This is a genomic window from Pseudoalteromonas sp. XMcav1-K, assembly GCF_044005875.1.
Lineage (GTDB): Bacteria > Pseudomonadota > Gammaproteobacteria > Enterobacterales > Alteromonadaceae > Pseudoalteromonas > Pseudoalteromonas spongiae.
This window is the reverse complement of the sequence record NZ_JBIPJE010000051.1, coordinates 57,672-173,014: the sequence shown is the minus strand read 5'-3', so window position 1 is coordinate 173,014 and position 115,343 is coordinate 57,672. Positions and strand designations below refer to the sequence as shown.

Here is a 115,343-nt window from a genome sequence, read left to right as displayed (position 1 = left end):
TCAATTCAGCTTGCGCTTGTGATCCATTTTGCATTGCATAGATCAAAGGTAATGTTGGCTTACCTTCTGCCAGATCGTCACCGATTGATTTACCTAGTTCAGCTTGGTTTGCGCTGTAATCGAGCACATCATCGACTAGTTGGAAGGCGGTACCAAGATGCATGCCATAAAACTTTAATCCGTTTATTACGTCTTCATCTTGTTCTGTAATAATGGCAGCTAGTTCAGTTGCAGCTTCAAATAATTTTGCTGTTTTACTGTAAATGACCTGCATATAGCTTTCTTCGCTAGTATTAGGGTCGTTGCAATTCATTAATTGTAGCACTTCACCTTCAGCAATAACGTTCGTTGCATGAGCAAAAATATCCATTACTTGCATCTTATTGAAACCAACCATCAGCTGGAAAGCACGAGTGTAGATAAAATCACCAACAAGCACGCTGGCTGCATTACCAAATTCAGCATTAGCTGTTGGGTTTCCACGACGTAGAAGTGATTCGTCAACAACGTCGTCGTGTAATAGTGTAGCGGTATGGATAAATTCTACGATGGTTGCTAGACGAATATGCTCATTACCTGTGTGTCCTAACGCTTTTGCAGCGAGGATTGAAAGTATTGGGCGAATGCGTTTGCCACCGCTATTGACAATATAAAGCCCCAATTGATTGACAAGCGCAACGTTCGACTGCAGTTGTTGTTCGATTAGTTGATTAACCGCCAACATATCTTGTTCTGTTAAGGCTTGGATCGCTTTTATATCCATGGGTCTCCAACAAGTAAAGAGGTAAGATCCGCTGATTTGCGGGGATTGTACACTATTTTTGGCACTGAGTAGAATCAATATTTTATGTAAAATAATAGTTTTCTACAGCGCTTTAATTAGGTAGAATTGTCGCCATTAATATTAAATTTTTTAGTGTGTCTTACAACACGCAACATATTTAGTCTTTTTTATGAAAATAGGCTTGCGCTACGCTCTGATTTCGCGTAGACTTCGCGCCCTATCGAAGATTATTAAGTTGCGTCGATTTGAGGGCGCAGAACGGAGTTAATTATGTACGCGGTTTTCCAAAGTGGTGGTAAACAGCACCGTGTGACTGAAGGTCAAACGATTCGCCTTGAGAAATTAGAGGCTGAAACTGGTGCAGCAGTAGAATTTGACAAAGTATTACTTGTTGCAAACGGTGAGAAAATCGAAATTGGTGCACCTTTCGTTAATGGCGGTAAGGTTACAGCTGAAGTTGTATCTCATGGTCGTGGTGAGAAAGTTAAGATCGTTAAGTTTAGACGTCGTAAGCATTCTCGCAAGCAAATGGGTCACCGTCAGTGGTTCACTGAAGTTAAAATCACTGGCATTAACGCTTAATTTAGAGGTACAGAAAGATGGCACATAAGAAAGCAGCTGGTAGTACTCGTAACGGTCGTGATTCAGAAAGTAAACGCCTAGGTGTTAAGCGTTACGGTGGTGAATCAGTTTTAGCGGGTAACATCATCGTTCGTCAACGTGGTACTAAGTTCCACGCAGGTACAAACGTAGGTATGGGTAAAGACCACACTTTATTTGCAACATCAAACGGTAAAGTTCAGTTTGAGCAAAAAGGTCCTTTAGGTCGCAAATACGTAAGCATCATCGCTGAGTAAGCCCTAAAAGTTTTAAAAAGCCCCGCAACTGCGGGGCTTTTTTTGTTTCTTGATTACGCACAACCCGTTTGTCTTGGTATAATAAGTACATTCTAGGCTGTGTAAGGCTAAATATATGAAATTTGTAGATGAAGTTGAAATTCGCGCTGAAGCTGGTGACGGTGGCAGCGGTGTAGTTTCATTTCGCCGAGAAAAGTTTGTACCAGACGGCGGTCCTGATGGTGGTGACGGTGGTGATGGCGGCAGTGTCTTTATTGAAGCCGATGAAAACCTAAATACACTTATTGATTATCAGTTTGAGCGCTTTCATAAAGCAGAGCGTGGCACTAATGGTGCTGGCCGAAATATGACTGGTAAAAAAGGTGAAGATCTTACCTTAAAAGTTCCTGTAGGTACGCGTATCGTTGATGTTGATACTGCGGAAGCACTAGGTGATTTAACGCGACATGGTCAAAAGATTATTGTTGCCAAAGGTGGTTTTCACGGACTTGGTAATACTCGTTTTAAATCAAGTACTAACCGAGCTCCTCGTAAGAAAACACTGGGTACGCCAGGTGAAATTCGTAACTTACGTTTAGAGTTATTATTACTTGCTGATGTTGGATTATTAGGCTTGCCAAATGCTGGTAAATCAACCTTTATCCGCAGTGTATCTGCGGCAAAGCCAAAGGTTGCTGATTACCCATTTACTACCTTAGTGCCAAATCTTGGTGTGGTTAGACCAAGCCAAAATCAATCGTTTGTAATCGCTGATATTCCAGGATTAATTGAAGGTGCTGCTGAAGGTGCAGGCCTAGGCATTCGCTTCTTAAAGCATTTAGAACGCTGCCGTGTTCTTCTGCATATAATCGACATTATGCCTGTAGATGGTTCTGATCCGGTAGAAAATGCTTACACAATCTTAGGTGAGCTTGAGCGCTACAGCCCAGCACTCGCTGCAAAACCTCGCTGGTTAGTATTTAACAAAATTGATTTGTTGTTAGATGAAGAAGCTGATGAATTGTGCGCTGAGATCGCTGATGCGCTTGAAGCTGAAAAAACCTATAAGATCTCTGCATTTAACAAAATTGGTACAGAGCAGTTATGCTTCGACATTATGCAGCTTTTAGAAAGTATGCCTAAAGAGAAGTTTGTAGCTGAAGAAGAGCCACAAGAAGTTGAGTTTAAGTGGGATACATACCATGAAGAGTCAATATCTGACTTTGAAGATGACGATGATGACGAAGACTGGGATGAAGATGATTACGACGTAGAAGTCGTCTATCAACGATAATAAAAGGTGCTTGCGCACCTTTTTTTATATTTAATAAAAAAGTACTAATAATAAGTAACTAGGTTAAAAGTATTAATTTCTTATGAAGATTTCAATGATAGCTGCGATGGCTAATAATCGTATTATTGGTAAAGATAACGATATGCCATGGCACCTTCCTGCTGATTTAAAGCACTTTAAATCGGTCACCTTGGGCAAACCTGTCATTATGGGACGCCGTACATATGAGTCGATCGGCCGTCTATTACCAGGCCGAGACAATATTATTATCACGCGTAATCCAGAGTACGTTGTTGAAGGTGCGATAATGGCTGAAAGCCCAGAGCATGCGCTCTCTTTGGCTGGTGACGTAGATGAAGTTATGATTATTGGTGGCGGTAAAATTTACTTAGACTTTTTAAGCCGTGCAGATCGACTATACTTAACGCATATAGATTTGGATGTTGATGGGGATACGCAGTTTCCTGATTATGAAGCTGTGGCAGATTGGCAGGTGCTAGAAACCCAAAGCTTCGCACCAGATGAAACCAATCAATATCATTACCAATTTGTTATTTATAAGAAATTAGGCTTAATTTCTTGAAGATGATTTAACTTGTTGTTAGAATTGTTGCAATTAAATTAAGTATAAAGTGCTACTAGGGTTGCTGTACCATGAAATTATCAACATTATTATTTACTCTATCTGTATCTTCGGCTGCATTACTAAGCTCTCACACGGTAAATGCAAATGAGCAATTAGCTGCTAGTATTTGTGACTATGTTGCGGCTGATGACAAAAGTCGTATTCGTAAGAAGCTTAAAGAATCACGTGTAAAGCTGCGCAATATTTATGCTGGCATTAGCTGTGGTGGCAATAACCTTATCCGTCATGCAATTGTTAGTGGTGCAGATGGCGTGGGTGAATATATTGTTAAGCAGTTACCAAAAAGCGATTTAGCAGCAGGCGGTGATGTGGCTTGGGCTGATGCAAATGGTCATTCAAGCTCAGCTGTAATTGCAGCGTTAAAAGACCGTGCAGGTATTTAACGAACACCGCTAATTAGTTTATTCCCTTTGTAAAAGCCAGCTTTAAGCTGGCTTTTTTGTTTTTTGATCCTCTTAAAGTATAAAGTCATTATAGTGCTGGCTATGTAGTTAAAAGTAATCTTTAAGGAATAGAAAAAGAGCGGAGTTTTAAACGCTTTAACCTCAGTTATTTTGACCTTTCATCTTGAATAACAGACTCAATTAATTCGTTATTATTGAAGTTTTGCTGCATCTCTGAAGAGCAACTCTAAGCTCGCACATCAGGCTGACGATTTATTTAATCTTGTACAGCCGTTACTCAGTTAAAGTTACTTGTTAATTTTAAATCGAGTTTTGTTTAGATATTAAAAAGGCCCACTGATTGGTGGGCCTTTTTGTTTTGAAAGTGTGTTAATAGCGTTACACTTTAAACTCTTCTACAGAGAGTCTTAGCTCTTCTGCAAGCTTAGCAACTTCACTTGCTGACGCTGATGTCTGGTTTGCACCCTCAGCAGTTTGTTCGGCTATTGCAACAATTGACTCTAAGCTTTCACTGATCTCTTGTGATACTTGATGTTGCTCGCCTGCTGCTGTTGCAATTTGTTCACTCGCATCGTGCGCTTGTGATACCGCTTGCGTAATTTGCTCAAGCGCAGAAGCGGCTTGTTCAGACTGTTCAACACATGAATCGGCTTGCTGCTGGCCTTTCGCCATTACAGATACCGCCTCTTCTGCACCACTTTGCAGTGATTCAATCATAGCCTGAATTTCTTGTGTAGATTCTTGGGTTTTGCTTGCAAGTGAGCGTACTTCGTCAGCTACCACTGCGAAACCACGGCCCTGTTCACCAGCACGCGCAGCTTCGATAGCAGCGTTAAGTGCAAGTAAGTTTGTTTGTTCTGCAATACCTCTAATTACATCTAAAATGCCGCCAATTGACGCGCTGTCTTGATGCAGTTTATTAATAACCTGAGACGCACCAGCCACTTCACGAGCAAGTTGTTCAATAGTTAGCTTGTTATTACTTGAAATTGTTTTAACGCGCTCAGCTTCGTTGTCAGCTTGTTTAATTTCATGTAACGCGTCTTCAGCACTTTGTGTCACTGATTGTGAGGTGCTGCTCATTTCAGTTGTTGCTGTTGCTGCTTGTTCAACTTGTGCTCGTTGACTTTCAATTGCTTGGCTCGATTCAACCGTCACAGCCGATGTTTCCTCAGAAGCCGCTGCAAGCTGTGTAGAACGTGAAATAATACCTTGAATTAAGTTGCGTAAATTGTCGGTCACGCGGTTTAAGCTTTTCGCTAATTCACCAAATTCATCTTTATTGCTATCGTCAAGGCGCATTGTCATATCGCCTTGCGCCACGTTATCAAGCACTTTGTTGATTTCAGATAACGGCTTCGTGATACGTTGAACTGTTAAAAACGCAATAACAATTGCAATTACAGTGGCAATGATCATACCTAACCATGTCCAAAGCTCTGCTTTAGACACGCTGCTTTCCACTTCTTTTCTAAGCTCTACTACAAGCGTATCCGAAAGAGAAGTTAGTTTATCCAACTGAGAGCTCGCCGTATTTGTATCTTGCTCTGCAAGCGATAAATTTGTAGTTGCTTCTTCAAGCTGTCTAATATGATTTTGCTTTACGTTAGCGAGTGATTTACTGCCTTGGCCGTTTTCTTTCACAACCGCAAAATAGCTTTGGAAGTCTTGGTGTAAGTCTTCATCTGTTTGTTTAAAGGTTTCTGAAAGTAGCTCGATATTGCGTTCAATATCAGCAAGGCTGTAGTTGACTTCGTTTGATAACGTTTCTACTGTAGCTGCATTTTTAATATTTTTAAGATCTGTGCTGTTGCTAACAATGCTAAGAAGTGCATTTTCAATATTCGAAACTGCTTGGTAAAGGCGTTGTGAGTTATCTTCAAGCTCTGCACTATCACTTAAGTCTAATACGACAGTGCTGGCATCTTCCGCGGCAATTTCCAGTGTTTCTAACTGTGTTGTTAAACTGCTTTCAATTTGCAGTGCACTGGTTTTGTTGTTGATAAGATTTTGCACTCGGCCAACAAAACTGTTGTAAGTTTTATCGACAGCTGAGGCGGCATTTGCCAGTTGTGCATCGCTGCTAACAACCTGTTTTAGTCGTTCATTTGATTTATCAAAATCTTCAGCTGCAGCGCGGTATTGGTTTACTAGACCCTGAAGCTGCTTACTGTTATCGCTGTAATAAACTTGTAGCGCAAGCGCCTGCATTTTATTGAACGAAACCTGAAGCTCATTTGTCGCTCTGAGCGCAGGAATAGAGAGGGTATTAACATGGTTAGATGAATTGCTAATGCTATTGATTCTAACAAGTGAGTTGATACCAATGGTGATCAAAAGTAGGGTGATTAGGATAAAGCCACCCCAAATACGTTGGCTGACAGTCAACTTCATATTCATTCCTGTTTACTAATTGCCGGCAAAATGAGTAAGCCTCTGAGGGCTTTTGTAATTTATCGACATACATGGATACAACTTTAGTTCAATCTAACAAACTCGTAACTTTATTTCAGTATTTATAGCTGAATAGTTAATTGTAGTATTTAAAATACAACTTAAGTATTGTTTTTATGTTCTTTGTAGTTATTGCAATAATGTTTTTTCTTTGATTTTAGCTCAAGTAAAGTCATGTGCTCGCCCCAAACACAACCGGTATCAAGGGCAAATAGATTTGGATAAGGTGTTTGTCCTTTTAATGCAGCCCAATGACCAAAGCAAATATTAATATCTGAATGATTATTTTCATTCACATCAAACCATGGAAATAACTCGGGTGAATTTTGGCTCGCAGGTCCTTTATTTGCAAAGTCCATTTGTCCATGTTGATTAACAAAGCGCATACGCGAAAATGCATTTACGGTGTAGGTAAAGCGCGATAGTTTATCATTAGCTTGTGAAATGCAGTTAACGCTGTTGCCATACATATTTGCTAGGTAAAACTGTGCATTGTCACCTTGGTATTTTTTTTGTGCTTTAGCACAAAGTTCAAGTGCTTTTTGCAATGATAATTGGGGATTTAATCCAGCGTGGGAAATAAAGGTATTATACTTTTCAAGCCATACCGCGAGCGGTTGTTGTCTTAAAAACTCAATGTAAGTAGGTAGCTTTTTTGCGTTGAATAAGGCTTGTAAGTTATCTTTTGGGTTGGGAGTGTTTTGCGTGAAGTACGTCGCTAGTAAATGTAAGTCATGATTGCCTAACGTTATTGTTACACTGTCTTGCTGAGCAAAGAGATACTTTAAACACGCCAGTGAATCTGGACCGCGCGCAACAATATCGCCAACTAAGTAAAGGTGATCGCGGCTTGGGTTAAAATCTACCGTTTTTAATAACGAGGTAAATTCGTTAAAGCACCCTTGCAGATCACCAATTACATATTTAGCCATATTTGCTTAATTAATGTAATACAACATCACTAGCTAGGCGAAATACTTCAATCGGGGCTTGGTATTCAGCACCAAACTCGTTACGCATTTGGTAATAACCTTGCATTGTACCGATTGGGGTATCTAATACTGCACCTGATGTGTAGGTGTAGCTCTCACCAGGTCCAATTGTTGGTGTCTCACCAACCACACCTTCACCTTCAACTTCGGTTTCTTTACCGTTAGCATCGGTAATCAACCAGTAGCGGCTAAGCAATTTAGATGAACATAAACTATGGTTTTTAATTGTTACTGTATAGGCAAAAACGTATTTATCTTTTTCTGGCTCAGACTGACCATCAACATAAAACGTTTCTACCGATACTTTAATTGGAGAATTACTGCTTGTTGTCATAAATCCAGTTTGCAATCTTTACAAAAGTGTCTAGAGAAAGGTTTTCGGCGCGCAGCTTTAAATCTAACCCTAAGTTTTCAATTTCTTCAGGCGTCAATAAATTCGATAAACTATTACGAATTGTTTTACGTCTTTGGTTAAACGCTTCTAAGCATACCGTGTTAAGGATTTTAGTGCTCTTTGCCTTTAATTGATCTGGCGATTTCGGGATCAGGCGAATAACCGCTGAATCCACTTTAGGTGCAGGTTTAAAGCACTCTGGTGGCACATCAATAACAGGCATTGCATGACAATAATACTGTGTCATCACACTTAATCGGCCAAAGGCTTTGCTGTCAGGGCTCGCAACCATGCGTTTAACCACTTCTTTTTGCAGCATAAAGTGCATGTGTTCAATATTTTGATAAAATTCAAATAAATGAAACAGAAGCGGCGTTGAAACGTTATAAGGTAAATTACCAAATACCTTAAGTTTGCGCTCATCATTAATTAATGATGCAAAGTCAAACTGCATGGCATCACCTTGATGCACAGTCAGCTTGTCGGCAAGAAATGGGTGATGAATCAAGCGATGAGCAAGATCTTTATCGAGCTCAACTACCGTTAAATGGTCTGTTAGCTCTGCCACTGGCTCTGTAATTGCGCCAAGGCCTGGACCAATCTCAACGAGGTTATCGCCTGGTTTTGGATCGATTGCAGTTACGATCTTATCGATAATGCTTGTATCGTGTAGAAAGTTTTGACCAAAACGTTTTCGGGCGCGGTGCCCTAAGTGTACTTTATCATTCATCTATTGTGCGCTTTTACTTGCCATTTCAATTGCTTTAGAAATTGCTAATTCGAAACTACCCACGTCGGCCTCGCCAGTTGCGGCTAAATCGAGAGCGGTACCATGATCCACAGATGTGCGGATAAACGGTAAACCTAGGGTGATATTAACTGAATTACCAAATCCTTTGTATTTTAACACAGGTAATCCCTGATCGTGATACATTGCAAGCACGGCATCGGCATCTTTTAGGTATTTGTCTTGAAATAACGTATCCGCTGGCAGTGGGCCAACAAGGTTAATGCCTTCATTTCTAAGCTGATCTAGCGTTGGTGAAATGACTTCGATTTCTTCTCGGCCTAAGTGACCATTTTCGCCTGCGTGCGGGTTTAAACCACAGACATAAATTTTTGCTGATTCAATGCCAAATTTAGTGGTTAAATCATGATGCAAAATACGCGTCACTTTGCTTAAACGGTCTTCAGTAATTGCTTTAGATACATACGCTAAAGGAATATGCGTTGTTACTAAAGCAACGCGTAAGCCCTCGGTAGCGAGCATCATTACAACATCAGGCGTATTCGATTGCTGAGCAAAAAACTCAGTATGACCACTAAATGAAATACCCGCTTGGTTAATAATGCCTTTATGCACAGGGCCTGTGACCACAGCAGCAAATTCACCGTGCATATTGCCATCAGAGGCATATTTCAGCGTATCAAGTACGTATTGTCCGTTGGCGTCATTGAGTTCGCCAGCAATCACGTCTTCTGCTAAGGGAATATGCTTAACTGTTAGGTTACCTGCATTATGCGGTTGAGCCGCATTATTTGGCTGATATTCAATTAGTTGAATATCAATGCCAAGCAATTTTGCACGTTGCTTTAACAGATTTTTATCAGCAATTACGACAAGTTCTGCAGGCCAATCTTGTTGCGCCAGCTGTAAAATAAGGTCTGGCCCAATACCTGCCGGTTCGCCCGGTGTAACTGCAATACGTAATGTCATAACTATTCTTCTACAACTTCAATATAAGCTTGTTCGCGTAATTCACGCTGGAACGTAAAGCTTTCTTCTTTAAAGCGACGATTAAAAATCATTTGGTGCGCGCGGTTTTGCTTAACAAGCTCAGTTTTGTCTGATACGCGACGGTCTAATAATTCCATAATATGCCAGCCGTATTGGGTTCTGAATGGCTCACTGAGTTGGCCCTTTTCTAAACCTAATGCGGTTTCTTTAAATTCGCCTACCCAAGAGTTCGGGTCTGTCCAATCATATTCACCACCGTTTAATGCTGAACCTGGATCTTCAGAATGCTCTTTAGCTAATTCGCCAAAGTCAGCATTACCTGCTTTTAAATCTTCAACAAAACTCGCGAGCATAGAGCGCGCTTTTTCTTCCGATACAATAATTGATGGCTTAACAAGAATATGACGTACTTTTAGCTCAACCGCTTCAACAACTTCAACACCACGTACATCTTGTAGTTTTACGATGTGGAAACCTGCGCCTGAACGAAGTGGGCCGACAATATCGCCTTTCTTATGGCCTTTTACCGCCTCAGCGAATAGTGTTGGCATTTCGTTAATGTTCATCCAACCTAATTGACCACCTTCAAGTGCTTTACCACCACCTGATGACGCAATTGCTATTTGCTTAAATTCGCGACCTTCGTTTAGTAATCGAATAACGGCTTCAGCACGCTCTTTTTGTGTTTTGATATCGTCCGCAGTGGCATTTTCAGGGATCTCAATTAGGATATGACCGATATCGTATTCTTCGTTTGTCTGCCCTTGCTGCTCTAAAATGCGCAGTAAGTTTTGTACTTCTTGTAAGCTTACGTAAACGCGGCGTTCAACACTTGCACGCATAGTGCGGCTAGCAACCATTTCGTTACGAATTTCTTCACGATAAGTTTGGAAGTTATCTCCGCTTGCTTCCAGCGAGCGGCGCATATCATCAAGGGTTGCACCTTGCTCACGGGCCATTTGCGAGAGGGTTTGGTCTAACTGTGCATCAGAAATACGTAAACCAATACGTTCACCCATTTGCAGTAGCAGAGCTTGGTCAATAAGTTTGTCGATTGCTTGACGTCTTAGGGCCGTTTCTGAAGGCAGCTCCTGACCAGAATCTTTTGCACGGTTTTTAACACGGTTTACCAGTGCGTCTACTTCACTTTGTAAAATAACACCGTCGTTAACTTTTACGGCAACGCTATCAAGTTCAGTAAGGCTGTATGCGCTTTGGCAGAAAGCAAGTAGGGCAACGCCCGCTGTCATTAATCGTTTTAACTTCATTGATTTTTCTACTTACATATTAATTTGTTAGAAAGTAAGGTCTGCGATAACTAAAGATGCTTTGGTTGAGTAGTTTTTGCGCATCTAGACCCATTATAAATTTAATTTGAATACTCGAGTCAAATTTAGCTGATTCATTAGCAAACTGACCAACTGGTTTATTTAAGTCAGTTTCTATTTGTCTGCTACCAGATAATTGAATCGCCCAACAACATGATTGGTATTGTACACCAGTTAAAAACTCCACGCTGCGATCTGATTCTAGGTCGCGCTGGTAGCTCGAAACAAGTTGCCATTGCTCGCCAATTGGGTAGCTGGCAAAAATACCAACTTGCTCAATTGTATTTCCTGAGACATTGTTTGCGTACCTATGGTTCAATTGAATTAACTCATTATTATCCCCTTTATAATCGAGGGTGAGGTGTGAGTTAACAAGGTCGCTGCCGTCAGTATCGTATTGCATACCTGCAGACAGGTACCAATTCTTGTGCCAATGTAACATAGCTTCACTGGCAAATAACGAGTTATAACTCGCATTGTCGTCAATCTCAGACGGTTTAGCGTCATCTGAAACGTAAAAAATTTGACCAATGCTGAAGTTAAATACTTCGTTATTTTGTTGATTAAATATACGTGTTGTTGCGCCTAAGGTAAATTGGTTTGCCGTAGCAATACGGTCTACGCCCGAGAAGCGTTGCTCGCGAAACAATCCGTGGAAATCATCTTGTAGCTTTACTGTATCGTATAAGCCGATATTTGACTGATCTTTTTCTGGAATAAACAAATACTGAGCTTTTGGTTCAAGTGTTTGTAGGCCGTTATCCACTAACCAATGAGTATCACGTTCAAAATTAATTTGTCCGTAGAGGCGTAGTTTTGGCAAGGTACGGTTTACATTTTCCTCTAACTGAGTGCCAAGTAAATCACCTTGTTGATGGTAATTCGTTTGCAGCAAACTAACCTCAGATAAAAAACTCCATGCGTAGTCGCTAATGCCGTAGCTTAACTTAGGCTCTAAGTGAACACGGGTGGCTTTTTCGACCAGAGCTTCTTCGTTTTGAAAATGGGCAAATTCACCGTTTAAAGTAAAGTCGACACCATAAAAATCAAACGCATTAACTTGGCTAAAGCTAATTTGTGGCAGTGCGCGATAAGACTCTAAATGATCACCAAGCACCTCAAAGCCTTGTAACTTCATATCGGTATGCCAGTAATCACCTAAATGAGTTAATTGAATAAGGTGATTAAGCTGAGTATCGGTACGATTAGCATAGCTCGACCCCATATCGTTAATATAGTTATCATCACTGATATTCGTGATGTCAATTTGGCCGCGCCAGTTATCGTCAATTTTGCTGTATTGGCTTAGGTGTAGTAAATAACGACTGCCCAACTCTGGTTCAGAATCATCGCTATTAAGGTACTCAATTGCAGCCATACCTTGGTGCTCTTCAGTTAAATAGCGAAATTCAGTTTGCAGTTGAAAACCCTGATTTGACATGTAACGCGGGGTAATCGTCGCATCCATGTCTGGCGCAATATTCCAATAAAACGGGGTTTCAATCTCTAAACCATAACGATTAGAGCTGGTAAATGTTGGTTGAATAAAACCAGATTTACGTTTATCCGATATTGGAAAGGTAAAATACGGTAGGTAAAACACCGGTGTGTCATACACTTTTAATACCGCACCGTAAGTTTCACCCCAGCCTTCTTCTTGTGATAGTTTAATTTTTTTTGCATCCAGCGCCCACACAGGGTTATCGCTTGGACAAGTTGTAAAGCTGGCATCTTGCAGGAGCAAAAGTGATTGATTTACTTCAAGCAGCTTGGCCTCGCCGCGACCTGCTTGTTGGGTAAATTGATATTTAGCGTCACCGAGCGATAACTCAGATGAGGTTAAGTTAGCAAAAAAGTGTTTTGACGAAATATAGCTGTTGGGATCCTGATAAACAATTGGGCCAATAGCATTGAGCATGCCATTTATTTTATCAAGTTCAGCGCTGGATGCGGTTAGACTCATCTGTGTCGAGTCCATCATCACGTTGCCGCTAAATAGCGCTTTATTTTTTCCTGCTAATTCTACCTGATCTGCGTTAATCGCAAGCTGACCAACAGCAAGCTGAGAGGTAGACTGCCAGCTTAAGTTAGGATCGGTTTCGCACAGAGAAAACATATCTGAAGCACTGGCCAGAGGTGACATAAAAATCAGTGTCGCAAATATGCCAAAAGGGCGTTTCATTAATCAGATAACCTTGTGAAAAAGACCTTACTTACGTTTTATACTATGCGCTGTTTTTGTCAGTAAGCGAATTTTGGAGCTTACACTTAATTTTATATGGTTAAACAGCGGCATTTTGTTGCACCAAAAACTTGCTGCCTTGAGCATAATTTAAAGCGTACACGTAACTAAGCCTATAATAATTTAATTTTAATGATTTCTCTCATTACTTGAACTGTTAATATACCATTGAAAAGAGAAAAATACTTGTGCAATTAAGCGCCATTTATAGTCTGTTAGCAAATGGCACAGGACAATGCACAATTTGTAATTAATTGTAGTTGGGGTTAAGCCTTGCATAACCAAATGTTTGATGCGTTTTTAACGCAAAACTTACCGAATTTAGAACAACAAAACGCATTCAAAGTTGAGCTCATTACAGGTGACGCGAGTTTTCGTAAGTACTTTCGTGTTTTTACTGATAACCACACTTATATCTTAATGGTTTCGCCACCAAATTTAGTCGATAACGAACCCTTTATCGAACTGAATCAGTTGTTTAGTCAGGGCTCTTTTAAAGTGCCACAAATTCTAGCAGTAGATAAAGAATTAGGTTTACTGCTTATTGAAGACTTAGGAAGCACTCACTTTGCTGATTGTTTAGGGCAAGGTTGTGAGCAGAAATTGTACCATCAAGCGATTGATATGCTGCCTAACATTGCAAAGTTAGCAAAAACCAACGCAATGAAGCCGTATGATGCAGCGTTTATCGATCTTGAACTAGAAATTTTTAATCACTGGTTAATTGAGCAGTTTTGTCAGATTACAATGGATACTGGCGCGCAAAAAACATGGCAACAAGTGAAGCAACAACTGATTAATGCGTTAGAAATGCAGCCTAAAGTGACAATGCACCGTGATTACCACAGTCGAAACTTAATGGTATGGCAACAACAGCTGGCAATTATCGATTATCAAGATGCAGTGCAAGGCCCGCTCACCTATGATTTAGTGTCACTTACCAAAGATTGCTATCACATTTTACCTAAGGCGTTTCGTCAAGAACTTGTACGCTACGGGTTTGCACAGTACGAAAAAGCGGGAATGACAGTCGGTTTATCGTTTGATGATTTTGAACTCTTATATACCTTAACCGGTATTCAGCGTCACTTAAAAGCAGCGGGTATTTTTTGTCGATTAAGTATTCGAGATAACAAACAAGGATACCTACCTCATGTGCTTGATACCATGCACTATGTTGTTGAAGCATGTGACGAATTAGCACATTCATTTCCTGTCCTAGGTTACTTTTCACAATGGCTTAAAGTGAGTGTTTTACCAAGCTTAAAGGCAAAATTATGAGAGCAATGATCTTAGCGGCGGGGCGCGGAAAACGCATGATGCCATTAACGGCAGATACCGCAAAACCCATGCTAAAAGTGAATGGCAAACCGCTCATTGAGTACCATATCGAGCGCTTAAAAGCTGCGGGTATTAGCGAAATTGTGATTAATTTGGCTTGGTGTGGGGAAAGTATTCGCAACACATTAGGCGATGGCAGCCAATTTGGCGTGAGTCTCATTTATAGTGACGAAGGCGGCGAAGGTTTAGAAACTGCCGGTGGTATTATTAATGCTCTCGATTTACTTAGCGAGACATTTATTGTCATAAACGGTGATATTTTTACTGATTATGATGCAACAAGTTTGACGCAAATTGCGCTATTGCCGCAACAAGCGCATTTAGTGTTAGTTGAAAATCCAGCACATAATCCGAACGGTGATTTTTCGTTAGTGCAAGGGTTTGCATCAAGTGATAGCGGTGCCGAAATAAAACATACATTTGCGGGCATTGCGCTTTACCATAAGTCATTTTTTGCGAATACCAAGGCTGAATTTTTACCACTCGCGCCAATGCTGCGAGAAAAAATGGCCGAAAAATTAGTGACCGCCGAACTGTACATTGGCAATTGGCAAGATGTTGGCACACCTGAGCGATTGGCCGAAATTAACCAACAGGAGTATTAAACTAAATGTGGGGTAAGTTACTAGGTGCAGGGTTTGGCTTTTTATTTGGTAAATGGTTTGGCGCAATTTTAGGTCTTTATTTAGGCCACTTATTTGACCGCGGTTTAAAGCAAGATTTTAATAAAGCCGGAGGCTTCCAAGGCTTTTTCGACAATAGTAGCGTCTCTGAAAAACAAGCGTTATTTTCTTATACCTGCTTTGCCGTAATGGGTCATATTGCTAAATCGAATGGCCGAGTTAACGAACAGCATATTAGTGCTGCGTCTCGTTTTATGGATGAAATGGGATTAACTGATGACGCGCGCCGCGATGCGCAAAACGCATTTCGCAGTGGCAAACAAGCTGACTTCCCGTTTAAGTCAGTACTTAAAGATTTTCGCGATCGCTTTTCAGGTCGTTATGACCTGATCCAATTGTTTCTTGAAATTCAAATTCAAATGGCATTTAGCGATGGCGAATTAAGCGATAAAGAACGTGATTTACTCAAACAGGTGAGTAAATACATTGGCATTAACACGACTCACTTTAAGTTTATTTTAAAGCGTTATATTGCAGAGTTTGAGTTTCATCGTTATCAACATACAAAGCAAAATCAGCAGCAATCTCATCGCTCGTCAACGAACAAAGCGCAAGATACGGCATTAACAAAAAGTGCAGCATTACAAGTGCTAGGGTTAGATAGTAATGCCGATGAAAAGGCGATTAAAAAGGCCTATCGTAAATTAATGGCTCAGCACCATCCAGACAAATTAGTGTCGCAGGGGTTACCACCTGAGATGATGCAGCTCGCCAAACAGAAAAGCCAAGATATTCAAGCAGCATATGAATATTTAAAAGCGAAGTAGCAGGTTAGGCTTAAAAGCTTAGCTACAGGGGGTTAGTTAAATACCTAACCAGGTTAAAAAACCATATATTTCTTTAGATAAACGCTGATGTTGCTGCTCACTGGATTGGTTGCCAAATAAAGCGCGTTGGCGATAGTTTAATTTATGGTTACGTCGTGCAAGTTTTTTGCGCTGTACCATTTGTTGGTTAAGCCAATGGTTTTGGCTTTGATAATAAATATCCAGTGTTGGCCACGGGGTCGTAGTGATGGTTTGGTTTAGTGACTTGTTTTTCTGCGCTTCGTTATAAAAGTTATTAAGCAAAATCAGTGCATCAATTTGTTCCGATGTTTGCTGATTTAGATAACTATTCAAAATTGCGCCGCTTTGTCCTTGCGTAATCACAATAACAAAACCCGGGTGAGTTAGCGCTTGCTGATACATGGCTTTAAAACGACTGGTTAAACTAAGTGCGTAGGCGTCGAGGTCGGGCTTTTTAAATTGCGATAAACTTGGCGCAACGCTTACGTTATCATTATCGGGCAATTCATCATTATTTATACGTGGGCTACTACCTGCGCTAATACTGTAAGTAACCCAACCATAATCATTTAGTGATTTACGTAAAAAGTCGATGCCACGGTCATTCGATTGGGTTAAGTGCCAATCAGCAATTAAGATCGCAACACCCTTTTCAAATTCTGCCGTGTGGTCTCGGTACAAGGCTGTTAACTCATTGTCGCCAGCCATTACTGTTACAACCTCTGAAGGTTCGAAGTAGTGCGACACGTCTTGATTGTTTTGCAGCTCTTTATTGATAGGTGCGAGCCATTCAACATCCTTAGCTTGCGTTAAGAACGCGCTAACAAGTAACAAACAAACTGTAAGGTAAAATTTAGGCTTCACACGCATGATTTGATTTTGACTTTTTAAGCTTATCGACACTCTAAGCTAATATTTTAGTTAAAAATCAGGATCACTATAAAAACTGAGTTGCTGTTTTGTAACAGGGTGAATGAAGCTTAAGTATTGCGCATGAAGTTGTAATCTTGTCGCCATAGCAAGTGCGTCGTCGTGCGCATAAAGACGATCGCCTAAAATCACATGACCTAACGATAACATATGTACACGCAACTGATGTGAACGACCAGTGATTGGCGTTAAGGCAACACGCGTTGCATGTTCTTCATAGCTTAACACCTCATAATGGGTAAGAGAGGGCTTTCCTCGTTCATGATCCACCATTTGTTTTGGTCGGTTTGGCCAATCGCAAATTAACGGAAGATCCACAGAACCTGTTTCTGGTTCGAGTTTGCCATAGACGCGAGCGATATAACGCTTTTTGGTTTCTCTGTCTTGAAATTGGCGGCTTATTTCACGGTGCGCCGCTTTATTGAGCGCAAGGCAAATAATGCCTGAGGTGGCCATATCAAGGCGATGCACTATGGTTGCCGATGGAAATACTAAATTAACGCGGTTAATCAGGCTGTCTTTGTGCTCAAGCGCTTTGCCCGGCACGGTCAATAAACCACTTGGTTTATTAAGAATGATTAGGTCATCATCACGATATAAAATGTTGATGTATGGCGAAGTAGGCGGGTTATAGTTTAACAGCACAGTGATTCCAGCAAAAAAAGGGGCTTAATCTAAGCCCCATTTTAAAGCAATTATAGTTAGTGAGAAACCACTATTAAGCGGATTGCATCAAGCTTAAGCTCTGCTTTTTCAACATGCTCAAGTAATTGTGATTTTTGCTTTTCTAAATAAAACAGCTCGTCTTCACGTACGTTCGGATTAAGTTGTTTTAGCGATTTTAAGCGTGCTAGCTCATCATCTAAGTTAGTATTTACACTTTCTTTAGCGCTTTGTTTTATTGTATCTAATTGACTTTGTGCTAGTTTATTTGCCGTTTCAATCATTGGGTGAACGCTTGATTGCAGTGCCGAGGCAAGCTTGCTAGCAGTTTGTTTACCAACCGCATTAAGTTGCTGATTAAACGTATCAAAGGCGACATTCGCAGCTAAATCATTACCGTTTTTATCAAGTAATAAACGCACAGGTGTAGTTGGTAAGAAACGACCCATTTGCAGTGCTTTTGGTGCGCTGGTTTCTGCAAGGTACACTAACTCAACAAAGAAACTTCCCGCAGGTAGTTGCTTGTTTTTAAGTAGCGCAACGGAAGTAGTGCCGAGATCATCATCAATAATCAGCTCCATTGCACCTTGCACCATAGGGTGATCCCAACTTAAAAAGTGCACATCTTCTTGTGCAAGTGCGGTGTCGCGGTCAAAAGTAACGGTTAAACCTTCGTCACGTAAACACGGGAACGATGGCGTTAGCATATGTTCAGTTGGTTTTAGAACAATTGAGTTCTCACCGCGGTCTTCTTGTGAAATACCGAAAATATCAAACACCTTGATCATAAACATAGGCAGTGCGGTTTGGTTATCAAGCGTTTCAATATCGCTTACCAATTGCTCTGAGCGGCCTTGTCCTTTTGAATGTAGTTCAAGTAATCGGTCGCGGCCTTGCTCCATTTTTTGCTTTAACGCTTGGTTTTGCTTGTTTACCGATTCAAGTAATGGATCAAGCTCTTCCTCGTCGGTGTTATGGCTTGCCACGAACTCCAATAATTCATCTTTGTATTCTGAATACAGCAGTTGTCCAGTGGTTAATGTGTGTTCAAATGCTTCTAGTGCGTCGTGGTACCAGCGGAATAATACTTCTTGCGCAGTGTTTTCAAAGTACGGCACATGAATTTTAATGTCTTCCCTTTGACCAATACGGTCTAAGCGGCCAATTCGTTGCTCAAGTAAATCAGGGTTTAGCGGTAGATCAAATAAAATTAGGTGGTGGGCAAACTGGAAGTTACGTCCCTCTGAGCCAATTTCAGAACAGATTAATACTTGCGCGGCATCTTCTTGCTCGGCAAAGTATGCTGCTGCGCGGTCACGTTCAATAATGCTCATACCTTCGTGGAACACCGCGGCTTTAATACCTTCACTTTCACGAATTGCTTGTTCTAAGCTAAGTGCTGTTTGCGCTTCACTACAAATTACTAATACTTTTTCGCGTTTTAGCTCAAGTAGTTTCTCGGCTAACCATTCAACACGTGGGTCAAATTGTGCCCAGCTAGCAGATTCGCCTTCAAACTCTTGGAAGATCTTTTCTGGAAATAATGCACGTTTAGCGCGCATTTCCGCATCTTTTAAACCAGCAATATTACCCATTACATTCATTGCTGTAGTGTATTGTTTCGGCATCGTTACAGGGTAAGCGTGTAGCTCACGTGATGGGAAACCTTGGATGCTACTACGGCTGTTTCTGAACAAAATGCGGCCTGTACCGTGTCTGTCGAGCAGCATTGATAAAATTTCATTTTTAGCCGCTTGCTCACCTTGTTCAACTTGGCTAAGTAGTGTGGTGATATCACTCTCATTTAATAGTGATGTAAGGGTTTGTTTTGCGTTATCGCTTAAGGCTTCATCAGCTAATAGTTGGTTTGCCGCATCAGCAACTTCTTGATAGTGGCTTTCTTCTTCCACAAACGCTTGATAATCGTAAAAACGGTTTTCATCAAGCAGTTTTAAACGGGCAAAATGACTTTCGTGACCTAGTTGATCAGGCGTAGCGGTGAGTAGAATTAAGCCCGGAATGTCTTGGCTTAGTTCAGCAATACGGTTGTATTCTGTGCTTGATTTCTTTTCGCTCCACTTTAAGTGGTGCGCTTCATCGACGACAAGTAAATCCCAATCGGCAAGTGTAGCTTGCTCAAACCAAGTTTTCTTTTTCGTAATAAATTCAAGGCTGGTTAGGATCAGCTGTTCAGTTTCAAACGGGTTTGCAGCATCGGCATAGGCTTCTGTGCAGCGTTCATCATCAAAAATTGAAAACTGTAAGTTGAAGCGACGCAGCATTTCAACTAACCATTGATGCTGTAAGTTTTCAGGCACCACAATAAGCACGCGAGAAGCACGACCTGTAAGCACCTGTTGGTGAATAATCATACCGGCTTCAATGGTTTTACCTAAACCAACTTCATCTGACAGTAATACACGTGGGGCAAAACGTTTACCTACTTCTTCAGCAATGTAAAGCTGGTGTGGAATTAAGCTTGCGCGCGCACCGACTAACCCTTTTAAGCTTGATTGTTGGTTTTGGTGAACATTGGTAAGCGTGTTATGGCGCAGAGTAAAGCGGTCAAAACGGTCAATTTGCCCTGAAAACAGTTTATCTTGCGGCTTATTAAATTTAATAAAGTGATCGAGAAAGGTTTCTTTAAGTGCGACTTGCTCTTGATTGTCTTCGCGAGTACCAGTGTAAGTAAACAAGCCATTTTCTTCGTCAACCTGCTCAACTATGAGTTCCCATTCGTCAACGCTACGAATTTTATCACCTACATTAAATGCCACTCGGGTAACAGGTGCTTCAGAAATACTGTAAACGCGGTTCTCACCACTGGCTGGGAATAAAATAGTTACTTGGCGTCCTTCACAGGCTACGACCGTACCTAAGCCTAAGTCGGATTCGGTGTCACTGATCCAGCGTTGACCTAAAGAAAAGCTCATTTTTAACTCGCTACTATCGAAAAAAGGCGGCTATGTTACCTAGATTTCTCGTTGGATTCACCTGTTAATTTAGAACTCGTGAGGTTAATACCTATTCGCCGCTTTAATGTTTGTAATTTAGCCAGAATTTTGCACTTTTTTTGTCATAAAAAAGCCAAATTCCTGAAATAGACTAAACTTAAAAGTAAAGCAAAAACCATAAACCCGCCAGCTAAGAGAAGGAACAGCTTATGGGAAAAATGCGCAATAACGATAATAAACTCTATGTCCTAGATACCAACGTATTACTTCACGAACCTTTCGCTTTTTTATCTTTCCAAGAACATCAAGTCGTTATCCCAATGACAGTGTTAGAAGAGCTGGACCACATTAAAGATCGCAAAAAAGATGTGAGTCGAGACGCACGGATTGCTATTCGAGCTTTGGATGATGTACTAAGAGACGCAAGTCCTGAAGAAATGCTCGCTGGGGTTGATCTTTCAACGGTCGCTAAAAATTGTACGGGTAAACTAACGATTGTTAACGACCATATGTTTGAAGATGCGGTTTCGGGTTTACCAGGAGATGAAAACGACCATCGCATAATTAATACCGCATTGCATTTGCAGCAACTAAAAGTTGAAGTAAAAGTAGTGTTAGTCACTAAAGATATAAACATGCGCTTAAAAGCTAAAGGAGCGGGGCTTGAGTTTGTTGAAGACTATCGCACCGATCAGCTCATTGACGATATTAGCTTGCTAACAAGCGGCTATAAAAAGCTTGATGGCGATTTTTGGCAGCATGTAAAAGAGTGCGACAGCGAGCAAAGCGGTCGAGATACGTATCATACCGTACCCCGTAATTTGCTTAATGAAGTCTTTATCAATGAGTACTTACTTGACGAGACAGGTCACTTTGCTGCCCGTGTGGTGGATTACGACGAAGAGCATATTAAGCTACTTGATTTGGGTTTTGAGCGTATTATGGGACGCAGTGCTTGGGGCATTCAGCCCAAAAATGTTTATCAAGCAATGGCGATTAATGCGCTGCTCGACCCGCATTTGGATTTAGTGATTTTGACAGGCCCCGCAGGTTGCGGCAAAACCTTGTTGGCATTGGCTTGCGCCCTTGAACTTGTGATTGAACGGGGAATGTACGATAAGGTCATCGTGACCCGTAACACGCCCGAAATTGCAGAATCAATCGGCTTTTTACCAGGCACCGAAGAAGAGAAAATGATGCCTTGGCTTGCGGCGATAACCGATTCCTTAGAAGTACTCCATAAAAACGACGAAAATCCGGTTTCGAGCCGTAATTACATTATGGAAAAAGCCAATATTCAATTTAAGTCGATTAACTTTATGCGTGGACGCAGTATTCAAAACGCGATTGTTATTTTGGATGAAAGCCAAAACTTAACCGCATCGCAATTAAAAACCATTATTACCCGTTGTGGTGAAGGTACTAAATTAATTTGCCTTGGTTACCCCGTTATAAACCATTCAATAAAACTGTTACCTCCTTGTTTTATAGGCTCTCAAGGTGTGGTGACAAGAATTTATACTTTTTCTACATATTCTATATTGAAAAAGATGATTAAAAATTATCAGTTGTCACCAGCAAATGATAGCTCGTACTTAAAATTAGTATCCTAATTAACTCAGAGTACGATTACACGTTAACAAATAAATAGGTGTAATAAAAAAAATTTATGGATTTAACCTGCAAGAAAGCACAAACAAAAATAATAAAGCTAAGGTAAATCTAAAATGACAATAAATAGAAATCAACTCGATACCTTTTCAGTTAACTGGTATTTGAACGAAGAAAGAAAAAGAAAAGAAAGAATCGCAAGATTCAGGAAAGCAACAGACAAAAGCTCATGTGAAGATGGGTTTGATGAATATTGTGATGACGAATGTTTAAGTGAACAGAATCATCAAGAAAAAGAATTAAATGAGGGAATCTAGTATGAAGAACCCAAATGAAAACAGAAGTCCACGAGTATTAGATACATCGGCACTAGTTCATGATCCAAAGTCATTGCTCGCTTACAGTGAAGATGTATACATCTGTCTAACAGTTTTAGAAGAGTTAGATAACTTAAAAGAAAGAACCAATAAATCGGTAAGTGCTGATGCTCGTGTATGTATTCGTATGCTTGAAGACATAATTAATGGGCACAGTGCAGAAGAAATGGAAGCAGGTATTCCACTGCCTTCTACTGAAACAGCTAAAAGAGGCAAGTTGTTCATTGGTATTGATACTCAATTGGACATGGCAAAAGAATTAAAGCACACGATTGGTAGCGATGCTGATAATAGAATAATTAACTATGCACTACATCTTCAGAAAGAGTTAGATAAAGACGTTACCATCGTTAGCCGCGACATCAATATGCGATTAAAAGCTCGAACTGTTGGTGTTATGGCTGAAGATGTATCCGTTGATAATCAAATCGCAGATATAGATTTGCTTTATACAGGCGTACAAGCTTTTGAGGGTGATCTTTTTGATCGAATTGAATCAGATAAAGATTTCAAAGTCTCAGGAGAGGTTTATACATTCCCAATAAGCTTGTTCAACGATGAAGTTCAGCCAAACATGTATTGGTACGATGAAGCCGGACACATTGGCCGGATTTCAGAAGTGACTGATACTGAGGTATACACAAAGTTATTGCCTCGTAAGCAAGAAAAGGTATGGGGCATATTGCCTAAAAACCAGCGTCAAGCGGTAGCTTTAAACCAATTAACAGACCCTTACTATGACTTAAATATCATCCTTGGCCCTGCTGGCTCCGGAAAAACTTTTTTGGCAGTTGCTTCGGCGCTGCATCAAGTATTGGAGTTGAAAAAGTACAAAAAAATTGTTGTGGTGCGGTCAAGAGACTTTATGGATGACGATCCGGGATTCCTACCGGGAGATTTAACCGAAAAATCGATGCCTCTTTTAGCTGGTATTACTGACGCCTTAATTTCGATGCATTCAGATGATAATCATGAAACAAATATTCATGCAACAGTTGAGCATGTGATCGAAAAAGCCAATATAGAATTTACTAGCATGGCTTACTTTCGAGGCCGTTCAATAGATGATGCAGTGTTAATCATTGATGAAGCTCAAAACATGACTAGAGCGCAAATTAAAGGCATGTTAAGCCGTGGTGGGAAAAATTGTCGGACAATCGTATTGGGTAACCTAGCCCAGATTGACGATAAGTTTGTTACACCTGCTTCGTCTGGTGCAAGTGCGGCTGTTAATGTATATAGAAATTATGAGAAAGGATCTGTTCTAATTTTTGATGAAGTAGAGCGTAGTAGCTTAGCTGAGTTCACTGAAAAGAACATGTAGACATCAAACTACAATTCACATTTCCTTATAATATTGCGACAATAGCCACTGCTTTTTGCAGTGGCTTTTCAGAGAAGCCAGTTTCCACACATGCGGACGAAATGGATTTACTCTGGGTTTAAAAGATTAATCATACATTGAAGATGTAATGACTTGGGTGCTGTGGACCTTAGTTGTTATGTTTTGGTGTGCGTATGTCTTTTGAATCAGAAGCGCTTATAAGCAATGTAAAGCGTCAGGCAAAGAGGTTGTCAAAAAAATTATCACTTCCCCTTGGACAGGCCCAAGAAGGGGTATCTATTTGTCTTTACGGCTGTGACAGTTACAGCGATTTACTAGTAAAAATAAAAGCTGAATCCTTTGAAAACCCATTGATTGCACTGTCTGCACTCTCACCTAACTCGGAAATATTTTTAGTAAAAATATTAGCTAGCCACTTAGATAGTATTATCGGAAATTTTGAAAAAAAATTTCCCGGCTCCAATATAAATGAAGAATTGGTCATATCCTTGTTTGGGCTTAGCTTTTCAGAGTTCAAAGTCAAAATATCTACCTAAAGTTGTACAAATACGTAAGTTGTCATTTTGTTTTTTGACGATACTATGGATGTAAAGGCTGAACGGACAGCCTACGCCTACACATGTTTTTCGTCTTGAAAAACGTGAACAGTGAAGCGGAGCATCCGTAACAATCAGGTAATTCAAACAGTCAATTAAACAGTGTGTTGGTAGGCCATTGTTAATCTGACGTTTATTGTTTGGAGAACTAAATGATTTCACTCAATCAATTACAAAATAAACTCAATTATCAAGCTAAAACCTTTGCGCTATTAATGGAATTTCCGATTTTATATGCAGAAAAAGTTTGGGCAAATGGCGTTTATTCACTTTCTCAATTTTCTGAAGTTCATGATGTTTTAGAGCACGCATTTAAAGAAAATGAACTCGATCTTATCTTAGAGCACAAGACTCTAAAATACTTGATGATCAATGAATTTGATGACCAAGAAATCATTAATTCACTCCATGTAGAAATTGAGATTATGGTATCTCGAATTGAAAGCAAGATGCTTGTCGATTTTGACTCGCTTGAATTGGTTTCTGTCATCTACAAAGTTATGGGCTTGCCACTAGATGCGAAGTTCATCGTAAACACAGGTGCAGGTTTCACGTTGCAATGGCGACCGTACTTTGACGCTTTTAGTGACCCGTTAATTATTCAATATGCAGACTTAAGCGTTCATGGTTGTTACTACAGACTGATTGCTACTAAATTTCCTTTTGAGAAACTCTCTTTTAATAATCTCAAAAGGTATATGCACTGGCTAAATTGGGAACACAATGGTGATATTGAAGGCTGTATTTCGCGTGGGAACAGTTTTTCTAAACATGAAAATTGGTTGACGATTACTCTTGAGCTTTTCAACAATGGAAAAGTAAATGATGAAAGATTAAATCCAACAACTTTTGAAATTGAAGGGGAACGTTATCTAGTTTACGGCTTCCCTTTGGTTCCATCTTTAGTTTCCGAATGGCAAAAACCTGAGCTGAATCTTCATGTTAAAAACTTAGATGGAGAACAAAAATTTTTAATCCGTATAGATCAACAGCAGTTAATCTTTTATGCACGCCGAGTTGATAAGTCAACTATTAATACGGTTAATAGCAGTGAACTCATAGATGCTTTTAACTTGGGAGTTTTATCTCATTTTGATGCCGACGACAAACTATTAGATGTTAATGGTATTAAATACCTGACTTGCTTTCGCCCATATTCGTCAGAAGATATGAAGGGAGATCAAGTATGAAACCTAGGGTAAAACTAACTAACGCTACACTAATTTCAATTCATTCTGAGTTAGATGACAAAGTTCCTCAGGTGTTATACGCAATAATTGCGGAAGATTGTGAATGCTACAAAAAAGGAGAGATCTTGTTCACATCTAAAGTAATGAATGTTAGCGGTCTTGAATATAGAACTTTCGGTGCATATTTTTATCTTTTGGATGCAGAGCCAAGCGAGCTAGATGTCTCTGTTCGAGAGTTTAATCTCATGCATGACCAAATGTATTCACCAGAAGAGCTGATTCAGTTGAGGCGAGACAATGGATAGAACATATTTAAAGGATGCCTACATAGTATTTGTGTACGACTATAAAGAATTTGAATAATTATTTTTCGGCGAGTTTTGATCTGGGGTGGTTATTGACGAAGAAACATTCAGGTTTAGGCCATTTGAGCAAATCGTGACTTCAAAGATTGTTAGCAAATCTGATGTCGAGGATAAATTAGAAATCATCACACATAATGGGAGTTATTATGTGATTGATGCTGACCATAAGTTAATTGATATTTCGTTTGTTGAACTGGTTGTTATGAGAGCAGGAGCTTATTCAGCAGATCGAGTTTTAGAAATGAGGGAACAACTAAAGTCTCGAAATAAAATTCATTAAATAACGAAAATAAGGAGTCTAGAATGACTTCAACAAATTCAATATTCGATCAGATTAGTAATTTTACGTAATAGCTAGCTTTTTAGTGATAGCAATAAAGTGAAGCTTCCAATTCATATTCCTTGATTCGGAAGCTTCACAATTGATGAAAATTGAATTAGCGGGATAACTCCTCAATTTTCTTTTTGGAGAACCAGCGATATAAAACAGGCAAAACAAACAATGTGAGTAATGTTGCTGTTATCAAACCACCAACTATAACACTTGCCAGTGGTCGTTGTATTTCAGCTCCTACACCATTTGACATTAACATCGGTATTAAACCTAATGCAGATGTTATTGCTGTCATAAGAACAGGTCTTAAACGCGAAGTTGCTCCTTCAAATACTGCTTGGGCAACATCCAAGCCATCCCTAATTCGTTGGTTTATACTCTCAACCATAACCACACCATTTAACACGGCAACACCAAATAGTGTAATGAAGCCAACGGAGCTTGGCACGGACAAGTATTGCCCAGACAAATATAAGGAGAAAACACCGCCGATAACAGCTAATGGGACATTAACTAAAATCAACATGGCTTGACCAACTGAGCCAAATGCGAAGTAAAGCAAAAGAGCAATTAGGGCTAAAGATAGAGGAACCACTATAGCTAACCGTTGTTGTGCTCGTTGTTGACTTTCAAATTGACCACCTATTGAAACAGAGTAACCAGCAGGCAAATCAACCTTTTCTGCGATGACTTTACTGATGTCGGTAACAACACTACCCATGTCTCTATTTTGCACGTTGGCTTGGATAACAACACGCCTTTGCACGTCGTCTCTTCTCACTTGTGGTGGGCCAGATTCAAAGGAGACAGTTGCTACATCACCCAGACGAACCCAAGCCCCTGTTGGAGACTGAATGCGAATATCAGAAATAGCTTCTTTATTACTACGATATTCTTTTTCTATACGCACATATATATCATAACGCTCATTACCGTTGATGATTTGTCCTGCTTCTATACCACCAATGCCATCTCGTACAATTTCCATAACATCACTGACAGAAAGGCCAAAGCGAGAAAGCTCTTGTCTGTTAGGCTTTACAACTAACTGAGCTTCACCAGCGATTTGTTCAAGAGCGACATCTCTAGCGCCTTCAACGTCTTTGATTGCCAATTCAATTTCCTGCCCTTTAGCTGCCAATATGTCTAGATTTGGGCCAAAAAGTTTTATCGCTAATTGTGCTTTTACACCAGATAATAGTTCGTCAACTCGTGTCGCAATAGGTTGAGAAAAGTTGAGTAAAAGACCCGGAAACTCTTCTAAAGAACGTTCCATTTTATTTTGCAGTTCATAGCGATTCGAGGCAGAGGTCCATTCGGCGACTGGCTTTAAACCTATATAAATTTCAATATTATTAACAGGCTCAGGATCACCTCCGATTTCGGCTCGTCCTATTCGGCTAAGCGCATAGGTTACTTCAGGAAATGCCATCAATTTATCCTCCAAGATAGGTGCGACACTTAATGCTGTATCCAAGCTTGAAGAAGGAGCGAGTGTAACCCTTAAGTTAATTGTACCTTCTTCCAGTTCTGGAACGAACTCTGTGCCAATATAAGGCACGATTGAAAATGCAGACACAACCATTATTAAGGATGCTGATACAATTAATTTGGTGTGTTTAAGTGCGAACTTAAGCCCTTTTCTATAAAGGTTATTTAATGGTTTAAGTACAAAGCTTTCTCTCTCCTTCACTCCTTTTTTGAACATATAAGTAGCAAGTGCAGGAACGATAAATAAAGCAACTACAATGGCCGAAATAATAGCCAAAATGATACTAACAGCCATCGGTTGGAAGAGTTTGGCTTCTACGCCTTCAAAGCTAAACAAAGGTAAGAACACTACCAAAATGACAGATGCAGCAAAAAAGACAGGTCTTGCAACTTCTTTCCCTGCTTGTTTTAGTCGTAATTTAATTCCATGATCGTCTTGCTCTACAGCATGTGGATCAATATCAGAACTTGGTACGCGTTCTTGCACATTTTGTTTATGAGTAGCGTCTGGTCGGTTTAAATGTTTAAACATGTTTTCAACCATCACAACCGAGCCATCGACCAGCATACCAATTGCTACCGCAATGCCACCTAGCGACATAAGGTTTGCCGATATACCCCACCAAGCCATTATCATCAGCGCAATGCCTATTGAAATAGGGATCGAAATAAGGACAAGAAAAGTCGCTCTTAAATTCATTAAGAAAAGTGCTAGTACGATACAAATAAAGATAAAGGCAAGTGAGAGTGCATTTACTACGGTACTGACTGCTTTTTCGATTAAATCAGCTTGATCATAGAAGGGTTCGAAGCGAACACCGTTAGGTAACGCCTGATTGATCAAAGGGATTCTTGCGTTAATACCATCAATGGTTGCTTTTGTATTTGAACCCATACGTTTTAGCACAATGCCTGATACGACTTCACCCAAGTTTTCAACCTTTCCATCTGCTGTTTTTCGGGTCATAGTGACCGCACCTTGTCGAATCTCACTGCCTAATTCGACTTTGGCGATATCGGAAACTGTCACGACTGTACCATCAACGGTTTTTACAGGTACTTGCTTAATGTTGCTAATGCCTGCTTCACCACTTTCGAACCAGCCTGTTCCTCGGATGACAAGTTGCTCTTGCCCTCGATTCATATACCAACCGCCAACGTTGGCATTGTTACTATCAAGCGACTTAACGATATCTTCTTGTGATAATTTATATGCAAGGAGCTTAGATGGATCTACGTTAACTTGATACTGCCTAACGTTTCCGCCGAAAGATAAGACGTCGGTGACACCATCGACTGGCATAATGAGCAATTTAATTATCCAATCATTTAAACTTCTTAATGCCATTGAGTCATATCCTGCGTCTTTATCTGACACGAGCAAGTATTGAAATACTTGTCCTAGCCCAGACGTATTTGGTCCCATTTCAGGCGTACCTACACCGTCAGGTATCAACTCTTTTGCTGCTTGAAGCCGTTCAAAGACGAGCTGCCGAGCAAAATAGATATCTGTCCCTTCTTTAAAGACGACAGTAACGCCAGATAATCCTGTTTTGGAAATTGAACGTACTTGTTCAACATCAGGTAACGCATACATGACCGCTTCAATCGGATAAGTAATGAGTTGTTCCACTTCTTCTGCTGCAAGCCCCGGTGCTTCAGTGTTAACAGCGACTTGAACATTGGTTACATCTGGGAAAGCATCTAAGTTCAGTTTGGGGATCACCATTATTGCGCCAACAATAGTGGCAAATAAGGCAATCAATATAAGGAGTCGGTTGTTTACAGACCAATCTATAATTTTATTAAACATAGCGTCTCTCCTTAATGGTTATGCGGATCAAATCCGCCTTTAGCTATTTCAGAAGCAACAAAAAACGCTCCTTGAGTTACCACACGAGTACCACTTTCTAAACCAAAAATTTCTCTGAAATTACCTAGTGCACGACCTAACTCAACCTCTTTCGCTTTGAATTCACCGGGATGATCCTCAACAAAGACGGTCCAGTCTCCGTCCGCACTTCTAATTAAAGCTTCTTCTGGAACAGCCATAACTTTTTGTTCAGTGGCAAATTGAAAATATACTTTAACAAACATGCCTGAATGGAGATTGTCATCTGCATTATTAACACTTAGGCGAATGATTCGAGTTCTAGTGATGGGATCAATCGTGTGGGCTTCCTGAATAACTTTTGCCTTATAATCCTCTCCTTCTAATTTAACTATTGCCGGAGAGTTGATTGATAGATTGAGCTTTTTGTTGGGTGATACTTTAGCTTCCACCCACAGCTTATTTTCATCTGCCAAAAGCATGATAGTATCACCCGCATCGACTCGTTGGCCTTGGGTGAAGTCATCTTGTAAAACTACTCCTTCTCGCTGAGCTACTAGCGAATATTGGCCAAACGAAGTTATGTCTTTATTTGATATGTCTTTTATCGCTTTTTCAGTTAACCCTAGTGCGATAAGTTTTCCGTATGTGGCGTTAAATGTGGTTTGAGCCTGAAGTAAACGACTTTCACTTACTGTTTTGTTGCCTAATTTCTTTACTCGCTGCCATTCAGTTGACGCAATCAAGTAGTCAGCTTGAGCTTGAGCCATTGCTTCACTAAATAGGGTGACCAGCTTTTGTCCTTTTTCTACGTGTTCACCGAGTGCAGTATGTCTGCTTATTATCACTGACTCGGTACGGGGAGAAACGACATAGCTGCTATAACCATCTACTTTGACCTCTCCGGGCGCATAGATTGTACTGAATTGATAATCAGGTCTTATGCTTTGAACTTTAATATTGGCTAGTGACATTTTTTGAGGGCTTAGAGTAATACCTTCTTCATGTTCCTCTTCAGTTTCTTTATTTTTGCTCTCTTGGTCGTGACCATGTTCGTCATGTTCTGTGTCTTTTTCAGAATGGTTGCCTTCATTTTCCTGATGGCCTTCTTCTACATGATTTTCTTCACTTTCCGAGTGTTCGTGTTTATGTTTTTTGGGATTTGCTGTTACAGGTTCAATTGTATTTACTTGTAGAGCATACACTTCACCGCTTAATGTCCCACCTAAAAAAAGTCCACTAATTACTATTGCTAATAATTTTTTGCTAAATAATGTATTCATTTTTTACCTATATTCTTTTAACGTTTAAGATTTCTAATTGCCGTTTTAACTAATTAAATCTTAAACTTAGATAATTGACCCATGCTCCAAATGAAGGCTATTTCAGAGAGTCTAAATTGTTTTTCTAGTTGAATGCCCGAGTGCAATCCATCAGCTCTTTGGCTCAACGCTATTAGATAGTCTGAAGTATTGATGTCTCCAGCCTCCCAACGAGCGTTTAGCAACCTCGCGCTATTATCAATTCGGTTTTGCATAAGGTTTTGCCATCGCTGATAGTATTTTTTACTGATCATGAGGGATTCATAGTTGGCCTGAGCTTCAAAAGAGCGTTTTCGATAAATGGATTGGAAATAAGCTTCCGCAGCAACGGCTTCTGAATATGCCGCTTTAGTAGCATCGGAATAGTTATTTCTGATATTCAAAGGCATAGAGAATGTTAAGCCAACGATATTATCGTCACTATTTTTTCCTGCGCTAATCCCTATGGTGGGATTAGCTTTATTCTCTATGGTTGTTAGTTGTGCTTTAGCTTGTTGCTCTTTCCATTTTGCTTTAGCCAATTGTACTTGGGGGTGTTGTTCAATCCATTCAGCTTTGTATGAATAGTTTTCAACATCGAAATCAATAGAGATTTTACTGGCTAACTCTGGTGTCCAATCAGGCAGCAGCTCTTTAACTTTAACCTCAGCATTTTTTAGCTCTATTTGATATTCAGCTATTTCACTAAAAACTTGAGACAAGTTTAAGTAAACCAGCTCAGCATCTAGAGGCTCAAGTATTCCCGCCTTTTGTTTGTCTTCCACAATACTAAGTAAGGTTTGCAGTTGACTTTCTCTCTCCGTAGATAGCTGTGCAGTATCTTTCGCTGATTGCCAATTTGTCAAAGCAATTAACGCATCGGCCTTTTTTGAATCGATTAAATTCAATAAATGCTGCTGGCTGGCATAAAGAGTTATCTCGCCAATTGACGTATTGGCAGAGCGTTTATCCCAAAAATCAATGGTCTGACTCAAACCGATTGAATAGTTATTAAAATCACCTTCTTTCTCAAAACTTGCGTCAAGCTCAGGGTTATATATTGCCTGAGTTAAGCTTTTTGCATGATGATTGCTTGCGATTAACAACTCTCTTGCTTCAATTATTTCGGGATCTTTATTTATTTGTGTGTCTAACCACGACTCACTTTTTTGCTTGCTGTAAGCGGTATATGAAATACTTACAAGCAGGCAGAATGACAGGCAAGCGCCTGTATTTTTTATATATTTATACATAAGACTTCTTAAATTTTAAGTATTAATCATCTCTCATTTACCGATTTTAAATCGATAAATGGACGGTTATAAATTTAGAAATTTAAGAAATAGGGGGGCGTAATATAGCGTCTAAAAATTCTTTTGTTTGATCGAATTGATAAGGTATTAGGTTGTTGTTATATAACTTTGTTGCACTATTTGAATTGCTAATTAATATCCAAGATAAGTGGCTGCCGCTACAATGACCACAGTGATGACAATCCTTGATATCATGAGGTTCATCATCAGCGTTTTCATTTAAAATATCGCGATCATTTTTGTGGTCATGTTGAGTTTGCAGGTGCTCTACATCGATTTGATGATTCTCAGAAGTTGCAGACGCAATAGAGCTTATCGATTGTAGAACAATCGAAAGAACTAATATTATCCTTAAAGCAACAGTGAAATTCAAAATAGACACCCATAAAATTGTGAAATAAAACTATAACAAGAAGCGACAGTTGGGACTAGCTCTATGTTTCTTTTTCGTGCTCATCTCTGCAAGTTTCTTTGGGAAACTCAAACTCAATGGTTGTATGAGACAAATGATATTCTGAAAGTTCAATTGCGATAGTTTGTTTTAATGCAACGAGTTCATTCACACTTGAGTTTTTAGATAACTCCAAATGAGCAGTTAGTACATGACTTTCTCCATCTAACGACCAAAAGTGCATGTGATGAACCCCATTAATTTCAGGTAATTTAATTAAAGTTTGTTTGATATTTTGTTGAGTTTCTTCATCTGGTGCGGCTTGAAGGAACAAAACAAGTGTAGATTTTAGATTTCTGAAAACATTAAATAAGATAAATAATGTAAAACCAATTGATAGCAGTGGGTCTAGTATTGGCAGTTCTACAAATAACAATACAATTGAAACAATTAGAACGGCGACCCAACCCAAAACATCTTCCAGTAAATGCCAAGTTAGTACTTTTTCATTTAAAGTTTCACCAGCTTTTAATTTGAATACGGCATATCCATTGACAGCAACACCGAGTATCGCAAGCCCTAACATTCCTTCAACCACAGGCATTTCAGGGTTAGATAACCTTGGAATTGCTTCAAACAACACCCAAATTGAGCCAATTACTAATACAATGCCATTTACCAATGCCCCGAACAGTGTAAGTCGGCGGTAACCATAGCTGTATTTATCTGGCGCTGCTTTGTTTGAAAAACGACTTAATATCCATGCAAAGCCAATCGATAAACTATCTCCTAAGTCATGCACCGCATCAGCCATAATAGCGGTACTGTTGGTGAGCCAACCACCAATAAATTCGATAATCGTAAAGGTAACATTCAGAAAAAATGCCCAACCAATCCTGTCGTCTGTTCCATGTTGATGACTATGACTATGACTATGACTACGCATTTTGTACCTCCAGCGCTTTATTTTTTCTTAGATTAGTGACATTGAAATTTATTAGGTGGCGGATCACTTTTTGATACATCCAGCGTTTGACTCCAGACAAATTAGTGCCTTTTTCAAGGTAAAACTCATCAGGGGAATTATAAAGTCCGAAATCGTCGTGAATCCCTTCTTTTTGAATATATGTGTCGGTTCCGCGCCAATCTGTATCTGGTGATGAAAAACATTTTGTTGCAACACCATAACCACAGAAATTGTCTTTTATTTGATTAAACTTTTGCTGTATTGAAGTGAGATATTGATTATCTAAAATAAAGCCCTCTAAATTGATCCACTCACCATCAAAGAAAACTTCAACCCAACTATGAATAATGTATTTGGGTGCTAACCAAAAGACATAGGTAGGAATAGCTCCTTTTTGAAGTTGCTGATCAATTGTGAAACCATGAAATCGGCACTGAATACCTAATCCACGTAATAAGGCCATTAAAAGGTTGCCCTTAGTGTTACATTGCCCGTATCCGTCAGATAAAACTTCACTTGCGGAAATATCGTCGCTTTCGTTATAGCCAAATAGTATTTCGTCTTTTACAAACTGATAAGCAGTGCCAATCTTGTTGTAGTCATCAAGCTCATGCCATTTTCGCTCTGTTATTAATGATTGGATAGTGGGGTGTTCAAAGTTAACTATCTCTGTTTTTTCTAGATATTCTTGACTCATATGAGCTTCCTTACTTTGAATTGCAGCAGGTTGATTGTTTATTTTTATCTGATACTTCAGATGTATATTGAGCCGATACTAATTCTTGTTTGGCATCCGTTAATATCATGTAAGCACCTCGAAGAATTAACATTGAAATGATGCTACCAATAACAATATCAGGCCAGCGCTGTTCTAGCACCATGACAAGTATGCCAGCGAATACAACACCAAGGTTTGCGATCACATCATTAGCTGAAAATATCCAGCTAGCCCTCATATGCACTTCATCATTATTGTGCTTTCGTATAAGCATCAAACAAATGACATTAGCGATTAAAGCCACAGAACCAACTCCAATCATAAACCAAGAATGAGGCTCACTTTCTCCAACTAGTCTCCTAGCTATATCGAGAAGAATTAGAACCCCTAACCCCAATTGGAAATAACCACTTACTAATGCTGCATTAGCTTTATGTTGGATTGACTTCCCCACGGCATATAAGGCAATGGCATAGACGATAGCATCAGCTAGCATATCTAACGAATCAGCAATTAATGCGGTTGATTCAGATAACCAACCTAAACCAATTTCAAATACAAACATCGTGGCATTTATAGCTAAAAGCCAATAAAGCACTGTTTTTTGTTGGTCATCTTTTAATTCTACTTCACAGCCACAACCGCTCATTTTTTAACTCCGCCTTACTTGTATAATTCAAGTGTAAAACCTATAGTAACTATAGAGTCAAGTTTAAAAAGAAAATATTATGAAAATAGGTGAATTATCGAAAACATCCGGCTGTTCTATACAAACTATCAGATACTATGAAAGAGAAGGGTTACTTTCTGATCCAGAGCGTACAGAAGGTAACTTCAGATTGTATGACGTTACTGCTTTGAAGCAATTAGAATTCGTAAAACATTGTCGCAGTCTCGATATTTCTCTTACTGATATCAAACGTCTTATCGACCTAAAAAATAAACCAGAAGAAAGTTGCTCAAGTGTAAATGCGCTGATTGCGCAACAATTAGCTTTAGTAAATAAACGTATGAAAGAATTAAAAGCCTTAAAAAACGAATTACAACAAATGGCTAATACGTGTAATTCTGATAATACCATTGAAGAGTGTGGGATAATTAAGTCATTAGATAGCTAAAGTGATATTCAAAAGACTCGGTTTTAACTCACCTTAATTATTGATACAGACTAATTAATACTTATTTTCTTACCCTCACGAACAGATTTGAGTTCCCCGGCAAAACTCTCTCTACTAACAAGAGAGATTTGCCGCTTGTATCGTGAGCACCTAACGTGACCATTTTGAGTTTACGGGATATTAAATTTATGTCATTAAGGACGTAATGTTTATCAATAAGCGAGCATACTCCTTCGCTGTATATCAATTCATTTGACGGGGATGTATATGCATTACAAGATAAACTAGTTGGACTTAATAGATGTTCCAATCATGCGCAACGGTTTAACTTTTGACTACTAAACAGTCAAACGAGATTATTAATGTTACATGTTCCCCTTTCAAAAATTGACGATAATCAAATATTCATAAATGTTTACACAGCATCACTTTACTTAGTCGAAAATTTACATTAATATTGGAGTTGTGTATTTGTAAGAGAATTTTATGTCTAAAGCATTTTCAAAAGTCTTAGTGATAACGCTTATGCTGGTTGCCTTTGTAGGGCAAGCATTTGCGTACTCTGCTATGTCTTGCGAAATGTCTTCAGGCTCTCACGAGTCACACATGAGCATGGATCATTCCAAGATGAGTCATCATGAAGGAATGAACCACGGTGAAATGAATAAAAGCAGTAATGGTCAATCAGAAGATTGTTGTGATGTTGAATGTGTTTGTCCTGCAAATGCTTGCTCATCTACGACTGTCCTAAATTCCAGTGTTGACTCGACAGATATTCAAATATTGAGTGAATCTGTAGCTGCTCTGCAATCTAAACAACCTCATTCAATTTCCACTTCCCTTTATCGTCCACCAATTTTTGCCTAATACAGGATTAGTGCGTCCAAATTTCGCGCACATGTAATTAATTTTTCTGTTAGTCAATATAGCGTCGTAGCGCTATAGCTATTTTCCAGCGATGTCTGGGGGCAAAAATGATCAATAAGTATTTAAAAATAGCAGTTGTAATGCTGCTTTCACCTGCGTTTGCAAACGCTAATGAACATAAACATGCACACAATAACGACGTAACACCTTTGGAGTTAATCGTTTATAAAACCCCTACTTGTGGGTGTTGTAAAAAATGGATAACTCATATTGAAGACGAAGGGATCGTTGCGCATTCCAAAGATTTCCGAAACATCGGCAATATCAAAACTAAGTATGGTATTAAGCCTAATTACCGCTCCTGCCACACGGCAGTGAGCAGAAATGGATTTGCCTTTGAAGGTCATGTACCCGCTAAATTTATTCAGCAGTTCTTATCAGAAGAGCACCCGAATGCGATTGGGCTTTCAGTTCCAGCAATGCCAGTTGGCTCTCCCGGTATGGAAGTCGGTGACCGCTTTATGCCATACAACGTGTTAATTCTATTTAAAGATGGAACGAGCGAAGTATATGCAAAAGTTAAGACATACGAGGAGCAATTCTAATGAAATTGAACGCTTCAAACCTTACTTCACTTTCAACTGCACTATTACTCGGCTTATCTGTATTCTCAGCTCAAGCTGAGAAAGTAGTGTCACTTGAACAAGCAATAACCTTAGCTCAGCAAAATGATCCTTGGCTTCATGGTAGCCGATTGAAACAAAGTGCGGTTGAAAATAGAAGTATCGCTTCAGGTACTATGCCTGATCCGAAAGTATCGCTTGGGATAATGAATTTACCAACAGATACTTGGGACTTAGATCAGGAAGGAATGACGCAGCTAAAGGTTGGCGTCTCTCAAATGTTTCCGAGAGGAGATAGCCTAGAGATCAAACAAGACCAGTTAAAAATTGAGTCTACGAAATTTCCCCTGCTACGCGAGGATCGTAAAGCGAAGTTGAAAAGCCAAGTGTCACAACTTTGGCTAGATGCTTACTTAGCACAACAGACTATTAATTTGATTGAGGCGGATTGGGCGCTTTTTGAGCAGATGGCGGAAGTGGCTAAAGCTAGTTACTCAAACGTTGTTGGTAAAACCAGACAGCAAGATGTTATTCGTGCTCAGTTGGAAATTGTGCAGTTAGATGACAGATTAACTTCGCAAAAGCAGAAACTAGAAATGACAATCGCTCGTCTCAATGAGTGGCTTCATATTTACGATGCAGAACGTTTGAATGAATCATTTAATTTTGACGCTCTACCTCTTGAGTTTAGTGTATCAAAAGAATTGCCCTCGATTCGATTGAAGAATCCAACCGTCCTTAAAGCATCTAACTACTCAAGGAATGTATTGGCTCAGGAACTTGCGGATCATCCAGCCATACTTGCAATTGATGTAAAACGCAAAGCTTCAGAAAAAGGTGTTGAATTAGCTAAACAGCAATATGAGCCACAATGGGGTGTCAATGCAAGCTATGCATATCGTGACAATATGCCTTCAGGTGATAGCCGAGCTGACTTATTTTCTGTTGGCGTAACATTTGACTTACCGTTGTTCACTGAGAATAAACAAGATAAGCAAGTTGCAGCTTCTATTGCTGAATCAGAAGCGGTTAAAACCGAGAAGTTATTGCTGACAAAACAAATGATCAGTGCAGTGGAAAAGGAGCTTAGACAGCTTAAGCGTTTATCTGATAGACAATCTATCTATCAAGAACAACTCCTTAAACAAACTCATGACCAAGCGGAAGCGTCTTTGACGGCTTACACCAATGATGATGGCGATTTTGCCGAAGTTGTTCGAGCAAGAATTGCCGAATTAAATGCCAGAATATCAGCTTTAAGAATTGATGTTGATGCACTTAAAACAGTTGCTCGCATCAACTATTTCTTTACGCATTCTAAATCTAAATCAAATGCTGAACATAAGCCACTGCAAACTCAGCACTTATCCAATCAGCAATTTGGAGAAAAATAATGTCAACGAATACGAAAACAATTATTGCCGTCATAATTGGAGCTGCATTGGGTGCAGGAGCATTGAGTTTAAGTCAAGGTACAGATTCAAACAGTAATACTGATGAAGCGACATCAGCAGAGAAAAAACCGCTGTACTGGGTCGCACCGATGGATTCTAATTACCGCCGGGACAAGCCCGGTAAGTCGCCTATGGGGATGGATTTAATTCCTGTGTATGAGGAAGAGTCATCTGGCGATGACTTTGGTCCCGGAGCAGTAAAAATTGCGCCTCATGTAGTGAATAACCTTGGGGTTCGCACTGCACCTGTTGAACTGAAAAATATGCATACTGAAATCTCAACAGTAGGTTACGTTCAATATGATGAAGATAAGCTAATTCATATCCACCCACGTGTTGATGGTTGGATTGAAAAACTTTACATCAAAGCAGCAGGTAACCCTGTAGAAAAAGGTCAGCCTCTTTATACGCTGTATTCTCCTCAGTTAGTTAACGCGCAAGAAGAACTGTTAATAGCTTTAAAGCGTAATAATAGTTCCTTAATTTCGGCGGCGAAAGATCGCCTTAAAGCATTACAGCTTTCATCAGACTTCATTCAAAAGCTAGAAAAGACACGAAAGGTACAGCAAACCATCACCTTTTACTCCCCTCAGGCGGGTGTTGTTGATGACCTGAAAGTTAGAGAAGGCTTCTACGTCAAACCGGGTAATACTATTCTAAGCATTGGTCAACTAGATCAAGTGTGGGTTGAAGCAGAGGTGTTTGAACGGCAAGCCGCCCTGATTAAAAAAGGTCTGCCAGTATCAATGACTCTGGATTATTTACCCGGTGAGGACTGGGCTGGTGTCGTTGATTATATCTATCCAACATTGAACAGTAAAACACGCACACTCCGAGTGCGACTGAGATTTGATAACCCAGACTATCAATTAAAACCGAACATGTTTGCACAAGTATCTATTCACTCCAATCAAGCTGAAAGCACCATACTCGTACCTAAAGAAGCTGTCATTCGTACAGGTAAACAAGACAGAGTTGTGCTTGCTTTGGGGGATGGGCAATTTAAGTCTATCGAAGTGACAATTGGCCGGGTTGATATGGATAGTATCGAAATCTTAGAGGGTCTTAATGAGGATGATGTTGTGGTGACATCAGCTCAATTCCTGATTGATTCCGAATCAAGCAAAAATTCTGATTTCAAACGAATGACTCATGATGAAGTGCCTAACTCTGTTTGGATGGAAGGCGAAATCAACAGCGTTATGGCGGGTCATCGCATGGTTAACATTACTCATGGTCCTGCTGAAGCTTGGGATTGGCCGGAGATGGTTATGGATTTTACTGTGGCTGAAAAAGTCGATATTGACTCATTAAAGTCTGGTCAATCTTTGCACTTTGAAGTGAGTAAAACCGAAGATGGTGGATATGAAATTACTGGAATTCATATCATGAGTGAGTCTGTTGATATGAGTGAAGAAGTATCATCAGCAACCGTATCAGGTTTGATCAATGCGATTGATATTGATACACGGATTCTAAATATTAGCAGAGGCCCAATAGAGAAATGGGATAGACCTGCTGCGACGATGGATTTTATCGTCGCGGACAATATAGAAATGGTTGATTTCAATGTTGGTGATAATGTCACTTTCACCTTTGAGGTAAGAGATGACTTAGTGATCACTGAAATCTCCCTTGAATCAGGCGAACAACACGGCAAAGAAAATAAGCCTGTAGTTGATCACTCGAATCATTAAGCTGGGAGTAAATGATGATTGAATCAATTATTAGATGGTCAATCGGCAATCGTTTCTTTGTATTGCTGGTTACCTTAATTATTGCTTTTGGCGGTTTGTATTCTTTACAAAAAACGCCTGTAGATGCAATTCCAGATCTTTCAGATGTACAAGTCATTATTAAGACGAGCTATCCGGGACAAGCGCCACAGGTTGTTCAAGATCAAGTGACTTTCCCACTGACTACAGCGATGTTGTCTGTACCGGGAGCACAAACTGTTCGTGGTTATTCATTTTTTGGTGATTCCTACGTCTATATCATTTTTGATGATGATACTGATTTATATTGGGCTAGAAGCAGAGTGCTTGAATACTTAAGCCAAGTCGCATCAAGCCTTCCTGATTCAGCAAAGCCTCAATTAGGTCCTGACGCAACAGGTGTGGGCTGGGTGTACATCTATGCTTTAACAGATAAGTCAGGTAATCATGACCTAAGCCAATTAAGAAGTATTCAAGATTGGTTTTTAAAGTATGAACTGCAAACTGTTGCTGGCGTTTCAGAGGTTGCAGCCGTTGGGGGCATGGTTAAGCAGTATCAAGTGCAAGTAGATCCTGACAAATTGAGAGCTTACGGTATTCCTTTAAGTTTAATACAAATAGCTTTACAAAAAGGGAACAAAGAAACTGGTGCATCAGTTATTGAAATGGCGGAAGCTGAATATATGGTTACTGCTACAGGGTATATTCAATCTGTCAGTGATATAGAGAAAATACCACTTGGTATTAACGAAAAAGGCACGCCGTTGCGTATTGGTGATGTTGCCAACGTTAACCTTGGTCCTCAAATGCGCCGTGGTATCGCAGAACTTAATGGTGAAGGCGAAGTTGTTGGTGGGGTTGTTGTCATGCGCTTTGGTGAAAACGCTCAACAAACCATAAATGGGGTAAAAGAAAAGCTTGAGTCGCTCAAATCATCTTTACCTGAAGGTGTAGAAATTGTTCCTGTCTATGACAGATCGAAGTTAATAGATCGTGCAGTTGACAATCTTTGGAGCAAGTTGCTTGAAGAGCTTGCTGTTGTTGCTATTGTCTGTGTTGCTTTCCTGTTTCATCTTCGCTCATCAATTGTTGCTGTTGTTACTCTACCATTGGGTATTTTGGTGTCGTTTATCATCATGTATATGCAAGGCATCAATGCCAACATTATGTCATTAGGCGGTATCGCTATCGCGATTGGTGCGATGACTGATGGTGCAATAGTGATGATTGAAAATATGCATAAGCATATGGAGAAAACACCATTAACAGATGAAAACCGTTGGCAAATTGTAGCCAAGGCTGCGAGTGAAGTCGGACCTGCATTATTTTTTAGCTTGCTGATCATAACTGTCTCATTCTTACCAGTGTTTATCTTGGAAGCGCAAGAAGGCAGAATGTTCTCACCGCTTGCCTATACTAAAACCTATGCAATGGCGGCATCAGCAGGTTTGGCGATAACATTGGTGCCTGTTTTGATGGGCTACTTTATTCGAGGCAAGGTTGTTTCTGAAAAGAAAAACCCGTTAAACCGATTATTGATTGCTATTTACATGCCTGTTTTGAAGCAAGTCATGAAGTTTCCAAAATCGACAATAGTAGCAGCAGTATTAGTGACTATCGTTGGTTTTTGGCCTGTCGATAAAATTGGTAGTGAATTCATTCCTCCGTTGGATGAAGGCGATCTCATGTATATGCCTACTACTTATCCCGGTATTTCTATTGGTAAAGCAAGAGAGTTATTGCAGCAAACAGACAAGCTTATCCGCACTGTTCCAGAGGTTGAAAATGTATTTGGTAAAGTAGGACGAGCTGAAACCGCTACGGACCCTGCGCCTCTAACCATGATTGAAACCTTTATTCAATTGAAGCCGCAAGATCAGTGGCGAGAAGGTGTGACTACAGAATCATTAAAAGCTGAGTTTGATAAATTAGTTAAATTTCCGGGCTTAACCAATGCTTGGGTTATGCCAATCAAAACCCGCATTGACATGTTAGCTACAGGTATAAAAACGCCTGTGGGTATTAAAGTCGCTGGACCAGAGCTTGATGTTATTCAGGATATCGGCCAACAAATAGAACAACTCTTGCCAAAAGTGACAGGCACAGCGTCAGTTTACTCTGAGCGTGTTGCAGGTGGACGATATATCAAGGTTGATATTTCACGAGATAAGGCAAGTCGCTTTGGGCTAAATATTGAAGATGTCCAACAAGTGGTTTCTACTGCAATAGGCGGTATGAATGTGACGCAAACGATAGAAGGGCAAGAACGCTATCCCGTTAACTTACGCTATCCACAAGATTATCGGGACTCTCCTGAGCAGCTATCACAACTACCTGTTGTAACACCAAATGGTCAACGCATTGCGCTAGGTGATGTTGCAGATATTCGAGTAGAGAATGGTCCACCGGGTATTAAGAGTGAGAATGCCAGAATCAATGGCTGGACTTTCATTGATATTGATGGCGTTGATGTTGGTACTTATGTTGAAAATGCTAAGGAACACTTAGCGAATAACCTGACATTACCAGCAGGTTATTCGATTACTTGGGCCGGACAATACGAATATATGGAAAGAGCGAAAGAAAAGCTCACTTATGTATTGCCTTTAACACTAGCCATTATTGTTATTCTGCTTTACTTAAACTTCAGAGCGTTTAGTGAGGTGGCTATCATTATCGTTACCTTGCCTATGGCAATGATTGGTGGCTTATGGTTGATGTATCTAGAAGGGTTTAATTTCTCAGTAGCCGTTGGAGTGGGCTTTATAGCTCTGGCTGGTGTAGCCGTTGAGATAGGCGTGATAATGTTGGTATATCTCAATCAGGCGCTTGCTGAGCTGAAGGAAAAAGCGGTTGAGCGAGCAGAACCCATCTCAGATGATGCATATCAAGATGCATTATTGCACGGTGCTGGCTTACGAGTTCGTCCAGTAATGATGACTGTTGCCACAATTATTATCGGTCTAATGCCTATTTTATATGGTACAGGTACAGGTTCTGAGGTTATGAGTCGTATTGCTGCACCTATGGTAGGCGGAATGACAAGTGCTGTGCTGCTAACGCTTATTGTACTTCCTGTAATTTATTCAATCGTTAAAAAGCCTGAAGTAAATGCCTTTAACAAAGAGCTTTCTAATGTGGAGTCAGAGAATAATGCTTTGCACGGCTAGAAAATATCACAAATGGCTAATGGCTTTTGTCGGAATACAATTCCTTTTCTGGTCTATCACTGGCATGTATATGGTGATTATGGATATTCACTATATACATGGCGAGTCCTTAGCTAAGAGTAAGAAAGCTGGAATAGATTTAGAAAGTGTGGATTATTCCATTGCAGAACTTGTTGTTGATTACCCTGAAGCTAGGCAAGTCAGGCTTATTCAAAGCAGAGGAAAGCCTTTGTATTCTTTTATTAATGGAGAACATGGGAAAGTAGTAATTGATGCTGAGACTGGGGCTGTTCAAGCCCTAGTTGATGAAATCAAAGCAAAAGAAATCGCACAATACCATTATGCGATGAATCATAAAATCGACAGTATAAGGTTGATTAAGTCAGCGACAAACATGCCTGCTGAGTTGTCCCCTAGGCATTTACCTGCTTGGAGAGTGACGTTTGAGCAATTCGCTACACCGACATTTTATATAAGTCAACAAACAGGAGCGCTTGTTGCCAAGCGTCATGATTACTGGCGATTGTTTGATTGGATGTGGCGCTTTCATATCATGGATTACGATGACGGCGAAAATGTATCTAACTGGTTTTTGTTCTTGGTTGCAACTTTAGGTCTAATGGCCACGATTACGGGAGTTATTTTGACGTATTTTCGAGTGTTCACCTCCACTAAAAAGGGGGCATTTGATGCGACTATTTAAATTAAATACATCGATACACAAATGGCTTTCTTTAGTGGTTGGTTTACAACTACTTGTTTGGTTAGGTACGGGCCTTTACTTCAATTTAATGGATCACAGTAAAGCCAGTGGCAACGAGCATAGAGTTTATTCTCATCACGAAGGTAACATTGCTGATTTTAACCTAATCCCTATTGAAGATATTACTAGTGAGTCTCCGCAGGAAGTAAAGCTTATATGGGTTTTACATCAGCCCTACTATCACTTGGTATTCGATATGGGCCTACATAGCTACCAAGTGCGTCACTCAATGCTATTTGATGCTGTAACAGGTAAGCGATTTAATCTGTCTGAAGAACAAATTATAACTTTAGCAAAAAATTCCTACTCAGGTGAGGGGAAATTAACTGCGCCAGAGTTATCTCAACCACCATTTTCTGATCACATAAGGCAGCTAAATCCAATGTGGAAAGTTGCTGTTGAGGATGAAAATAATACAACTATTTATTTAGACAGTGTTACTGGTCAAGTACTTCGCCATGCCAATGATGATTTCAGATTAAAAGATTTGATGATGAAGCTCCACTTTATGGACTATGGCAATTCTGGAGGGTTTAACCATTGGTTGATCATTGCATTTGCTTTTGCAACGCTATTCCTTTCAATTACTGGTGTTACTTGGCTGATACAACAGTATCGAAGTGGTTTACTGAAGCTAGGTTGGGGCACTAACAGGCAAAAAGTGGCTGTGACTTTTTCCAATGAAAATACAATTACTGACATTTCAGCAGTTGGCAGCTCTACTGTATTAGAAGGGCTTGCTAGTTCACGTGTATACCTATCGTCAAGTTGTGGTGGCGGTGGTACATGTGGCAAATGCGTGTTCTTAAGTTCAACTAAATTACCAATCACACTACCTGAACGGGAACATTTATCTCAAGAGCAACTTAAGGAAGGCTTTCGGCTTGGATGTCAGCATAGATTCTCTGAAATTAGTTCGATTGAAGTTAATACTGATCGCAATATTGAAAATCATGAGCTAGTTGTGGTTGCGACTAATTTCATTACTCCTTTTATCAAGGAAGTGAAATTTAAGCTGAAATCAGGCAAACAATTGGCATTTAAAGCTGGTGCATATATGCAATTTGACGTGCCAGCAGGGGTGAATAGCCTACGGCCAGATGATATGCCAGAGAACTTTGAAAAATACTGGGAAAGTTATTCTCATGGAAAGTTTTCACATGACGGCGTAACTCGCCATTACTCCTTGGTTAACTTTGATCAAGAAACAGATGAGCTAACCTTCAACATCCGCTGGCAAACGGCTAAAGATGGTTATAATGCAGGTATAGGTTCAAGCTATTTAGGGTCACTCGAAGTTGGTGAAACGATAATCGCAAAAGGTCCTTTTTCTGATTTTTACGCGACTTCAGGTAAAAAGGTTCCTCGCATCTTTATTGGCGCTGGTTCAGGACTTGCTCCACTCAGAGCGATCATTTTTGAACAGTTGAAAAAACGTCAAGACGAAAGTGATTTGACTCTCATCTATGGTGCGCGAACTGAAGATGATTTGCTCTACTGCGATGAGTTGAACTCATTGAGTGAGCAGCATAAAAACTTTTCTTATATTCCCACACTTTCTAACCCTTCAGAACAATGGCAAGGGCATTCTGGCTATGTACAGCAAGTACTGCTGCCGTATTTGAGCCAAAACGTAAAATTCCTGTATACAGAATTTTACTTGTGCGGCCCAGAAGCAATGATGAGTGAAGTGGAACAAATAATTACTGATGTTGGTATACCCAGTAATCAAATTTTCAAAGACAAATTTAGTCGTTAATACATAAATTAAATAGAGGTAAATATGAAAACATTAATTAAACTTTTAACCGTAATCAGCGTTGTTTTTAGTAGTGCGGTTTTCGCGCATGTGCATCTTGAAAAAAGCGTGCCTGCTGATAATGCAATGCTAATGAAGACTCCAGAAAAGTTAACATTGGCATTTAGCAAAGAAGTTCGTGTAGTCAAAATTACATTGAAAAACAAAAAAGGTGAAAAGGTTAAGTTCGGCTTCAAACCTACTAAAGAGGCCAATACCGAATTTACGTGGAAACTACCGAAACTTGCACCTGCTAACTATGTTGTTGATGTTACTTTCTTAGGTAAAGATGGGCACAAAATGAAAGATAGTTTTGGCTTTATGGTTCATTAATCTAATGGAGTGATTGCTATGGAAATGTATATCTGGAATACAGTCACTGTGCTGTCAAAAGTTGTATTTTACGTTGGCTTTGCCTGTATTGCTGGTTATACATTTTTCAGGCCGATTTTTGAGCGCAATGAATGTCATAACAATTCATTGACAGCAAACCTGAGATGGATGAGGGCTTCGATCATCGTCGCTTTGATTGCTAATGGTGTTTGGTTCTTTGCAAGTACTGGTGCAATGGCAGAAGAAGGCATTCAAGGTGCATTCGACCCTGATATGTTAGGTATTATGTGGGACTCTTCTATTGGTGATGGAACTTTGCTTCGAACTATAGGGGTAATGATAGCAATATTGGTATTAATATCACCGTTCAAACTCAAATCAGTAGTACTGAACAATTACCTAAAACAAGGCAGTTTGGTATCTAGTTTATTTTTACTTGCATACACCTTTACCTTAGTAGGCCATGTATCTGAGCTAGGCGTGTTCGAAAAAGTATTGCTGATGCTCCATGTGCTTGTTATGGCTTGGTGGTTCGGAGCGTTGTTTCCGCTTAAACAAGCTTGCGATGAACAGGACTATGAGCAGCTCTACTCAGTGATGGACAAATTTGGAAGGCAAGCAAGTATAGCGGTGAGTCTATTGTTAATTGCTGGCCTTTGGTTAGCTTTTCAATTAGTTGGAAATGTTGAAGAGCTGTTTAGTTCAAGCTATGGGCAAACACTGCTGCTTAAATTAGCTCTCGTCACTTCGATATTGGGCATCGCAGCTAAGCATAAATTAAAACTCGTCCCACAACTTAAAAATAACGATGGCAGAGACGCACTATCTAAATCTATCTCAATAGAAATGGTAGTAGCTTTTGCCATTTTATCTGTAACGGCTGGGCTTACTAGTGTTGTTGGCCCTGCAAATTGAAACCTAAAAGAGAGAATGAAAATGAAAACAATAAATATATTACTCGTTTTGTTAATGACGTTTAGTTTCACAGCAAACGCTCACGGTGATAAACACAAAGGAAAAGGCTTGTTTAAAGGTGTAGATACCCCTGCTGCAAAAGTTGTTTTGACATTTCATCAAGCACTTGAAACTGGCAATAAAGAACAGGCTAGAGCGCAGTTAGCGGATGATGTCACCATCTACGAGGGAGGACGTGTTGAAAGAAGTGCTGATGAATACGCCCATCACCATATGCTGTCGGATATGAAATATCTCGCTTCTATGAAGAGCAAAACACTAGAACACCAAGTGACGGTACTTGGAAACACCGCTATCTCTGCTTCGCGCAGTCATACTAAAGGTACTTACAAAGGTAAAGAGCGCGATTATCAAAGCATGGAAACAATGGTTCTCGTAAAACAAGACGGTGAATGGAAGATCAAGCACATTCATTGGTCACACTAATTTATTGGTCAAACAACGGAGAGTCAAATGAGAAATAACAATCCATTACATCGAGTTTCTACGCCACGTAGACGCTTTGTACAAGGATTAGCTGCTGGCGGTGTATTAGCTGCTTTTCCAAGTATTCTTCATGCTGCTTCATCTTTAGCGGCGGGAACAATAACAGGTACTGTGCCCGAACTAAGTGGGGAAGTAATAGATCTGGTGATAGATGAGTCACCAGTAAACTTCACAGGTGTTGTAAGAACCGCTACGACAATAAATGGCTCAATACCAGCGCCTACCTTGCGCCTTAGAGAAGGTGATGATGTTACGATTAGAGTAACGAATAAATTATCAGTACCGAGTTCAATTCATTGGCATGGCATCATTCTTCCGTATCAAATGGATGGCGTTCCGGGTATTAGCTTTAAAGGGATAATGCCGGGTGAAACCTTTGTTTATAAATTTAAGCTGCAACAAAGTGGCACGTATTGGTATCACTCACACAGTGGCTTTCAAGAAATGACAGGTATGTACGGTGCATTAATCATTGAGCCAAAAGAAAAGGATATTATTAGTGCAGATAATGAGCATATTATCCAATTATCTGATTGGACTGATGATGACCCAATGGATTTGTTTCGCAAGTTAAAAGTCCAGAGCGATGTGTTCAACTTCAACCAACCTACCGTTCCAGAGTTTTTTGATGACATTTCAAATAGCAGCGTTTCAAACGCGCTACAGCGCCGTGAAATGTGGAATAAAATGAGAATGAACCCTACAGATCTTACAGATTTATCAGCATCAGCAATGACTTTTTTAATGAATGGCACTGCGCCAATGGCAAATTGGCGTGGAATGTTTAAAGCCGGAGAAAAGGTTAGACTCAGGTTTATTAACGGCGCTAGCAATACGTTTTTTGACGTAAGAATACCTGAGCTGAAGTTAACAGTTGTACAAGCTGATGGACAAAATGTTGAACCTGTGACAGTCGATGAATTTAGATTTGGCCCCGGTGAAACTTATGATGTGATTGTTGAGCCAAAAAATGATGCGTATACCATTTTTGCTCAAAGCATGGATCGTTCAGGTTATGCTAAAGGAACTTTATCAACGGCACCTAATATTGATGCACCAGTACCTGCTCTAGATCCTGTTGAGTGGCTAACGATGACAGATATGATGGGTAAAATGGCCCAAGGAAGTGAGCATTCCACAATGGCTGGTATGGCAGACATGTCGGGTTTGAATTCTAAAAAAATGGGTCATAGCTCAATGGGCCACGGTTCGATGGCGATGGATCATAGTAAACATGGAATAACTAAAAGCCCATTGGCTGTTGCTAGCACCAAAGTGCGTCATGCAGAAACAGAGTATGGAGCCTCAGTTGATATGCGTGTTGATATGCCCAGAACAAATCTAGATGATCCCGGTATAGGTTTACGTAAAAATGGTCGCCGTGTTTTAACACTTGCAGATTTACATTCTCTTGAGGGAATTACAAACCAGCAAGAGCCAGAAGCTGAAATTGAATTACATTTAACTGGAAACATGGAGCGTTATAGTTGGTCATTTGATGGCTTGGAGTTCGGAAAAAGCACGCCAGTCCACATGAAACACAATCAACGTTTAAGAGTTATTTTACAAAACGATACAATGATGACACACCCCATGCACCTGCACGGTATGTGGAGCGATTTAGAGAATGAGCAAGGAGATGTTCAGGTTCGTCGCCATACTATCCCCGTACAACCAGCGCAAAGAATTAGTTTTTTAACAACACCTCATGACGTAGGTCGTTGGGCATGGCATTGCCATTTATTATTCCACATGGATGCAGGTATGTTTAGAGAGGTAGTTGTATCATGAGAAAATTAATACTAACCAATACGTTAAGACTATTATTAATAGGTTTGCCCCTTATAAGTGTATCTGTATCTGCAAAAGATGAGATGGCTGAGATGGGTGATTCTAAAATGCAAGCACAAGGTGGAGATGCACCTAAAGATGCTAGAGACCCACATGCTTATGCAGCAGGCACAACTTTGACTGAAGGTCCTTATGCACTCAATAGCGACAAACGATTAACCTTGGCAGATGAACATTCATTTTATGCGCTACTAGGAGATCGTCTTGAATATAATGAGCAAACAAACGCAGGTGTATTTGACTTTCAGGCATGGTATGGCACTACTTTTGATAGATTAGTCATAAAAACCGAGGGTGACTTCAGCAAAGGTAGTTTAGAAGAAAACCAAACTGATATTTTATGGAGTCACGCAGTTTCAACATATTGGGATACACAAGCGGGGATACGATTTGATTACAGCAAGGACGGTGAAAACCGCCATTGGCTAGCTTTTGGCGTGAGGGGGCTTGCTCCATATTGGTTTGATCTCGATATGACTGCCTACTTGGGCGAAAAAGGCAATACAGCATTATCGCTTAGAGCAGAGTATGAGCTATTACTCACACAAAAGTTAATTGTTCAACCACGAGCAGAGTTGACGTTTTACGGTAAGGATGACGTCCAAAATAACCTTGGTAGTGGTCTATCTAGCAGTGCTATTGGTTTTCGGGTTCGTTATGAGTTTACCCGCCAGTTTGCTCCCTATGTTGGCGTTGAGTGGACAAATAAATTTGGTAATACAGCCGACTTTGCCAAGTTAAATGGGCAAAGTACTCGTGATACTGCTTTTGTTGCAGGTATCAAGTTTTGGCTTTAAAGCGAAGAAATAATTATATCGACTCGATGAGAGCTACTGCAATTATATTGATGGTAGCTTTTCATTTTGTCTGGGATTTAAACCATTTTGGCTATGTCACAACAGACATACCCAATGGCATTTTCTGGAAAGAGTTTAGAGCATTAATTGTAAGTCTGTTTTTGTTTTCAGTTGGTGCCAGTTTGGTTTATTCCTATCAGGGTGGTATATCAGCGAAGAAGTTAAGTTGTCGAATGGTTAAGATAACTAGTGCTGCGCTTCTAGTAACATTATCTTCACTTTTTACCTTGCCTGAACACTGGATTTACTTTGGTATATTACACTTCATAGCAGTTGCGACGCTTTTGTTAGTTTGGTTGGTGGACAAGCCTAAACTTTCTTTGCTGCTTTCTATATTTATTTTTGGTGCATATTTAGCTATAGAAATACCTTGGAATTGGCCTTTTAACTATTTTGAATATTATGTATCAAAACATCCTAGTGATTTAGTTACTCTATTTCCTTGGTTGGCTTTACCGTTACTCGGTATCTGGGCTGCACATTTCAAAAGTTTTGGTATACCTTCGGCAAATCAATATCAAATGCCTTCTTTTGTAACATTGCTAAGTCGGCACTCTTTGTTAATTTATTTGTTTCACCAACCTTTACTTTTTTCTGGTTTTAGAGCTATAGAGTGGGTTGCATAAAGCAGAATAGGTTGTTAAATCAATGTTCAAGGGGGTGTGTATGTTTAGTGTCCATGGCAGGTGGAAAATCACTGTTAGTAATAATATAGTCGTGCAGTGGTTTGGAGGTGCATGGAATGAAGAAGCCATTATTCAGTATGTTAAAGAATTTAGGCAAAAAACGTCTCCACTGATAGGCGAACAGTGGGCCATTTTATCATTTTTTGATGAATGGGAGTTGGGTGTGCCCGGAATAGAGCCGATAGTTGCGGAGCACTATGCTTGGTTCATTAAAAATGGCTGTATTAAAGATTGTCATGTGTACAAGCCTAGTGCACTTAAAGCTGAACAGTTGGAAAAAATGATCCCATATTCAGAACCGGGTTATGAACGCAGAGTCTTTGTTTCTTATGATGATGCTTATGCTTGGCTTCAATCCCATCAGTTTAAATTAGACAACCCAGAGATTTTAAATCTATTTGGTGAGCTAAAAATGTAAATATAAGTTTTGGTTTAAAATTTGATCAGGATCATAGAGTTATTTTCACAAGTTGTTAAAGTTTATGATGGTAAAGAAGGAATCAGCATGTTAAGGCTTTTCAGGTGGTTTAAAATAGTAATGCTAACTATGTTGCTTACGCAGCATGGCTTAGTTATTGCTGAACCTATGAATTGTGAAGAACATCATAATGATTCTTCTGCCACGCATATTATGCAATCCGCTAAAAATATGCATCATCAATTAATGAATGACAATAATCACCATCACGATGAAAATTCAGTAGAAGCTACCCACAATCATGCTGATGAAGACTGTGAAAAATGTAAAGCTGGTGACTGTGCTTGTTGTGAAGGTGGATTTTGTGCAAGCTTTCATTTAAATGCCTATCTTGTGCAGGATGAAGAAGATAGTAGCCGCAATATTCACCTTGAATTAATTATCCAACAAATACTCCCGCCAGTCTCTGGCATTCACCTCTTACCTTATCGTCCCCCAATTATTGGCTAATCACGGGATCAGTGCGTCTTTTTTCGCCAGTCCCATCAAAAATAGAACGATTTATTCATTGGTTTAAATAACCAACTGTTTTGAACAATTAGCACAATATTTTGGGAGGCATGATGAACATGCTCAAATTATTGCCATTTGCAATAGCTACCGCTGTTGCGAGTGGGCAACTCTTAGCGAATGAACAACAAAATAATAGTCGCTTCGCGTTAGCGGGGTATGGAGACGTAAAATACGAAGAAAGTAAATTGATGGATACTAGTGCATTCAGCGCACGATTTGTACCTATATTCTTGTTTAGTCTCAGTGACAAAATGCATATAGAAGCTGAAACTGAAATCTCAGTTGATGAAAATGGGGAAACTGAAATTGAGCTTGAATACGCTGATCTTCATTATTTTCTTTCTGATACAACGACTTTTACCGCAGGTAAATTTCTACTCCCATTCGGCCAGTATGGACCGAATCAACACCCTAGTTGGATAAATCGCTCAGCATTTTCTCCCGGTATTTATGGCGGGTTAGGTGGTCATGGTGGTTATCAACCTATGCAAGGTTTGTTACCGGTGATGAGTGATATTGGCGTTGGCATTCAACACATTATTCCGTTGGGTAAAAACCAAAAAATATTTTTTGACGCATATGTGACCAATGGACTAGCTGCCGAGGCTACACATGGCGATGAAGAAGGTGATCATGCTGAAGGGGAAGGCGAGCATGAAGAAGTTGATGATCATGCTATGGAACTTCCTGAACTAGCGTTTGAAGCAACGAGTGCGGATAACAACTCTGACAAAGCATTTGGGGGTCGTATTGCGTATGCCTTTCTTCCGGGTATTGAGGTTGGCGCTTCCTATTACACGGCAAAATATGATGATGATGAAAAGCTAGGATTTACAGCAACTGGTTTTGATATTAACTGGATTGGTAATCATTACATCGTCAGAGGGGAATACATCAAAACTGCAACCGATGCCCTTGAAGAAGATGAACATGAAGAAAACAAAGTGATCACATTTGACCGCAATGGCTGGTATCTCCAAGCAACTTTTATGGCAGGAAAAATGTTCAATGTATTACAAGGAACCGATTTCGTCGTTGAATATGCTGAGACCAATAAAATTAACGAAGCAGAGCGTTGGGCTTATGGCATTAATTACTGGTTAGACAGTCGAGCAGTCATTAAGGCGACATACGAAGATACAACTGTTCACGATGGGGAAGACGACAAGCGCTTCGCTATCCAATACAGCTATGGCTTTTAAGGGGATACCTAGATGAAATCAATTATTCAAATATTATTGGTTGCCAGCTTATATCTTTTGTCTGCTTTTAGTTCTTATGCACAAGAGAAAATTTCCGGTGCAGAAGTGATCAATAACAACTGTGCAAGATGCCATAACGCTCGCGCTGTTCATGAATTCTCAATTCCAGAATGGAAAGTCATTATGCCGCATATGCGAGAAAAGGCGCATTTAACAGGTAAAGAAACGCAAGCTGTTCTTGAGTTTTTGGAGCTAACTAGCCAAAGCGTACCTTTGGCAAAAAAAGTAGCGCCAGAAAACCCCATAGCGCCTGATGGAAAGCAATTATTTACTCAATTTGGTTGCCAAGGTTGCCATTCATTTAAAGGTGATGGTGGCACAGTTGGCCCAGCGTTAGATGAAACGATTAAAAACAAAGGGATCGGCTTCTTTATCAATAAGCTTCAAAACCCTCAGTTTAATAACTCATCTTCACCTATGCCTAAAATGCCGCTAAACGAGCAACAGATAAAAGCAATAGCGGAGTACATTAAATCATCAGGAAACGCTTGACCTGTGTCTTAGACACAGGTCTAAGCTGTAGGTGAAAGTGCAAACTTAGGCGAAAAACTAAGGAGTAAATATGAAAGTAACAGAGCTGGCAAAAAGTCTTGGAACGACTGCTGATACGGTGCGCTATTACACGCGATTGGGACTGTTAAAACCTGCTAAGTCAGTGAACGGCTATAAGTCTTACTCGAATAAAGAGGTATCGAGACTTAAGTTCATTTTAAGTGCCAGAAACCTTGGTTTTTCCGTTGCTGATATCAAGCAAATTCTTAATGAATCTGAAGATGGTAAAAGTGCGTGCCCATTAGTCAGAAGCCTGATCAAAGAGCGGCTTGAAGAAACAGAAAAACAGTTTCAAGCAATGTTGGCACTTCGAGGAAAAATGTCTTTAGCTCTTTCTCAATGGGAAGAAATGGAAGACAAAGCACCGACTGCAAACATGGTTTGTCATCTCATCGAAAACTTTGAGCAAATTAAAACGGCATAGGAGGAAAAATGGTGGCTACTAAAACAAATATCAAAACTGAATCAGGCTGTTGCTGTCAGGCAAAAGCTCAATCTTCTTCATGTAAAAGTAAGGAGAATACGTTGGAGAAAGTATCACATAACCAACAGCTCATCATAGAAGGAGCTGGGTGTGCTAGCTGTGTAGGCAAAATTGAAGGGGCGTTAAAGGCAACGCTTGGAGTCGTCAGTGCGGAAATGAATTTTGCTGATAGGACTGTAACAGTTTCTGGGACAGCTAAGACAGAAGATTTGATCAAAGCTGTTGAGTCTGTGGGGTATAACGCGAAGCCAATTGATGATAGCTCGGCAACAGATGCGCTTGACGAGAAAGAGGCGGCGGATTGGGCATATTACAAAAAGCTAATGCGCGATACGTTTATTGCCCTTTCACTCGGCGTTCCTTTGATGATCTACAGCATTGTGGTTGGAGAAATGACGGTTGAAACAAACCTTGAACGCATGTCTTGGCTGGTTGTCGGCATTTTAACTTTTGGTGTTATGTATTTTTCAGGTAAGCATTTTTATGTTGGCGCTTGGAAAAGCTTTAAAAACCACTCCGCTAATATGGACACTCTAATAGCTTTAGGAACAGGTACAGCTTGGGTGTATTCGATGGTTGTCGTGTTTGCACCTGACGCCGTTCCATTGATGGCACGGCATGTTTATTTTGAAGCTACAGCCATGATCATTGGCTTAATTGATTTAGGTCTAGCATTAGAAATAAAAGCCAGAGGTAAAACCTCTGAGGCCATTAAACGTCTTATCGGCTTGCAAGCCAAAACAGCAACCGTGGTTCGTGACAACAAAGAGGTTCAGATAGGTATCGAACAGGTTTTGCTTCATGATGTTGTGAAGGTAAAGCCGGGTGAAAAAATTCCCGTCGATGGTGTAGTATTGGAAGGGCACACCTCTATTGATGAGTCCATGTTGACAGGCGAACCGATGCCTGTTGAAAAAGCCGAAGAAGATGAGGTTGTCGCTGGTACTTTGAACAAATCAGGCATGATTTTATTTAGAGCCACACGCGTTGGTAAAGACACGGCGCTTGCGCAAATCATCAATATGGTGAAACGAGCACAAAATTCAAAACCGCCGATTGGCCGCTTGGCCGATGTTATTTCAGCTTTTTTCGTGCCTGTAGTGATGATCATCTCTGTGTTAAGTGCGCTAGCATGGCTTAACTTTGGACCTGAGCCAGCAATTGCTTTTGCCATCGTATCAGCAACCACCGTACTCATTATTGCCTGCCCATGTGCTTTGGGCTTGGCAACGCCCATGTCTGTCATGGTCGGAGTAGGAAAAGCAGCAGAAGCCGGAGTGCTTATTCGAAACGGTGAAGCACTACAAACCGCCTCTAAAATCACTGCCATGATTTTAGATAAAACGGGCACTATTACTGAAGGAGCACCTAAGGTAACCGATATTGTCTTAGCAAAAGCCACTGACGAAAAAGACGTGCTACAGCTTGCAGCAAGTTTAGAAAGTGGCTCAGAGCACCCCTTAGCGCAAGCGATTGTTGAAAGTGCATTAGATAAGGATATTGAGTTACTAAAAATTGAAGCGTTTAACGCCATTACGGGTTTTGGTGTAGAAGCAAACTGCAACAATAAAGCCCTGCTTTTCGGAAACGATAAACTAATGAAGTTAAAAGGCATAGACCTCACTGGCTTTGTTGAACAAGCGCAGTCTTTAGCCAAAGAAGCCAAAACACCTATGTACTTTGCTGTAGATGGTGAACTTGCAGCAATCATTGCAGTTGCAGATCCTATTAAATCAGACTCAATCTCTGCTATCAAACGACTTCAGGCTAATGGTATACGCGTCATCATGTTAACGGGTGATAACAAGGAAACCGCTGCCGCTGTTGCCAAAAAAGCGGGTATTAGTGAGTTTCTTGCTGAAGTGCTGCCAGAAGATAAAGCCAACAAGGTGAAAGAGCTACAAGAAGGCGGCGAAATTGTTGGTATGACAGGAGATGGCATCAACGATGCTCCTGCGCTAGCGTTAGCCGATGTTGGCTTCGCCATAGGCACAGGGACTGATGTAGCTATCGAAAGTGCTGACATTACCCTAATGCGTGGTTCACTTCATGGCCTTGCTGATGCCATAGCGGTAAGCAAAGCTACTTTACGAAATATAAAACAAAACTTGTTTGGCGCGTTTGTCTATAACGTAGCCGGGATTCCTTTTGCTGCGGGGATTCTATATCCCTTCTTTGGCATTCTGCTTAGCCCTGTAATTGCAGGAGCTGCAATGGCGTTTTCGTCATTGACTGTAGTGTCAAATGCAAATCGACTTCGCTTTTTTAAAGCAAAAGAGAATTAAGGAGAAACACGATGATGTTAATTAACTTATTAGGCTTAGTGTTAATCGCACTGATTGTTTGGTGGTTTTGGCTATACAAACCCAATAAAACAATTGTTCAAGATAATGAAGTACTCATTGAAGTGAAAGATGGTGTGTATTCACCATCCTTAATCCAAGTGTCTGCTAGTCAACCTGTCACCCTGAAGTTCATGCGCAAAGATCAATCACCCTGTGCTGAAACAATGCTTATTCCATCATTAGAGATAAGCGAGCAGCTTAAATTAAATGAAATTACTCAAATTACCTTATTGAACTTATCAGCGGGAGAGCATGAGTTTCATTGTCAGATGCAAATGTATCGCGGTGTTTTAAAGGTTGTTTAGGAGGGGTTATGAACATGAAAAAAGTGACAGCCATTTTTGATGAAATGGTGTTAACACGAGTAGAAGAGGCACTACTTTCACATGGCTATAAAGGCTTTACCATTCATAAAGCAACAGGCAGAGGTGCATATGCTGATACTTACAACAGAAATCACTTATCAGCACATATAGTAATGACCATTTATGTTGCTTTTGATGATGCTGAACATGTTGCTGAAGTTTTGCTCGATGCTGCGCATACCAACATTGAAGGCGAAGGATTAGTTAGCATCTCTCCTGTGGATAATCTCTACTGGATAAATTCTAAGTCTGAAGCTTCAAAGGAAGATTTAAGGTCAATAGGAGGCCAATATGAAAAATGAGCACCCTAAATTTTGGTCAACACCTACGGGTTGGGCTGCATTGGTGCTTATTGCCGCAGCCACCTATTTTTTAATCTTTGAACATGGACAGCATGTACTGCAATTTCTTCCTTATTTGATTTTATTGCTATGCCCGTTGATGCACGTATTTATGCATGGCAGTCATGGCAAACATGGCCACGATCATTCACATGCGCCTGATGAGAAAAAGGAAGAGAGCTTTCAAGAACTAACGGATAAAAATGCTGCCTATCGCGATGGCTACATACAAGGCTTAGAAGAAGGACGTAAGGAATCACATAAAAAGGAGAAAAGTGATGAATGAGACATATGATTATGGCTTATGGTCAATGGTGATACTGAACTCTGCAATTTTTATCTTTTTTGCCTTTAGTTTTGTCAAACCAAAAACATCGACTGATTGGCGAAGTTTAGGAGCGTTCTCCGCCTTTATTGTCGCCCTATTTACTGAAATGTATGGCTTTCCTTTAACTATCTATTTTCTATCGGGGTGGCTGACGGAGACCTATCCAGAAGTAAACTTCTTTGCGCATGAAAATGGACACTTATTGCATACTTTCTTTGGTTTTGAAGGTGATGCCCATTGGGACCCATTTCATATAGCGAGTATGGTGTTTATTGTTGCAGGTTTCTTTATGTTGTCTTCAGCATGGAACGTATTGCATCACGCGCAAAAACACCATCAATTGGCTACTACAGGATGGTATGCGAGGTGTCGTCACCCACAGTACGTAGCTTTCATTCTAATCATGTTTGGCTTTTTATTGCAGTGGCCGACCATCCCGACACTTACGATGTTTCCAATCTTAGTCGTTGTTTATGTCAAGCTAGCCAAACGCGAAGAAGCACAAGCGATTGCAGAGTTTGGCTCTGAGTACCGCAGGTATATGGAATCGACACCAAGTTGGATTCCAAATTTTAATAAAATGTAGAAGGTAAAAATTATGAAAACATTAGGTAAATCAATTCTATTTTCTGGCTCACTGATGGTAGCCACAAGCTCATTTGCCCAAGATCATGACCATAAGCATGAAAGTGTGAACAAATATGATATGCATCAAGGCATGGAGATGTCACACGAAAATATGGAAAAAATGCATAAAAAGATGATGGAAATGAAAAAAGAAGTTTTAGCAATTAAATCTGAACAAGACCCTGATAAGCAACAGCGAATGATGCATCAACATAGACGTTCAATGATGAAAATTATGCAGATCATGCATCGAGATATGGAAGACAAACCTATACATAAACAAATTGCAATGGCTGAACATCATCTGGAAATGATGGAAAACATGATGCCGCAGATGAACCGGAAAATGGAAGAAATTAAAGATAGCAATCAACAGCATTCACACAAACATTAGGAGAAAAATTATGAGCGATTTAGATCATAGAGTTGGCGTTAGAGAGCAGAATTTAGTTGTTCGAAATCTAAAGCTTAGCAATGTCACAGAAGAAAGCTGTGACGAGTTAGTAAAAGAAATAGATCAGCTTTTTGGTATAGATGAAGTTAGTTACAACATCAAAGAAGGTGAAATACACCTTGCCTATGATGCCGCAAACGTAAGCCTTGATGGGATTGAGGAGGTAATCCGTAAGTATGGCGCAGATGTTCATGATGATTGGTGGACACATACTAAAGAAAGTTACTATAAATTTGTTGATCAGAATGTTAAAGACAACGCTGCTCATAAACCGTGGAGTTGTCACAAAGTTCCTCCGGGTGCAAGCCGGAAAAATAAGTAAGCTTACGAAAAGCTTGCTCAGTTAATAAGTAAGATGAGGAGAAAATGATGAAAACATCCAATATGAAAATTCTACTTTTATTTGTATTTGGTATCTTTCTAGCGGGTTGTTCCAATACTGCGTTTTATCACAAAAATATGATGAGGGGTCAAGTGGTTGAGCAGTCTACTGATCGAACTCTGATTTGTATTGGTGCCAAGCATGGCGCAGAGGTTGGGCAAAAATACAGTGTTATTAGATTCCATGAAAGAATGGTATTGAGTGAAGGTGAAGATCCCTACACTATCGAAAAGGTAGGAACGGTACAAATTACTAAAATTGTGAATGATCACTTCGCTACGGTAAAACTACTATCAGGTGATATTGCAGCGAAAGATATGGTGGAGCTTGAATAGTAATTAAGTGGTGGCGCAAGCCACCACTGGAGAATAACGATGAAACTTAATGAGAAAGCTTTTGCGTTGGCTTGTGCAGCCGCCTTTGGCATTGTTTGGTTGGTTTGTTCAATGGTGGTAATTATGCTGCCTGATATGATGTCTAGTATGACGGGCAACATGTTGCATACTGACTGGAAAATTCTGGGCTGGCAGATGTCCTTTATAGGAGTATTTATTGGTGGATTTTTTTGGGTGTTATTTGCAGGTGTAACAGGGGGAATTGTAGCAAAGATTTACAATAACCTGAATTTGAAATAGTAGTCACATTTAGATTGGTGGAAATAATTAAATTAACAACAGCGAACCCATTTAATCAATCATTAATTGAATGACGCTAAGCAAGAATGAAAAACTTTTTTCAGTTTGAATTTGAAGTCTAAGGTGTGACTTAAACACACCTTAGTTTTTGAATTATAAGGTAAAGTTTATTTTCTTTGGCACTCAATTTGCAGTCTTAGTGAGAGACAATTAATTGACGAAGAGTATATTTATGCTTCATATCGAAAACACTTTAATTAGCCAGCTCCAAAACTCATCTGTTTATAAATCGAGCTTAGAGGAACAAAAAACTAATAATAATGAGTTCTCTAAACTACTTATTAAAGCGATTGACAATGTAAATGAATTGCATCAAAAAGCAGGTAAAGCGACAAAAGAATTCGAGTTAGGGACAACAGACATTAGTTTAGCAGAGGTTATGATTGCAAGATCAAAAGCAGGAGTTGCTACTGAAGCCACTATACAAGTTAGAAATAAAGCAATAGAAGGGTACAAAGAAATTATGAATATGGCTCTATAAACTTTTAGTATGTTAGAGTAAACAACTAGAATTTATGATAGAAAGTCATCGTTTTATTTCGTTCATGTACGAAATTGTTAAGTGGACTTTCGTTCATGTAATTGTTATGGTGTACGAAAGGTATAGGTTTCGTACATATGAAAGTTGGTTTTGCACGAGTTTCGACTCAAGAACAAGATTTACAAGTTCAACTGTCCAAGTTGGGCGCTCATGGCTGTGAGAAAATATTTCAAGGGAAGCAAAGTGGTGCTTCGATTAAAAATGATGAGAAGTTAAAAGATCTCATAAATTTTATACGAGAAGGCGATGAAGTAATTGTTACTCGCCTTGACCGGCTTGGCCGATCATTAAAGACTATTCTCGAAGCAATTGAAAGTATTCATAAAAAGGGAGCGTGTTTAAATATCATCGACGGCTCTCTCAATACTAAAAATGATAATCCATTCTCGACGGCGATGATCAACCTTTGCGGAGTCTTCGCTCAGCTTGAGCGGGATTTAATAAAAGCCAGAACAGCTGAAGGTCGTGAAGAGGCTAAGGCTAAAGGCAAACATATGGGGAGAATGCCTGCTTTGTCTGATAAACAAGCGAAGGAATTATATAAAGATAAATTAAATGGTGAATCGATTTCTGCATTAGCAAAAAAATATTCTGTTAGCCGCCCTACGGTTCACAGAACTATTAAAAGAATGGAAAAGCAAAATAATAAATAAAGGGAGATGTTATGTGGTCTGACAAAGAATCAAAAATTGATTTCTTAAATTTTAATGAAGCGGCTGAGTCGATTAAAGACCTTATAACAGAAAAGGAATTAATGCCTATTAGCGTCGGTGTCTTTGGTGATTGGGGCGCAGGAAAATCTACTATTCTTGAACTTACCAAAGCATCTTTGGAAACTGATGAACAAGAATATATCCAAGTACATTTTGATGCATGGACTTTCCAAGGGTACGATGATGCTAAAGCTGCGCTATTAGAAACAATCGCATCTACTTTAGTTAAAAAAGCAGCAGACGATAAAAACCTAAGTGCAAAAGCAAAAGAGTTTGCTGGACGAATAGATAAGATCAGACTGATGGGACTACTTATGGATGGTGGTGCAGCATTAGCTGGTATACCAACTATAGGTGGTATACAGAAGATCATGGGACTATTCAGTGGTGGTGACGATGGTGAACTGGATGTTGATGATGTAAAAGGTGCTGTCGATGGCGCTAAGGATGTCGCGAAGAAAAACAAAGGTTTGATCAAAGATAAGAAATCATTCTCACCTCCTAAAGAAATTAAAGAATTCCGAAAAGCATATTCAGATCTGCTAAAGGAGTTTGATAAACCACTTATTGTCTATGTCGATAATTTAGATCGCTGCTCTCCATTTAATGCCATTTCAACACTTGAGGCGATCAGATTATTTCTATTTCTACCAAATACCGCATTTGTTATTGCCGCCGATGAAGACATGATCCGCTTGGCTGTGCCGGAATATCACAAAGGTGCATCTCAACGACATCAAACTGATTATTTAGACAAGCTTATTCAAATTCCTGTGCATGTACCAAGACCCGGCGTTCTGGAGATAAGGGCATATTTAATGATGCTTACTGCTCAAGACCACGGCGTTACCGATGCTCAATTAGAAACGATAAGATGTGCCCTTGAAGAATCATTAAGGCTGTCGTGGAAACAACCACAAATAACCATTGATGAGCTACTTCAAGATCACGCTATCGAAAAGCATTCAGAACTCAGAAGTAAATTTGTAGTTGCTGAGCAGTTAGCTCCACTATTAGCTGAATCTACAAACATTAACGGCAACCCTCGCATAGTTAAGCGATTACTGAACCAAGTGAAGATGAGAAAGAAAACGGCTCACCGTCGAGGTATGCAGCTTGATGAAAAAACCATCACTAAGCTGGTAATTTTTGAGAGGTGCTTAGGCACTCAGGCTACCAATAAGCTTTATGAATTAATTGATAAGGAAAAGGGATTCCCAACAGTATTGGCGGATCTCGAAAATTCAGAAGTTGAATTTGACGAAATTAAGTTACCTGAAGAGTGGAAGCTAGACCTTGCTTTTATTGATAAATGGTCAAAATTACCTCCAATGTTTACTGAGATGGATTTGACTCCAGCGGCATATCTGAGTCGAGAAAGCATTCCAATGGGCGCTGTAAATGCGGTAATGTCTGGAGCTGCTCAAAAACTTGTAGAAGAATTAATGAAGCAAAAGGTTAGGGTCAGTGGCGTTAACTCTACAGCTATTACCACAACACCAAAGGAAGAATATATGTCAGTCATGGATGGTTTGATTGAAAACTTTAAGTTGATTGGTGATTGGACCGAAAGACCAACAGGCATTTATGGAGCGGTACTACTTGCCAAGCAGGATGAAAAATGTTGCTTAAGTCTTCTTACATTTTTAAAAAGCTTGCCCCGTCAAAGATGGCTTAATCCAATTTTAAAAGAACTAGAGGGAGCTAAGTAATATGGGTACGTCCGCATCGTCAACAGGACCGAATAATAAGAGTCCGCTAATTCCATCTTGGGCAGAGCAAGGAGACCCCGTCACAATAGAACCTGCATCAGGTACTGATGGGGATGATCAAACTGGCTCTGATAATAATCAAGCTGATGATCAGAATGACAATAGCAATGATATTGACAATGACAAGGTTCAACAAGAAATCGGTGGTTCACCTACAGCAACACTGCCTCCAAATAGGTTTGCCAGTGCCAGAAGAGCATTTGGTAAATATGCACAAACAGGTGGCTCAACCTCAGATCTAAGGCGTTCATTAAAAAATTACTCTAGAAAAGGCTCTGGCGGAGGTAAAAGCACAAGCCAGAGACTAGCAAGCGGCATAACTGCTGGTTCTGGGTTGCTTGGTGTCATGCGTGGCGACACCGTAACGGTTAATAATCAAAGCTTATCTTTAGGTGATCTAACTGGGCTATCGACTGACCAAGCAATTGACAAAATTGCTAGCCATTTAGCGCCTGATAATGCCGATTCGGATGCTGTTAGAGTGGCGTTAGACTACGCGTTGGAAGAAGCACTGCCCGATACTGAAGAATTTGATCCTAACAGTTTTACCGACGAAGTTATCCAAGAAGCAATTGGCTGTTATTTAACAGATCTCATATTTCAAGATGTCGTAGAAGGCATGGGCAGAGCTTGGTTTCATGTTGAGCCAGCAAGCAAGCATCATCAAATGGAAGTTGAATTAAGGGAATTAATAAAAGTGATCACACAAGAACAGTTAGATAAAGTAACTAATGGCAACCCCAGCACTATCAGTAAGGAAAATATTACTAAAATTCAAGCCGATGCTATTGCCATGACAGTTGATGAGTGGGAGAGCTTTGATGACTAATTTTTATTTTAATCATGACCCAGCTAACTTGCCTGATTTTTCTGATGATTGTCACCCTGTCCAGATGTTCCATACGCATCAAAATGACATTACTAAGCACAGCTTAGTGTCAAAGCAATTGCTTCAAACAGTACGTGATTTAGGATTGCATGTAGATGCTGATGCAATAGACCTCATAACAATTGCAACCGCCGTTACCGCCGCTGATACATTTGAATTGAGGGATAATGCAGAAAATGCATGGGCTAGAAAAATGCACTTGCATGTTCCTGTTACCGATGAGGATATGTGGAATTTTGTAGAGCCTGAACTAAGTTCTTTGCTCAACTTTCTTACAGGCGATCAATGGCAGTTTACTTTTGAAAAAACAACTATGCCGATGCCAGCTCCTAAAACAAGTGAGCAAGCGAAAGCAAAAGCAAAATCATTAATTGGACTCAACTCAGTCTGCCTTTTTTCTGGTGGCCTTGATAGCGCAGTTGGTGCAATTGACATTTTAAACGGAGAGTCAGACTTAAAACCACTTTTGGTTAGTCATGCCTATCGTGGTGATGGTGCGAAACAGGAAGATATTAAGCAATTATTATTCCCGCCATTCGGCGAATTGTCCTATTCAATGTCTCCCCATATTATTAAGCACTTAGAAGGTAAAACTGACATTAGCATGAGGGGAAGAAGCTTCAACTTCCTAGCTATGGCGGTACTTGGTATATCAGCCTTAAGAAATGCTAATTGCGATAGCAGTATTGAAACTATTGTCGTCCCTGAGAATGGCTATATCTCAATAAATCCACCGCTAACCAGAAGACGGATTGGTAGCCATAGTACTAGAACAACTCATCCTAATTTTCTAAGCAGGCTTGAAACTTTGCTTAGAGATACTGGGTTCCATGTCAAGTTTGTAAATCCGTATCAATTCAAAACTAAAGGTGAAATGTTAGCTGATTGCATTGATCAAGAAGCTATCAAGAAAGCCGTACCATTAAGCGTTTCATGTAGCCACTGGCATCGTAAACATATGCAATGCGGACATTGTGTACCATGTTTAATTAGAAGAGCCTCTGTGCACCACGCGGGATTCAAAGATGATGCACCTTATGAAACCAAAAGGTTAAAAGGGCTGATGAAAGAGAAAAACACGAGGGACGATTTGCAGGCAGTGCAAGCTGCTATTATCAGATTGAAACAAGATAATAACTATCGCTCTTGGCTTCGTAAATCAGGACCAATACCAGAAAATGCTGATATTAGGGATAAGCTTACTTCAACAATAAAACGCGGTTTAGCTGAAGTAGAAGTTTTTTTACAGGCTGATATGAAATCATGATGGATCTTCATTGTCATGTCGATTTATATCCAGAGCATGGCAAAGTTTTGGATGATATCAAGTCCTGTAAGCACTATGTGCTTTCCGTAACTACTGTGCCTTCAGCTTTTAATGGCACAGCAAATCTTACTTCTGGTATTGATAATTGCAGGACAGCTCTGGGCTTACATCCACAATTGGCACACTTAAGAAAGAATGAGCTTTCTTTATTTGATCAACTGATATCTAAAACCAAATATATAGGTGAGATTGGTTTAGATGGTTCTAAAGGCTATGTTGATCATATGGAAGACCAGCTATTTGTATTCAAACATATTCTTAATAAGTGCCAGTCGTACAAGGATAAAGTATTAACGATTCATTCTCTCAATGCCATTGAAGAAACATTAGATTGCCTAACGCAATATCCTGACGCTGGAAAGCCTATTCTCCACTGGTTTTTAGGCACAAAAAAACAGCTAACAAGAGCTTTAGAATTTGGCTGTTATTTTTCAATCGGACCTGCAATGATTAACTCTAATAGGGCTAAAAAAATCATTTCGTGGATACCTAAAGATAAGGTATTACTTGAAACTGATGGGCCATTCGCAAAAGTTGCCGGGAAAATACAGTTTCCATCAGATGTCATCAGCGTCATCGAATATTTATCAGTGGGTTGGGAAATGTCGCGAGAATCAGTTGAAACTCAATTGAAGCTAAACCTTAAAGCTGTTCTGACATAGTTGAAGTATGAGAAATGAGTTGGACTTCAACACTCGTCATTAAATGATTTTCGGTCCAATAATGTTCCAAAAAATTAATAATCCGACATATGTATTTTAATTTTTCGAGATATCCTTTCAATGAACCTGTTTGACCTATGAATAACTTTTGTAGGTAATCAGTAAATTTGCATTGACATAAAAACTTTCATATTGAGGGGGATTAATTGAAAGAAATTATAAAAGAAATGTTAGATAGTGTCGGTTTTTTGGGCTTTGCGCAGCGGACAAAAGCTCTAATTTTGAATCCGAATATCGACGACCCGACTTTTCAAAAGAGCAAAGTTAAGGCTGTAGGAGATACCATAAGATCCCTAGCTCTATTTGTTGTTTTAGCAAAGTTTGCAAGCACATACGTTCCATTCCTATACGAATTAAAAACGATCAAGGTGGTTGACGAAATTGCTCTCGGTATATATTTGCTAGTACAAACATTTATTGTATCAGCGGTTTTAGCGGCAGTTGCATCTTTACTGCTTTTGCCTAAGGGATTGAAATTACACTCATTGATTTTCTATCATAATTTTCGGGTTAAGGCTCTTATAAACATTCCATTCTTTGTGTTGTTTTCAATTATGCTTGGAAAAATGTTTGACGGCAGTGACACGTTAGATTTTGAACTAGATGATGCAAGATTTCCCGTAGCACTAATAAGTTCGTTATTGATTGCTGGGATAACGATCAAATACATTTTTCTTCCAATAAAAGAATATTTTCAAAAATTTTATAGCCCTAAAGTTAGTTTTATAATGACTTGCATCTGTTTATTCGCTGCTTCAATAGCCAATACTTATGCTGGATTGGGACTTGCTGAAAAGCTAATAAATAAAGAAGAAGCGTGCAAAGCAATTTTTGATATGAATAAGAAAAAAGGGAATGTTCCAAATAACATTGACCGCAGTTGTTATATTGGAAAATGTATCGAATCATTTGGTCAAAAATATCGCTAGCTCTCATTTTTATTAAGAGTTGCCCCAATGTGAAAATCTGGGGCAATGGATTCAGAAATTTATTTTCTTGTGAAAGAAATGATCTCACCAGTTTCTCTATCCACATGCTCAACTTCCATCACTGCATCTGGATTGATATCAATTAACTGCTGCTGTAATGACTTATTCTTGGTTATTAAGTTATCAGACATACGATACATCTCTGTTAACTTCTCAATCCAAACTTTATTGTCTGCAACTTCAGGTTCTTTATTCTGGAGTTCCTCAACTTTCTTTTTAGCATTAGTGAGTTGCCTAGTTAACTTTCTAATTTCAGCTTCTAGCTTTTGTATTTTAAGATCTTTATCTCTAATTTCTTGAGCAGCTTTAATATCTTTTTGAAGCTGAATATGCCTAGAAGTTTTTTTATAGATGTTTGAATTACTTCGACCAGCTTTCTGTGCAACTCTGTTAGGGTTGATCTTCTCATTTGGATCATCTTTTAGCTCTTTAAGTGCTTTGTAGAAAAGCTCAATTGCGTCAACATCTTCTGTCATTTACTTTGCTCTTTTTTATTGTTCTGTTCGGTACTCTCTGCATTACGAATAACATGCTCGGCAGCATCAAAAGTATCTTGCCAATTGATTGCTAATAGCTCATATCGTTTCTTAACTTCATCTGGGGCATTGCGTAACTTCTCAAGCCTTTTAGCAGCACCATTACGCATAGCTCGCCAATGAACCATTTGTCGCTCCACTACTGTATAACTGCCACAATATACACAACCTGAAGGTAGGCCAGCATTCTTAATTTTACAGGCTTCACCGCCACTACAGTAGCCGTGAATAAGCCCTCTGATGCCTTTTAAGTTTTTCTGCAAAAACAGGACATACTCTTCCATATTTTTAAAATGTATCTGATTAATTCTATCTGGCTCATCTGATTCAGAGCTAGTAATCCCAATAACTAGGTCTTTAGCTATTTTATTAAAGCGTTCACCGCCACCGCCGCCGAGATTTCCTTTCATGCTTTCTTCGGCAATTTCATTAGCGACTTTCTTCGTAAGAAGCTCTTCATGGTGATTAATAATTTCTAACATCTCGTCAACAGAGGCTATTCCTCTATTGCCATAAACCATCGTCATACTCTTAGATAGGTGATTAAACTGGTACTTAATATCATCAAGTTCACCGAGCCTATTAGCTATAATGAACCATGCAAATGTATGCCTGAACATATGAGCGGTGATTCTAATTTGATCGCCAACAGAGTAAGGTTTGCCTCTATCTGCACCTTTTAACGCTTTGTAATTGCATTCAAGCTGTTCTAACTGAGCAATATCTAATTCACTTAACAATATAATAAACATCTCATGAGGAGTGCCGTCGGTATTATCAAATTCAGCAAATCTACCATCCTTAGAAAAGCTAATGCTTTTCATAGAATGCGCTACTCCAAATAGTTTGTTCTCTTCTAGACCAAGCTCTAAGTTATGAAGGTTTTCTGGTTTTATTTTCTCAGGGTAGTACTGTTCTAAACATTCCCCACGCTTGCGCATATTGATGACAAAATCTTCAAGTATTTGAACAGCATTATATGTATCTTCGTTGGCTACCCAGTCTAATTCAATAGTGCTGCCATCAGTTTTAGTCATGGTTGACTTGACATAAAAAGTACCGTCTTTTTCGAAAGCACATCCAATCTTGCAAGACAGCGCTTCATCAATTCGCATACCAGTGAAGGTTAATATGTAAACTAAGACAGATATCTTGAGGTCTGTAAAACAAACATACTTTTCTTCATAGTCTTTCTCAGTATCGCAAGCGTTAACAGCGTTTCGGATTAATGTTGCGGTATCACTGATTGTGTTTGTGAAATTAACTCTTTCTTCAAGGCGAGCTATTACTCGGTCATTAAAGTTTTTCCAATCTTCAATGTTATCTTTTACTAGCTTTACATTTTCACTGGCCCGTTGAATTAGTACTTTAAGTACATTTGTTGGTATTACAGGGTGAGATAAAGTAGACAGTCTAGTTTTATGATATTTATCTTTGATAGCGGCTAGATGACCGTGAAAAGTGTCACAAACCACATCACTTAATAACCCATAAGAGTTCTGCACATTGAACAGTGTCGAGAACTCTCGTTTGGGTAACGTTTGATCAGCTTTGCGTTCTTGGAATAAATACTCATGTAACGTATTGCTTATTACTAATTGAGGAGAATTGCTAAAATGATGAAACGATATAAAGTTTTTCTTCATCAAGAATTTAGCTAACTGGTTTAATATTGTAGTGTGACCTGAAACTGATGATGTTTTATAACCAATACCGCCCTCTACATTCCCGTTAAATAGTTTTATTAATGCATATGCCTTAATTTGAAATGAAAACTCATTATCCTCGTCTAAGGTGACGATATTAGTTTGTTTACTGTTTTCCGCGTACCAAGTCCCGTCACTAAAGTGTATTTCCTTAAAATACTTTTTGTTTATAGCTTTTGTATGCCAAAGTACTGAGTTGTTTATTTCCTCAATCCTATCTACATTGCTCAAAGAACGAATTTGAATTTCTGAACTAGGCAGAGGATCCGAAATTGCTGTAATTATTTGATGGATGTTCATTATATTCCCCTTAACCTGCCATTAGTTCCCAATCTTCGTGTATACCGAAATCTTTAAATAACCTCTTTCCCTCGACAGGGGCTGTTGGAGAAATTTCTGCAACTTTTTCCAGAATATCATCTACACGATTTGAAAGGATTTCAATGTTCTCTTTTTGCTGTTCTGCGAATTCAAATCCCGCTGTTGATGCCTTCATGCTGTCAATAACGACAGCTCTGTATGACAGCAGTCGCCAGACATGCTCAGCGTCAGCTACGAGTCGATAATAAGGACAGAATAAACACGCGTTAAAATCAGCACACAATGTTGTCTTAGTACCGTTTTCCTTATGTAATTTGTAATTCTCAGCGTCATATACTTTTGCAGCATCACTATCATGTTTACTGACGCAACTGCCGTTAGGTGTTTGACGACTATCGTCAGGTGTATCAGTAAGGATGATAATATCGTCGGTTAATTCACGACCATGAAAGTAATCACCCATTACTCTTGTTGCTTTTGTTAATGTTGCAGTTGATTTAGCTGTGTCATCTTTCAGGTAATGTTGTAAGAAGACCTCAAATGAATGCTGACCAGCTTCTTTGTATTTTTTAAAGTTACTAAGAACTTTTCGATAGATATAATTAAGGCCACCTTTTCTGATACGCTGAGTAGTGAAACTAACTTGGCACCCCTGCGCTTCTAGCAGTTCATCTAGTGTCGTTAGTATTGAGGCATCTAATGCTTTTGGAGTGTCATACTTATAAGATTGATATAAGAATATTCTATCCTTAAACGGATGATCGTCATCAAGAGCATCTCTGAATGGTTTACTATCATCATCGCGTATGGCGATTAAGTCTTGAATTACAGGGCGAACTATATCGCCAGTTTCAATGCCTTCTTTTTCAATGTCTTCGGCTTTCAATCCAAATTTATGCCATTGCGTCGAATAGTTAGCTCTTCTTTTGAATAGCCTAACGGCTGGAGTTTTCTTACCACCTGTAGGAGAATCAAAATAAAATATATCGTCGATAGTCAACTCGAAGACTGGAGTCATATTCCAAGCTGTTTTAAGAAAAATTCTACCTAGTTTTAATGCTAGCTTTTGGAAATGCGTTAAATCTTTTTTGATTAAGAAAGTTTTCTCAATATGAAATGCTAATTCAACCGCTTCTTCCAAAGTGTAGTATTCATTTTCTCTAGACTTCTCTTCATGGTGCATCCGTTTCAATTGCGATACGGGATAAGCTATTGATGTTTCGATACCCAGTTTATCTAGGAACCAATCAAGGGCATCTTGCTGCGCTCTTCCATAATCTAGGTCAATATCTGAAGTTTTACATTTATGTTGAATGTGCTGCCGAATTGACTTTAAAACACCATGATCATTTTCAGCAAAGCCATATAAACCTTTATCTGCAACTACTTTTTTTTGCTCTTCTGATAAGCACTTGTCGTTTTGCTCAATAGCGATTAGAAATCGACTGAATGTAGCTTTGACTGTATTAACTTGTACTTGAAATGCATCCGTTCTAGTTAAACTAATGTGATGCACTTTTTTAACATCTTTAAAAAGAGCAGGGTAATTATCTTCGATATACTTAAATGACTGATATTGCCATTCGCCATGTACCGACTGATGTGGATATCTCAACATATAGCTCAAAAACTCGTTAATGTTTATGTTTCGCTCGAATACATGTGCTAATAAGTTATTTAACAATGAGCTTAGGTCGTATTTGTTTTGCTGCCCCTTAATTTCCTTAGGTAATGTATCAAGGTAAAGTAACCACAGCTCAGCTTCATTTTCGGTAAATGCAGCGATTCCGTTATCTCGAATTAACTTTAGTTGACCATTAGATAAGTAATTTCGAAAAGTATGGATGAACCTCATAAATTTTTTAGTTCTAGAGATATGGTGTTTTTCTTGCGATTTAGCTAAGAACGACGCAACTTCACCACGAAGTTTAGGTGAAATAGTATCTATAAAATCAAGAGCTTCTACTGTGCTGAGGAGCAAAGTAGTTGTTCTGCTTCCATGAACTTCAGGTGCTAAGTAACGTAGCATATGCTTAAACTGATCTTTCTTCTGCTTATTGCTAACTGAAGATAAAATCAGATCACAAAGCTCTTTTGATGAAAGAACTTCTGAAACATTAAACTTCTTTTCAAGAACAGATTTTACTTCAGGTAAATCAAAGCCTGAATCTAAGCAAAATAGAAATCCTGTAATATTTTTGATAATAGATTGCAGATCTTGTTTTCCACCTTCCTCACATTTTTGCTGAAGATACTGAACCATGTAAGTCTTAATCTCAGAAATGTTTTCCAATGGATACCTGTAGACTATAGAGCAATCAGTAGTTCTGTAGCTTTGGCAAAGCTTGGACGGGATAACAATTTCATGTGGTGCAACAAGGTGTTCATTATTAAAGTGTTGCTTTAGAAGACCTAACAGGGATAGGTGAAATTTCCCTTTAACAGTTGATAAATTATCTTCTAGCTTTGCTAATACCCCACAACGCTCAAAGCGTTGCCAGTATTCTATACTGGAGAAAGCATCAAGCCCTTTACATTGAAAATCTATTAAGTCTTCACCATTTAATCTGTCAAGTATAGATTCTAAGTATCCGTATAAACATGAAGCTTGTTGATGAATAGTTTTATATGTTTGTATGTAATAGTCTTTTGGTTCAGGAGCTTTTGACTTACTTACTAGATTCGCTATTTGATTTTCTAAAATAGGAGAAAATAAGCCAAATCGCTGACTAAGCGTTGATTTCGCTGCCATTATACTTCCTCCTGCTTTGCTTCATCAGGAAGTGCGTTCATTAGCTCGTCAACGCGTGAGTACATGTCTTTAACCCACATATGCATCGCACCATGCTCATTCTCATCTAGCATGGTCTTGGCTAAATCTAAATACAGTTCGCTAGTAGTAAAGTCTTCATGACTAAAGACTTTCATCAAAACGGCTTTAATTCTTTCTTCAGATTCGCCATTAATAATCATTGAAGCAGCTAAATAAGTGCCATATGTTGCTCTCAAATCATGATAGTCACGCTCTAATCTAGGTAAGCCTTTATCATCTTGTTCTAGGCGAATATATCCAATGGTGTCTGAAGGGGCTTCTTCTCGCATTCTTTCACCATCTCTGTTGATAAATAACGGCAGAGGCTCAGTCATCCCATATTTAGTCTCAAACTTTATTCTACGTTTTCTCCATGTTTTAGTTAGCGTGTATTTGTAAAGCTGCTCCATTAAGTTAGGGCTTATTAATATTTTCGAGGGCTTATGTCCTTTTCTGATAATGTTTACGTAATAAAACTTAGAATAATCATCTTCTTTTGGGTCTTTGATATCTGCGTGATTGATAGCCACAACTTCGAATGAGCGAAAGCCGCCTTGGTATGCACATTTCAAAAATAAGTTGTAAGTGGGTTTCTTCGAAAAGTCTGTCGAAATCAAACTAACTAATTCTTCAGGAGAATAGGGCTGAAGTTCTCTTGGAACACTGTCTTTGGGAATGACACTCTTGGGGATACCAAGGTTGCTCACCCAGTTCATAACTCCTTTGCCTTGTTGGTAGCCAGTAGGCAAGCTAAATAAATCAAAGTCGCCATTCTTTTTAGGAACCTTAATAGTTTTAAGCTCCATAGAAAAAGGTAACGATGAAATGACACTACGTTTATAAGACCAAAGATAAAAATGCTTAACAGTGTCTAATCTACGTTTAGCTGTCTTGTAACTGAGCTTTTCTGTTTTTACTAATTTGGTTAAGTATTTTTGATATTGCCAAACAGGTAAGGACGCAACTTGCTCTTCAACACTATCACTTGGAAGCGGTGCAGCTATTACTTCTTCGTACACTCTATTGTTCTGAACTAGCCAGATAAGAAAAGCTTGAAGATCTTTCGCTATTGGTTCCATTGATTTGTGAGAAAGGTGCTCTCCACTCAAAGTAGCGTAATATGCTTTGGAAAAAGCCGGACTTTGATTTTTGACTTTTGAGTTAGGCTTAGTGGAGTAAATACCTAATCTTCTATGGATTAGAAATAAATTCATCTCTAAGCACTCTTTGATTCTGCTCTCACAAAATAAAAGAGGGAATTGGGGATCTATAATATCTTCAGCGTATTTAACTTCTCTTAATTCATTTTCTTCATCAGTTTTAAAATGAGCTTGGCTCCCTAAATTAAACTCACTATATTTTATTGAAACGGTCATTTGCTATATCTCTATTTTCAAAAGATGGTAACAAAAGTTACCTGTGATTTCAATAATGAGGTGTCAAAAATATTTTTTAAGTTATTGTTATTATACATATTTGTATAATTCTGGTGTGTGATTTAGGTGTCGGGATGCTCATTGTGTATTGCTGTTTTCTCACAGGTAGGCGTAAGGTTGTGTATCGAAATTGTAGAAGTCACAATGGAAAGTAGTATGTTTTAGATGTGAACAATGTAATTTAGTAGATCAAATTGTATACTTACTTTTAAATAAGCTTGATACTTTACAGATGATATAAGAGATGGTTCTTACTAGTAGAACTAGAAGTACATCTAACTAGATGCGGAACTAATTGAACTAGCCTGTTGTTATTATCCTTATCGAGAAGGTGACATGAAATTAAAGTTTATCAATAATGGGGTGTTGGTTAGTATTTAATAATGGGGTGTCGGGTAACTTGGCACAAATTGACAGTAATTATCTAACCCCAGTGACTTCAGGGTTAACCTATATTGTTGAACGTTTTAAAGACTTTCAAGGCAGCAGCACGATTAATTTAAACGGTGTAGTACGCAGCCGTTTAGCGAGCTTCGCTGAAGAAAATTTATAAGCTAACGAGTGAAGGTGTCTAAAAATGACATCGATGAAAAGTTAAAAGGGCTGATGTTTATCAGCCCTTTTTTTGTTTGATGATTTACGCGGAACTATCGCTAACACATTTAACGCTACAATACATAAACGCAGGCGCAAGAGAATCATGTGTTATAGCTAGGGTCTGTTGACCTTTCAAGTTCATTTTTGCAGCAGTTTGATTGGGTTTTATACAAGGCAGAGGCTGCGTGGCATAGTTATTCTATGTGAGCCAGCCGATAACACAGTAGAAAAGCTAATCAAGCGCTGCCGAACGATTCCTTTGAGCGCACTTTTCTCATTGTTGCTCGATATTCGCTTAGATTACTAGGCCACACATCGAGCGCCGCGATAAAAGCACGCTCAAACAGAACAAAAATAGAACAGCAAAGGTCAACAGACCCTAGTGCGGCTTAAATTATATCAACTATGTATTGTTTACTTTTCAGCATACTCCAAGAGCTACTGCTTACCTCTGCGATTGGGTATTGCTGTGGCCCAGTAACTTCACCGACTAAGTATTTTAAGCCATTAATTTCAACATGCTTGTCGCCTTTGCGAATCGGTAAATTTAACCCAATTAGCGCATGATTTGGGGAGGTAATAATGGCGATGGTTAGGCGCGGGTAAATCGCTTTTAAAATAGCGCTAGTGAGCACAAGTTTACTGTCTACATCGCCGTATTGTTGGCGGATCAGCTTAAGAGGTGGCTTAAAGTTTTCGCCACTGTTATGAAAACGATCTGGCAACTCAGATGTTGGCATCGCTTGTACCCAACTTAACACAAAGTTAATGACTGTTTTTGGTCTAACGTTATTGCCAAACTTAGCTAAAATCGCTTCTCTAATCGGTGAAATATAGTCATATGAATTTTTCACAAAGCGCGGTAAGTCGGGTCTAACCGCATCAATTGCCCAGATGGCCTCTAAATCAGCATAGTGATGCTTGCGTAAATAGCTTTTACGCGCACTTTGTTTTGCTTTTTCTACTCGCGCTTCAACGTCCTTTAATAGCGCTTTGTCATCACTGTAAACTTTATACTCAATGCTACGTTCTTTACGCTGTGTTTCGAGTGTGTATTTACGTCGGTCGAACTCTCTAATGGTGTTTCTTACCTTTATATCAATCTTGTCGAGGTATTCTTGTGCGTTAAAGCCTTTAAAGCGGCGGTAGTGGTTAAATAGCTGGTCGTTTGAGTAGCTAAAACTAAGCTTTTGTTCCTTGTCTTGATCATCAAACCAAGTGTAATAAAACGTTTGTTGTTGTTTTTCTTGTACCACTTTGCGCTCGAACGAGTGACTAAAAAGCGGTAAAGCGCAAAGGCTCAAAATGACTGCGAGTAATAAACTTGGTTTAAGTTTAACCATGATAATATCCGAGGTTCGTAAAGTCTGTTAGGTGAATTGTCATAAATAACAATAAGCTTAGTCAAGATGTTGTGATAGAACGAAATATTTCTGTTGATTTAATAAATTCGAAGGCCAACAGTGTTAACGCTAATTACTAAGGCTATTAATTTGGATAATAAAAAAGGAAGCGCATGCTTCCTTTTAAATCTTGGATTATTTACCTTGAATACAGGTTACTTATCCATTAATTCACGAATGTATTTAACCGGCGAGCTACCGTAACTTAAAAACTGTTCGTGGAATGCTTTTAAGTCAAAATCGTCACCCAATTTCGCTTTTTGCGCTTCGCGGAAATCGTAAATTTCACGGTAGCCCGTGTAGTAGCTTGTTAGCTGAACTTGGCTCAGCGTCGCGCGGCGCCATTTGCCTTCTGCCTCAGCGCGTTCTTGGAAAGCACCATTCATAAGTAAATCTAGGCCTTGTTCTTTACTGATGCCTTCCACTTGGATTTGATAATCCAAAATCGTGTTACAAATTACGCGTAAATTCCATTTGTAGTACATTAACCACATTTCTGGCTCAAAATTACCGTAACCTTCTTCTAGCATCATGCGCTCTGTGTACACTGCCCAACCTTCGATCATTGCGCCGTTTCCGAAAATACTCTTAATTAGAGACGGTGACTCATTTGAATAAACTAATTGAGTGTAATGGCCCGGAATTGCCTCATGAATATTTAAAATCTGTAAAATCCAATGGTTGTACTCTTTCAAATACGATTCGGCTTGTTCCTCACTCATATTATCGAGTGGCGTAACGTTGTAGTAGGTGTTTTCTTTTTTCGCATATGGACCCGGAGCACTAATCGATGCACCGGCAAAACCGCGCATATAATCTGGCGTTTCGCGCACCACTAGTGGTTTTTCAGGATCAAGAGTAATGAGATCTTTTTCTTTAATAAAGGCTTCAAGCTCAGGAATTTGTTTTTTAATTTCCTCAACAAAGTTTTCGCGTTTTACGTGCTTAACCGCAAGGTGATTGATCAGTGTTGAAATTGCTTTTTGAGGTTCACTTGGCATCTCTGTATTGGCAAAATATTTAGGCCAAAGTTGCTCGGTGATTTTTAACATTTCAGCGGTAACACGGTCTTTATCTGACAACGCTTTTTGATAAACCTCTTTTGCGCTGTAACCCGACTGAATATCAAATGCGAATTTTTGCTCGTAAAGCGCTTCGCCAATTCTAAATGAACGTGCGTTATTGTTTGCAACCAGCTCTTGTTCTAGCTTAGTTAAGAATTCAATGTATTCATTAATCGCTGCTGTTGCTGCTTTAAAACGGGTTTCAAATAATTGCTTATCAGCGTCCGATAGATTTGAGGTTTTAGCTTTATTAAATAAATCTTTATTTAATACGCTAAATGCTCCTTTATTTTGGCTAATTGCCAACTGTGTGTATTCAAGTGTTGGCGTATCAATATTGGCAATGGCTGCTGCATAGTAGGCAGGTACATTTTCAAGACGCTTTAATACTTTCGTGATTTTTGTGTTGTCATCATCAAAGCGACTATTAATGATTTGTGCAAACCCACCCGCAACATTGTAATTTGATGGATTCCATTGCCACGATTTAAACGTGTTTACCGTCCAAATTGATTTCTTTAATAGATTTTCGATTAAGTGATAATCGGTTTTTAAATTGGCAGGTAATTTATTAAGGTCAAACTGGGCCAATTTAGCGAGTTGTGTATTGGCAAAGTTAATATCGTTAACGCGGCTTTGTGCGTCGGGAACCGTTAAAATATGGTCGTATTTGCCGTAACCTGCGTATTGCGACCACTCAGGGCGGTGACGCCAAAAGTCTTCAATAAATTGTGCTGAAAACGCTTCAAATGCAGCAGCTTGAGATTGCTGTTGGCTTGCAGGTGCGTCAGTTGTTGAATTGGTTGTTTGGCATGCACTAAGGCCAAGTGCTGCAACCAGCGCTAAACTTAAGGCTGTTTTTTTCATTGTGTTTCCCTTGAGTGATTAAAGCGACTAAGCGAGTTAAAGCCGCGTTAAAGTCAGTGTATCAATTTCGCTTAAAAATCGAAGTTTTTTCGATAAAAGGTCAACAACCCTATACACGGTTACGTGTTTCGCCATTTTCAAAGGCGCTAATATTTAGCGCTATTTGCTTAATTAAGCGCGAAATAGACTGCTTGCTGGCCCATGCAATATGTGGTGTGAGCAATAAGTTGCTCCCGTGATACTGAACGAGCGGGTTGTCGTCTTGTGCGGGTTCTTTGCTTAAAACATCAATCGCCGCTGCTTTAATTTGTTTGGTTTGCAGTGCGTGTGCAAGTGCACTTTCATCAACAATGCCCCCGCGTGCAGTATTAATTAATACCGCGCTAGATTTCATTAGTTTAAATTCGCGTGTACTAATTAAATTTTCAGTTTCTTGGTTAAGGGGGCAGTGAACCGAAATGATATCGGCGTTTGCTATCGCGTCATCAAATGCAACTCGACCGTCACGTACAGGGCTGTTTTTACGCTCACTAATCAAAGTTTCAATGCCAAATGCTATCGCGGCTTTTGCTACTGCGCGTCCTAAATCGCCATACCCGATTAATGCCATTTTCAAACCCGCTACTTCGTCTATTGAGTGGTCTAAAAAGCAAAAATGGCTCGCGTGTTGCCATTGATTGTTATGACAATCAGCAATGTATTGATGGGTATTACCTAGTAAGTTAAACAATAAAGCGAACGTGTGCTGCACCACGCTTGCGGTGGAATAGCCTGCAACATTGGTAACCGCAATGCCATGCTGTTTTGCCGCCACTAAATCAACATTATTGGTGCCTGTGGCGGCAATGCAAATTAGCTTTACCGTGCTTAGTTGAGATAATGCTGTTTGGTCTATCACTACTTTATTGGTAATTATCACGTCCATACCTTGGCAACGTTCAATCACTTGGGCAGGCGTGGTATTGTCAAATAATGCGATGTTTTGTGTAAGCGCATTTAGCGGTGATAAGTCACCATTTTCAATTGTTGCGTAGTCGAGAATAGCAATTTTCATAATTTTAAATATTTGGTTTGACTTTGGAGTTAACTCTAAGGTTTATACTTAGTAGGAAAGTTAGATTTAGTGTATCTCAATTAGGCAGGCAAATGGTAAAAATAGGTGAAATTGCAAAACGGTTAGCGGTCTCGACCGATACGCTTCGTTACTATGAAAAGCAAGGCATTCTCAATTCATCGGCGCGTAGTGACTCGGGCTATCGCTTGTATTCTGAACAAGACGTTGCGCAGCTGTCGTTTGTACTAAGGGCAAAGGATGTAGGCTTTACACTGAATGAAATTAAAGAGTTACTTGCAATAAAAGTGGATAAGCAAAGTCACAGCTGTGAGCAAGTTAAACATTTTACGAGTGAAAAAATAACGCAAGTTGAGCGTAAAATTGCCGAGCTAAATACCATTTTAAATTCGCTTAAATTACTGCAAAAATCATGCTGCGGCGGTAATGAACCCGCCGTTCATTGTTCAATTCTTTCTGCGCTGGAGGCACAAAATGACGCTCGTTAATAACTTTATTGATCTCTTTATTATTTCAGCGCCTTGGTTGTTATTGGGGTTGTTTATAGCGGCATTAATTAACGTTTACTTACCTGAGAATTTTCTCAATCGCCACCTTGGCAAAGAGGGCTTTGCTACTACCATTAAAGCGGCTCTTATTGGTGCGCCAATGCCGCTGTGTTCTTGTGGCGTAATTCCAGCTGCACTCGGGCTGCGAAGGGCGGGAGCGTCAAAAAGCGCAACCACGGCATTTTTAGTCTCTACGCCCGAAACAGGTGTTGATTCAATTTCTGTCTCGTATGTATTGCTTGGCCCATTTATGGCAATTATCCGACCGATTGCAGCGGTTGCCAGTGCCATTACGGCAGGTTTATTAGTGGGCGGTGAAAGCAAAGGCAATACGCAACAAAGCGCTCATAACATAAAAGAAAAAGCCGATGATACTTGCTGCAGTAGTGCGCACACCACAGAGCAAAATGCGGCGCAGGCTAGCAATATGGTTTCAGAACAAAAGATGTCATGCTGTAGTACTCAGCAAAAGCCTGTTGTGCAAACTTCTCCTTGTTGTGCGCCAACAGTAGCTGAAGCTAAGCCGAATGTAACAAGCAGTGCTGCTTGTTGCTCGGTAAAAGATTCTGATGAGCAAAAAGAAAATACTACCTCGTGTTGTTCCACAGACAAAGAGACGCAGCTTGTAACAGAAACCGCGACAGCAAAACTCAAGCGTGCATTTTCATTTAGTGCTAACAAACTGCTAAGTGATACCGCAAAGTGGCTGATGATAGGTTTGTTTTTTGCCGCGTTAGTGCAAACCTTTGTACCGCAAGATTTTCTACAACAGTACGGTAATGGAATTTGGGCCATGCTAATCGTAATTTTAATTAGTATTCCAATGTATGTATGTGCAACTGCATCAACGCCTATTGCCGCTGGGTTATTAATGTCGGGTGTTAGCCCCGGTGCTGCGCTGGTATTTATGTTAGCGGGGCCGGCAACTAATGTAGCTACATTAGGTGTGGTAGCGAGCGAGCTAGGCAAGCGCGCGGTGGTCGCTTATTTAACTGGAGTTATTGGTGTTGCGCTAATTTTCGGCTTTATTACCGACTATTTGGTAGCACGCTATCAATTCGCAATCGTACCGTCGCTACAAGAATCGCATCATGTATTACCTATGTGGCTAGAGTACGGCGCGGGAGCCTTACTTTTGGTGTTAATGTTGCGCTTGGTTTGGCTCAAATTAAGTAGCGCCAAGTAACTTGTGTATTTGCTTTTAGGTGTACTAGTTGATTGATATTTAAGCTTGAAAGGCATTGTTTTTTACGATGACTCGTTTAATAAAAAAGGAGCCCATAGGCTCTTTTTTTTGATCTAGATCAAGTTTATAAATTTAGATGAATCAAAATATAAACTTATTTTAAATATTTTTAAATGATAATGATTTCTGTTATTGATCTAATTTGTTTTGGGTTTTAGAATGCTTCGCAGTTTTATTAAGCCAATTACGTTTTTGATAAAAATTGGTATTACTCAATCATAAAAATATCAGGGATTAACATAATGAAAAAAATAGCGAATTTTGCACTTTCTTCGTTATGTGTTGCAATGCTTGCAGCATGTAGCGGTGACGATGGCAAAGACGGGGCAGACGGCGCACCAGGTGCAAGTGGCGAAAGTGGTGTATCAACGTATGTGACCGAAAAAGATGTCGTTGTTACCAATGCGCAGCATGCATATGCGGTTTATGCCGATTCACTTATCGCTGCTAAACAGCTTAAAAATGTGATTGAGCAGTTTGTTGCAGAGCCAAGCGAAGCTAACTTTAGCGCCGCTAAAAATGCGTGGTTAGATGCTCGCGAACCTTATGGTCAGTCAGAAGTGTATCGTTTTCGTGAAGGGCCAATCGACAATCTAACGCGTGATGACAATGGTAACCCGGTATTAGTTGCTGAAGAAGGTCCTGAAGGCGCAATCAACGCATGGCCACTAGCCGAAGCGCTAATTGATTACACAATTGACATGGATGGCGCACAACTGCCTGAAAACCCTGCAAGCTTACCTGTAGGTGGCAATATTATTGCCGATCTTGCTGAGTTCCCAGATATCACCAAAGCGTTACTCGCTGAACAGTTTGAGCGCGGCGATGATGAAGCTAATGTAACATCAGGCTATCACGCGATTGAATTTTTACTGTGGGGACAAGATCTTAACGCCGATGGTTCTTACACGCCAAACCGTGACTACAGTGCTGGCTACCGTAAAGTAAACGATTATTATACTGCGGCAAGTGGCATGGGTGAGTGTACATCTGGCGTAGATAACGTGGTTGATTCGGTTATTTGTGAACGCCGTGGTGACTACCTAATTGCAGCAGCAGATTTACTGATCGACGATTTACAAGGTGTTGTTGATGCATGGACTCCAGGTTCAGGTTTTCACTATGTTGAATTTACTAAAGACGAAAATGTAAAAGCGTCGTTAGCGAAAATTCTAGAAGGCATGGGCCGTTTAAGCTTTGGTGAACTTGCTGGTGAGCGCATGAGTATTGCACTGCGTACCGATTCACAAGAAGACGAGCACTCGTGTTTTTCAGATAATACACACCGCGATATTTTCTTAAATGCTAAGGGTATTCAAAACGCATTTAATGGTGCTTACCAGCGTATGGATGGCGAAACATTAGAAGGTGCTAGCATTTACGATTTACTGGTAGTGGATGGTTCGCACGAACTTGCCAATGAATTACGTGCTGCGATTGAAGATACGATGGCGAAAGCGGCGGTTATCGATACAAACGCTAAGCTAGGTTACTCATTTGATGTGCAAATTCAAAATGCTGACTTAAAGCAACCTGTGACGCACACAATCGAAGCGCTTAAATCACAAACACAAGTGATTAAACAAGCAATTGAAGCGTTAGAAGTAACCACGGGTGATCTTGAGCAAGATACTGACGAGTTTGGTAGCTAATTAGGCTAACACTATTATTGGCGCTGCTATTTTGCAGCGCTTTTTTCGTTTCTAGGGGCATTTATGAAGCGACATCTTTTACTAACTAGTTTTATGTTAAGTGCTTTGGGTTGTGGTGGCTCATCGCAATCACCAGAAGCAAAGCCTAGCGAACCTCAACCGCCTGTTGTCACACTGCCGGGGCAGCCAAATGATGGCTTAGCGCCGCTTAGTAGCAGTACGCCTGACACCAACGAGCACTTAGCGGGTGGCGCAGTAACAACCGATGTTCAAAATGAAGACGCATTCAGCCAATCGGCACCAGCAATTCGCAGTGATTTTGCATTAGACGCGGTATTTAAATCGGGCGATCACTTGTTTAGAGGCACACACAAAGGGTTAGGCCCAGTTTTTAATAACCCAACTTGCCAAGGGTGTCATATTAAAGATGGCCGTGGCGAAGTGCCAAGCTCACCGCAGCGTGCAATGACTAGTATGTTCCTACGTATTAGTGATGAGAATGGTCAACCCGATGCGGTGTATGGCGACCAATTACAAACATTTGGCACGGTTGCCGGACACCCGACAGGCGCATTACCTAAATTTAACGGCGCGTTAGATGAAGGTTTGGCATATGGCGAAGCCTACGCATTTGTTGAGTATGAAAACATAACGGGTAAATTTGCCGATGGCGAAGAATACGAGTTGCGCAAACCCATTTATAAAGTAACCGATTTATCTTACGGCCCATTTAACGACACGGTAAGGTTCTCTGCCCGTGTTTCACCTGCGATTTTTGGCTCAGGTCTACTGCATGCAATTCCAGAACAGTACATTACCAGCTACGCTGACCCCGATGATGTTGATAATGATGGTATTTCTGGCCGTGCTGTGTATGTAACAGAGCCTATTTCAGAGCAAACTAAATTAGCACGTTTTGGCTATAAACTTGGCACTGCATCCGTGTTACAGCAAATAGCGGGGGCTTATCGCGGTGATATGGGCGTGACTAATCGTATTAACCAAGCAGAGCCGTGCACCGAAAATCAAGTTGCGTGTAATGAACAAGCGGCATTAGAGCAAAACAGTGAAGCCAATGGTCTTGATTTAAGTGATTTAGATCTCGCACAAGTTGAATTTTATAACCGTCTATTAGCTGTGCCAGCAAGGCGAGGGTTTGACGTGCAAACCAGTACTTGGCAAGACGATGTCAAGCATGGCCGTGCGTTATTTTTCGACGCGAACTGCAATGGCTGCCATGTACCACGTCATAAAACTGGTGAAGCACCGGCTAGCTTGTTAGGTGATGTCGACATTCTTGGCTTTACTGGCGAAAGTACGCCGATTGCTGCACTTAGCGAGCAAGTTATTTATCCTTACAGCGACTTGTTACTACATGATATGGGTGGCGAATGCGCGCCTATTAAATTAGAAAACGCACAAGGCGGTAGCTGTCAGGTTGGTGAAAATTGCATTTATGTGAAGCGCTGTGAAGGTCTTGCAGATAACCGTCCCGAGGGGCAAGCATCTGGCACTGAGTGGCGTACAACACCGCTTTGGGGATTAGGCTTGGTTCAGCAAGTAAATGCGCGCGCTACTTATTTGCATGATGGTCGAGCACGCACCATCAGCGAAGCCATTTTATGGCATGGCGGTGAGGCAGAAAAAGCTAAGCAAGCCTACCTCGCAATGTCCAAAACTGAGCGCTCACAATTATTGGCGTTTTTAAATTCACTATGATTAAACGAAGTCTTTTAACTGCGTGTACTTTTGGCGCTTTGCTAATTGGTTGTAAAGATCAAGCTGTACCTGAATTTTCACATAGCGAGTTGCGCCCTGGTGGCGCAACAACCTTAAAGCGACTTAATACACGTACTTTTATTCATCCCTCAGAAAATCTCGATTTAGATAGACAGCTTGATTTTTGGGATGGCTTTTCATTCTTTCGTGATCCTTGGGTCGCAGCACCTGCTGCAACTCAAGACCGTGATGGTTTAGGCCCGCTTTACAACGCGCGTTCATGTAAAGCATGTCATATTCGTGGTGGTCGAGGAAAGCTTGTTGGGGAAGGCACGCATTCGCCAATGGCATTGCTTTTTCGTTTAGGCAAGGGGGATGATGGTGATGCGGTTGATAAACACTATGGCGGTCAATTTCAGCCATTTGCGATTAAACTAGCAAAACCTGAATCACTTTCTGCGGAAGGCAAAGTAACCATTCGTTACGAAACCATATCGGGTCAATATGCGGATGGCACGCCTTACACTTTAAGCAAGCCACATTATCAATTGGTTGATTTAGCCTATGGTGAATTGCAGCCTAATACGGTGTTATCGCCACGCTATGCGCCAGCACTTTACGGAATGGGGTTGTTGGACGCGATTCGTGAACACGATCTTATTGCGCAAGAAGATATTGCGGATAAAAACAACGATGGTATTTCGGCTAAGTATAATCGTGTGATGAGTGCTAAGACTAAGGAACAGGTTATTGGACGTTTTGGCTTTAAAGCGAGTCAACCAAGTTTAGCATCACAAACGGCAGCGGCATTTGTTAATGATATCGGCATAACCAATCCGTTTTTCACACACGATACTTGCACGCCATCACAACCACTTTGTCAACTTGCATCAGCAATGGGCGGTCACGACCGCACGCTAGAAATACCCGAAAAGCTGCATAAGTTAACGGTGTTTATGGGAGCGCACATTGCGGTGCAACCGACCCGAAAGCTCACTTCAGAAAAAGCACAACAGGGCAGAGCACTTTTTTATCAAGCGAATTGTCATAGTTGTCACACCCCAAGTTATACCACGGCAAGCGACTATCCGCTTAAAGAGTTGGCAAATCAAACTATCTGGCCTTACACCAATTTGGCGTTACACGATATGGGCGAAGCACTGGCTGATGGTAAAGCAGAAGGATTAGCCAATGGTCGAGAGTGGCGTACGCCACCACTTTGGGGGCTAGGATTACAAGAAAACGTACAAGGCTATCAGGCATTTTTACATGATGGCCGCGCGAAAACAGTGGCTGAAGCGATTTTGTGGCATGGCGGCGAAGCCGAGCAATCAAAAAGCGCGTTTGTAGCGTTTGACCAACAGCAGCGTGACGCATTGATTTATTTTCTAAAACAAATTTAAGGGCAAATACGATGAAACTTAAAGCACTTTCTTTGCTTGTGACGGCTGCGTTACTAAGTGCATGTGGTGGTGGCAGCGATACCAACAGCGAAAAACCACCCATTACGCCACCTGTGGTTAAACTAACGAAAGATGAAGCCATGACAAAATTATTATCAGCGCAAGCTGATAATTATATTTTGCCAGCATACCAAACACTGATGGATGAAGCGGATAAACTAGATGCGGCGAGCATTATGTTTTGTGCTTATCAGGCGCCAAGCGAAAGCGAGCTAACAGAATTAAAAAATGCATGGTTAGCATTAAGCAAGGCATGGCAATTTGCGAAAGCGGTAAAAATGGGGCCTGAGTCTGAAGAATTTCGCCATTATCGCTTACAATTTTGGCCTGATAACAACAATGCCGTTCAGCGCGGTGTTGCGTCATTACTTGCGGCTCAAGTGATAGATGAGAACGCCGTTGCTAGCCTACAAGATGGTGCTCAAGGATTACCAGCGCTCGAGTTATTAATTTTTAATCAAGCACAAGATGCATCGTTACTAAGTGCAAGCAATAAACAAGATCGTTGCCTCGCGGTAATGGCAATTGCCGCTAATGTGAAAACAGTCGCAACTGAAATTTTAGCATTATGGCAACACGAGAAGATTGGTTTTGTCCTTGATTTTAAAAATGGCAGTGGCGAGTACAACACGAAACAAGCGGTGCTTGAAGATTTTATTACTAATTGGTTTGAGCTAATTGAAGTGATTAAAGATAACAAGCTCAATAATGTTAAAGGCACGCTGATCCCAGGTTACCCAGAAAAAGCGGAAAGTTACATTAGCTTATCGTCGCTTGAAAACATTAAAACCAATTTTGCAGGGCTGAAACAGGCCTACCTTGCGGGTAATGGTTATGGCTTTGACGAGTACTTAGTGGATATTCATGAAAATACACAAGTGAATGACACTATTCTAAATTACTTCGACGAAATTGATGTCTTGCTAAATGATATTGAAAAACCGCTATCGCAAGCGGTAACAATACAAGACAGCCGCAATAAACTGTCGCCACTTATCACAAAAATAGACGAATTAAGAACTTACCTCTCTACCGATTTTATTCAGCTTACAGGCCTTAATCCTAACTTTAATTCGAATGACGGTGATTAATCATGGAGCGTAGAGCGTTTATCAAAAGTTTAGCGTTATGTGGTTTAAGTTTATCACTCGGCGCTAACTTAGTTGCGTGTTCAAGCAAAGCGCAACGTCGTTTTGTTAGTGCGGCAACCAACCACCAGGGTGAACATTTTGTGGTGGCATTTGATAAAGCAGGGAATTTATTAAACCAGGTTAAAATTGATAATCGCGGCCATGATTTATTAATGCTTGATAGTGAACGGGTTGTGGCGTTTTCACGCCGCCCGTTTACCAAGCTGTTTGTGGTGAACTTAGAACAAAACCAGCTAGAGAAAATCATCAATGCAGAGCAAGGTTTTCATTTTTATGGTCATGGTGTGTTTGATAGCAAACGCAAGCAACTGATCACCACAGAAAATCATATTGAAAGTGCTGGTGGTTACTTAGTTGTGCGCAATACTCACAATTTTGCCGTGGAAAAGCGTGCACCAAGTGGCGGTATTGGGCCGCATCAATGCGCGTTAATGCCCGATGGTGAACATATTGTGGTTGCCAATGGGGGCATTAAAACACATCCAGATAAAGGTCGTGAAAAATTAAATCTAGCGAGTATGGCACCAAATTTAAGCTACATTCACCTCGACACTGGCAAGTTAGTTGAATCTGTCACTCCTCCGCATTTTCAGTTAAGTTTACGTCATCTAGCGGTAGCAAACAGTGGCGAAGTGATTGTTGGAGCGCAATATCAGGGAAATTATCGCGATGCGCATCCTTTGGTATTTAGCCATAAACTAGGTCGCGAACTTCAGCCATTGCAGGCGGAGCCAAAGTTTTGGCAAAACTTCGAGCAATACGTTGCCAGTATTGCAATTGCTGACAGTGATAATCGTATTGCAGTTACCTCTCCTCGGGGTGCTATTGTGGCGTATTGGCAATTGGATAATCATCAGTTTATTCGTCATGAACGTTTCGCCGATTGTGCGGGTGTAGCGAGTGCGCAAAATGAATTTATTGTCACAAACGGCAAAGGACAAGTAATTAACGATAGTAAAAATATGCCTATTTTTCAGTTACAACCGTTGCGGTTTGATAACCATTTAATTTACTCTTAACTGGTAAGAGATGTTAAATTTAGCCAAACAGAATAATGACAGGTAAAATATCCGACCTTTTTGTGATGCAGTAAACCAAGTTATGACTAATTCAAACGATAAATTTGCAGATATTCGCCCATATAATGATGAAGAAGTAGCCGCGTCTGTTGAGCGTCTGTTAAATGATGATGCATTTATCTCGGTAATTGCAGAGCACAACTTACCATCGTGGTTGCGTGCTATTCCATTTCTTGGCAACTATTTAGTTAAATCAAAATTACGTAACAAATACGGTAAATTTAAAACGGTTGATGAAGTTCAGCAGGCCGTTTCACGTTATCTTGATATTTTAGTTAAGCGCACAACCAGCAAAGTTACTTTCTCAGGATTAGATAAGCTTGATAAAAACAAAGCGTACCTGTTTATCTCAAACCACCGTGATATTGCGCTTGATCCTGCTTTTGTAAACTACGGTCTATTTCAAAATAATATGAAAACCGTGCGCATTGCGATTGGTGACAACCTGTTGCAAGTGCCATACATGACCGAGTTAATGCGTTTAAATAAGAGCTTTATTGTTAAACGTTCTGTTAAATCGCCAAAAGAGATGCTGAGAACGCTTACGACACTTTCGCATTATATTTATGATTCGCTTGATAGCGGTAATTCAGTATGGATTGCACAAAAAGAAGGACGAGCGAAAGATGGTAATGATGTTACCGATCCTGCACTGATTAAAATGTTGCAGCTACATGGTCGCAAACTAAAAATGGACTTTGCAGACTATGTAAAATCGATCAATGTTGTACCGGTTGCGATTTCATACGAATTTGAACCATGCGAAAAAGCGAAGGCAAAAGAGCAGTATCATAAAGCGACCTTTGGCGAATACAAAAAAGCGCAAGGTGAAGATATTGCCAGTATTATTGAAGGGTTTGCTACGAATAAAGGGCATGTGCATTTATCGTTTGGCGAGCCAATTACCAGCGATTGCGATACCCCAGATCAACTTGCTGAAACCATTGATAACTACATTCACAAAAACTACTTCTTGCACCCCAATAATTATTTGGCGGCAGAATCTGCAGAACATGAAATTTGTGACGATGCGAAGCGTGTTTACCACAGCCGCTTTGAAGGGGTTGCTCCGGAATTACATGAATTTATTAAGCAAATTTACGCGAAGCCGGTATTTAATCAAAAGTAACCAGCAAGCCTAAGTAAATTATAGTTTTAAGAAACCAGAGTAATACTCTGGTTTTTTTTGTGCAAAAAATGGTTAAACTGTAAATATGAGTGCGTAAAAAAAGACCTAGGTTTGCCTGTTTTGCAAGCAAGCCACTGTGAGTGAATGGCTGAGCAAAAACCAATTATTGAGCAAATAGAGATATTTGAAATACCCAGTCCGTGCAAAGGGGTGTGTCAGGCTAATAACCGAGGTTATTGCTTAGGGTGTTTTCGTTCGCGAGAAGAGCGCTTTCATTGGAACCAATTAACGAACGCGCAAAAAAAACATGTGATTAAGCTTTGCGCACAACGTGAAAAGCGCATTCGCCAAAAAATGGCTCAACAGCAAATCTCACCAGAGCTGGATACAGAGCAAACAAAACTCGACTTTTAGGTCTGTCTAATCTCGCCTTATCTAATCTAGATTCACTTATTTAGGGGTTTTATGCTCAAGGGTAGCTTCAGCACTTTGCATTAACTGTAGATCTAATTGTGCCAAAATTGCTTTATGTTGTTTGTGCAGGTAATGATGGATAGGCTTTTGCGAAACAATGCGTTTATCAAAATGGGCTAGGGTGGCATCATCAATGTGATGCGTTAGCAAATACTCAAGTACTAAAATGCCATCAATTGTGCGGTCGCGCAGCATATGCAGCTGACTAGCAAGGTTATTATTACTTATTACCTCACCTTTAAATTTTTCTTGAGCAATAAATTTTTGTGCAAACGGGTAGCTTGGATTGTGACTAATTGTACTCAACTGCTGAATGCGACAATTCTCGCATTGTCCCTTGTTGGTAAGCAGTACCAGATTCAAATACATTAACGGAGTATTACTCGCAATTAGGTTTGGGTATTCCTTAGAAATACCAATCACACGACCAATCTGGCCATCAAGTTCTCCGAGGTTAGCCGCTGCAAGTGAGCTTTTGTGATCAAATTCAATAATGCTTATATCGACACCAATTGCTTTATAAGCAGGTGTTAGACGTTTGATTAATAAGCGAGAAACGTGTGTATCTAACGGTTTATTAAACACGAGCGTTTGCTTTATAGGGGCATTTGCCCACGCCATCTTACTCAAAAACAACAAGGCACAAAGCATGGTACAAGCATGCTTGCAGCTTTTAGTTATCGAGTTTTTTATCATTTTATGACGTAACGCAGCGTTCATTTTAGTGTTGATTGGTCAAACTTATATGGTACATTGCTACAATAACATAATATTTTATTAGCTGTATTAAAAGAACATGTCTTTCAATTTGTGTAACTTACCTCGTCAAGAAAAGTATTTAATTCAACTCGATTACGAGGCGTCGTTTTGGGCGTTTAAAGTAAAGCGTGGCAAAGCAACGCGCGATCAAATCTATTCATCTATTTTACAGCGTCCACAATCAGAGCAAGGTGAACTAAAACAACGTTTTGAACGCTATTTAGCGACAATGATGTGAGTTCATTTACGTGCCAGCAATTGGACCCAGTTATGTATCCTTTGGTTAATAAGTTTTACCAAAACTTTAAGGTAAGAGGGCGTGCTAAAAGTCATGATAGGGTGTGGGTTATCAAAGCTGAAAATCAAATTGTGGCAGCTGCAAAATTAAGCTTAAAAGACGGACAGTTTTTATTATCTGGCGTATTTACAGCACCATGCTTTCGCGGTCAAAAACTGGCATCAAGATTAATTAAAACAATCGCTTTGGATTATCGAAAACCATTTTTCACGTTTGCGTACAATCATTTAGTTAGCTGGTATCAAAGCTGCGGATTTACCGAACATGCTGCGCCAGCTGAGTTGGCTCCGTTTTTTAGCGCTTATCAAAATCAAGGGCGTCAAATCGTCTGTATGTTAGCCAATAAGGATTGTGCATAATGATTTGGCGATACTGCGTACTGGCGATTTTGTTGTGTGCTGTATCAATAAATGCGCTGGCAAACAGTAAGGCAAACGTACGTCGATTCTCGCCAAATGAAGGATTAGCGCAGTCTTATGTAACAGGTTTATTAGTTGATAAGAATGGTTACTTATGGGTTGGAACTGAAGCAGGCGTAAACCGTTACGATGGTTATCAACTATCTACTATGACAGGTGCCGAAGGGCAACTGCGCGATAAATCGATTGATTTCCTATACGAAGATAAACAAAACGATATTTGGATTTCCACTACTTATTCTGGCTTGTATCGATATAAAACCGATACCTATCAACTAGAGCGCGTGCTTGATTTTAAAAATGACCGAACTCACTCTCCAGTCGTGATGTTAGAAACCCATCAACCTAATTTTTACTGGTTGGGGCGTGTTCATGACTTAGCGTTGTTAAACAGTGAAACCGGTGAAGTGAAAAGTGTGTTTAAAATCCCAGGAGACTTTAAATACGCGTATGTTAGAGCGCTTAAATATTACAAACATTTTTTAATCATAGGCACATCGGAAGGTGCTTTTGTGATGGATACGCGCACTGAAAAAATCGTTAAACTAGAATTTTTAAATGAACCCGCAGCGCATCACGATCAATACAATACAAAGTCATTTCATATCTCGGGTTCTCAGCTTTGGCTTGGCACCGTGCAAGGTTTGCACACGGTTGAACTTGATCATATCGAGCGCTTGGTAGCTGGTGAAATAGATAAACTGAGTAGCGAACTGCGTATTTCAGATTTAAACATATGGAAAATCATGCCGTTTAAATCAGGACTAAAGCTTGCTACCAATGAAGGTGTTTATAATTACTTTGCCGATGATGATCAGCTAATTAAAAGCACAGAACTCGATAATTCCGATTTTAAGTTAAGCGACAATAGCATTGTTGATATGCTGCTTTCCGATGACGGTTCAATGTGGCTTGCCAGTAAAACCGACGGTGCGTATTTTGTCTCGAATAATAATTACTCATTTCAAAACTATAACCGCGATACCTTGTATGGTGGTTTATCCCATAACAATATTTGGAGCATTGTTGAGCATAATAAAGACATTTGGTTAGCAACTAGTGACGGTATTACGCGTTTCAATCCCTATTCTTACCAAAGCCAAACCTATTTAGAAGGTTACTTAGCTGACCGCTTAAACCATGAATTCCACGTATATAAAATGTTTAGCTTTAACGGCAAGTTATGGCTGGTAAGCACGCGAGGATTATTTACCTTTGACTTGGAAACGTTAACAATTTCAGCTGTTGAAATGCCTTTTGACAAGTACAAAGACATGTTTAGCAAGCAGATTGTGATAGGACATTTTAACGACGCAGGTGATATGTATTTTAAGAGCTTTCGCTATGGCTACTTTAAATACAATGTAGTCACAGAGGAACTAACGCAAATTCACCCCGACGTAAAAGTGATTGGTGATACGTTTGCGGGGTATTTTTTACCACCGCTAGATGACAGCAAGTTACCACTGTTTTATCACAATAAAACGTTATATCAACTGATGCCGGACAACACCGTAGAGTATCGTTATACCGCGCCAGTCCCCGATGAGGTGGAGTATTTGTCGCTTGCGTCTTATGTAATCGATAACAACGGCATTCTTTGGTTGTCTTATTATGGCTACGGGTTAGTCGGTTTAGATAGCACCACATTTGAAGAAAAATACAAAATCGAAGACAGGGTTGATACCCGCGGCTCATTGTTTTATAGCCTAACCAAAGATCAGCGAGGCATGATCTGGATGGCGAGCCACAGTGGTATTTGGCGCTTTGACCCAAATACCCAACACTTTAGGCAGTTCACAGTGGATGATGGTATTGCCGTTAATGAGTTTAACTCGGCCGCAAAAATAACTTACTCCGATGGCCGCATTGTATTTGGTTCAATTAAAGGGGTGACCAGCTTTTTCCCCGAGCGCAATGACGCTAATGAACACATATCAGAGCGGGTGAATATTACCTCAATTACCCTAATGTCGCGCAAACTTGAAGCTGAGTCGATTATTCAGCAAAACTTACTTGAGCTTGATTATGACGATATTGGTTTAGAAATTGGCTTTTCTGCGATGTTATTTAAGTATCAGGAACGCGTTGAATATGAATACCGTTTAGATGATTCTGCATTAGTTAGAACGAGTAATAATAAAGTTGCGTTTGCACGAATTTCACCGGGAAAACACACTTTTTACGTACGTGCCAGAGACCCGTTAAACGGCAGCTATACCGACTTTAAGAGTTTTACGATTCAGGTAAATTATCCACCTTGGCGCTCGCCCGCGGCATTCGCCATTTACTTTATATTACTGGCAAGTATTGTGTCGGTGTGGATGTTGCGTCGTCATCGCTATCAAACGCGCTTGTTAGCTGCGCACAAACAAAGCAGCGAAAATGCCACGCGTTTAAAAATGGCGCTACAAAGCAGCCAATCTGGGGTGTGGGAATGGCAAAGTGGCCTTGGTCATAGTTATCAGCCACGTTTAGTTGATGAATTGGGGTTTGATAAAAGCGAAGTATCACTGGATGAGTACTTAGCAAAAATTCATCCCGATGATAGAGCCCGTTATCGCATTGAATGGTTAGAGTTTGTCAGCACAGATAAAGGCGAATTTGAACTTGCTTACCGTGTACGCCATAGCCAAGGCCATTGGCGTTGGTATAAAGATGTAGGTCGCGTTATTGAGTGGGATGAAGATGTGCCGCAGCGCGTGTCGGGCACCTACACCAACTTTACGCGTGAGCGTGACTTTGAAAACAGTGCCCGTTTATTTAGCGCCGCATTTGAGCATACTCGCGATTGGGTATTTGTGATGGACCGCGAGTTTAATATTCTTGCGATAAATAAAGCATTGCGCGAAAGCCATCATTTTGACCTTAAACATGACTCAGCACGCAAGCTATCACTTGGCCTAAGTGCCAAAAGGCGCACTTATTATTTGAGAGCGCTTGGTAAGCTAAACGTGGGTGAACATTATCAATCGGAAGAAACCATCACCAGCCCTAATGGCACAAAATACAATTGCTTGATAAAAGCCACAGCAATTGCGGCTGAAAACGGTGAGGTTGATAACTATATTGTGGTGATCACCGATATCAGTAGTCAAAAAGAAGCTGAGCAAGCGCTGTATTTACTGGCAAATTACGACAAACTAACCAAATTACCTAATCGCAGTTTGTTTATTGATCGAGTGGCTCATGCCATTAGTCTTAATAAAAACAGTGAGCAGCTACTGACTGTGTTATTTATCGATCTTGACCAGTTTAAGAAAGTGAATGACTCATTTGGTCATCATGATGGTGACAAATTATTGGTGGAAATAGCCGAACGCATTAAACAGGTCATTGACGGCAAGGCGACCGCGGCGCGATTAAATAGCGATGAATTTACTGTATTGCTTGAGAATATTAATAGTAAAGAAGACGTTGTAGCCTTGTGTCAGCGCTTAATTGCGGCGCTAAAAGAGCCATTTGCACTGGCGGGTGAAACCGTGAGAATTACTGCCAGCATTGGTGTTGCCATATTTCCAGATGATGAAACAACCGCTATTAATTTGATTAAAGCTGCCGATATTGCGATGTATCACGCTAAAAAACGCGGTGGCGAGTGCTTTTTGTTTTTCCAACAAGAAATGAATAAAAAAGTACAGCGATTGCTTCGTTTAGAGTCAAGGCTTAAGCAAGCGCATAGTGAAAATGAACTGTCGAATCAGTATCAGCCGATTATTGATGTTAATACAGGCAAGGTGGTTGGCTTTGAAACCTTAATGCGCTGGCAGCACAATGGTGAGGCAATTAGTCCATCGCGTTTTATCGCCATTGCCGAAAATACCGGTCTCATTACTGAAATGACAATGGCATCGTTAACGCGCGCAGTACAAGACATGCAACGCTGGTGCGAGATCGATAACGACTTTTATGTATCGATTAACCTATCGGCGAAAGACTTCCATCACCTTGATCTGGCAGAGCAAATTATAGCATTGTGCAACACGTATGAAGTGCCGTGTCATATGGTGGCACTTGAGATTACCGAATCTGTACTTATGGCTGATTTTGATAGTGCAAAAGCGGCTATGGATAAGCTAAAAAGTGCAGGTTGCCGCATTTATCTTGATGATTTTGGCACTGGCTACTCATCGCTGGCTTACTTAAAACGTTTTCCGGTGGATGTGATTAAAATTGATGGTGGCTTTGTTCGAAATATTGGCGATGAAGCAGACGACGAAGCAATTATTCGCTCAACCTTAGCGCTTGCAAAAAGTTTGGGTAAAGTGTGTATTGCTGAAGGAGTTGAAAGCAAGGAGCAGCTGTTGTTCTTGCAAGCAGAAGGATGTGAGTATGTGCAAGGTTATTACTTTTACTCACCGCTTGATGCGTCACAAGTTAAGTCATTGCTTAAGCGTTAAATGCTAAGGGATTTTATGACCACAGTTAGCACAATAATTAATGTGTTTTATTTCATTCATTTTACGCTTAATGGCACGCTCAGCTTCTTTTTTACTTAAGCCTAGTTCAAGACGCATTTCTTCAATTTGTATTTGGTCTTTTTCACAAATATCACCATCGCGCGAGCATAATGCCACGAACTGCGCAAATTGCACCCTACGGCGTCTTAATTGATCTGAAAAGCTCGATGCCAGCAAGCCGGTTGGGATTGCCACCATACCCATACTTAGCACGGTTATTACCCCGCCAAAAAAGCGGCCAAGCGGAGTAATTGGCACAACATCACCATAGCCAACCGTGGTGAGTGTTGCCATTGCCCACCACATGGCATCGGGAATAGAGCCAAACTTATCCGGTTGTTCGTCATGTTCAATTAAGTAGATACCGCACGATGCGGTGATAAGCGCCACACTCATAATAAAAAATGCGGCAAGTAATGGGCCTTTTTCTTCTCGAATACTTTGCAACAATAATTGCATTGCACGGGAATAGCGAGTCAGCTTAAAAACACGTAATAGTCTAAATACACGTAAGAAACGCAAATCAAAGCTGACGAACAGCATTAAATATGTTGGCAAAATCGCCATTAAATCAATAATCGCTAAAGGAGAGCGCAAATAACGAATGCGTTTTCGCCAGTTGGGAATAGGCAAATCGCGATAATGTTCTTTATCAACACAAACCCATAAGCGCAGCAGGTATTCAATAGTAAAAATCGCGACAGAGAAGATTTCAATTGCTAAAAAAAGGTGCTTGTAGCTGACAGCGACTTCTTCAACCGACTCAAGTACAATCGCAACGACATTGCCGATAATCAGAATTATCAACAGCGCATCGATAAACCTACCAAGTTTTAGTCCTTCGCCAGAACTTTCCAGAACTTGTGCAATACTCAGTCGTAATTGATTCACATCGACCTCTTAGTTAAGTGGCATTGTCATAATAACCGTACCTTCTTCGAAATCACGCGTGACTTTAAAACCTAGTTTTTCCGACAGGCCAATCATGCCACCGTTTTCAGGTAAAGTAAGGCCTTCAATTTTTTGCACATTTTGGCGTTTACAATGGTCAATCACTGACTGCATTAGAATACGACCAAGCCCAAGCCCTTTTAGGTCGGAGCGCACAACTACGGCAAACTCGGCAACAAGGTTATCTGGGTCCATTAACACACGCGACACACCAAGTGTTTGCCATTTATCGTCGCGTCTTTGCGTAACGATAAATGCCATTTCGCGGTCGTAATCAATTTGCGTCATTTTAGCTAATTGCTCATGACTAAACTGTGGCATTTCACCAAAGAAACGTTTGTATCTGTCTTCTTTGGTTAGCTGATTATCAAACTCTCGATGCGCTTCTTCATCTTCTGGACGAATTGGTCTTAATATCGCAGGTGAACCATCTTTAAGGGTAATATTTTGCTCAAGCTCTTTTGGATAAGGTTTAATTGCTAAGCGTTTTGCGCGACTTGATGCTTGGTATTTTTCTAGTTCAATAGCCGCATCAAGTACTAAGAATTTACCTTGTAAAGCCAGTACTGGGTTAAGCTCAAGTGATTTGATATCGGGATTTTCAACCACCATTTGTGATACGCGAGTAAGCATAGCGCACAGAGTGTACTTGTCGATTTTGGTTGGTAAATGCTTTTCTTTGATAAACCCTTTATCGCTTGCTGCGGCAATTAAGTACTTTGCTAGATTCATGTTAAGCGGTGGCAGAGCAACCGCTGCTAGGTCAAAGTTAAGTGCGGTACCAGCTTCGCCGAGTAAAATAACCGGGCCAAAATTAGCATCTGTTTTAACTGCTATGCGCAGTTCTTGTCCGCCAGCACGGGTTGCCATTTTTTGTAGCGCAAAACCATCAATTTTGGCATCTGGGTAAGTTTCATTAATTCGCAGTAGCATATTAAATGCTGTTTGCTCTACTTCAACGCCATCGTTTAAGTTTAATACGACACCACCAACATCAGACTTAGATGGAATGTTAGGGCTTACTAATTTAAGCGCAACCGGAAAGCCAATGCTCTCGGCTAGCTCGCGCGCTTCGCTAGGTGTAAAAGCATGCTCAGTTGCAATGCAGTTAATTTGATAACACTCAAGCAGTGCTGCTGCATCATGAGTCGGTAGGTAGTGACGCTTCTCTTGCAAGTAGCCGCTTATTAGTTTGCCAGCTTGTTCAGTGTGAATATTGTCTGAATCTAATAGGGATTCTGGTGTTTGCGTTAAGTGCTTTTGGTTACGGCGATACTGAATTAAGTGCATGTAAGCCGCTACTGCACCTTCGGGTGTGCGGTAAGTGGGAATGCCCGCTGATTGGCAAACTTTACGCGCTTCATAAGCTGCCGTTTCACCCATAAAGTTGGTCATTACATACGGACGCTGCATTTTCGGCACTTTGTTTACCGTTTCTGCAATAATCTTAGCAAACTCTTCGCTAGGAGCTAATGCCGATGGGCTATGTAAAATGAGTAAATTATCAACCTCAGGTGCTTGCACTAGAATTTCGACCGCCTTTTGATAGCGCCACGGATCAGAATCGCCGTAAATATCAACAGGGTTGGCGAACGAGGTGTGCTGAGGCAATACCTGATTTAATTTAGTAATGGTTTCTTTTGAAAGTTCAGCAAGTTTGCCCGAACTTTGGATCAAGGTGTCTACAGACATTACACCTGGTCCGCCACCATTGGTTAAAATGGTCAGGGCTTCTTGTTTTAATAGTTTAGGGTGCAGTGCCAAGGTTTGTGTTGCGGCAAATAGCTCGCGTAAGTCATTTACGCGCAGCATACCGGCACGCTGAAACATTGCATCATACACCGCATCGGAACCTTGGTTGCCACTGGTGTGCGCCATAGCAGCATCTGCGCCAGCGGCGGTTTTTCCCGTTTTTATTGCGATGACGGGTTTACTGAACGCAGCAGCTCGCGCAGCGGAAATAAATTGACGGGTATGTTCAATATTGTCGATATACAGCAAGATTGCTTGGGTGTTGGCATCACGCCCTAAAAAATCGACCAATTCGTCAAAATCAATATCGCCACAATCGCCCACCGAGACAAAATATGAAAAGCCAATGTCTTTTGTTTGTGCCCAGTCGAGAATTGTTGAGCAAACTGCGGCAGATTGCGACACGAAAGCTATTTTTCCGGGCTTAGCGACCATATGGGAGAAACTTGCGTTAAGTCCGATACGCGGGATTAATAATCCAAGGCTATTTGGCCCGAGTATATTTACATTAGCTTTGCGTGCGGTTTCGATAAGTGCGTGCTTTAAATCTTTATCAATGCCCGATGCGATAATGACGGCATTTTTGCAGTCTTTGTTACCGAGCTGTTCAACGATTTGGCAGCAACGGTCTTTACTGGTGCAAATAACGGCTAAATCGGGTACTTGTGGCAGGGCGTCTATTGTAGGGTAAGCAAGCACGCCATGAACTGCCTTATATTTTGGCGTTACTGGCATAATCGGGCCATTAAAACCGCCTTGCAACAAGTTGCGCATCACCACGTAACCCGCGCGATTGGTACGGTTTGACGCACCAATAACTGCCACTGATTTAGGGTTGAAAAATTGACTTATCCTTTTTACCGTCATAGCGTTTCACCACAGTTGAGTTGTTGCTATCTTATAAAATTCATTTACAAGTATAAAGCAATAATGTTGTTAGATACTTGATATAAAACAGGGTATTGTTATGCTCAACAGGGCATAAATATGGACTAATAAATATGACTCTACTGCTGCTGAGCGCTGCTATTAGCGCAGCACCTATCAATCTTGAGCAAATGGTTGCACCAAGTGATTTAGACAACGTAAAAGTTGTGCCGTTAACTAGCAACCAAGATGCAAGCCAATTTCTGATCTATGTTAAAAAGTCAGTACCACTGCATATTCATAAAGAGCACAGTGAAATGGTTTACATTGTCGACGGTGAAGGGCAAATGCAGCTTGGTGATAAAACCTTCACAATTAAAAAAGGCGATTTTGTAAAGATTGATGAAAATACACCACATGGTGTTAAGGTAACGTCATCGCAGCCGCTGAAAGTACTGTCAACGCAAACGCCGGAATACTTTGGCAAGGATAAACATAGGGTAGATAACCATGAATAAACAATCGCTAACCAGTACGATTATCTTTGCGCTGGCAATTATTATTGCCAGCTTGTTGTTAAAACAAGGCATCGTAGAGTTTAAAACCCTTGATCGCAGTGTGGCGGTAAAAGGATTGGCAGAAAAAGAAGTGATGGCAAACACCGTTATTTGGCCAATTAATTACTCACTTGCGGGTAACGACTTAACAAAATTGATCGATGAGCTAGAGGCTAAAAACCAAGCAGTACGTGCATTTTTAGCATTACATGGTTTTAGCGACGAAGAAATTTCAGTATCGCCGCCTAATGTTGCAGACAAACTAGCGCAGCCTTACGCGCAATTAGAAAAAGGCCAAATGCGCTATTTTGTGATGTCGAGCATTACGGTTTATAGCCACGAGCCAGAAAAAGTGCGCCACGCATTAACTAAAGTGACGCAACTTGCAAAACAAGGCATTGCCATCTCAAGCGATCGCTACGACGCTAAAGTACAGTACATTTTTACTGGTTTAAATGACATCAAGCCGGAGATGATCCAACAAGCAACAGAAAAAGCACGCGAAGTTGCTGAAAAATTTGCCACCGATTCAAAATCCACCTTAGGTAAAATTAAATCTGCGCGCCAAGGGCAGTTTAGTATTTCAGACCGCGACTCTAACTCACCACATATTAAACGTGTGCGCGTGGTTTCGAGTGTTGAATATTATTTAGTGGATTAGAACAAACAACTATCAGTCGATGAGGTTCGTTTATGTATCATATTACTAATGGCGACAGTGCAAACCTATTTTTAAAGCGCATTGGCATTCAGGGGCAATTTATTGCGTGGCAAGATGTGCTGCATCATGGTCCTATTAGCGCTGAAGTATCGCTGCCTGCGATGAGTGATTATCGCGCCGCATTTTTAGCAGACTACTTTTGTTTACCGCTCAAAGACGTACAGGCCAAGTTTGAGGCGCGTAACGATAAATTAAATGCCATAGAAGACAGCGATGAAGTCACCTTGTGGTTAACGCCAGAGCTGTTTGATAGTTTGATTGGCTTACAGTTTATTGCGTGGTATCGGGCGAAATTTAACACCACGCATAATCTGTTCGTGGTGTTATTATCTGATCATTTACCTCCGCGGGAATTAGAGGCAAGCCAAGTTGCACAGTATTATAAAACCCGCTTTAGTCCAAGTGAGCCATTTTTTGAATTAGCAACTAGGGTGTGGCAAGCACTGACAACCGATTTAGCAGCGTTAGAAGGCTGTTTAACACTCGATTTCAAACACTGGCCTAATCTTAAAACTTCGGTTCAACGCTTCTTACAAGAGCAACCTGATGATATCGGTTTAAACCGCACACAATGGCAGATTTTGGATTGTTTAAACGGACAAACTTTGTCGTTAGCGCAGTTATTTGGTGCGAATCAAGATTTGGAAGAAGTCCCGTTTATGGGGGATTTAAGTTTTTGGTGTCAGATTGAAGAAATGCGAGAGTATTTGAATATATCGACGCAAGACAGTTTATTGCACCAAGAAATAGAGTTCTATCACGGAGTTAAAGTGAGCTTGTCAGAAAAAGGACAAGCTCTGCTCTAAATTAAAGGTAGTAACCCGCGTTCAGGTTAGCTAAAAATTAGCTTGCTCAGACGCGAGTTAGTTACTTTTTGCTAGTTGTTTCAGTTTAAATACTAAATCAAGTGCTTGACGCGGGGTTAAATCGTTCGGGTCAATAGTGTCTAAGGTTTCAACCACAGGGTTAGGCGCATCAAATAAACTTGCCTGTTGTGATATTTGCATATCTGCCGCGTTGTTAAGCGGCATTTCACTGACACTTTGATGCTGCTCCAACAATGAAAGCTTTTGTTTTGCACGGTTGATTACTGCTTTTGGCACACCTGCAAGGCCCGCTACTTGTAAGCCAAAGCTTTTACTCGCTGCGCCATCTAATACGGTGTGTTTAAACGCAATGGTGTCTTGGTATTCAATTGCATCTAGGTGTACATTGGCTAAAATTTCCAGCTGGTCAACAAGCTCAGTTAGTTCAAAGTAGTGGGTTGCAAATAGTGTTTTAGCAGCGATATTCTTCGCTAAATATTCGGCTGTTGCCCACGCCAGTGATAGACCGTCATAAGTACTGGTACCGCGGCCAATTTCATCCATTAATACCAGAGAGTTTTCGGTAGCATTGTTAAGAATGTTGGCGGTTTCAGTCATTTCTACCATAAAGGTTGAGCGACCTGATGCAAGGTCATCGCTCGCGCCAATACGTGTAAAAATACGGTCGGTAATGCCTATGCTCGCAGATTGCGCTGGAATATAACAACCAATATGTGCCATTAAGACGATTAACGCAGTTTGACGCATATAGGTTGATTTACCACCCATATTTGGCCCAGTAATAATTAACATTTTGCGCTTATCATCGAGGTAAGTTGGGTTGGCAATAAATGGTTGTTGCATAACAAACTCAACCACAGGATGACGGCCGCCTTTAATATCGATGCAGTTGTCTTCGCTAAGGTTGGGCCTAACATAATCGAGAGACTCAGCACGTTCAGCAAGATTATTAATGACATCCAGTTCACTAAGCGCCGCAGCCATTTTTTGCAGTACATCAATTTGCGGCGAAATAATATCGAACAATTCTTCATACAGACGCTTTTCAAGTGCCAATGCATTTGATTGGCTGTTAAGAACCTTGTCTTCGTGCTCTTTCAGTTCAGGAATAATATAGCGTTCGTTATTTTTCAGTGTTTGACGGCGTACGTAATCTGCCGGTACAAGGTTAGCGTTGGCCTTACTGACTTCAATGTAATAGCCATGCACTTTATTGTAGCTAATTTTTAAGGTTGCAATGCCTGTGCGCTCGCGTTCGCGAATTTCCATTTGCTCAAGAATATCGGTTGCACCTTTGCTAAGGTTGCGCCACTGGTCGAGTTCGGCGTTATAGCCTGGGGCAATAACACCACCATCGCGAATTAGTACCGGAGGGTTGTCGATAATAGCGTGTTCAAGTAGCTCTTGAAGTTCAGTTAAAATCGGTGTGGCATGCTTGATTTGTTTTAAGCGCGTGCTATTCGCATCATTTAATAAATCGTGAATAGGGTGCAGTGTTTGCAGCGCTAAACGTAAACGCGATAAATCACGTGGTCTTGCTGAGCGCAGCGCTAAACGCGCAATAATGCGCTCCAAATCGCCAACTTGTTTCAATGTGTCGTGCAGTTCATGGTTAATTGCCAAGTCGTGGATTTCACCGAGTGCATCAAGGCGGTTATTAAGCTCTTGTTGGTCGCGAATAGGGCTATGCAGGCGACGCTTTAACAAGCGAGAGCCCATAGGCGTTGCTGTTTTATCAAGTACTTGCGCCAAGGTATTGTCAAACCCGCCCGATAAATTGACGGTCAGTTCTAAATTTTTACGGGTTGCCGCATCCAGAATGACATTTTGCTCATTTTGCTCCAGACCAATCGCATTAAGGTGCGGCAGTGCAGTGCGCTGAGTGTCTTTCACATATTGCATTAAACAGCCTGCAGCTTGTAATGCTAAATGTGCGTTTTCAACGCCAAAACCAACAAGATCTTTGGTACCAAACTGCTTATTAAGCGATGTTTTGGCGCTGTCTAAATCGAACTCCCAAATAGGGCGACGACGCAGGCCATTACACTGTTCAATCAGCGCTAAATTTTCAAAGGTTTCAGGGTAGAGTAGTTCAGCGGGTGAAATGCGTTGTAAGCTTGAATTCAGCGCTTCGTCGGTATCGACTTGTAAAATGCGAAAACGACCTGAGTTGATATCCAAATAAGCAATGCCGTATGCACCTTTGTCGTTATGCGATACTGCGCATAACAAGTTGTCTTGACGCTCTTTTAATAAGGCTTCATCAGAAATGGTACCCGGCGTAATAATGCGTACGACTTTGCGCTCTACTGGTCCTTTGCTGGTGGCAGGATCGCCAACTTGCTCACATATGGCAACAGATTCGCCCATTTGCACTAGGCGCGCTAGGTAGTTTTCAACTGCATGATAAGGCACCCCCGCCATTGGAATAGGGTCGCCTCCGGCTTTGCCGCGATGAGTTTGCGAAATATCGAGTAATTCTGCGGCACGTTTGGCATCATCAAAAAACAGTTCGTAAAAGTCACCCATGCGATAGAAGACTAATATATCCCGATGTTCAGCCTTAATTTTTAAGTATTGCTGCATCATTGGCGTTTGTTGGCTGATAGTATGGTCTGAATATAAATCTAACGGCATAATTGACTAATAGTTGTTATGTAAAAGGTGTAAAAATGATATTACCCGCTCATATTTCTGAGCTAGCGGCAAAGTTAGGTGCTAGTTTAACGAATAAAAAGCTTTGGATCACTACTGCTGAATCGTGTACTGGTGGTGGTATTAGTTATGCGTTAACCGATACTGCGGGAAGTTCAGCTTATATTGATCGTTGTTTTGTCACTTACAGTAATGATGCTAAGCACGAGTTACTTGGGGTTAAGCAAGAAATACTTGAACAATTTGGTGCAGTAAGTAAAGAAACTATCGAGCAGATGGCAGATGGGGCAATAAATGCAACTAACGCCGACGTTGCTATTGCTGTTTCTGGCATCGCAGGCCCAGGAGGTGGCACAAAAGATAAACCAGTTGGTACTGTATGGATTGCGGTAAAAGTACTGGATAAACTATCAGTTGAACACTGTTTGTTCGCAGGCAATCGTAGCGAGGTTAGATTTCAAGTTATTGAATATTCATTGAAAAAAGCAATTGAGCTAATTAATTAATAAAAAACACTTGATACTGGTAATCTATACAGTATACTTTGCTGCATAACACAGATTCGGAGAGTCAAATGGACGATAATAAACAAAAAGCCCTAACAGCTGCGCTATCACAAATTGAACGCCAATTTGGTAAAGGCTCAATTATGAAATTAGGCGATAGCCAAGCGCTAGATGTTGAAGCTATTTCAACAGGTTCACTGGGTATTGATATTGCACTTGGTATAGGTGGTTTACCAACAGGTCGTATCGTTGAGATTTATGGTCCAGAATCTTCAGGTAAAACAACATTAACACTACAGGTAATTGCGGCAGCGCAAAAAGAAGGCAAAACATGTGCTTTCGTTGATGCTGAACACGCACTAGACCCTGTTTATGCTGAAAAGCTAGGTGTAAATGTTGACGAGTTATTAGTTTCTCAGCCAGATACCGGTGAGCAAGCGTTAGAAATCTGCGATATGCTAGTACGTTCAGGTGCTGTTGATGTAGTGATTGTTGACTCTGTAGCTGCACTAACACCGAAGGCGGAAATTGAAGGTGATATGGGGGATACTCACGTTGGTCTTCAAGCTCGTCTAATGTCGCAAGCATTACGTAAATTAACTGCGAATATCAAACGCTCAAATACACTGTGTATTTTCATTAACCAAATCCGTATGAAAATTGGTGTTATGTTTGGTAACCCAGAAACTACAACAGGTGGTAACGCACTTAAATTCTATTCATCAGTACGTATTGATATTCGTCGTACCGGTTCGGTGAAAGAAGGCGATGAAATTGTTGGTAATGAAACACGCGTTAAGATTGTTAAGAACAAAGTTGCACCGCCGTTTAAACAAGCTGAATTCATTATCATGTATGGCCAAGGTATCTCGAAAGAGGGCGAGCTAATTGACTTAGGTGTTAAGCATAATCTAGTTGATAAAGCGGGTGCATGGTTTAGCTACAAAGGCAGCAAAATTGGTCAAGGTAAAGCAAACTCTATTAAGTTCTTAAAAGAGAATGTGGAAATTGCCAATGAAATTGAGCAGAAACTACGTGAAATGTTATTACTACAAGCGACAATTAAACCTGAAGAAGGTGAAACGCAAAGTTTAGCTGCGGATGACGCTGAACTATAAAATAAGCTAAACGACGAAAAAGGCCACTAATGTGGCCTTTTTGCATTGATGTTTACAATTTTTTGCTAACATTAAGTGTCTTAAATTACAAAAGCAGCTAAAATAGCCGCCTTTTTGCAGCTTACCCAAGAACGGACGCACACACAGTCTATGAAAATGCTCAATCGTATGATTAAGTTAGCACTGTTTTCATCAGTGATGACTCAACCTCTTTTTGCTAACCAGGAAGAGCAAAAACAGTTAAATACCCAGCTTAAAGATGACATTACGTCGGTTGAAGTTAAAACCTATAATTTACCGAGTAATAGCGATTGGAATCTAAAAGATATTCCCGATGACTTTTATCAGTCACCTTATCAAATAAATTTATTTTCAAACAACTATGGTCAAGACCGAGAGCGCTTATGGTCACAAACTAAATCTGTGATGGGGTATGGCTTTGGTGTTGCTGGCTTAATTTTAATGTTGCCAGAAGATATCTCGAAATGGGATAAGGAAAACGGCGTATTTTCTAAGTGGACTGACAATGTAAAAGAAGGCCCAACATGGGACCGCGACGTTTGGTGGTTAAACTGGATTGGGCACCCGTATTTTGGTGGTGTTTATTACCAAGTTGCACGTAAGTCAGGCTACCGCCAGTGGGATTCGTTTTTATACGCATTCACTATGAGCACATTTTATTGGGAATACGGTATTGAAGGGTTTGCTGAAGTGCCGTCAATGCAAGATTTAGTGATTACACCAGTATTAGGTTGGGCTTACGGCGAATGGGCATACCAAACAGAAATGGAAATTCGTAGCACCGGCGGAGAAGTGTGGGGCTCGAAAACCTTAGGTGATGTGTCGCTATTTTTACTTGATCCAATTGATGCTGCGGGTAAAGGCATTAACAACTTGTTTGATATGGAAGTGGTTAAAGCGGGTACCGGTGGTATTAACTTTGCGAAGATGCAACTACCAACGGGTGAGTATGAAGATCAAGTGCAACTTAATGTGCACTATCAACTTGGTTCAGGTAAAGCACAGCAAGCGCCTACTTATCAAAAAAACTATATTAGTAAAAAAGACCCAGTCGATATTGGCGTAATAGGCTTTGGTCTAAATTACGGCAGTTTAAATCCAGGTGAGCATTGGGGTTTAGAGCAAGATGTTGCCAATGGCTGGAATTTAGGTCTGTATTTTTCACCGCGATTCTCTATGAAGCTTGATTATTTAAAAGGTCAACTACCGCGAGAAATTGGTTCAGGTGACCAAACATTTGAACAATTTAATGTCGGTGCAAACTATTACTTTAACAGCGATAGTAGCTTTCGCCCGTTTGTTAGCGCAGGCGCTGGTGAAATGTTGTATGCAAAGAATAATGAAGATGATGGTGACAGTACATTTGCGTTAAATGCAGGCCTAGGTATGCATTACCAAATTAACAATAATTTTGCTCTTCAGTTAGACGCTAAACGTTTTTTCAATAGTAAGTACAGTAACAACGACACTGCATATAACTTTTCGCTAATTTACTTTTTTGATGAAGGTCAAAGGTAGCATCAACTTTAACTTATTAGGTGGTTTTTTTAGCTAAGCAAACACTTGCTTAACTGTATTGAAAAATACTGTGTCGTTTTTCTCAGGCAGGAAGTGGCTGTTAATTAACTAAAAAAATAAGCGACCAATTGGTCGCTTATTACTGACAACAACTTAGGAAGCAATCTAAGTTATAAAGTTCGCAAGTAGGCTTTAGAAAGCATACTTAGCTGAAAGCTGTAAGCGGTTGATATCGCCATCAACACCACTTTCGGTTTCGCGCTCGCCTACTTTGTATTCAACACCAAAAGTAAGTTTTTTCTCAGGAGAATAAAGCAAGTTTGCACTGTAACTCATTGATGTTTTTGTTGGGTCACCAGTGATATTTAACAAGTTTTGGTTATTATCAGCACTAAAATATGACGCGAGGAAAGTTGAACGTAACTTTTCATTCCAGTGGTGTTGATAACCAACAAAGCCCGAAACTGAATCAATTGCATCTAAATCATTGCCATCAAGCACTGCACCATGTGCGACGTTTAAACCAACGTAACGCCCTAAACCACTACCTGCTGTGACCATGTATTTTAAATTATTCTTACCAAAGTTAACGCGACCCGACGCGCTCACACCAAATGATGATGTTGATGCGTCTGCACCGCCTGCTTTATAAGTAAGTTGTCTTGCAAGACCCGCAACAGTGAAGTGACCCCAATCGCCTTTAAAGGTATAACGAGCTGTGATATCTGGTAGGCTAGAGTCGTCGGTTTCGTTGCGCACACCACCTGCTGTGGTAATCGTGCTTTCAGGATTTTCTGCCGATACAGAAAAGCCGCCTGAAGTGTACTTAATCATCGCTTGACGCACGAACACAGTACCTTCAGCAGGGCCGACGAAATCAAGTGTTTCTGGTAATGCGCTAACATTTTGGAAGTTTGACCACGCTTGACCAAACAAGAAGCCATTATACGTTACAAATGCTTGACGAATACGCGGCGCATAAGAATTTGAAACACGCTCATTACCACCTGGCGATGCAATAAAATCGAGCTCAATTTTGGTGTTAATTGATTCGCCGTTGTCTAATTTAGTTGATGTTGCCAAGTTAAAACGTGATTGACGTGCATGCATATCAAATACAGGATCTGTATCTGCGTCACCACCCACCGGAGTGGTGCTTGGTACATAAAAATCACGACCAATGCTCGTGCCACCTACCGTACCAGCAGACCAATCACTCCACATTGCATCAAGCTTTACATAACCGCCATATTTTACATCTGTAGACTCTAATACACCCGCTTGGGCTGAAGTACCGAACAATACTGCTAAAACGCTGAGCGCTGTTGTTGTTAGTTTATTGTTTTTCATAACTGTATCCCGATTAAGTTAACATCTTCACTGTTGGCTATGTTCAGATTTTGCTCAATTACCCATTGGTCTATACGACTAAGGTATAGCTAAACGGGCTTAAGCAGTGTGTTTATTCCATTAAAACTCATGAAATTAGTTGTTTTGTGAATAATTCGTTAAAAAATATAGTCGTGGATAGCGATAAATCGCAAAATAAAAATTTAATATTATGAATAATAAAAGTAATTGAGATAGCAGTAATAATTGAAGTTGTTAAAAAGATGATCTTGATTAAGTACTCTCTATATTTAAATTAAGATGCTACTAAGGTCTAATTCTTTATACCACCTAGCTGAGTAATGCTTGAGGGTATTGGTCTAGGTTGCATTTAGGCGACTAGCAACAAAGTTAAGAAAGGGGCACTCATGTCACAAGAAATTTACCCAGTACCAGCGTCTGTTAAAGAAGCAGCGTTAATTGACGAAGCAAAATATAACGAACTATATCAATGGTCGATTGACGACCCTGAAGCATTTTGGGGTGAGCAAGGTAAGCGACTAGACTGGATTAAGCCGTATACCAAAGTTAAAAATACCTCATTTGATAAAGGCCATGTTGATATCCGTTGGTATGAAGATGGTCAACTGAATGTGTCTTATAACTGTATTGACCGTCACTTAAAAGATAAAGCCGATAAAGTTGCGCTCATTTGGGAAGGTGATAACCCTGAACATTCTGAAAATATTACTTATCAGCAACTTCATGATGAAGTGTGTAAGCTAGCAAATGGTTTACGTAAGCTAGGCGTGCAAAAGGGCGATCGCGTTGCGATTTATATGCCTATGACGCCACAAGCAATTTATGCAATGCAAGCGTGTGCTCGTATAGGTGCAGTGCATTCAGTTGTGTTTGGTGGTTTTTCTCCTTCAGCAATTGCAGACCGTATTCAAGATTCTGGTGCGAAAGTGGTTATCACATCTGACCAAGGTCGTCGCGGTGGTAATGCCGTTCCATTAAAAGCAAACGTTGATGAAGCATTAACGCAAGCTGGCGTTACAAGTGTTGAACACGTTGTTGTGCACCAGCTTACAGGTGGCGATGTTGCATGGAATGATGTAGACGTTTGGTGGCATGATTTAGTTGCTGACCAAGCAACAAATTGCGAACCAGAAGTAATGGATGCCGAAGACCCATTATTTATTCTTTATACCTCAGGTTCAACAGGTCAACCTAAAGGCGTTGTGCATAGCACGGCAGGTTACTTAGTTTATACTTCGCTTACGCATCAATATGTTTTCGATTTACAAGAAGATGACGTTTTCTGGTGTAGCGCAGATGTGGGCTGGATCACCGGTCACAGTTACATTGCCTATGGGCCACTGGCGAATGGTTGTACTCAGGTTGTATTTGAAGGTGTACCAACCTATCCATCATCAGGTCGTATGGGTGAAGTGGTTGATAAGCATAACGTTACTATACTATATACCGCACCAACAGCCATTCGTGCATTAATGGCGAAAGGCGATGAGCCAACAGCTTCTTCTACACGTGAATCACTGCGTATTTTAGGTTCAGTAGGTGAGCCAATTAACCCAGAAGCATGGGCTTGGTATTATGAAAATATCGGTAACAGCAGTTGTCCAATCGTTGATACATGGTGGCAAACTGAAACTGGCGGTATGATGATTACACCACTACCAGGTGCAACAGATTTAAAACCAGGCTCAGCAACACGTCCATTCTTTGGTATTTTGCCGGCGCTATTCGATGCCGAGGGTGAAACATTACAAGGTGCAACAGATGGTAACCTAGTTATTCTTGATAGCTGGCCGTCACAAGCGCGTACTGTTTACGGTGATCATGAACGCTTTGAGCAAACTTATTTCTCAGCGTACCCGGGCGTTTACTTTACAGGTGATGGTTGTCGTCGTGATGAAGATGGTTATTACTGGATCACAGGCCGCGTAGATGACGTACTAAATGTTTCAGGTCACCGTTTAGGTACAGCTGAAATTGAAAGCGCGTTAGTAGCACACGAAGCGGTTGCTGAAGCGGCGGTTGTTGGCTTCCCACATGATATTAAAGGCCAAGGTATTTACGTCTACATTACGCCGAATGACGGCATAGCAGTAAGCGACGAATTAACCAAAGAGGTACGCAATTGGGTTCGTAAAGAGCTTAGTCCAATAGCAACACCAGATATGATCCAATGGTCACCAGGTTTGCCAAAAACACGCTCTGGTAAGATTATGCGCCGTATTTTACGTAAGATCGCTGCAAATGAATACCAACAGCTAGGTGATACATCAACACTTGCCGATCCAAGTGTTGTAGAGGAGCTAATTGAAAACCGCCTAAACCGCTAAAAGGTTTGTGAATCAATTAAACTCACAGTAACATTAAGGCTGTTATCAGGGATAACAGCCTTTTTATTAGGAGTCATATATGAGCAAGTTTTTGATAGCGGATGATCACCCTTTGTTTCGCGAAGCACTTAAAGGGGCTTTAAATGGCAGTTTCGATGATTTAGAGATATTTGAATCTGAGAGCTTTGATACAACGCTGCAAGTACTAGAACAACAACAAGAGCTCGATTTATTATTACTAGACCTACACATGCCCGGTAGCGGCGATTTATATGGTCTAATTCGTATTCGTGAAGATTACCCCGATTTACCGATTGCCGTTGTTTCTGGCACCGAAGACATTCAAATCGTTTCAAAAGTAATGAGTTATGGTGCCCTTGGTTTTATTCCAAAATCGTCATCGTCAGCACAAATTGCCGCTGCAATCGAAGAGATTCTAGATGGTGAAACCTGGTTGCCAGAATCAATGGCTGATAAAGTTGAAGAAGTGATTGAGCAAGACGCAGAGCTTGCGCAGCAAATTGCATCACTCACACCGCAACAATACAAAGTGTTAAGCTATTTACACGAAGGCTTGTTAAACAAGCAAATTGCGTACGAACTGAATATTTCAGAAGCTACCGTGAAAGCACATATCACAGCAATATTTAGAAAACTAGGTGTTTACAACCGCACGCAAGCGGTATTAATTGCCAGTAAGCTGCAGTTAGAGCCAGTTGACTCTAATTAGCACATTAAAATAATAAAAAACCGAGCAAATATGCTCGGTTTTTTCTTTCTAAAGTATCTGCAGTTGCTGTATTAGTTTGATGTTAGGCGAATAAACTTCTCGGCTAGCTCATCAAGAGACTCAACATGCTGTGGGTCTTTTTTAATACAGTCAATCGGACAAACGCTGACACAAGTCGGTTGGTCGTAATGTCCAACACACTCGGTGCATTTGTCTGGATCAATTTGATAAATTTTATCACCCATGTAAATGGCCTGATTAGGACACTCAGGGTCGCACATATCACAATTGATACACTTCGAATTTATCATCAATGCCATGATACTAGGCCTTTTTAAAAGGGTTACGCGTATCTTGGTCTGAATCTAAATTTCTTAATAGAATCGCTTTATCAAGTTCAATATCTTCCGGTAATGGAATTTTTACAATATGGCCTGAACCTTTAGCATCATCAATGCGTTCACCTTTCTTATTTTCCATATGATCTAAGGTAAACTGAATATTACCTTGTGGCGTCATAAGTTCCATTGAATGGCCAGTACAGAACTTGTTCTTCACATCAATTTCAACCAGACCGTTGTTGTGGCGACCTAACACTTCACCAACAAATTGCTGCTTGTCTGACACTGAGTGGCCATATTCATAGTTTTGGTATTCTTGGTGCACATGGCGCTTTAAAAAGCCCTCGGTGTATCCACGGTGCGCAAGGTTTTCTAAGGTGCGCATCAAGTTAGGATCAAATGGTTTACCGGCAACAGCGTCGTCAATGGCTTTACGGTAAACTTGTGCGGTACGCGCAACGTAATAAAACGACTTAGTACGACCTTCAATTTTTAAGCTGTGAACACCCATTTTGGTTAGCTGATCTACGTATTGCACTGCACGTAAATCTTTTGAATTCATAATGTACGTGCCATGTTCATCTTCAAACGCAGGCATATATTCGCCAGGGCGGCCTTGTTCTTCCAACATAAACACTTCACTTGTTGGGGCGTCTTGGCCTAGCGTTGGGATCACTGAGCTCGGATCAATTTTATGCACAACATCACCGGTTTCAGTTTCTTTACCCGGCTTTACATCGTATTCCCAGCGACATGCATTGGTACAGGTACCTTGATTAGGATCGCGCTTATTAATATAACCAGACAGCAAACAACGACCTGAGTACGCCATACATAATGCACCGTGAACAAATACTTCTAACTCGGTTTCAGGGCATAACTCACGAATTTGGCCAATTTCTTCAAGTGATAACTCACGCGATAAAATAACGCGCTCAACCCCTTGTTGGGCCCAAAATTTTACCGTTGCAAAGTTTACAGCATTAGCTTGAACAGAAAGGTGAATTGGCATATCTGGCCATTTTTCGCGTACCAGCATAATTAACCCAGGATCTGACATGATTAATGCATCGGGGCCCATTTCAATAACTGGTTCAATATCGCGCAAATAGGTATTAACTTTGGCATTATGCGGCGCAATATTTGATACCACATAAAGCTTTTTACCTAAATCGTGTGCTTCGTTGATCCCGAGCGCTAAATTATCAAGGTCAAATTCATTATTACGCACGCGTAAACTATAGCGAGGTTGACCGGCATATACCGCATCAGAGCCATAGGCAAAGGCATAACGCATGTTCTTTAAGCTACCTGCAGGCGACAGTAATTCAGGTACAAAAGGTGTGTTCATTGACGTGTCCTCATACATCGAACTGGGTGCTGACCAGTTGCATGATTAAAAAAGCGGGCAATTCTAACGCACAGACAAATTGAGAATTTTGATATAGATCAAATTAGCCTAGGTGTTTTGTTTCGCTGTATTGAATGAGCGTTGAGGTGATTATGTTTGTATATTTTTCTTACTTTGTTGGAAAAGTAATCAGATTATTTTCGGTTTTAATAGGATTTTCACACAAATATGCGTATAATTCGCGGCCGTTAAAATCATTAATTATTTATGGAGCATAAAAGATGGCTTTAGAGCGTACTTTTTCTATCGTAAAACCTGATGCAGTTGCTAAAAACCACATCGGTGCTATCTACAACCGTTTCGAAACTGCTGGTCTTAAAATCGTTGCAGCTAAAATGGTTCACCTTTCAAAAGAAAAAGCTGAAGGTTTCTACGCTGAGCACAGCGAGCGTCCTTTCTTCGGTGCTTTAGTTGAGTTCATGACATCTGGTCCAGTAATGGTTACTGTTCTTGAAGGTGAGAACGCAGTACTTAAAAACCGTGAAATCATGGGTGCTACTAACCCTGCTGAAGCACTAGCTGGTACTTTACGTGCTGACTACGCAGACAGCATCGACGAGAACGCAGTACACGGTTCAGACGCTGTAGAATCAGCTGCTCGCGAAATCGCATACTTCTTCTCTGACGAAGAAATCTGTCCACGTACTCGTTAATTTTAACGACGTAGACAAACATGCATTAGCTTAGGTTAATGCAGTAGAAAAGGGCTCTTTAGCCCTTTTCTTGTCATTTTGAACTAAAACAGTCTGTTTTAGTCACAGTGTCAACTTTGCTTTAAATTTACTGTACTTGGCTTAATACGCCAGTTGCGCAAATGTAAAAGTAAAGCAAAGTTGATATATCAGCTAATATAAAGTTGTATTACGTACTAGGGTCTGAGTTATGAGTGCTGCGGAAAAGAAAATTAATTTATTAGATTTAACCCGTGAAGGAATGCGAGAGTTATTTGTTTCATGGGGTGAAAAGCCGTTCCGTGGCGATCAGGTAATGAAATGGATGTACCATTTCGGTATCGATAACTTTGATGAAATGTCGAATATCAACAAAAAGCTAAAAGCCAAATTACACGCAGAATGTGAAATTAAAGCGCCTGAAATTTCAGTTAAGCAAGTGGCTTCAGATGGCACAATTAAGTACGCATTAGTGCTTGAAGGTGGTCAAGAAGTTGAAACAGTGTGGATCCCTGAAAAAGACCGTGCAACATTATGTGTTTCATCACAAGTTGGTTGTGCGCTTGAGTGTACTTTCTGTTCAACAGCGCAACAGGGCTTTAACCGTAATCTAAAAGTATCTGAAATCATTGGCCAAGTTTGGCGTGTCGCAAAAGATATTGGTTTACATGGCGATTCAACTAAGCGACCAGTTACCAACGTGGTAATGATGGGCATGGGTGAGCCATTGCTTAACCTCAACAATGTTGTTCCAGCAATGGAACTGATGATGGATGATTGGGCATTTGGTTTATCTAAACGTCGCGTTACTTTAAGTACCTCAGGCGTTGTACCTGCACTGGATATCTTAAAAGAAAAAATCGACGTTGCATTAGCTATTTCACTTCACGCGCCGAATAACGAATTGCGTGACGTACTTGTACCAATCAACAAGAAGTACCCAATTGAAGAGTTCTTAGCTGCGTGTCGTCGCTATATTGACGGCTCTAAAGCAAACAAAGACATCACTATTGAGTACGTTATGCTGCAAGGTGTGAATGACAGCACAGATCATGCACACGAGCTAGTTAAAGTGTTAAAAGGCACGCCATCAAAAATTAACTTGATTCCATTTAACCCGTTCCCGGGCAACGAATACGGCCGTTCAAGTAACAGTCGTATTGACCGTTTCTCTAAAGTGTTACAAGCCGCTGGTTTAACTTGTATTGTACGCCGTACACGTGGTGATGATATCGATGCAGCATGTGGTCAGTTAGTGGGTGATGTTGTGGATCGTACTAAGCGTGTAATGAAGAAAAAGCAACTCGACGATAACAAAATTAGTGTCAATACGGTAAACCCGTAAAGGATCTAGAAAAAATAAGATGATCCCGAGGCTAATTCGGGTAGAATTGAGATAATTGTCAGAAAATGAGTATAACTATGCGTCGTTCAATATTAGTAGGTGTTGCGCTATTAGCAACAACAGGATGTGTAACCGAAAGTGTTTATGTTGGTAGTGATAAACCAGTTGTCGAAAATCGAATTGATAACGATGAAGCGGCAAGAACACGCATTTCATTAGCATTAAAATACTTAGCTTCTGGCGATAGCACACAAGCAAAATATAACTTAGAGCGTGCCGCTAAATTTGCGCCTAAATTACCTGAGGTTCATTACACCACTGCGTATTATTATCAGCAAGTGGGTGAAAATGAACTTGCTAAAGAATCTTATTTACGCGCGATTGATATTGCCCCAGACGATCCAAATACACTAAATAACTATGGTGTATTTTTATGTGGTTTAGGTGAGTACGATGAAGCGTCAGAATACATTTTGCGTGCAATCGAAATTCCAAGCTATCTGCGCGTTTCGCAAAGTTATGAAAACCTAGCGTTATGTGCGATTGAAAATAACGAGTTTGATGAGGCGGAAGAATATCTTGAAGCTTCAGTAAAACACAGCCCATCACGCGGTTCGTCACTGGTTAACTTGTCTGCGATTTACTATGCCAAAAGCGATTTACATCG

Annotated in this window: 105 protein-coding genes and 1 pseudogene (2 of these 106 cut by a window edge); 74 read left to right on the top strand and 32 right to left on the bottom strand. The window is 40.3% G+C overall.

Annotation, left to right across the window (positions count from 1 at the left end; translation table 11 throughout):
• Window positions 1-763 carry the 5' portion of an octaprenyl diphosphate synthase gene (gene ispB / locus ACHSBP_RS20660; protein WP_010560933.1) on the bottom strand. It extends 209 nt beyond the left edge of the window, so only the first 763 of its 972 coding nucleotides appear in the window; its start codon is at window positions 761-763; its stop codon lies beyond the left edge, outside the window.
• A gap of 291 nt (window positions 764-1,054) precedes the next feature.
• Here ispB and rplU point away from each other — a divergent pair, with 291 nt between their 5' ends.
• From rplU to ACHSBP_RS20635, 5 genes are all read left to right on the top strand, one after another.
• Window positions 1,055-1,366, top strand: coding sequence for a 50S ribosomal protein L21 (rplU, locus tag ACHSBP_RS20655; protein WP_010560932.1), 312 nt, complete (start codon window positions 1,055-1,057; stop codon window positions 1,364-1,366).
• A 17-nt stretch (window positions 1,367-1,383) separates the two neighbouring features.
• On the top strand, window positions 1,384-1,641 hold the full coding sequence (gene rpmA, locus ACHSBP_RS20650) for a 50S ribosomal protein L27 (protein WP_010560931.1): 258 nt from the start codon (window positions 1,384-1,386) through the stop codon (window positions 1,639-1,641).
• 115 nt (window positions 1,642-1,756) lie between these two features.
• Window positions 1,757-2,914 (top strand): Obg family GTPase CgtA, encoded by a 1,158-nt coding sequence (cgtA, locus tag ACHSBP_RS20645; protein ID WP_010560930.1) that lies wholly within the window; start codon window positions 1,757-1,759, stop codon window positions 2,912-2,914.
• Window positions 2,915-2,996: 82 nt separating this feature from the next.
• The gene (gene folA, locus ACHSBP_RS20640) at window positions 2,997-3,497 is read left to right on the top strand and encodes a type 3 dihydrofolate reductase (RefSeq protein WP_193437079.1); all 501 of its coding nucleotides are present in this window, start codon (window positions 2,997-2,999) and stop codon (window positions 3,495-3,497) included.
• Between the two features lie 71 nt (window positions 3,498-3,568).
• Window positions 3,569-3,943, top strand: coding sequence for a DUF3718 domain-containing protein (locus tag ACHSBP_RS20635; RefSeq protein WP_010560928.1), 375 nt, complete (start codon window positions 3,569-3,571; stop codon window positions 3,941-3,943).
• A 399-nt stretch (window positions 3,944-4,342) separates the two neighbouring features.
• Here the strand turns inward: ACHSBP_RS20635 and ACHSBP_RS20630 are convergent, their stop codons facing one another.
• The 7 genes from ACHSBP_RS20630 to lptD form a co-directional block, all read right to left on the bottom strand.
• Window positions 4,343-6,358 carry a methyl-accepting chemotaxis protein gene (locus ACHSBP_RS20630; RefSeq protein WP_100912733.1) on the bottom strand — a complete coding sequence of 672 codons (2,016 nt, stop codon included), beginning with the start codon at window positions 6,356-6,358 and terminating at the stop codon, window positions 4,343-4,345.
• Window positions 6,359-6,519: 161 nt separating this feature from the next.
• Window positions 6,520-7,350, bottom strand: coding sequence for a symmetrical bis(5'-nucleosyl)-tetraphosphatase (locus tag ACHSBP_RS20625; RefSeq protein ID WP_395390325.1), 831 nt, complete (start codon window positions 7,348-7,350; stop codon window positions 6,520-6,522).
• Window positions 7,351-7,360: 10 nt separating this feature from the next.
• Window positions 7,361-7,744, bottom strand: a complete 384-nt coding sequence (gene apaG, locus ACHSBP_RS20620; protein ID WP_010560925.1) for a Co2+/Mg2+ efflux protein ApaG — start codon at window positions 7,742-7,744, stop codon at window positions 7,361-7,363.
• A complete protein-coding gene (gene rsmA, locus ACHSBP_RS20615; protein ID WP_010560924.1) occupies window positions 7,728-8,534 on the bottom strand; it encodes a 16S rRNA (adenine(1518)-N(6)/adenine(1519)-N(6))-dimethyltransferase RsmA in 807 nt (268 codons plus the stop codon). The genes apaG and rsmA overlap by 17 nt, the downstream gene beginning before the upstream one ends.
• Entirely contained in the window at window positions 8,535-9,521 is a 987-nt protein-coding gene (pdxA, locus tag ACHSBP_RS20610) for a 4-hydroxythreonine-4-phosphate dehydrogenase PdxA (protein ID WP_395390324.1), read from the bottom strand. It abuts the gene before it with no gap.
• A 2-nt stretch (window positions 9,522-9,523) separates the two neighbouring features.
• Complete coding sequence (gene surA / locus ACHSBP_RS20605) at window positions 9,524-10,810, bottom strand: peptidylprolyl isomerase SurA (protein ID WP_395390323.1); 1,287 nt, start codon at window positions 10,808-10,810, stop codon at window positions 9,524-9,526.
• Between the two features lie 19 nt (window positions 10,811-10,829).
• Window positions 10,830-13,052, bottom strand: coding sequence for an LPS assembly protein LptD (lptD, locus tag ACHSBP_RS20600; RefSeq protein ID WP_138628943.1), 2,223 nt, complete (start codon window positions 13,050-13,052; stop codon window positions 10,830-10,832).
• A 333-nt stretch (window positions 13,053-13,385) separates the two neighbouring features.
• Here lptD and ACHSBP_RS20595 point away from each other — a divergent pair, with 333 nt between their 5' ends.
• The 3 genes from ACHSBP_RS20595 to djlA are packed head-to-tail and all read left to right on the top strand — an operon-like array spanning window position 13,386 to window position 15,903.
• Window positions 13,386-14,393, top strand: coding sequence for an aminoglycoside phosphotransferase family protein (locus tag ACHSBP_RS20595; protein ID WP_021032983.1), 1,008 nt, complete (start codon window positions 13,386-13,388; stop codon window positions 14,391-14,393).
• Window positions 14,390-15,058 (top strand): N-acetylmuramate alpha-1-phosphate uridylyltransferase MurU, encoded by a 669-nt coding sequence (gene murU / locus ACHSBP_RS20590; RefSeq protein WP_010560919.1) that lies wholly within the window; start codon window positions 14,390-14,392, stop codon window positions 15,056-15,058. Before ACHSBP_RS20595 ends, murU begins: the two co-directional genes overlap by 4 nt.
• A 5-nt stretch (window positions 15,059-15,063) precedes the next feature.
• Window positions 15,064-15,903: a co-chaperone DjlA gene (gene djlA, locus ACHSBP_RS20585; protein ID WP_010560918.1), complete on the top strand. Its 840-nt coding sequence runs from the start codon at window positions 15,064-15,066 to the stop codon at window positions 15,901-15,903.
• A gap of 36 nt (window positions 15,904-15,939) precedes the next feature.
• Here the strand turns inward: djlA and ACHSBP_RS20580 are convergent, their stop codons facing one another.
• Genes ACHSBP_RS20580 through rapA form a run of 3 tightly spaced genes read right to left on the bottom strand, consistent with a single transcriptional unit; the run spans window position 15,940 to window position 20,450 of the window.
• The gene (locus tag ACHSBP_RS20580) at window positions 15,940-16,788 is read right to left on the bottom strand and encodes a DUF3530 family protein (RefSeq protein ID WP_158523431.1); all 849 of its coding nucleotides are present in this window, start codon (window positions 16,786-16,788) and stop codon (window positions 15,940-15,942) included.
• Between the two features lie 57 nt (window positions 16,789-16,845).
• Window positions 16,846-17,499 carry a bifunctional tRNA pseudouridine(32) synthase/23S rRNA pseudouridine(746) synthase RluA gene (rluA, locus tag ACHSBP_RS20575; RefSeq protein WP_010560916.1) on the bottom strand — a complete coding sequence of 218 codons (654 nt, stop codon included), beginning with the start codon at window positions 17,497-17,499 and terminating at the stop codon, window positions 16,846-16,848.
• 56 nt (window positions 17,500-17,555) lie between these two features.
• Window positions 17,556-20,450 (bottom strand): RNA polymerase-associated protein RapA, encoded by a 2,895-nt coding sequence (rapA, locus tag ACHSBP_RS20570; protein ID WP_395390322.1) that lies wholly within the window; start codon window positions 20,448-20,450, stop codon window positions 17,556-17,558.
• Window positions 20,451-20,680: 230 nt separating this feature from the next.
• Between rapA and ACHSBP_RS20565 the strand changes: the two genes are divergently transcribed.
• The 7 genes from ACHSBP_RS20565 (at window position 20,681) to ACHSBP_RS20535 (ending at window position 26,235) form a co-directional block, all read left to right on the top strand.
• Window positions 20,681-22,084, top strand: a complete 1,404-nt coding sequence (locus ACHSBP_RS20565; protein ID WP_395390321.1) for a PhoH family protein — start codon at window positions 20,681-20,683, stop codon at window positions 22,082-22,084.
• A gap of 114 nt (window positions 22,085-22,198) precedes the next feature.
• A complete protein-coding gene (locus ACHSBP_RS20560; protein ID WP_138522003.1) occupies window positions 22,199-22,399 on the top strand; it encodes a hypothetical protein in 201 nt (66 codons plus the stop codon).
• A 1-nt stretch (window position 22,400) separates the two neighbouring features.
• Window positions 22,401-23,783: a PhoH family protein gene (locus ACHSBP_RS20555; protein WP_395390320.1), complete on the top strand. Its 1,383-nt coding sequence runs from the start codon at window positions 22,401-22,403 to the stop codon at window positions 23,781-23,783.
• 194 nt (window positions 23,784-23,977) lie between these two features.
• Window positions 23,978-24,340, top strand: a complete 363-nt coding sequence (locus ACHSBP_RS20550) for a hypothetical protein (protein ID WP_395390319.1) — start codon at window positions 23,978-23,980, stop codon at window positions 24,338-24,340.
• Window positions 24,341-24,552: 212 nt separating this feature from the next.
• Window positions 24,553-25,590 (top strand): hypothetical protein, encoded by a 1,038-nt coding sequence (locus ACHSBP_RS20545; RefSeq protein WP_100912747.1) that lies wholly within the window; start codon window positions 24,553-24,555, stop codon window positions 25,588-25,590.
• Window positions 25,587-25,895, top strand: coding sequence for a hypothetical protein (locus ACHSBP_RS20540; protein ID WP_100912748.1), 309 nt, complete (start codon window positions 25,587-25,589; stop codon window positions 25,893-25,895). Before ACHSBP_RS20545 ends, ACHSBP_RS20540 begins: the two co-directional genes overlap by 4 nt.
• A gap of 133 nt (window positions 25,896-26,028) precedes the next feature.
• A complete protein-coding gene (locus ACHSBP_RS20535) occupies window positions 26,029-26,235 on the top strand; it encodes a hypothetical protein (protein WP_138628928.1) in 207 nt (68 codons plus the stop codon).
• Window positions 26,236-26,392: 157 nt separating this feature from the next.
• Here ACHSBP_RS20535 and ACHSBP_RS20530 read toward each other — a convergent pair whose 3' ends face one another.
• The 7 genes from ACHSBP_RS20530 to ACHSBP_RS20500 form a co-directional block, all read right to left on the bottom strand.
• Window positions 26,393-29,593: an efflux RND transporter permease subunit gene (locus ACHSBP_RS20530; RefSeq protein WP_100912750.1), complete on the bottom strand. Its 3,201-nt coding sequence runs from the start codon at window positions 29,591-29,593 to the stop codon at window positions 26,393-26,395.
• A gap of 11 nt (window positions 29,594-29,604) precedes the next feature.
• Window positions 29,605-30,894: an efflux RND transporter periplasmic adaptor subunit gene (locus ACHSBP_RS20525; RefSeq protein ID WP_100912751.1), complete on the bottom strand. Its 1,290-nt coding sequence runs from the start codon at window positions 30,892-30,894 to the stop codon at window positions 29,605-29,607.
• Between the two features lie 53 nt (window positions 30,895-30,947).
• Window positions 30,948-32,165, bottom strand: a complete 1,218-nt coding sequence (locus ACHSBP_RS20520; protein ID WP_395390318.1) for a TolC family protein — start codon at window positions 32,163-32,165, stop codon at window positions 30,948-30,950.
• An 82-nt stretch (window positions 32,166-32,247) separates the two neighbouring features.
• Window positions 32,248-32,607 (bottom strand): hypothetical protein, encoded by a 360-nt coding sequence (locus ACHSBP_RS20515; protein WP_249363239.1) that lies wholly within the window; start codon window positions 32,605-32,607, stop codon window positions 32,248-32,250.
• 52 nt (window positions 32,608-32,659) lie between these two features.
• Window positions 32,660-33,562 carry a cation diffusion facilitator family transporter gene (locus ACHSBP_RS20510; RefSeq protein WP_395390317.1) on the bottom strand — a complete coding sequence of 301 codons (903 nt, stop codon included), beginning with the start codon at window positions 33,560-33,562 and terminating at the stop codon, window positions 32,660-32,662.
• Entirely contained in the window at window positions 33,555-34,280 is a 726-nt protein-coding gene (locus ACHSBP_RS20505) for a transglutaminase family protein (RefSeq protein ID WP_138628191.1), read from the bottom strand. The genes ACHSBP_RS20510 and ACHSBP_RS20505 overlap by 8 nt, the downstream gene beginning before the upstream one ends.
• Window positions 34,281-34,290: 10 nt before the next feature.
• Complete coding sequence (locus ACHSBP_RS20500) at window positions 34,291-34,950, bottom strand: cation transporter (protein WP_138628190.1); 660 nt, start codon at window positions 34,948-34,950, stop codon at window positions 34,291-34,293.
• Window positions 34,951-35,029: 79 nt separating this feature from the next.
• On the opposite strand from ACHSBP_RS20500, the gene cadR reads away from it, so the two are divergent.
• The 35 genes from cadR (at window position 35,030) to ACHSBP_RS20325 (ending at window position 66,716) form a co-directional block, all read left to right on the top strand.
• A complete protein-coding gene (gene cadR, locus ACHSBP_RS20495) occupies window positions 35,030-35,419 on the top strand; it encodes a Cd(II)/Pb(II)-responsive transcriptional regulator (RefSeq protein WP_138628189.1) in 390 nt (129 codons plus the stop codon).
• Window positions 35,420-35,905: 486 nt separating this feature from the next.
• Complete coding sequence (locus tag ACHSBP_RS20490) at window positions 35,906-36,286, top strand: hypothetical protein (RefSeq protein WP_138628188.1); 381 nt, start codon at window positions 35,906-35,908, stop codon at window positions 36,284-36,286.
• Between the two features lie 107 nt (window positions 36,287-36,393).
• Window positions 36,394-36,891: a DUF411 domain-containing protein gene (locus tag ACHSBP_RS20485; RefSeq protein WP_138522033.1), complete on the top strand. Its 498-nt coding sequence runs from the start codon at window positions 36,394-36,396 to the stop codon at window positions 36,889-36,891.
• Window positions 36,891-38,303, top strand: a complete 1,413-nt coding sequence (locus ACHSBP_RS20480) for a TolC family protein (protein WP_395390316.1) — start codon at window positions 36,891-36,893, stop codon at window positions 38,301-38,303. The genes ACHSBP_RS20485 and ACHSBP_RS20480 overlap by 1 nt, the downstream gene beginning before the upstream one ends.
• Complete coding sequence (locus tag ACHSBP_RS20475) at window positions 38,303-40,060, top strand: efflux RND transporter periplasmic adaptor subunit (RefSeq protein WP_284295603.1); 1,758 nt, start codon at window positions 38,303-38,305, stop codon at window positions 40,058-40,060. Before ACHSBP_RS20480 ends, ACHSBP_RS20475 begins: the two co-directional genes overlap by 1 nt.
• A 14-nt stretch (window positions 40,061-40,074) precedes the next feature.
• Window positions 40,075-43,248 (top strand): efflux RND transporter permease subunit, encoded by a 3,174-nt coding sequence (locus ACHSBP_RS20470; RefSeq protein ID WP_284296411.1) that lies wholly within the window; start codon window positions 40,075-40,077, stop codon window positions 43,246-43,248.
• Window positions 43,249-43,327: 79 nt separating this feature from the next.
• Window positions 43,328-43,951, top strand: a complete 624-nt coding sequence (locus ACHSBP_RS20465; RefSeq protein WP_284295604.1) for a PepSY domain-containing protein — start codon at window positions 43,328-43,330, stop codon at window positions 43,949-43,951.
• A complete protein-coding gene (locus tag ACHSBP_RS20460) occupies window positions 43,938-45,770 on the top strand; it encodes a 2Fe-2S iron-sulfur cluster-binding protein (RefSeq protein WP_395390315.1) in 1,833 nt (610 codons plus the stop codon). Before ACHSBP_RS20465 ends, ACHSBP_RS20460 begins: the two co-directional genes overlap by 14 nt.
• A 24-nt stretch (window positions 45,771-45,794) precedes the next feature.
• A complete protein-coding gene (locus tag ACHSBP_RS20455) occupies window positions 45,795-46,142 on the top strand; it encodes a copper resistance protein CopC (protein WP_138478145.1) in 348 nt (115 codons plus the stop codon).
• Window positions 46,143-46,160: 18 nt separating this feature from the next.
• Window positions 46,161-47,057: a copper resistance D family protein gene (locus ACHSBP_RS20450; RefSeq protein ID WP_395390314.1), complete on the top strand. Its 897-nt coding sequence runs from the start codon at window positions 46,161-46,163 to the stop codon at window positions 47,055-47,057.
• A 15-nt stretch (window positions 47,058-47,072) separates the two neighbouring features.
• Window positions 47,073-47,543, top strand: coding sequence for a YybH family protein (locus tag ACHSBP_RS20445; RefSeq protein ID WP_395390313.1), 471 nt, complete (start codon window positions 47,073-47,075; stop codon window positions 47,541-47,543).
• A 27-nt stretch (window positions 47,544-47,570) separates the two neighbouring features.
• The gene (locus ACHSBP_RS20440; RefSeq protein WP_395390312.1) at window positions 47,571-49,394 is read left to right on the top strand and encodes a copper resistance system multicopper oxidase; all 1,824 of its coding nucleotides are present in this window, start codon (window positions 47,571-47,573) and stop codon (window positions 49,392-49,394) included.
• Window positions 49,391-50,251, top strand: a complete 861-nt coding sequence (locus tag ACHSBP_RS20435; RefSeq protein ID WP_395390311.1) for a copper resistance protein B — start codon at window positions 49,391-49,393, stop codon at window positions 50,249-50,251. Before ACHSBP_RS20440 ends, ACHSBP_RS20435 begins: the two co-directional genes overlap by 4 nt.
• Complete coding sequence (locus ACHSBP_RS20430) at window positions 50,242-50,937, top strand: heparan-alpha-glucosaminide N-acetyltransferase (RefSeq protein ID WP_395390310.1); 696 nt, start codon at window positions 50,242-50,244, stop codon at window positions 50,935-50,937. Before ACHSBP_RS20435 ends, ACHSBP_RS20430 begins: the two co-directional genes overlap by 10 nt.
• Window positions 50,938-50,977: 40 nt before the next feature.
• Window positions 50,978-51,415, top strand: coding sequence for a hypothetical protein (locus tag ACHSBP_RS20425; RefSeq protein ID WP_395390309.1), 438 nt, complete (start codon window positions 50,978-50,980; stop codon window positions 51,413-51,415).
• Between the two features lie 21 nt (window positions 51,416-51,436).
• Complete coding sequence (locus ACHSBP_RS20420; protein WP_240721915.1) at window positions 51,437-51,925, top strand: hypothetical protein; 489 nt, start codon at window positions 51,437-51,439, stop codon at window positions 51,923-51,925.
• Window positions 51,926-52,038: 113 nt separating this feature from the next.
• Complete coding sequence (locus ACHSBP_RS20415) at window positions 52,039-53,190, top strand: porin (protein WP_395390308.1); 1,152 nt, start codon at window positions 52,039-52,041, stop codon at window positions 53,188-53,190.
• 12 nt (window positions 53,191-53,202) lie between these two features.
• Window positions 53,203-53,742, top strand: a complete 540-nt coding sequence (locus ACHSBP_RS20410; protein ID WP_395390307.1) for a cytochrome c — start codon at window positions 53,203-53,205, stop codon at window positions 53,740-53,742.
• A 70-nt stretch (window positions 53,743-53,812) separates the two neighbouring features.
• Complete coding sequence (locus tag ACHSBP_RS20405) at window positions 53,813-54,226, top strand: MerR family transcriptional regulator (protein ID WP_138478134.1); 414 nt, start codon at window positions 53,813-53,815, stop codon at window positions 54,224-54,226.
• Between the two features lie 101 nt (window positions 54,227-54,327).
• A complete protein-coding gene (locus ACHSBP_RS20400) occupies window positions 54,328-56,571 on the top strand; it encodes a heavy metal translocating P-type ATPase (protein ID WP_395390337.1) in 2,244 nt (747 codons plus the stop codon).
• Between the two features lie 11 nt (window positions 56,572-56,582).
• On the top strand, window positions 56,583-56,936 hold the full coding sequence (locus tag ACHSBP_RS20395; RefSeq protein ID WP_395390306.1) for a cupredoxin domain-containing protein: 354 nt from the start codon (window positions 56,583-56,585) through the stop codon (window positions 56,934-56,936).
• A gap of 14 nt (window positions 56,937-56,950) precedes the next feature.
• Window positions 56,951-57,298 (top strand): P-II family nitrogen regulator, encoded by a 348-nt coding sequence (locus ACHSBP_RS20390; RefSeq protein WP_395390305.1) that lies wholly within the window; start codon window positions 56,951-56,953, stop codon window positions 57,296-57,298.
• Window positions 57,288-57,623: a DUF2933 domain-containing protein gene (locus tag ACHSBP_RS20385; protein ID WP_100912777.1), complete on the top strand. Its 336-nt coding sequence runs from the start codon at window positions 57,288-57,290 to the stop codon at window positions 57,621-57,623. Before ACHSBP_RS20390 ends, ACHSBP_RS20385 begins: the two co-directional genes overlap by 11 nt.
• Entirely contained in the window at window positions 57,616-58,251 is a 636-nt protein-coding gene (locus ACHSBP_RS20380) for an isoprenylcysteine carboxylmethyltransferase family protein (RefSeq protein WP_100912778.1), read from the top strand. The genes ACHSBP_RS20385 and ACHSBP_RS20380 overlap by 8 nt, the downstream gene beginning before the upstream one ends.
• A 12-nt stretch (window positions 58,252-58,263) precedes the next feature.
• Window positions 58,264-58,686, top strand: a complete 423-nt coding sequence (locus ACHSBP_RS20375; protein WP_290167871.1) for a hypothetical protein — start codon at window positions 58,264-58,266, stop codon at window positions 58,684-58,686.
• A 10-nt stretch (window positions 58,687-58,696) separates the two neighbouring features.
• On the top strand, window positions 58,697-59,068 hold the full coding sequence (locus ACHSBP_RS20370; protein WP_395390304.1) for a cation transporter: 372 nt from the start codon (window positions 58,697-58,699) through the stop codon (window positions 59,066-59,068).
• A 47-nt stretch (window positions 59,069-59,115) separates the two neighbouring features.
• Entirely contained in the window at window positions 59,116-59,463 is a 348-nt protein-coding gene (locus tag ACHSBP_RS20365) for a hypothetical protein (protein ID WP_375186065.1), read from the top strand.
• 39 nt (window positions 59,464-59,502) lie between these two features.
• Entirely contained in the window at window positions 59,503-59,763 is a 261-nt protein-coding gene (locus ACHSBP_RS20360; protein WP_375186066.1) for a DUF5676 family membrane protein, read from the top strand.
• Between the two features lie 232 nt (window positions 59,764-59,995).
• Window positions 59,996-60,304 (top strand): flagellar hook-basal body complex protein FliE, encoded by a 309-nt coding sequence (gene fliE / locus ACHSBP_RS20355; protein ID WP_158088296.1) that lies wholly within the window; start codon window positions 59,996-59,998, stop codon window positions 60,302-60,304.
• Window positions 60,305-60,441: 137 nt separating this feature from the next.
• Window positions 60,442-61,017 carry a recombinase family protein gene (locus ACHSBP_RS20350; RefSeq protein WP_085282014.1) on the top strand — a complete coding sequence of 192 codons (576 nt, stop codon included), beginning with the start codon at window positions 60,442-60,444 and terminating at the stop codon, window positions 61,015-61,017.
• 11 nt (window positions 61,018-61,028) lie between these two features.
• Entirely contained in the window at window positions 61,029-62,789 is a 1,761-nt protein-coding gene (locus ACHSBP_RS20345) for a P-loop NTPase fold protein (protein ID WP_395390303.1), read from the top strand.
• Between the two features lies 1 nt (window position 62,790).
• Entirely contained in the window at window positions 62,791-63,678 is an 888-nt protein-coding gene (locus ACHSBP_RS20340; protein WP_395390302.1) for a hypothetical protein, read from the top strand.
• The gene (qatC, locus tag ACHSBP_RS20335; protein ID WP_395390301.1) at window positions 63,671-65,005 is read left to right on the top strand and encodes a Qat anti-phage system QueC-like protein QatC; all 1,335 of its coding nucleotides are present in this window, start codon (window positions 63,671-63,673) and stop codon (window positions 65,003-65,005) included. Before ACHSBP_RS20340 ends, qatC begins: the two co-directional genes overlap by 8 nt.
• On the top strand, window positions 65,002-65,727 hold the full coding sequence (qatD, locus tag ACHSBP_RS20330; RefSeq protein ID WP_395390300.1) for a Qat anti-phage system TatD family nuclease QatD: 726 nt from the start codon (window positions 65,002-65,004) through the stop codon (window positions 65,725-65,727). Before qatC ends, qatD begins: the two co-directional genes overlap by 4 nt.
• A gap of 206 nt (window positions 65,728-65,933) precedes the next feature.
• On the top strand, window positions 65,934-66,716 hold the full coding sequence (locus tag ACHSBP_RS20325; RefSeq protein ID WP_395390299.1) for a hypothetical protein: 783 nt from the start codon (window positions 65,934-65,936) through the stop codon (window positions 66,714-66,716).
• Between the two features lie 59 nt (window positions 66,717-66,775).
• Here the strand turns inward: ACHSBP_RS20325 and ACHSBP_RS20320 are convergent, their stop codons facing one another.
• From ACHSBP_RS20320 to ACHSBP_RS20305, 4 genes are read right to left on the bottom strand one after another with little or no spacing between them, the layout of a single operon-like run.
• Window positions 66,776-67,252: a hypothetical protein gene (locus tag ACHSBP_RS20320; protein ID WP_395390298.1), complete on the bottom strand. Its 477-nt coding sequence runs from the start codon at window positions 67,250-67,252 to the stop codon at window positions 66,776-66,778.
• Window positions 67,249-69,318: a hypothetical protein gene (locus ACHSBP_RS20315; protein WP_395390297.1), complete on the bottom strand. Its 2,070-nt coding sequence runs from the start codon at window positions 69,316-69,318 to the stop codon at window positions 67,249-67,251. Before ACHSBP_RS20315 ends, ACHSBP_RS20320 begins: the two co-directional genes overlap by 4 nt.
• Before the next feature lie 10 nt (window positions 69,319-69,328).
• The gene (locus ACHSBP_RS20310) at window positions 69,329-72,091 is read right to left on the bottom strand and encodes a hypothetical protein (RefSeq protein ID WP_395390296.1); all 2,763 of its coding nucleotides are present in this window, start codon (window positions 72,089-72,091) and stop codon (window positions 69,329-69,331) included.
• Entirely contained in the window at window positions 72,091-73,527 is a 1,437-nt protein-coding gene (locus tag ACHSBP_RS20305; protein WP_395390295.1) for a site-specific integrase, read from the bottom strand. Before ACHSBP_RS20305 ends, ACHSBP_RS20310 begins: the two co-directional genes overlap by 1 nt.
• Window positions 73,528-73,978: 451 nt before the next feature.
• Between ACHSBP_RS20305 and ACHSBP_RS20300 the strand changes: the two are divergent.
• Window positions 73,979-74,140: pseudogene (locus tag ACHSBP_RS20300) on the top strand (PhoH family protein); the annotation flags it as partial.
• Between the two features lie 433 nt (window positions 74,141-74,573).
• On the opposite strand, the gene ACHSBP_RS20295 reads toward ACHSBP_RS20300, so the two are convergent.
• From ACHSBP_RS20295 to ACHSBP_RS20285, 3 genes are all read right to left on the bottom strand, one after another.
• The gene (locus tag ACHSBP_RS20295) at window positions 74,574-75,527 is read right to left on the bottom strand and encodes a hypothetical protein (protein WP_395390294.1); all 954 of its coding nucleotides are present in this window, start codon (window positions 75,525-75,527) and stop codon (window positions 74,574-74,576) included.
• 215 nt (window positions 75,528-75,742) lie between these two features.
• Window positions 75,743-77,518: a DUF885 domain-containing protein gene (locus ACHSBP_RS20290; protein ID WP_395390293.1), complete on the bottom strand. Its 1,776-nt coding sequence runs from the start codon at window positions 77,516-77,518 to the stop codon at window positions 75,743-75,745.
• Window positions 77,519-77,627: 109 nt separating this feature from the next.
• Window positions 77,628-78,572 carry a D-2-hydroxyacid dehydrogenase gene (locus tag ACHSBP_RS20285; RefSeq protein ID WP_395390292.1) on the bottom strand — a complete coding sequence of 315 codons (945 nt, stop codon included), beginning with the start codon at window positions 78,570-78,572 and terminating at the stop codon, window positions 77,628-77,630.
• A gap of 92 nt (window positions 78,573-78,664) precedes the next feature.
• Here ACHSBP_RS20285 and zntR point away from each other — a divergent pair, with 92 nt between their 5' ends.
• The 9 genes from zntR to ACHSBP_RS20240 all read left to right on the top strand — a co-directional run bounded on the left by zntR (window position 78,665) and on the right by ACHSBP_RS20240 (window position 88,991).
• On the top strand, window positions 78,665-79,078 hold the full coding sequence (gene zntR, locus ACHSBP_RS20280) for a Zn(2+)-responsive transcriptional regulator (RefSeq protein ID WP_395390291.1): 414 nt from the start codon (window positions 78,665-78,667) through the stop codon (window positions 79,076-79,078).
• The gene (locus tag ACHSBP_RS20275) at window positions 79,065-80,324 is read left to right on the top strand and encodes an SO_0444 family Cu/Zn efflux transporter (protein WP_010560909.1); all 1,260 of its coding nucleotides are present in this window, start codon (window positions 79,065-79,067) and stop codon (window positions 80,322-80,324) included. Before zntR ends, ACHSBP_RS20275 begins: the two co-directional genes overlap by 14 nt.
• 302 nt (window positions 80,325-80,626) lie before the next feature.
• Window positions 80,627-82,036: an imelysin family protein gene (locus ACHSBP_RS20270; RefSeq protein WP_010560908.1), complete on the top strand. Its 1,410-nt coding sequence runs from the start codon at window positions 80,627-80,629 to the stop codon at window positions 82,034-82,036.
• Window positions 82,037-82,099: 63 nt separating this feature from the next.
• Window positions 82,100-83,755, top strand: a complete 1,656-nt coding sequence (locus tag ACHSBP_RS20265) for a di-heme oxidoredictase family protein (protein WP_395390290.1) — start codon at window positions 82,100-82,102, stop codon at window positions 83,753-83,755.
• Entirely contained in the window at window positions 83,752-85,158 is a 1,407-nt protein-coding gene (locus ACHSBP_RS20260) for a di-heme oxidoredictase family protein (RefSeq protein ID WP_010560906.1), read from the top strand. The genes ACHSBP_RS20265 and ACHSBP_RS20260 overlap by 4 nt, the downstream gene beginning before the upstream one ends.
• 11 nt (window positions 85,159-85,169) lie before the next feature.
• Entirely contained in the window at window positions 85,170-86,309 is a 1,140-nt protein-coding gene (locus ACHSBP_RS20255) for an imelysin family protein (RefSeq protein WP_010560905.1), read from the top strand.
• A gap of 2 nt (window positions 86,310-86,311) precedes the next feature.
• Window positions 86,312-87,388 carry a DUF1513 domain-containing protein gene (locus tag ACHSBP_RS20250; RefSeq protein ID WP_010560904.1) on the top strand — a complete coding sequence of 359 codons (1,077 nt, stop codon included), beginning with the start codon at window positions 86,312-86,314 and terminating at the stop codon, window positions 87,386-87,388.
• Between the two features lie 82 nt (window positions 87,389-87,470).
• The gene (locus ACHSBP_RS20245) at window positions 87,471-88,577 is read left to right on the top strand and encodes a 1-acyl-sn-glycerol-3-phosphate acyltransferase (RefSeq protein ID WP_100912801.1); all 1,107 of its coding nucleotides are present in this window, start codon (window positions 87,471-87,473) and stop codon (window positions 88,575-88,577) included.
• Between the two features lie 165 nt (window positions 88,578-88,742).
• A complete protein-coding gene (locus tag ACHSBP_RS20240) occupies window positions 88,743-88,991 on the top strand; it encodes a DUF1289 domain-containing protein (protein WP_040641367.1) in 249 nt (82 codons plus the stop codon).
• Between the two features lie 36 nt (window positions 88,992-89,027).
• Here ACHSBP_RS20240 and ACHSBP_RS20235 read toward each other — a convergent pair whose 3' ends face one another.
• Window positions 89,028-89,672, bottom strand: coding sequence for a hypothetical protein (locus tag ACHSBP_RS20235; RefSeq protein ID WP_138630021.1), 645 nt, complete (start codon window positions 89,670-89,672; stop codon window positions 89,028-89,030).
• Between the two features lie 175 nt (window positions 89,673-89,847).
• On the opposite strand from ACHSBP_RS20235, the gene ACHSBP_RS20230 reads away from it, so the two are divergent.
• From ACHSBP_RS20230 to ACHSBP_RS20220, 3 genes are read left to right on the top strand one after another with little or no spacing between them, the layout of a single operon-like run.
• Window positions 89,848-90,048, top strand: coding sequence for a DUF3283 family protein (locus ACHSBP_RS20230; RefSeq protein WP_010560900.1), 201 nt, complete (start codon window positions 89,848-89,850; stop codon window positions 90,046-90,048).
• Between the two features lie 32 nt (window positions 90,049-90,080).
• The gene (locus tag ACHSBP_RS20225) at window positions 90,081-90,467 is read left to right on the top strand and encodes a GNAT family N-acetyltransferase (protein WP_010560899.1); all 387 of its coding nucleotides are present in this window, start codon (window positions 90,081-90,083) and stop codon (window positions 90,465-90,467) included.
• Window positions 90,467-94,927, top strand: coding sequence for an EAL domain-containing protein (locus ACHSBP_RS20220; RefSeq protein ID WP_010560898.1), 4,461 nt, complete (start codon window positions 90,467-90,469; stop codon window positions 94,925-94,927). The genes ACHSBP_RS20225 and ACHSBP_RS20220 overlap by 1 nt, the downstream gene beginning before the upstream one ends.
• Before the next feature lie 3 nt (window positions 94,928-94,930).
• On the opposite strand, the gene ACHSBP_RS20215 is transcribed toward ACHSBP_RS20220, so the two are convergent.
• Both ACHSBP_RS20215 and ACHSBP_RS20210 read right to left on the bottom strand, forming a co-directional pair.
• Window positions 94,931-95,878 (bottom strand): ion transporter, encoded by a 948-nt coding sequence (locus ACHSBP_RS20215; RefSeq protein ID WP_010560897.1) that lies wholly within the window; start codon window positions 95,876-95,878, stop codon window positions 94,931-94,933.
• A gap of 9 nt (window positions 95,879-95,887) precedes the next feature.
• A complete protein-coding gene (locus ACHSBP_RS20210; protein ID WP_010560896.1) occupies window positions 95,888-98,557 on the bottom strand; it encodes a bifunctional acetate--CoA ligase family protein/GNAT family N-acetyltransferase in 2,670 nt (889 codons plus the stop codon).
• A gap of 134 nt (window positions 98,558-98,691) precedes the next feature.
• On the opposite strand from ACHSBP_RS20210, the gene ACHSBP_RS20205 reads away from it, so the two are divergent.
• The 3 genes from ACHSBP_RS20205 to ACHSBP_RS20195 are packed head-to-tail and all read left to right on the top strand — an operon-like array spanning window position 98,692 to window position 100,641.
• Window positions 98,692-99,075, top strand: a complete 384-nt coding sequence (locus tag ACHSBP_RS20205) for a cupin domain-containing protein (RefSeq protein ID WP_010560895.1) — start codon at window positions 98,692-98,694, stop codon at window positions 99,073-99,075.
• Window positions 99,068-99,775: an SIMPL domain-containing protein gene (locus tag ACHSBP_RS20200; protein ID WP_010560894.1), complete on the top strand. Its 708-nt coding sequence runs from the start codon at window positions 99,068-99,070 to the stop codon at window positions 99,773-99,775. The genes ACHSBP_RS20205 and ACHSBP_RS20200 overlap by 8 nt, the downstream gene beginning before the upstream one ends.
• 32 nt (window positions 99,776-99,807) lie before the next feature.
• Window positions 99,808-100,641, top strand: coding sequence for a DUF1835 domain-containing protein (locus tag ACHSBP_RS20195; RefSeq protein WP_395390289.1), 834 nt, complete (start codon window positions 99,808-99,810; stop codon window positions 100,639-100,641).
• A 57-nt stretch (window positions 100,642-100,698) separates the two neighbouring features.
• On the opposite strand, the gene mutS is transcribed toward ACHSBP_RS20195, so the two are convergent.
• Window positions 100,699-103,299 (bottom strand): DNA mismatch repair protein MutS, encoded by a 2,601-nt coding sequence (gene mutS, locus ACHSBP_RS20190; RefSeq protein ID WP_040641354.1) that lies wholly within the window; start codon window positions 103,297-103,299, stop codon window positions 100,699-100,701.
• Between the two features lie 35 nt (window positions 103,300-103,334).
• Between mutS and ACHSBP_RS20185 the strand changes: the two genes are divergently transcribed.
• The 3 genes from ACHSBP_RS20185 (at window position 103,335) to ACHSBP_RS20175 (ending at window position 106,480) form a co-directional block, all read left to right on the top strand.
• Window positions 103,335-103,823: a CinA family protein gene (locus ACHSBP_RS20185; protein ID WP_395390288.1), complete on the top strand. Its 489-nt coding sequence runs from the start codon at window positions 103,335-103,337 to the stop codon at window positions 103,821-103,823.
• Window positions 103,824-103,891: 68 nt separating this feature from the next.
• Window positions 103,892-104,941: a recombinase RecA gene (gene recA / locus ACHSBP_RS20180; RefSeq protein ID WP_010560890.1), complete on the top strand. Its 1,050-nt coding sequence runs from the start codon at window positions 103,892-103,894 to the stop codon at window positions 104,939-104,941.
• Between the two features lie 168 nt (window positions 104,942-105,109).
• Window positions 105,110-106,480 (top strand): DUF3943 domain-containing protein, encoded by a 1,371-nt coding sequence (locus tag ACHSBP_RS20175; RefSeq protein ID WP_395390287.1) that lies wholly within the window; start codon window positions 105,110-105,112, stop codon window positions 106,478-106,480.
• Window positions 106,481-106,672: 192 nt separating this feature from the next.
• On the opposite strand, the gene ACHSBP_RS20170 is transcribed toward ACHSBP_RS20175, so the two are convergent.
• Complete coding sequence (locus ACHSBP_RS20170) at window positions 106,673-107,830, bottom strand: DcaP family trimeric outer membrane transporter (protein WP_010560888.1); 1,158 nt, start codon at window positions 107,828-107,830, stop codon at window positions 106,673-106,675.
• A 407-nt stretch (window positions 107,831-108,237) separates the two neighbouring features.
• Between ACHSBP_RS20170 and acs the strand changes: the two genes are divergently transcribed.
• Window positions 108,238-110,178, top strand: coding sequence for an acetate--CoA ligase (gene acs / locus ACHSBP_RS20165; protein ID WP_010560887.1), 1,941 nt, complete (start codon window positions 108,238-108,240; stop codon window positions 110,176-110,178).
• Between the two features lie 79 nt (window positions 110,179-110,257).
• Window positions 110,258-110,908, top strand: a complete 651-nt coding sequence (locus ACHSBP_RS20160; protein WP_010560886.1) for a response regulator transcription factor — start codon at window positions 110,258-110,260, stop codon at window positions 110,906-110,908.
• Window positions 110,909-110,979: 71 nt separating this feature from the next.
• Here ACHSBP_RS20160 and ACHSBP_RS20155 read toward each other — a convergent pair whose 3' ends face one another.
• Window positions 110,980-111,228, bottom strand: coding sequence for a YfhL family 4Fe-4S dicluster ferredoxin (locus ACHSBP_RS20155; protein WP_010560885.1), 249 nt, complete (start codon window positions 111,226-111,228; stop codon window positions 110,980-110,982).
• A 4-nt stretch (window positions 111,229-111,232) separates the two neighbouring features.
• Window positions 111,233-112,600: a tRNA 5-hydroxyuridine modification protein YegQ gene (gene yegQ, locus ACHSBP_RS20150; RefSeq protein WP_395390286.1), complete on the bottom strand. Its 1,368-nt coding sequence runs from the start codon at window positions 112,598-112,600 to the stop codon at window positions 111,233-111,235.
• A 281-nt stretch (window positions 112,601-112,881) separates the two neighbouring features.
• On the opposite strand from yegQ, the gene ndk reads away from it, so the two are divergent.
• From ndk to pilW, 3 genes are all read left to right on the top strand, one after another.
• Window positions 112,882-113,313 (top strand): nucleoside-diphosphate kinase, encoded by a 432-nt coding sequence (gene ndk, locus ACHSBP_RS20145; RefSeq protein WP_010560883.1) that lies wholly within the window; start codon window positions 112,882-112,884, stop codon window positions 113,311-113,313.
• A 229-nt stretch (window positions 113,314-113,542) separates the two neighbouring features.
• On the top strand, window positions 113,543-114,676 hold the full coding sequence (locus ACHSBP_RS20140; RefSeq protein ID WP_010560882.1) for a bifunctional tRNA (adenosine(37)-C2)-methyltransferase TrmG/ribosomal RNA large subunit methyltransferase RlmN: 1,134 nt from the start codon (window positions 113,543-113,545) through the stop codon (window positions 114,674-114,676).
• A gap of 77 nt (window positions 114,677-114,753) precedes the next feature.
• Window positions 114,754-115,343 carry the 5' portion of a type IV pilus biogenesis/stability protein PilW gene (gene pilW, locus ACHSBP_RS20135; RefSeq protein WP_138630037.1) on the top strand. Its footprint extends 796 nt past the window's final position, so only the first 590 of its 1,386 coding nucleotides appear in the window; it begins with the start codon at window positions 114,754-114,756; its stop codon lies beyond the right edge, outside the window.

Bases quoted from the DNA above. Each gene is read 5' to 3' on its own strand.
- rplU (WP_010560932.1), top strand. From the start codon at position 1,055: ATGTACGCGGTTTTCCAAAGTGGTGGTAAACAGCACCGTGTGACTGAA.
- rpmA (WP_010560931.1), top strand. From the start codon at position 1,384: ATGGCACATAAGAAAGCAGCTGGTAGTACTCGTAACGGTCGTGATTCA.
- cgtA (WP_010560930.1), top strand. From the start codon at position 1,757: ATGAAATTTGTAGATGAAGTTGAAATTCGCGCTGAAGCTGGTGACGGT.
- folA (WP_193437079.1), top strand. From the start codon at position 2,997: ATGAAGATTTCAATGATAGCTGCGATGGCTAATAATCGTATTATTGGT.
- ACHSBP_RS20635 (WP_010560928.1), top strand. From the start codon at position 3,569: ATGAAATTATCAACATTATTATTTACTCTATCTGTATCTTCGGCTGCA.
- ACHSBP_RS20630 (WP_100912733.1), bottom strand. From the start codon at position 6,358: ATGAAGTTGACTGTCAGCCAACGTATTTGGGGTGGCTTTATCCTAATC.
- ACHSBP_RS20625 (WP_395390325.1), bottom strand. From the start codon at position 7,350: ATGGCTAAATATGTAATTGGTGATCTGCAAGGGTGCTTTAACGAATTT.
- apaG (WP_010560925.1), bottom strand. From the start codon at position 7,744: ATGACAACAAGCAGTAATTCTCCAATTAAAGTATCGGTAGAAACGTTT.
- rsmA (WP_010560924.1), bottom strand. From the start codon at position 8,534: ATGAATGATAAAGTACACTTAGGGCACCGCGCCCGAAAACGTTTTGGT.
- pdxA (WP_395390324.1), bottom strand. From the start codon at position 9,521: ATGACATTACGTATTGCAGTTACACCGGGCGAACCGGCAGGTATTGGG.
- surA (WP_395390323.1), bottom strand. From the start codon at position 10,810: ATGAAGTTAAAACGATTAATGACAGCGGGCGTTGCCCTACTTGCTTTC.
- lptD (WP_138628943.1), bottom strand. From the start codon at position 13,052: ATGAAACGCCCTTTTGGCATATTTGCGACACTGATTTTTATGTCACCT.
- murU (WP_010560919.1), top strand. From the start codon at position 14,390: ATGAGAGCAATGATCTTAGCGGCGGGGCGCGGAAAACGCATGATGCCA.
- djlA (WP_010560918.1), top strand. From the start codon at position 15,064: ATGTGGGGTAAGTTACTAGGTGCAGGGTTTGGCTTTTTATTTGGTAAA.
- rapA (WP_395390322.1), bottom strand. From the start codon at position 20,450: ATGAGCTTTTCTTTAGGTCAACGCTGGATCAGTGACACCGAATCCGAC.
- ACHSBP_RS20565 (WP_395390321.1), top strand. From the start codon at position 20,681: ATGGGAAAAATGCGCAATAACGATAATAAACTCTATGTCCTAGATACC.
- ACHSBP_RS20560 (WP_138522003.1), top strand. From the start codon at position 22,199: ATGACAATAAATAGAAATCAACTCGATACCTTTTCAGTTAACTGGTAT.
- ACHSBP_RS20555 (WP_395390320.1), top strand. From the start codon at position 22,401: ATGAAGAACCCAAATGAAAACAGAAGTCCACGAGTATTAGATACATCG.
- ACHSBP_RS20550 (WP_395390319.1), top strand. From the start codon at position 23,978: ATGTCTTTTGAATCAGAAGCGCTTATAAGCAATGTAAAGCGTCAGGCA.
- ACHSBP_RS20545 (WP_100912747.1), top strand. From the start codon at position 24,553: ATGATTTCACTCAATCAATTACAAAATAAACTCAATTATCAAGCTAAA.
- ACHSBP_RS20540 (WP_100912748.1), top strand. From the start codon at position 25,587: ATGAAACCTAGGGTAAAACTAACTAACGCTACACTAATTTCAATTCAT.
- ACHSBP_RS20530 (WP_100912750.1), bottom strand. From the start codon at position 29,593: ATGTTTAATAAAATTATAGATTGGTCTGTAAACAACCGACTCCTTATA.
- ACHSBP_RS20525 (WP_100912751.1), bottom strand. From the start codon at position 30,894: ATGAATACATTATTTAGCAAAAAATTATTAGCAATAGTAATTAGTGGA.
- ACHSBP_RS20520 (WP_395390318.1), bottom strand. From the start codon at position 32,165: ATGTATAAATATATAAAAAATACAGGCGCTTGCCTGTCATTCTGCCTG.
- ACHSBP_RS20510 (WP_395390317.1), bottom strand. From the start codon at position 33,562: ATGCGTAGTCATAGTCATAGTCATAGTCATCAACATGGAACAGACGAC.
- ACHSBP_RS20505 (WP_138628191.1), bottom strand. From the start codon at position 34,280: ATGAGTCAAGAATATCTAGAAAAAACAGAGATAGTTAACTTTGAACAC.
- ACHSBP_RS20500 (WP_138628190.1), bottom strand. From the start codon at position 34,950: ATGAGCGGTTGTGGCTGTGAAGTAGAATTAAAAGATGACCAACAAAAA.
- cadR (WP_138628189.1), top strand. From the start codon at position 35,030: ATGAAAATAGGTGAATTATCGAAAACATCCGGCTGTTCTATACAAACT.
- ACHSBP_RS20490 (WP_138628188.1), top strand. From the start codon at position 35,906: ATGTCTAAAGCATTTTCAAAAGTCTTAGTGATAACGCTTATGCTGGTT.
- ACHSBP_RS20485 (WP_138522033.1), top strand. From the start codon at position 36,394: ATGATCAATAAGTATTTAAAAATAGCAGTTGTAATGCTGCTTTCACCT.
- ACHSBP_RS20480 (WP_395390316.1), top strand. From the start codon at position 36,891: ATGAAATTGAACGCTTCAAACCTTACTTCACTTTCAACTGCACTATTA.
- ACHSBP_RS20475 (WP_284295603.1), top strand. From the start codon at position 38,303: ATGTCAACGAATACGAAAACAATTATTGCCGTCATAATTGGAGCTGCA.
- ACHSBP_RS20470 (WP_284296411.1), top strand. From the start codon at position 40,075: ATGATTGAATCAATTATTAGATGGTCAATCGGCAATCGTTTCTTTGTA.
- ACHSBP_RS20465 (WP_284295604.1), top strand. From the start codon at position 43,328: ATGGATATTCACTATATACATGGCGAGTCCTTAGCTAAGAGTAAGAAA.
- ACHSBP_RS20460 (WP_395390315.1), top strand. From the start codon at position 43,938: ATGCGACTATTTAAATTAAATACATCGATACACAAATGGCTTTCTTTA.
- ACHSBP_RS20455 (WP_138478145.1), top strand. From the start codon at position 45,795: ATGAAAACATTAATTAAACTTTTAACCGTAATCAGCGTTGTTTTTAGT.
- ACHSBP_RS20450 (WP_395390314.1), top strand. From the start codon at position 46,161: ATGGAAATGTATATCTGGAATACAGTCACTGTGCTGTCAAAAGTTGTA.
- ACHSBP_RS20445 (WP_395390313.1), top strand. From the start codon at position 47,073: ATGAAAATGAAAACAATAAATATATTACTCGTTTTGTTAATGACGTTT.
- ACHSBP_RS20440 (WP_395390312.1), top strand. From the start codon at position 47,571: ATGAGAAATAACAATCCATTACATCGAGTTTCTACGCCACGTAGACGC.
- ACHSBP_RS20435 (WP_395390311.1), top strand. From the start codon at position 49,391: ATGAGAAAATTAATACTAACCAATACGTTAAGACTATTATTAATAGGT.
- ACHSBP_RS20425 (WP_395390309.1), top strand. From the start codon at position 50,978: ATGTTTAGTGTCCATGGCAGGTGGAAAATCACTGTTAGTAATAATATA.
- ACHSBP_RS20415 (WP_395390308.1), top strand. From the start codon at position 52,039: ATGAACATGCTCAAATTATTGCCATTTGCAATAGCTACCGCTGTTGCG.
- ACHSBP_RS20410 (WP_395390307.1), top strand. From the start codon at position 53,203: ATGAAATCAATTATTCAAATATTATTGGTTGCCAGCTTATATCTTTTG.
- ACHSBP_RS20405 (WP_138478134.1), top strand. From the start codon at position 53,813: ATGAAAGTAACAGAGCTGGCAAAAAGTCTTGGAACGACTGCTGATACG.
- ACHSBP_RS20395 (WP_395390306.1), top strand. From the start codon at position 56,583: ATGATGTTAATTAACTTATTAGGCTTAGTGTTAATCGCACTGATTGTT.
- ACHSBP_RS20390 (WP_395390305.1), top strand. From the start codon at position 56,951: ATGAAAAAAGTGACAGCCATTTTTGATGAAATGGTGTTAACACGAGTA.
- ACHSBP_RS20385 (WP_100912777.1), top strand. From the start codon at position 57,288: ATGAAAAATGAGCACCCTAAATTTTGGTCAACACCTACGGGTTGGGCT.
- ACHSBP_RS20380 (WP_100912778.1), top strand. From the start codon at position 57,616: ATGAATGAGACATATGATTATGGCTTATGGTCAATGGTGATACTGAAC.
- ACHSBP_RS20375 (WP_290167871.1), top strand. From the start codon at position 58,264: ATGAAAACATTAGGTAAATCAATTCTATTTTCTGGCTCACTGATGGTA.
- ACHSBP_RS20370 (WP_395390304.1), top strand. From the start codon at position 58,697: ATGAGCGATTTAGATCATAGAGTTGGCGTTAGAGAGCAGAATTTAGTT.
- ACHSBP_RS20365 (WP_375186065.1), top strand. From the start codon at position 59,116: ATGAAAACATCCAATATGAAAATTCTACTTTTATTTGTATTTGGTATC.
- ACHSBP_RS20360 (WP_375186066.1), top strand. From the start codon at position 59,503: ATGAAACTTAATGAGAAAGCTTTTGCGTTGGCTTGTGCAGCCGCCTTT.
- fliE (WP_158088296.1), top strand. From the start codon at position 59,996: ATGCTTCATATCGAAAACACTTTAATTAGCCAGCTCCAAAACTCATCT.
- ACHSBP_RS20350 (WP_085282014.1), top strand. From the start codon at position 60,442: ATGAAAGTTGGTTTTGCACGAGTTTCGACTCAAGAACAAGATTTACAA.
- ACHSBP_RS20345 (WP_395390303.1), top strand. From the start codon at position 61,029: ATGTGGTCTGACAAAGAATCAAAAATTGATTTCTTAAATTTTAATGAA.
- ACHSBP_RS20340 (WP_395390302.1), top strand. From the start codon at position 62,791: ATGGGTACGTCCGCATCGTCAACAGGACCGAATAATAAGAGTCCGCTA.
- qatC (WP_395390301.1), top strand. From the start codon at position 63,671: ATGACTAATTTTTATTTTAATCATGACCCAGCTAACTTGCCTGATTTT.
- qatD (WP_395390300.1), top strand. From the start codon at position 65,002: ATGATGGATCTTCATTGTCATGTCGATTTATATCCAGAGCATGGCAAA.
- ACHSBP_RS20320 (WP_395390298.1), bottom strand. From the start codon at position 67,252: ATGACAGAAGATGTTGACGCAATTGAGCTTTTCTACAAAGCACTTAAA.
- ACHSBP_RS20315 (WP_395390297.1), bottom strand. From the start codon at position 69,318: ATGAACATCCATCAAATAATTACAGCAATTTCGGATCCTCTGCCTAGT.
- ACHSBP_RS20310 (WP_395390296.1), bottom strand. From the start codon at position 72,091: ATGGCAGCGAAATCAACGCTTAGTCAGCGATTTGGCTTATTTTCTCCT.
- ACHSBP_RS20305 (WP_395390295.1), bottom strand. From the start codon at position 73,527: ATGACCGTTTCAATAAAATATAGTGAGTTTAATTTAGGGAGCCAAGCT.
- ACHSBP_RS20295 (WP_395390294.1), bottom strand. From the start codon at position 75,527: ATGGTTAAACTTAAACCAAGTTTATTACTCGCAGTCATTTTGAGCCTT.
- ACHSBP_RS20290 (WP_395390293.1), bottom strand. From the start codon at position 77,518: ATGAAAAAAACAGCCTTAAGTTTAGCGCTGGTTGCAGCACTTGGCCTT.
- ACHSBP_RS20285 (WP_395390292.1), bottom strand. From the start codon at position 78,572: ATGAAAATTGCTATTCTCGACTACGCAACAATTGAAAATGGTGACTTA.
- zntR (WP_395390291.1), top strand. From the start codon at position 78,665: ATGGTAAAAATAGGTGAAATTGCAAAACGGTTAGCGGTCTCGACCGAT.
- ACHSBP_RS20275 (WP_010560909.1), top strand. From the start codon at position 79,065: ATGACGCTCGTTAATAACTTTATTGATCTCTTTATTATTTCAGCGCCT.
- ACHSBP_RS20270 (WP_010560908.1), top strand. From the start codon at position 80,627: ATGAAAAAAATAGCGAATTTTGCACTTTCTTCGTTATGTGTTGCAATG.
- ACHSBP_RS20265 (WP_395390290.1), top strand. From the start codon at position 82,100: ATGAAGCGACATCTTTTACTAACTAGTTTTATGTTAAGTGCTTTGGGT.
- ACHSBP_RS20260 (WP_010560906.1), top strand. From the start codon at position 83,752: ATGATTAAACGAAGTCTTTTAACTGCGTGTACTTTTGGCGCTTTGCTA.
- ACHSBP_RS20255 (WP_010560905.1), top strand. From the start codon at position 85,170: ATGAAACTTAAAGCACTTTCTTTGCTTGTGACGGCTGCGTTACTAAGT.
- ACHSBP_RS20250 (WP_010560904.1), top strand. From the start codon at position 86,312: ATGGAGCGTAGAGCGTTTATCAAAAGTTTAGCGTTATGTGGTTTAAGT.
- ACHSBP_RS20245 (WP_100912801.1), top strand. From the start codon at position 87,471: ATGACTAATTCAAACGATAAATTTGCAGATATTCGCCCATATAATGAT.
- ACHSBP_RS20235 (WP_138630021.1), bottom strand. From the start codon at position 89,672: ATGGCGTGGGCAAATGCCCCTATAAAGCAAACGCTCGTGTTTAATAAA.
- ACHSBP_RS20230 (WP_010560900.1), top strand. From the start codon at position 89,848: ATGTCTTTCAATTTGTGTAACTTACCTCGTCAAGAAAAGTATTTAATT.
- ACHSBP_RS20225 (WP_010560899.1), top strand. From the start codon at position 90,081: ATGTATCCTTTGGTTAATAAGTTTTACCAAAACTTTAAGGTAAGAGGG.
- ACHSBP_RS20220 (WP_010560898.1), top strand. From the start codon at position 90,467: ATGATTTGGCGATACTGCGTACTGGCGATTTTGTTGTGTGCTGTATCA.
- ACHSBP_RS20210 (WP_010560896.1), bottom strand. From the start codon at position 98,557: ATGACGGTAAAAAGGATAAGTCAATTTTTCAACCCTAAATCAGTGGCA.
- ACHSBP_RS20205 (WP_010560895.1), top strand. From the start codon at position 98,692: ATGACTCTACTGCTGCTGAGCGCTGCTATTAGCGCAGCACCTATCAAT.
- ACHSBP_RS20200 (WP_010560894.1), top strand. From the start codon at position 99,068: ATGAATAAACAATCGCTAACCAGTACGATTATCTTTGCGCTGGCAATT.
- ACHSBP_RS20195 (WP_395390289.1), top strand. From the start codon at position 99,808: ATGTATCATATTACTAATGGCGACAGTGCAAACCTATTTTTAAAGCGC.
- mutS (WP_040641354.1), bottom strand. From the start codon at position 103,299: ATGCCGTTAGATTTATATTCAGACCATACTATCAGCCAACAAACGCCA.
- ACHSBP_RS20185 (WP_395390288.1), top strand. From the start codon at position 103,335: ATGATATTACCCGCTCATATTTCTGAGCTAGCGGCAAAGTTAGGTGCT.
- recA (WP_010560890.1), top strand. From the start codon at position 103,892: ATGGACGATAATAAACAAAAAGCCCTAACAGCTGCGCTATCACAAATT.
- ACHSBP_RS20175 (WP_395390287.1), top strand. From the start codon at position 105,110: ATGATTAAGTTAGCACTGTTTTCATCAGTGATGACTCAACCTCTTTTT.
- ACHSBP_RS20170 (WP_010560888.1), bottom strand. From the start codon at position 107,830: ATGAAAAACAATAAACTAACAACAACAGCGCTCAGCGTTTTAGCAGTA.
- acs (WP_010560887.1), top strand. From the start codon at position 108,238: ATGTCACAAGAAATTTACCCAGTACCAGCGTCTGTTAAAGAAGCAGCG.
- ACHSBP_RS20160 (WP_010560886.1), top strand. From the start codon at position 110,258: ATGAGCAAGTTTTTGATAGCGGATGATCACCCTTTGTTTCGCGAAGCA.
- ACHSBP_RS20155 (WP_010560885.1), bottom strand. From the start codon at position 111,228: ATGGCATTGATGATAAATTCGAAGTGTATCAATTGTGATATGTGCGAC.
- yegQ (WP_395390286.1), bottom strand. From the start codon at position 112,600: ATGAACACACCTTTTGTACCTGAATTACTGTCGCCTGCAGGTAGCTTA.
- ndk (WP_010560883.1), top strand. From the start codon at position 112,882: ATGGCTTTAGAGCGTACTTTTTCTATCGTAAAACCTGATGCAGTTGCT.
- ACHSBP_RS20140 (WP_010560882.1), top strand. From the start codon at position 113,543: ATGAGTGCTGCGGAAAAGAAAATTAATTTATTAGATTTAACCCGTGAA.